Here is a 114117-nt window from a genome sequence, read left to right as displayed (position 1 = left end):
AGGATTGGCGCTGCGAACAGATCGCTTATGGTTTCTACGATCGCTCGACGACCTTCGTCATCGAGATACTGGGTGATCTCGTCGCCGAATATCTGATCGGGCAACCCGCCGTCGGTGACCTGCATCGAAATTCCCAATCGGAAGGCAAGCCCGGCCCGCGCTTTTTCGCCTCCGGAGAGCAGTTTCGTCTTGCGGAGTCGACCGTCGGCAAGTTCCACGCAGGGAACGAAATCTGTACCGAGGTGGAAGGCGACGTGTTCTCCACCGAAACGTTGCAGCAGTTCTGTCGCGGCTTCCGAAATTTGTTGGGTGCATTCGGCGAGCAAGTCTGACCGCAGAGCGGTGAGAGCATCCGCAACTCCGCGTGCGACTTCGGCGACCCGTAGCGCTTCGCACTTGCGTGCCCACTGATCGCGGGCGATATCTGCTTCGTTCGCCACCTGCGCAAGTCCGGTGCGCGCGCTCGAGAGCACTGCCCATGCCTCGCTCACGGTCCTCTCTGCTTCGTCGAGCCGGGTGCGTGCATCGCTGGCTGCCGTTTCGGCCGCGTGAACGATCTGTGGATCCGGGGCGTCGACAATTGCAGATTCTGCGTTGTCGACTGCACCGTTCGCTGCCTGAAGATCGTGGGCTGCTTTGTGCTCGTCGATGAGCAGCCGGTGTTCTGCCCGTAGCTCTGTCGATCGGCTGTCTACGGTGCCATGGACGACCCGTGCGGCCTGTAGGCAGGATTGGACGTTCGTGCGGTCCGTCAGTTTCGGGGCTATGTCGTTGTCCAGGCTGGCAAGCAGTTCTACCAGTGCATCGAGCTTCTCGGTTTCGTTCTGGAAAGCTGCTTCGCCGCGTTCTCGAACCTGTTCGGCATGGTGTTCGGCTTGTTCCGCGCCGGTGAGTTCTTGTCGTGCTGAGGCAACCTGAGCGTCGATCTCCCTTCGCTTTGCGGCTAGTGCAGCAGCCTGTTCCACCGCTTTCGCTTCGGCCGACTGCGCGACGGTAAGTTTCGCCTCCAAGTCGGTGATGAGCGCATCGAGATCGTTGATCGATTGACGGCACGTCGGGCAATGGGCTTGGCCAATCGACTGGCGCAACGTGTGCAGCGACTTCGTGAGCGTGGCCGCATCCTTGCGGGCGGCGGCCTCGTCTCCATTTGCAGTGCGTATTGAATCGACAACTGCAGCTAGTTCGGTATCTGCCCGTTCCAGTCGTGATTGGGCGGCGACGACATCGAAACTGTCAGCTGCCTTCTGTGCCCGTGCAGTGTCAGTGATGGCTGCCGCAACTGCCTCTGCTGCGCCCGCAAGACTCGCGCCTGCTTCGGTGATCCTGCGCAACGAAGTCTGTAGCCCGGTGATCCTGTGTTGCAGCTGATCCGGATCTACGCCACTGAGGTTTCGATCCGTGACAGTTACGTGTAGTCGTTCCCATCGATCTCGAGCGTTGTCCGCGAGTGCTTTGGCTGCGACTACGGCGTCACGAGACTGTTGTGCGCTTCGCTCCGCGGTTCGCAGCTCGTGTGCCCTTGCGTTGCATTCTTCCCATTCTCTGCGCGCCCGCTTTGCCTTCGCGTCCGCTGCACCATGAGCAGCTTCGGCCTCACCGAACACCTTGCCGGCCTCCATCTCAAGCTCCTCGGCAGTGGTCACTGCCTCCGGCGATCCCACCGTGCCGTCGGCGACCGCTTGTCTGTCGTTCGCGGACTTGCGTGCCTGTTCACGGAGTTTGGTTACCTGCGATACACCGGTGTGTTCTTCGACGAGTGCGGTTACTTCGGTGGGCGTGGCCGTGGCCAGGGCGTCGACCTCGCCTTGCGCGATCATGTTCGCGCCGCGAAATGCTCGGCCTGACATACCCAGAATCTTGGTGACCTCACTGGTCATCAGTGTCGGACTCATGCCTTCGATCTCGACACCGTTGCGCCACATGCGGGCACTGGTCTTCTCCACCGGCTTGCCGCCACGATTACCTCTACGCATCTCTCGCACGGTTCGGTAGGTGTCCTGTCCGTGGCGCCAGGTCACGTCTGCTCCGGCCAATTCCTTGTCGTCGGCTTTGTCATGCCGGAGGTCGATCAGGTCGATACCCGGACCGGGGTCTCCGTACAGTGCGAACCCGAGGGCTCCGAGGAAGGACGACTTTCCGGAGCCAGGAGGGCCAATCAGTGCGTGAATTCCGTTGGTATCGAAGTCGATCTGCAAGTCTTTGATCGATCGGTAGTTGTAGATATGTCCGCTGGTGATCTGCATGGTCTACGTCCTCGTCTTGTCCGCGTGCGGGTCGAGCGAATTTGATAGACCGAACCTAAAAGTGGGCGGTCAGGCGTGCGGCACGCCTCGTGATCGGGGTTGGTTGACTCTTGTCAGGCTGATTCTTCGGCAGGGGCCAGCTCGGCCAGTGCACGATGCGCATGGGCGATGACGGGGGTCCGGATGTCTTCGGCCATTGCCCTGAGCATCGCGCCGAGCCTGCCTTCGTCGGTGCGGTCGGTGAAGGCTTGGGCTAGATCAACTGTTCGGCGCCGGTGGTCGCTGCCAGTTCGGGTTTCTGGTTGGGTTGCCAGGCGTAGACCACCGTCACTGGGTAGCGGGTGTTCCCATGCGAACGCCCAGTAGGCGGCGCGGCCGGCGGCTGCCGCCCACTCCCCTGCCAGTGCACGCAGGCCATGTCGCTGCCCGCCGGTTGTGTACGCAATCTTCTGCCGGAGAATGTATCCGCCGTCGCCACTGATCTCGGCGGATTCACCATCCCACCAGTCGCTTTCGGCGAGGCGTTCTCGAATGATCGTGTTGATCTGTTCGATCGTCTTTCCACGTGCGTCTATGGTGTCGAAATCGATCTGGGGACGACGCCACACATACTGAGGGGTGACGGTGACCCTGCCGTCGGTGGTCAGTTCGAGCAACAGCCAACCTCGTGCGCATATCTCGTCAGAGAATCCGCGTCCGATGAGCGAACCCGTCATCCAGACTTGCCCACGTTCGCGTCCGTCATCCGGTCCGAAACCGGGGATCGGACCGGGGGTGTGGTAGTCCGACAGGATGCTCTGATCCCAGCCCCGGTTGACCCATTCCTCCGGGATCACTCGCTCGGCACCGTGGCGGTCATCTGCACCGAATAGTCGCCCATCCGCAGAGAAAATACCGTGCGACACAAGGATGTTTACCCCACCTTCGATCGGCTGTGGGTCGACGATGATGCCGCGTTCTGGCAGTCGCGGGTCCAGTCCGTTGTGTGAGACAACATGCAAGTAGAACGGCACATCGGGGATCGGTTGGTGCACTTCGTAGTAGCCGGGCTGCGGGCCGATCTGGTCGTCTACTGCTCGTCCCGGATCGGGGAAAACCGCCAACCGACCCAGGTCGGGTTGGTGCAGCAGCGCGGCAGCCGACACCGAAGTCCCGGCGCCGGCGTCGTGGTTGCCGGTGTTGACGACAGCGGGGATACCTGCAGCGATTCGCAGGGCGTCGACGCGGCGTTCCTCGTTCACTGCTCGCACTGATGGGTGGTGCACATGGAATCCGTCACCCCCGTTGATCTGGCAGTCCACCCCTTTGCTGATCATGTCGCGCTGTACCAGTTCGTAGGTGACGTATCCGTCGACTTCGCGGATGTTCGGGCCAGCGGGATGTTTTCGGGCCATTCCACGCATCCCGTATCCGGCATGTGCGCACCCGAAGAATCCAGCTTTCAGAATCACGTCGTTGGTCATGCGCACAGTCTCGCGGCGGGGTTGTATGTGTGCGGCACGCTCGTCGAGGGAGCATCCCGGCGGTGGCTCACGGTCCGTCTGCGCAGTTAGAGGCAGAATTTCGCTGGTCATCGTTGTCGTCGGACAGCGTTGCCACCCATTGGTCCATCCCGCTGGGACCTGGTAGTTACGCCCAGATTGGTTCTATCTACCGGTGACGTTCGCGTCTCGATTTATGAGTCGGTTGGGGCAGAGGGCCCGATCCTCTGCCCCGTCGTACTCGACCAGTTCGTGGCGCGTATTACTGGCAATCTGCGGCTGCTGTTGATGGGATTGGGCTATCGGGGATCAGTTCTGGCCGCTGGTATGCCTGTTTCGTAGCCCACATCTCGTGGTGAAATCTCGGGCTTGATACCGCAACACACCCGCCGGACGTGCTATTTTTTCCTTATCGGAGATGTTGTACACGCTTGAACTCGTTTCGGGCACCATTTGGAGGGACCATGTCATCCACAGTTTTGCCTACCTCTACGCCAGGCCAGATCCGGCCGGCCGGCGTCAACGCGGGATCTTCCGCCCCTTCCTCTCAGCGGAACGTCGCCAGCGAGCTTGAGCGTCTGCGTGCTCGGCACGCATTGCAGGTCGCTCATCGCCGTCGCACTGGTCGACCCATCGCTTCTCCTGCTACCAACAGGGCTACGCAGGACGCGTGGAGACAGGCAGCGACTCGTGTGTCGAAAACGCGCCTGTGCCAAGATGATCCGGATTCCTTCATGCTTCCAGATCCCCCGAGTCTCGCTGCAAGCACCGAGGAACGGGTCCCCGCCGCCACCTTCGCGGAATTGGCTGCAGAACGTCGGTTTGTCAAAGCCCGTATCCGAGTGGCGAAGTCAGCGATCGCGGCCTGCCACGAATGCCCGCTTCTGCAGCAGTGCCGCCGCGAGGTCCTTGAGGAGGTGAAGTTGGGTAGGCAACCGACGAACACCGTAGTCGCTGCCACCGCATGGAACTCGCGAGGCTTGCCCGACATGCACATCCATGATCCAGGAAGCAACGCTGAACTCGAACACCACACCCTCGATGTCCTCGCTGGAACCAAGCTGTACCGAAATATTCCCGACATCAGTTGGATTCCAGCGGATCTCGATCCGGTACCTACCATCGACGAACATCTCGTCAGTGATGTACTGCATCGCTACAAGTCCGAGGCAGCACTCAAAGAGCTTCCTAAGCGCTTCGTCACGCAGTCCCTTCTCGACCGGAAGCCAAAGGTTTCGGCTGACGGCCGAGCTGTGATCACTTACGGTGAGGAGCGCGAGATCGTTCGTCGCGCGGTCAAACAGCAGATGGTTCCGAATACGTTGGCTACGATCCTCGGTTGCGGATGGGATCGGGCTGCAGATCTGTTGTGCGCGTACGGCGGTGAAGTGCAGGACTATACCCCTGGCCCGCAGGCCGCTCGCCATCGCGATCTTTTCGCAGCTCGCGAGCGAGACACAGCGGCACGCAAGCAGCGGATCAGGGATGCGCAGGCCGCAATGAACTCTACTGGTAGTCACCGCATGTCTGCCTGATTTAGAACCGAAAAGCGGTCCACGCCATTGGCGTGGACCGCTTTTCGTCGATCAAAGGTCAAGACGGGAGAATTCCGCGCGCCTCGTCGATGATCGCCTGAGCGCTATCGAGCTGCTCGTCCGCCTCCTTGCGGGCCTCGCTCTCAGGGAGACTCGTCAGCAGCCCCTTCAATTCGGTGACCGCGGCGTCTGCAGCCTTGAGATCATCCTCGTTTGGTGATCCCTTGCTCATCGCGGCTAGCGACTTCGCGTGCTCTTTCAGCGATTCCTGGAGCGGTTTGACTGCGTTCTGCAGCAGTTTGCCTGTACTCGCATCCTTGAAAACCTCCTTCTCGCTGTCGTCGAGCACCAGCAGTGTCTGCGTCCTTATTTGCGCCACAGCGCATCTCCTTAATGTGAGGCGAAACAACGTGTGCGGTCAGTGTAGAAAGCCCGGTTCCGGTGATCGTGGTGTCCGAGGCAATCAGAACGGCGGGGGGTCGTCATCTAGGCGGTTCGTCCATGTACTTGTGTTGTTGTGGGCAAGAGAATTCCGGTCACGGCGTTGAGGCCGTCCTGCGAGCGCATCTGCCACTGAGGCGACCCCGGTTGCGCTGGCGCGACCATCCACAACTGCTCGGCGTCGGGCGTGCACCTCCATCGCGGGATCGTCGTACCCTGGTCTCGACGGCAAGTGGGTGAGTCTGCCGCCCGTATCCCCAGCGGGGAGATGCTGGGAGAACTCGCGCCGAATCCTGGTTATCCACGCGTCATTCCAATTCAGCCACGCCATCGGGTCGGTGACAGTTTCCAGGAACACTGGGTTCGCGCCGAACGACAGACCTGTCACTGCGCCACCCACGCACATCCAGGTGTAGCGACCTGTCGCCTCTGGCGGTGGTGCGGCCCGGTACAGCGCCAGGTGGGAGTCGGAGACTCTGCCGGCCATGCGTTTGATGTCGGATTGGTCGTGAAGTCCGTATCCAACTAAGAGCACCGCGAGTTGGCGCCAAATGTCGTCGCGTAGGCCTGTCGCGGATTGAAGGATGAATGCGAATCCGATGCCGAACTTTCGCACATCACGGCAGTCTCCTGCGAACTGGTTCGAGAGCGACACCAATGCGTCTGGTTGCGTGCTATCGGCAGGTCCCGCGTATTGCCATGCTTCGTCGACGACGACCTGCACGTTCAAGCTTCCGCCAGCCGTGAACTGCTGTTGGCCTGCCAGTTTGAGCGTGTTGAGCAATTGCGACATGATGCGGGCTTTTACCTCCGCGGAGTCCAACAGTCGAGTCGCCGCCATTACGTCGCCCGCTGTGTCGGCATCGTTGCCGTCGAGGTTCAGTTGTGACAGGTCGGCGGAAAGGTCAAGCACCAGCCAGGGCGCAGGTTGTCCTGCTTTCGGGGCCATGACCTGCCTCATCAATCCCCAGGCGTCACGACGACGATCCGTGGCCCCGAGCGATTCTGGATCCGCGCCGGCAGCGATCTTCATGGCACCGGTAGGGGAGTACGGCGACCACAGAGAGTGCAGGGCGGAAAATACAGTCAGCAGTTGCTGGAACTTTTGATGCCCAGAGGGGTCGAGCGCTCCGGGTGGAAGTCGATCGAGGATGTGTTCGGCGATCGGTTCGCCCTCGGAGTCGGAAGTGGGTCGATAGATGGTGCGCGCCACGCGATTCTGTTGCTCGGTTCCTGCGTAGATTGTGCCGGCGGGAAGAATGCCGTGGAGGCTGTCGAGGAGGTATTTCATTACCGCCTCCGGTGCCGATTCGGTCCAATCATCAGTCCCGCAAGCTGCTTTGAGCGCTTTCTTGTCCTGCAGTGCCGCGTGCAGCATGTCGCGGGCTTGAGCGACGTTCTCGTCTGCACCTGCGCCGAAGGCAAGGTTCCGAAACCATTTCGATTCCTCGAGGAGCCGTAAGAAGAGTGGCGCGTCTTTTCGGAGTCGCAACGATTGAGACAATCGGGCCACGAAAACGGTGCGACCGCAGGACGTTGCGAGGCCTTGCAGCGAAAACGGCAGTCCGTGTTCTGTTGCCCACTGCCCCTGCGGGTCCAGGATGATCTGTCCCATCCCTGGCCAGCGAAGTTGTGATGCGAGTACGTATTCGAAGCAGACGGACTTGCCGGATCCTGTTGCACCGAGAACGGCCAGATGCCGAGATCCGCGGGGACCGGAGAAGTCAGGCAATGTGAACGGGATTCGGACGGAAGAGCCGCGCAGAGTACCGATGTATGCCGGCTGATCGGTATCTGCCATCAGTTCGTCTGCGGTCTGTTGGTCCAAGAGCGCGACTGGAGTGCCTGTCGCCGGCGAATTTGACAACACCGCAGCGTGTTTCCGCCACTTTCCATCCCAGTTCCGGAAGACCGCTTCGACCTTGATGGTGACAGCGCGGGTGTCTCCGCTGTCACCTGACTGGTGTTCGATGGCGCCGTTCGTCGCTACGTGCATAGCTTCTCGCGCGTTGGCGGTGTGCACAGGATTGATCGTTTCGACTTTCGTGACCGTGCCAAGCGCCAACTCCTCGGAGCCGTTGTCGAAAACGATCGTGAAGGCAAGCATCGATCCGAGTAGCGCGAGGTGGTAGGAGCGACTGCTCAGATTGAGGACCGCCGAATCGCATGTTGAGGGTGAGCCGATAACGGCAAGGCCACCAATGTCCACAGTTCCTCATTTCGGTTCGTTGGGGCGGTGAGAGCGACGGTATCTGCGGTGATTGCCCTGTGCGGCACCTGTCTTCTGCGCAGACGGGGCCGCCGGAAACCACTGGTGACGTTGCCGGAAAGTGAGAAAACAACAGGTTATTGAGGTGTGGAGTGGTGTTTGACCCTGCACTCAGCAGGCGTGCCCGCGTTAAGGGGAAGAGCACCGGAACCGGCCAGTTTACGATTTCCATCGTCGGAGAAACTCACACATCCCGTAGGGGCTCAGGCCCATGCGTGAACGTAGTTGGACTGCACCAATGTCCTGCTACGCAGCAGAAAGGAGCAGGGCGCTACTGCGCCCGACGAAGCGAATGGGCAAATCAAAGGGAAACCACCGGCGGGTCACTAACCGCCAACGCACGATCGCCACTGCCGCGACAGTGAGCGTGCTTGCTCTCGCAGCTCTCCCCACCGGGGTGGCTTACGCGGCCCCACAGGGTGGCGTGACCACTCCCGGTGCCGGTGGCGAGCAAGGAACCCAGACGCAGAACAACGGCGGTGGACAGGCCGGTGTTTCGACGCCGAAACCAAATCCGGCACCGACACCGCCGGAAGAGCGCACCTATTGGGTTCCGCCGTCACAGCAGGCACAGCAGGCACCGTCACGCCCGATCCCGACGACCAGTCCTGATGCGGACTACTCACCCCCGTTGCAGCAGCAAACGTTCCGGCCGCCGACCGCAGTTCCCACAGTCGCACCAATCGAAGCCCCTGTCGACGAAAAGGGTGAGCAACTGCTCCGCGCCGGTGACCGCATTGCGAAGAAACCGAATTGGATGACCGATCAGGTCCTCGACACGACGAACTACACACTCGCGGGTTGGGAATCGGATGCGTCCACGTTCTGGCGTTCCGTTGGTGTCGACGACAACCGCTCGGATCGAGTTGCCGCGTCGATGGTCTCCGGAGCAGCGGTCGGCGCCGTCGTCACGGCAGTGCCGTTCGCAATCGCAGGAGGCGCTCTCGGCGGCCCGGTGGGTGTTCCCTTCGGAGCCGCTGTTACACAGGCAATTCTGCCATTCGCCCCCGGTATCGCGGCCGTTCCGGGTGCCACTGTGGGCTACACGGCCGGCGCTGCTGGTGGTGCTGCATTAGGCGGTGCAATCGGCCTAGTAGTCGGCGGCGTCGGTGGGGCAATCACTGGCGGGCTCATCGGAGGTGGCGAGGCCGCCGATGACGAACTCGTCCTCACCGAGCTTCCTCAGCTGCCGGATCCGGACCCTGTCCAGATCACGAAGGACGTGTCGAACTCGGCTCAAGGCATTGCGAGCACCCCGGCCGGTGCGGGCGTCGTTCAGGCAATTGCCGATGCTCCGGCGAATTTCGAGCACGCTAACGAGCAGTTCCGGCAGACAGTGGTCAACGTCGCGGGACAGCCCGCGCTGGACGTGATCGACCAGGCGGCTACGGCGCATGCCGAGGCTGTTGCGCCGATCAACGCAATGCTCACGCCGTTCACTGACCGCATCAATACTGCGGTCGGCGCTGCTCAGCAGGGCATTGATCAGGTCATCGCTCCGTAGTCGAACCACGATTTCATCACATCCTGCTGGGGAGGGCGCTGAGGCCCAGCGCCCTCCCCGGCCCGATCGGTATCGGTAGGTAATCTGCATGAACGACTGGGACACTCGGGGATCAACAGACGACGACTATCTCGATCCGCAGCTCGGCAGCGACGTTGACGACAGTACGTCCGGTCCGCTCCCCTCTCCGCACACGGAGCCAGTGACATTCACCGCACCCACGCACGCTGAGCTTTTCGACTCCAATACCGCCGAGTCCGAATCATCAGGGCCATATGTTCCCCCACCGAACAAGTCGCTGTACCAGCGAGCGCCACGCAAGCCCCGCGTCGATCCGCCAGTGTCTGCCGGTATCCGCCAGGGCACGCTGTCATCCAAACTCCGTGACCGCAAGACTGCAGTAATTGTGGGATCTCTGGTTGTTGCCGCGCTCGCTGTTGTGGGCGCTGGAACTTTCGCTCTCACAAAGGCTTTTCCTCAAGACAGCGCTCCATTGGCGGAGGCCTTCCCAGAGACGAGCAGCGAGGTCGCCACCATTCCTCCAGCACCGTCCACGACGCCCCCACCCATCGCCGTCGCACCGCCCTTCTGCACCGATCCGAGCCCGGGGGACAACGTCTCGGTGACTAATAGCGCCGGCGACAGAGCAACCGGACCAGGCACGATCGCCGCATTCGAATACCACTACTACGTGGATCGCGATGGGACGAAGGTGGCATCTACTTACGACCCTTCCTTGCAGATGGATCCGGCAGGCATTCAGCCCTACATCGACAAGATTGCCTCTGACACCCTGCACTGCACCACAATTGAGCCAACTGATTCACCGGACAAATATCGGGTGTCCGTCGCGCTGAAGCCTTCGAACTCGATGCGAATTGAGCAGGTCGATCCAATGCTCATTTCTGTGGCCCCCGGTCCAGGAGGATGGATGATCACCCAGATCGTTCCCGTCTGAAGGGCAATCGTCAGGTTCGGTAGTGGCGGATCCCGGCAGGGTGCGTCTCACTGAATGTTCTCGCTGCTGCACCCATTAACTGTGTAATCAACGATGTCACTTCTCGTTTCGCGAAGGTGTCGGCCTGGTGTTGAGGGAACGGCTCGATCACTCGAGTTCCGATGATCGTCTCACTGACCTTGGCACACAAGGCCGCCGCCGTAGAGTCCGCGACATCGTCGATGTCGGCATCGTCGACATCGGCCGGCAGCGTGTACTCGATCTTTACGGCTCGCAATGGCATTCCTCGAGGAAGAACGTAAGTAACGAAGACTGGTAGCTCTTCACGCCAGTGACCTAGTAGTTCATCGATTACGTGTGCCCACTCTCGCACTGACTTCGGGGCATCGGCTGTCGCCTTCGCTGTCACTCGCAGTGCTTCATCAGCTCGGCGAGGACGTAGGTACTCCCCCGATTTCAATACTGAAGTGGCAGCGATGCGGTCGCGCTGCATCTTCAACCAAGCCCCACTGCGCTCACCGAGTTGCGCCGCCCACAACTGGCAATAGCCAGATGCCGTGTCTTGCTTGGGAAGCGCTCGCAGACGTCCTTGCAGCCCGTAGTGGACATAGTCACCTATCAGGGTGTCGGTGTTGCAGTCGGCCAAAGTTGCACAGACCAACTCCGCAGTCGTCGGATCAGAGGTCAAGAGCCCTGTGGCGATCGAAATCAATGGGGTGGCCAGCGACCCGTCCATCCAAACGACGTGACTTCGATCGGCGGTGTCAAGGGCCGCGGCGAGCTCACACAATGCCATCAACATCGACCGCGCCCGATCAGTTTCCGATGAAACTGGCATGACCATCGTCGCAGGGACACTCGAACGGAGATCACTGCTGACTCCAACCGCGGCGATCCACGTCAGGGCATCAGTTTGCTCGTGCGCTACGCCTCCGTCTACGCACACAAGATCGGGTTCGTTCGCAGGTCCACGTGTGGGCGCAATGCGAATGGCCTGCGTTCGTTGTAGGTGCGATAGCAAATCGCTGTGCTGCTGTTGTGGGTCGATCGCAGCCAGTAGTTGGCTGGCTGTATCGAGCACCGTCTCGAATTGCATAGGCCTCCTCACTCGAGATGATCGTGCACAGCCAGCGTATGAGGCTCAACTATGCAGAGCGGCAGCGATGGCCGCCGTCCCGAAAATGAACTCTGACGTGCGCTGATGCACTGTGGACGAACCACGAAGACCAGTGACCGCTCTGTTACCCTGCATGTATCGGAGAAGCAGCATGGGACAGCTATCAAATAATCAACTCCTGATTCAAGTCGGCTGGCCCGCCACAACAAGGGGAACTGATGAAGCGAAGCAGACGAATACTGGGCCTGGTCTCGGCCGGCACCGCCTTGTCGCTGGTGACAATCGGTGTCACGGCAACGGCGTCCGCTTCGGCGGATCCAACCACCACGACGGTCGCCGCTATAACTTCGGCGATTCCTGACCTGGGAGACCTAGCTGGAACCGTCGACTGGACGGCAGCGGCCACCGCTGCAGCCAACACCGCAGCCGCAGCGAGCGGGAACGGACAGGCTACCGCGTCGACGCCAAACGTGACGGGAGATGCGATCACGGACAAAGCCGTCACAGCGCCCGTCAGGGAGGGTGTGAATCTGATCGCCGGAGCATTACCGCCGGGCGCAATCGTCCCTGGTTCCAAGGGAACTGACGGAATGCTGACCGGTTCCACCGCACCGCGGTGTGCAGCTACCGTGATCACAGCTGTGCCTGGCACATTCGAGACGGGCCCTACTGCTGATCCGAATGCTCCTGTCGGCCTTCTCGCTCAGGTGGTGGAACCTTTGACAGCTGCCCTGGGAAACCAGGTGTCAGCAACATTCATCCCGTACGCCTCCGATGCCTCGGTCAACGGCACCAGTTACCTCCGGAGCGTCTCGACTGGCGTTCAAGCGACGTTGGCAACGATGGAGGATGTGGCGAATCGCTGCCCAGAAGCTCAGCAGATCTTGCTGGGATTCTCACAGGGCGCCGAAATCGGCGGCGACGTGGCCACGGCAATTGGACAGCGGCGCACGAGCATCAACCCGGACAGTGTGGTCGCTGTCGGATTGTTCTCAGATCCGAAGCGTCCAGAAACCTCGAATGTATTGGCGGACACGACCCAGACCCAACCGGCGTTGCCCACGAGTCTTCAGGAGAAGATCAAAGAGATCGTCGAATCTCCCTCTTTCGCGCAGATGCAGTTGCAGCTCACCGACGGGTTCCGGTCGCTGGTAAACCAAGTCGCGACACAGGTCAGTGACACTGGACGTGCTGTTGCTGATGCAACTGCACCCACGTCGTCGACGCAGAAGTCAACGACAACCACGACTACCCACACTGCCGTCCCTGACTCGGATAGTCAGGCTGTCGCAACGACGACTCCCCCGGACGAAACCGCCTCTGTTGCAGGTAGCAGCACCAACTCGGCAGAGACGACGACCAAGCGTCCAGCTGCCGGTCAGTCCGGATCCACGACCACCTCTCACAGCCCGACCACGGCGTCGAGCAGTAAGAATTCATCCGCTGAGTCCCCCGGCGCTGCTTCAACTCGAGCCCCGTCGGTCACCGATGATCCGCTGATGCAGCCCCTCGACGACGGAACCAATCGCGACGGAATCAACAATGCGCCGGCAGTGAAGCCGTCGACATCGCCAAAGGCACCCACGACATCCAAGGTTGCACCTTCCTCGAGTAAGACTGCGGCGGCCGGTAGCGAGACGAACAACACGGCCGATGGTGGGCTCGCAAGCAACTTCGCCAAGTCGTTGGCGGGGGACGGAGTAAAGCCAGAAGCCCGAATTGCGGTCAACGTCAACGAGAACCGCAAAGTTGATGTCGCACCAGTGACCATGGGAGCGGTATCGGGTGGCGGCTTGTCAGGGCAACGCGATTCAGACTTCGGTGCTTTGTCCGGGGTCGTCGCAGAAATCTGCGTTCCCGGAGATGTTGTGTGCTCACTCCCTGAAAACTCAGAGCTGGCACGGCAGCTTGTCCAGGTGGGGAAGAACGTTTCCGGCAATCTAGGTGAGCTCGCGACTGTCGATGGCGCGAATCGTATGGTGGGCTTGCTCTCGCTGCAGGCGGTCAACACCGTTGCCGACATCACGGGTATGCCACGATCGAAGTTGTCCGCGGAGACGCTGCAGTCGATGGTTGAAATGATTGCGGGTTCAGCCATGACAAGTATGGGCAACCCCGCTGGCGCGGCGTTGTTGGCGAAGGGTGTGTCGGCTCTGCCGAACGCGCTACCTGAGGTTTTCGCTCAAATAGCAGATATTCCAGCGATTCTCGCTCAGCTCCCCAATGCAGGAGACACCGCGATGAAGAACCTCGGGTTGGACAAGGTCGTGGACAGGATCTCGCAGGCCTTCGCGGAAGCCGGTATGACCAGTCCCCTTCAATTCGACAAGTTGCCGATAGCGATCCCCCGGGTTCTCGAAGCGTTGGCTCAGGACAACCAAGGTTTGCTGCAGTTGGCAACCAATCCGGCCGTGCACTCGGGCAACAGCCTTCACGTAGCTTTCGACACCATTCAGATTGCCGGCAATCAGGATCCGTACCAGTGGGTAGATGATTGGTTCAAGCGAATCTCTGTCACTGCGTAGCTTTTACGACGACTGTGGCCCACTCTCTGGCAAAGAGGGTGGGCCACAGTCGTTTCGTTGAGCGTGCCTAACCGTCTGCAAGTGCCTTCTGCTCGATCATGGCCATGAGGGTTCTGACGGTCTTGGTCTTGAGTTCGCTATCGGCGACGGGTCGCAGGCCTCTCACGATTTCGAGGAGATCGACGTCGTCGAGGTCGGTCGTCTTGTCGAGGTCGAGGATGTGGACTTCGTCAGATGTGGCGGCCGTGCCTTCGGAGATCACCACCAATGGGATCGCGTTTGGAGGGGCTACGTCTTTGCGCGGTCGATTGTTGGTTCGCGTAGTTCTTTTGGTTCCTGACTTCACCTGCTGTGAGTCCTCTGACGTGGGTGCGGGATCTCGCTTCCCCGGTTCAGGAGTACCCGGCTCTGACGTAGGACTCGGCTCAGGTGTGGAGACTGGCGCTGGAAGGGGATCGGGCTTCACCGCCCCAGAAACCCCCGACTCCGGCGTAGTACCGGGCTCAGGCGTGGCGGCGTCCACCGAGGGATCCACTTTCGCCTCAGAGTCCACAGAGGCTGACGTTTCCGGCTCAGCCGAGGTCTCGGAGTCCGACGTCTCTTCAACTGCGCGAGATTCGCCCTGAGGCGGTATGTCCGTATCGTCCTTCGTATCTGTCGGTACCGCGGCCGCTCGGGGCTGAGCGACTGGCACCGGGCCTGAGCGGGGTCGCCCGAACTTACTGGCTGGCCGGGCAAATGCGTTGTTGGTCATGGTTGTGGTCCTCCCTCGCCTACTCACGTCGCAGGCCGGTATCTAGGTGTGGGTCCGATAGAAGAGGTTTAACAACCACTGCCGCGTTGCGCGGCACGGATCCAGCACCCAAAGTCGAGTCAGACGCGACGACGCAAGAGCTGGTTCACTCGCATCAGTTCCTGCAGGATCTCAGCCTCATCGTCACCGCCGGCCGTCAATCGCTGCTGCAGCTGCGTCTGTGCGTGCAGCAAGGTCCGTCTCTGCACCCGCGATGCAGTGTCGACAGCGCTGGCAGCGTCCATCACCTCGGTGAATGCGATCAGCCACAGCAGCCTGTGGTGTTTATGCTCGACCGCCTCGGTCATGACCTGCGACCACAACTCGGCGGCGTCTCCGGATACTGGCCTGCCGGCGGGGTACATCACCGTGGACATCTCGACAATCTCTGCGACTGGGCGTGAGAACAGCTGATAGAGATCGGTCTTGAGTTGCGCTAATACAGTTTCGGCTGTCTGCGGATAGGCGATGAAGTACGCCGCCAAACTGCAGTCTGCATCAGTTAACGGCTGATCTAGCGGCGCTGCGTCTGTCGTCGGGGACTGACTTGCACCGGACTGTGTCGGAGACACGTCACCGGTATCGACGCCGATCTCAGTTGCCGCCCACTGTTGGTACTCCCTGCGGAGCACAGCGGACTGCACAGCTGAAAGCCTGCGCCGCACTTGTTCGGTGGCGTTCACCTTTCCTTCTGGGGTGGTGAGATCGAAGTTGCCTATGTCGCCGGTTAGCAAGGCTCGCAGTGCGGGACGCCGTATGTCGGTCGCTGCCACCAGTGCATCAGCGCCTCCGACGGTTCTCACGTCGCACGGATCTGATTTGTCGCCATAGGCAGTGAAATCGAGCACGGTGATGTTGGTCGTGAAGCTTTGGCATGCTTGGAACAGTGCCCAAGCGGCTTTTCGTCCAGCTGTGTCGTTGTCGAATCCCACGATGATTTCACCGCCGTCGCCGACGCGGGACGCCAGCAGCTCGGCTTGGGTTCTGCTGAAGGCGCTTCCGGATGCTGCGACGGTGTTGTCCAATCCGGAGGCGACCATCGCCATCACGTCCGTCTGACCTTCTACGACGAATACCTGACGACGTTGGAGCATTGAACGACGAGCCTTGTCGTAGCCGAACAGCAGATCACCTTTATGGAACAGGTCGGTGCCGCTGGTGTTGAGGTACTTCGCTGGCGCCGTTCCGGTGAGGTCGCGTCCGGTGAATCCGACTATGCGCCCTTGCGGGTCGTGGATCGGCCACATCAATCGGCCGCGGAACGCGTCGTAGTACCCGCGTTCCCCTTCCTTGGTGATCCCGGCATCTCGTTGGATCTCGAGCGGGTGTCCGGCAGCGGTGAGCGCAGCGCTGAGAGCATTGCCGCCGACAGGGTTGTACCCGAGACCCCATTCCTGCGCGTGCTCGCTGGTGAAGCCTCGCGCGCGAAGGAAGTCGCGGGCTGCTCGGCCTTCGGGGAGTGCGAGAAGCCATTCGCGGGTGAGCTGTTGCGCTTTTTCAAGGACACTGCGAAGTTCATTTCGGGCGCAAAGATCGTTGTCTGCGAGTGAATCTGAACCTTGAGGCACTACCAACCCGGCACGATTGGCCAGCTCTGAAACAGACTCTACGAAGCGGAGTCCGTCGACTTGCATCAGAAAGTCGATGGCGTCGCCGCTCGCGCCGCATCCGAAGCAGTGGAATCGACCCCAGTCGATGTTGATCGTGAACGACGGTGTCCGCTCGGAATGGACGGGGCACAGCGCTTTCACACGGCCTACGCCTGCAGGTTTGAGGTCCAGATAGTCCGCGGCCACCAGTTCAAGGCTTGTGCGGGAACGCAGTTCATTCAAGAACTCCGTGGAGAATCGGGCCGTACGCGGATTCTGCAGGTCCACTCCACGCTCCTACCCTTGTCAGATTCGGTGTTGCCACCTCAGCGTAGAAGAGCTGGTTCAGGACGTGGCACTGGCCAAATCAGTTCTATCGGTTCCGATCGCGTAGCGCTTGTTGATGCCGTTTGAACCAGGCCTTCTGCTTCGCTTGCCAGGCATCTTCGGATTGCTGCCAGGCGCCGCGCGATGACGAGAGCCGTTCGTCGAGAGTTGCCATGTCGATCGGCCCGGCTTTGAGTACCTCGACAACGGCGTCTTTCGTGCCGCCGACTGATCGAACTTTCTTCAGGAATTCTTTCGGATGCCATGCCGGACAGCCATGCGCCCTTAACATGTTGCTGGCTGTCTGGCTGTCGTCGAACCAGGCGATGATGGGTTGCGCGGGTCCGTGCTCGTCCTGCCACGCCCACCATTGCCGGACTTTCACCTCGTCCTGAGGCCGCGACCCGTCTTTGATGAAGTGCCGAAACATGATCGGGCCCGGGGGGAACTTGTGGCTGAGCAACCAGTTCCAAGTAGCTCGGGCGAACTGTTCGGGGCGGGTCGTCGAGTATGCGATCTGTAGGCCTGCGGACTGCAACATCTCGACCAGTTTTCGCCCAGCCCGGATCACCTTTGCGCGGCTGTAAGACCGGTGGAAAGTATGCCAGTCACGATCTTGCGATCGCTCCGTGTTCAGTAACGGCTCGAACTCCGCCATCGACGCGAGTACCCCGTCAATGTCGATCACTGCGAACGCGCCGGGAGTGGCCGGCTTGTTCTTCCAGGGTGTCGGCCGGAATCGTGATTCGGGCTGTCGCGGGGTCGGTGACATAGCATCTGACAGTATCCCGGACAGGAAGGATCGCCTGCTAGTTGGGGTGTGTGCGGCGTTTCTCGATTGGTTGCCTGAACGTCGCTGTGGCGCCCAGTCGGTTCGTCGTGGGCGCCACAGCCGGATCAGTTGAATAGCTATGCGACCAACTCGGTGCGCAACCGTGCGAGCTGAACACGTCCGAGTCCCTTTACTCGCTTCGCCTCGGAGATGTCGAGTCTGCCCATCAGGCTGATCGCGCCTTGGCGCCCGCGGCCGGGGAGTGATTCGATCAGGTGAAGGACTCTCATTTTGCCAACGACGGCGTCACTGTCTGCGCGCTCGAGTACTTCCTCGACCTTCACAGTGCCAGCTTTCAGTTTGGCTTTGAGATCTGCTCGTGCCTTGCGCATTTCTGCGGCTTTCTTCAAGCTCTCGGCACGCTGTTCAGGGGTGAGTACGGGTAGCGACATGGGCTTCTCCCTTTGCTGGGTTGGGCAGTCGTTTCACTGCCGTGATCCTGGTTGGCTTTTCGTATAGCCGAGTAGTTCTGTTGTAGCAGTGACAGTTACGGCGTAGCGGCACTGTCGATCGCTGCTCAGAGCGGTTGCGGGATCCTACTGATCGTGACCGCTGTGACGTTCTTTCCCCTGAGGAACAGTTTCCCCATCGTCTCGTAAGGGGAATATCCGCGCAGCGTGACGGTTCCGCCGCCTGCGTTCATCGCGCTGGTGACGATCTGCCTCATCTGTGGCAGTGCGACGTCGACCTCGACGTCGTCCACGCTGGTGGTGTTAACGATGGGGATGCTCTGTCCGCGCAACAAATCCCCAGCCACGGCAAGGTTGCTGCCCGATCGGGCGACCAACTCGATCGGATGTTTCGCGCCGTGGGATTGTCCGGTGTTTCGGATCTGGATGAATGCTCCGTCTGCACTGAATACTCGGGGCAGTACCGAGAGGAATCGGTCGAAATCGGATAGGTCTGCGATATCGAGATCCCAGCACCGCAAGCCGTCTGGCTCAGCGAGTGCATCGTCGAAATCGGGCATACCCGCTGTTTGAGCGTTGTGAATGACCGTCGTCGTGCCGTCAGAAATCTCGGTCTGGCAGGTGGAGTCGGTGACCGCTGCCGTCAAGGTCCATTGGTCTGCGCTCGATTTCAGCAGTTTCGCTGACGCGGCCAGTACTCCGATCCCCGTATACCCGATCGCCGCTCGCCGGCTTGTGCCGCCAATTGCGTTTAGCGTGACGGTCCCTGCGGAGTAGTCGCCGGCGACTGCGACAGAGATGGAGCCGTCGGCTGCAGTGCCAATACGGACATTCACAGCAGGTTTGGATCCTGTGGTCGCTGCGTGTGGCGCGAGAATGGCCAAAGCTTGTTTTAGTTCCGTCGGAGAAACTGCTGCTGTCGGTTGAGTATTGAGCAACTTCTCGTCTGACGAGTCGTGTTTGTTGGCACGCACTTTGAATTGACTGCCGAATCTAAGGAACCCATCGCTGTAGGTCAGCGCACTTCGGTCCGAACGTGAGCTTGAAGTCTCTACGATGGTCCGAATTTGGTTGTCCACGACCCACACGGGGGCAATGCGTTCGCGAGGACTCTTGGTCTCGTCTTGAGGCAACGCGGTCAGGACGGTCACCGAAGATCCCCAGGCATCTCGACCGGCGATTGTCAGGGTGTCTCCGTCGACGGCGATGGTAACGCCTTCGACTCTCTCAGGCAGCGCGTAGATCACCTTGATGGCGCCGACGACGGCCTTCGTGGAAATGGTGTTGGCTATGGACACGAAAGTCCCCTCGTGTTTGTAGTGCATTCTCCGATGGACTCAGGATCGCATAATGGCTTCCGGTCATGCGGCATACCGGCCCGTGTTCTCTGCGACCTAGATGCGTACGTTTGTGGAGCTCGGGTGCTGACTGCTACCGGCGGCGTTCAGATGGTGGCTTTCCACCATCTGCCGAAGTGCTCGGATTCCTTCGATGGCGCCAGGTCAGGTGGAATCACAACGAATCGTTCTATCGTTGGATACGTGGGTCCTCGTTGGCGTAGGTAGACCCTAGTGATGTTGTCGTCGACGACGGTTTCAGCGCTGGTTACGTTGGTGTCCAGCTGAGCCTCCCTGATCAGAGCTCGTGGATTCGACGATCTGCGGGAAGTGTTTCAAGGAAAGCCTTTTCGTTGGACAGCAACGCTGATTTCTACGTGCAGTCCATTCGAGTGCGCCAGGCTCGAATGGACTGCGCTCAATGACGCCGTCTTGATCGGCCGGCGCGGGCCTGCCATATAGCCGATGTTTAGGCCGTGGGTCAGAGAGTCGTGATCCAGCACTCGACTGCGAGGCGGGCTGCTTCCTCCAGGTCTGAAAGCGGGACGATGACCTGGGCGTCAAGGTGTTCGGTGCGGTCGAAGCCACCGCCGGTCCGGCGAACACTCACTGCGGATCGGATCTCGACAGTTGCCGAATCACCACCGTCGGAGCTCAACTGCAGGTAAGGGGAGAATCCGGGATGGTCGTTCGATAGGTACAGCTCACGTCGATCTTCGGAGACGCTGAGGTCCAGGTCATCTGCGTCGCCATTGCTGTCGTTGGCGTACGCGATGAATGCCTTGGCGAAGGCCTCCGGGATTTCGGTCACTGTCATGGTCACTCCTGGTGTCATCGTGGGGTTAGGTGAGTGCCTGCGCACCGCATTCGGCGATGCGGGCAAGGCGATGTTGCTGGTCTCCGATACCTCGAGTTCCAGCCAATGGGGTGCGGGCATTCGGCCAAACGGATTGCGCGATACGGGTGTAGCTGCGGCCACCGAGGACGACGACGTTGCGATGATCGAAGAGCCCTTGATCGATTGCCTGAGCTTCGAGAGCATCTGCGGTGATCGATCCGGGGCTACCCATCCGCAAGTCGTACGGTTCCACCATCGCGTCGAGGGCGAGAAGACCGTGGAGCGCTGAGAGGATTCTGATCGACTCTGGGCTGGTCAGCGCCCTTGCAGCTTTGAGCCCGAGCCGGTGGTATCCGCTTCGGTACATTTCGCCGGCAGGTGATGCGACGGCGGACTTTACGGCGCCGCAGGGAACCACCACCAGTGGTGATCCGTCGGCGACGACTGGGGTGATGTCGGCTGATTCGGCTCGATCCATTGTCTCGACTTCGAGGTCGTGCGCGATATGTTCCGCGATGGTCCAGTTCAGCCAGTACCAGCCTTCGCGCTTGGCCAGTGAACCCTGATATCCGGCACGAAACGCTGCCGTCTCGAATGGTGCGGTCCACAAAAGCAATTGGGTGTTCGGCAGAGACATTTCGATACGGTCATGGGGCCGGAAGATTCTGGTGTGCACAGGTCCGATTGCCAATGGGATCCCTGCATGTCGGCCTCCGGTCTTCGGACCGATACCGGGCACTGACACGACGAGTCCGACGTCGTTGATCAGCGCTGCTCCTGGTGCTGGCGCTGTGAGCGTGAGGTCGTCGTATCTATATTTAGCAGTAAAGAGTGCCATCGGTGCGTCCGCTCGTGATATTGGTTCGTGCAATGTGCTTGCACCTGTCCTCAACACGCTATGGACGGGGTGGAAGTGTTGCGGCACGGATGGATTCGCTCGCGCCGCATTGAATCTGAGGAGCAGGTTCGGGTCAGTCGAGCTGATGTCTTTACGTGCCGCACCTCCCACCCAGCCCGGTCAGTCTGGGGTTACTCGATCGACTCGGATCGAGTCAGGACCTCGACGACCGAGGCGCCCCCTCTGAAGAATTGGATGATTGCGATGCCTAACGCCTCCCACACGCCGACAGCAGGACGCTTCGCCTGGCTACCTGAGCAGGTCCAGTCAAGTCGATCCGACCCCTTCTCTGCTGCTCAGGCATTTCACGAAGAGATTGACGGGCTACCTGAGCCTCGCGACTGGTCGGATCGACGGTTCTGGGGAGGTGGGCTCGCCCTCGTGGCTGTTGGAGTGCTCGGCCGCCTGGACCTGATCCGTTGGGAGTGGCCAGCATTGCACTAACGCAGGGTGCCTGCCCGGTGTGGGTTACTAGGGCTGCACGCCGGATTCCTGCTGCATGCCGCCAGAGTCTGGGCGAATCCCACAGGCCCGGTGTTCCATGGCCGGTTTCGAGGGCAGACATCGCCCGAGAACGTCCAGCGGTTGAGGTCTACCTGCGACTCGTACTGCTTGCGCGATGTATCACTTGTCTCGTGCTCACGGCGTGTGTCATGACGCTACTGGGGCGATGTCGGAAGTCCTCGAGTTTCGCGAATCAGGCATGATGTTGGGAAGGTCTTTGGGGCAGGAAAGGCCTTGTTCGCACCACCGGACAGTGTCGCGGTAGGCGCGGATGGATCTGATCCTTCAGAGGAAACCGACGCAGGGGGTCGTGATGGGTAAGGCGAAGAGTAAGAGGAAAGTTGTTGTGCGGGAGTCACCTCCGAAGCACACTCCGGGAGATCAGCTGCGACATGGACTCGCGGTTCGGCAGCGAGCAGATATGGCGTTGTCGACGGGACAGCTGAAGCCAGCGCAGATGCCGTTGTTGTTAGATGCGTTCGATGAGGCAGCTACGCCGGTCATGAAGCATCTGGAACCATTTGCTTTCTCGGTGTGGGAGTTGCGTAGTTTCCGCGCGTCGGGAGTTGTCGGCCCGACGTTGAATGGGTTGAGCAAATTCTATGGACAGCCAGTGGAGGTGCTCTCTGCGAACCCTGAGCGATATCTCGGGTTCAAGGGTGCTCTGGCCTTGTCTGACGAAGCAGTGGACGAGCAGGAGATAATCGTCATCTATTGCGGGTATCGGTGCACAAGCGGAGCAACATTGGACCGGCACGCCTACTTTGCCTCCGAGGAAATGACTGCGCTGATCCTGGCGGGAAGTGAGGGCTCAGCGGAAGTCGGTGTCACAATCGCTGATCTGCCCTCACCTTCTGGTGTCGCCTATCTGACGCAATCGGAGGGCGATCTGGTGTTGCTGTGGAACACCGTCGATGATCTGCTCTCGGTTCAGTTGGTGCCGACAACCGGGGCTCAGGACTTCATTGTGAATCAAGGTGAGATTCGGGAAGGCTGGGGATACAGGTTCGGCGATTACAAGTATCTGCCTATCCCAACTGCCGAGGCGGAATTGAGTTCTCCTGAAAGTGATTCCCCGCCGTCGCTTCAGAATATCGGCGGGTATACCCCAGGGATGCCCGATGACGCTCCGGATTGGTCCCGAAAGGGCATCTATCAGGGCTGGGGTTCTGAGCAGATATTGGCCGTATTTCTCTCGTTTACGCACATGCTTCGACAGGGAGCGTTGGTGGACTCGTCCACGATTCGTACCGCGAAGTCGTCATTGAGTGGGCGGCGTCGCCAGCCGGGGTTGGTGACGTATTTGTCGTATCGATCTCGCAGTGGCGCCCGAGCAACCGGTGACGATGGACCACCGTCGCGGGTGTATTCGCACCGGTGGACCGTTCGGGGCCATTGGAAGCGGCAGTGGTACCCGAGTGAGCAGCGGCATCACCCGATCTGGATCTCGACGTACATCGCGGGGCCGGAAGGTGCGCCGATCAAAACGTCCGACAAGGTGACTCTCCTGTGACGGGCGGTGCTGCCTACATAGCCGTGCTCATCGTGGTTGAAGGGGCCAAGGAGTCGGAGGAGAACTATGCGTCTCAAGGATGAGCATCCGAAGTTGTTTCGCCAGCTGCATCCCACTCGCAATGCAGGGATTGATCTTGGTTCAGTAACGAACTCGTCGAACGACATGGTGTGGTGGATCTGCCCGGCCGGCCACGAATGGCGAGAGACCCCGTTGCAGCGTCGTTCCGACATGGTGTGGAAGCAGGGCGACATTTACGCGTGCTTGTACTGCGTAGCCCCTGGTTGCACAGTGAACAGTTGCGGGCATCGCCGGTTCCAATCCGGCAAGGACTCCATCTTTCGGGTGCTCGGGCATCCCTGTGACAAGTGTGAGATCACCGAGCATGCCCGCCGGATCCTTGACGCTCACGCTGACGATGTGCCGACTGCGATCGGTGTTCTCGAGAACAGCGCGTTGTACGCGTTGTTCTGTAGCCGGGGCTCCGAGGCCGTTGAATGGTGGGATCAGATATTCCCGCTGGTAGAAGGGTATTTCGTTCGGATGCTCTGTTTGTACGTCGCGATCGACAAGGTGCAGTTCCGACAGCAGCGAAAGTGGACGGAATCAGCGGTGCTCGGTGCGTGCATGCTCCGAATCATCAAGGTACTACCGCAGAGTTGTCAGAAGGCGATGTATTCGGCCGTACCGGCGGATGCTGGGCACTTCCGTCAGAACTATATGCCTGACGTCTATCCGCACGAGATCGAGTGGGCGTTGAAGAAGGCTGGGTTCGATATCCTGGACACGCCATTGGGTAGCGATATCAAGGATCGGGTGCAATTCCTTGAGCAACAGCGCTTTTCAGTGAACGGTGAGATGCCGCCTGTGCATCTCAAGGACAGGCACTACCCCACGTTCGACCACGTTTCCTTCGACCGAGAAAAGGGCGCGTCCGCGACGCTGCAACATTTCCGGCCGATGGAGTTTTCGGCGCGAATTACGGCGGTGCGACTGACACTGGGCGAATCCACACCTGCCGCCATGGACGATCCTCTCGGACGGAGCTACATCGGGTATGCGCCGGACCTCGCACCGGAAGAGCTGTGGGAGCGGGCGCGCGGGCTGTGGAAGCTGCGCGCTGACTACGTCGCGGCGTCATCGACCGCCTTGGTTGTCTTCGACCGAAAGGTCGTATTGGTCGCTTCGATCTCCGGTGCGTCTTTTCATCGTGATGCTCTGGCCATCGTCGGTGCCCCGAAATCGGATCACCCGCTGATCGGGCGTCCGGATCCGCTACACACGCCGAACCCTTTGGCTCACGGCACGTTCGATCAAGGCCAGGTGTCGTGACGAGGAGCACCAATACTCGACGTCTCGATGGCGGCGCGTTTTCGGATGTTCGCCGAACAGGTGACGTTGGGTCTTTGTTGCAGTTTCTGCTCGCGACCCAACCTGTCGGTGAAGTGCAGGTCGTTGACGGATGTAGGGGGATGCGTCGATATGTGCGATCGCATCCGTTGCCGGCGAGCCGTGGCGGCGATGCGGCGTGGGCGCAGTCGGCGGCAGCCGTGATGGAGAAGCCGCAGCGGGCGAGATCGGGCTTGAAGTCGTCACCGCGTGGACCGAAGTCGCCGGTGCAGTCATGGACGGCTGTTCTCAATGTCTCCGCGGATGCTCTTTTCGGAGCGGGCGGTGACGTGTCGGTGCTATCGACTGCCGTGATGAGCCGACTCGGTATCGCCTCTGATGATGGTTCATGGAGTTGGATCGCGTTGTCTTTCCCTGTTGTCGGCAGGTTTGTGCAGCGGGTTCAGCTGGCAGCGACACCGCTGGATAGTCGTGATCCGACGTGGAGTCTGCTCGGCCACGAGAGATGGGCGCCGCGTGTAGCTGCGACCGTCGTGGCGGATGCTCAGCGAGGGTTTCTGCTCTGATGTTCCTGCACAACGGATCCGGGCGGTCGAGCGTGTAGTGCTTGCAGGGTTAAACGAGCGGTAACGGAAATCGAACGATGGTCCGCCGTGCGCTTGTGGCGTGGGCGGAGCATCATTTTGCCGTATCCGTCCTTCCCGCCGACTACCGCTCGGTGCGCCGAAGGTACTTGGGCCGTAGGTAATTCAGGAATTCGCGGACAGCTTGCAGTGGCGAGGGAACGAGCGTGCATCACCGGCGAAACTCCGCTCCACCTGGGCTTCTGCTTCGAGACTTCTACCGTGACCTCCGCCCGCTTTTCAGCGCAGAGTTACTCTCTCCGGCACTATTTCCAGACGGTTGACGACAGCAATCGCGTTCGGTCAATCGGGAGTAGACCGTCGTCGTTCTTACGAAGCTTGGTGTAGACCTCTCGCATACTTCCCCTGTCAGGAAGATGGATGCCTCCAGCAGCTTTCTCAAGGATGGTGACCGTATTCACCAGAGCGATCCCTCCGACAGGCCTTCCCATTTGACGAAGTCGGTCCAAACGCCGGATCTCTGTCGTTGCCAAAGCGGCGCCGCCTTGATCGTCGATGATCACTGTGACTTGGTGCCCGGCTTCGGCGTGTACCACCGCGTGCGCGACAACCATGGTTTCACCGAGATCCTTTGCTGTCGCCAATCGTTGATTCCACGGTTGCTGGCTGATGCGGCCCAGTGCGGCAACAAGCTCGGGCGTCGGATCATCGGGAAGCACGTCCAGCAGTCGTGAGGGGATCTTGTTCCAGACTCTCTCCACCTGCGCGAATCGTCGGTCCTTCGCTGACTTGCTGAGCACCTCGTCGCGGACCGTTTCCGGAGTGCTGATCGGGCCCGTCGTCGCGAGCAGCAGCCGTTCTTTGTTGATGGCGAGAAAGCTCAGTGCCGGTCCGGCGTCAATTATCGGCCGTACTGTCATCCGGCAGGATCCTCGTCACTGTCGTCGTCCTCCCAGTCGGTGAAGTCGACATCGACTGTGGGGAGCGCAGCGGCGGAGGCCCATTCCGTCTGATGTTCGATGGGAGTGATTCCGTCTTCGTTGAGGCTCTCGACGACATCACCGACGGGGATTCCACGGAGTGTGGCCAAAGTTTGTGCGGGCACGACGTTCTCGATGTATCCATCGATCGCCCGAGCCAACAGTTTTTGCGGCGCTCGACGTGTGTCGGACTGTGTTTGAAGTGATTCGTACTGGTCAGCCCACCCAAACCGTGCTGCTATCTGCGGTGTGGTCATCGCCATCCATTGGTCTTTGGTGGGTGAGTCGATGCAGCCTGCTTGGTGCATCGCGATAGCCGCCACCGCCGGAGACACGCCGAAAAGCTGAACGCAGGTCGAGAGTGTCCTGAGGTCAGCTGATGCGCCACCGACAATTTGCTTCACACCGGCGACCGGGATCAGCAAGTGCCGAGCGAAGGCATCCGCCCGGATCTCATGGGGCGGGCGGTCGTCACCGGTGTCCTCGATGGCCCAGTCGCCGAACACTACGTGCGCTAGCTCGTGAGCCAATGTGGTGCGTTGACGCATAGGGTTTTTGGTTCGAGCTACGGCAATGAACACTGCGTCACGCGTGCTGTCACGCATTGTGAGTCCGTGTTCGTCCCGGCCACCGTCGAGTACTGCGACGTCATTGCCTGTCGTCTGCTCGATGAGCGCGACGAGGTCGGCGAGTGGCTGGTTGCCGAGCCCATGCTCGCGGCGAAACTCCGCCGCTGCATCGCGGCCTTCGATTTCTGGGTTCACAGGCAAACACCTATGCCCTGGTCTTCGAGGTAGGCGTCGAGTTCGAGGAAATGGATCAGCTGCTCGCGCATCTGCTCCATGTTCGCACCGTTGGTGGCCCTGGCCGCGTACTGGACGCGGTCGGCAACCGTAGAAGTGCCTGTCAGCTCCGCCAAGGTGCAGCCGGTGGCCATGGAGATGGCGAGTAGTTCGTTCGCTTTTGCCGGCCGGGCGTCGGTGATGATTCGCGAGAGGGTCGACTGCGAGATGCCGGCCTCCTCGGCTAGCTTGCGCTGGCTCGGGATGTTGGCGGCGAGCCTCGCCTTCTCGATCCGTGTGCCGGTCGAGGGTGTGGTCATGACAGATACCCTCCTGAATCAGTTTGTCGATGTTTGATTCAGTGTAGATGTGTCGAGGTCATCCGGGCAATAGTGACCTTCGACAACTTGTGGACGAACCCCCAATAACGAGTGGCAAACACTCGCGCTCAGCACCCGTTCGGCCGTTCACAAGCCGTCGGACAGTGCCCACAGAAACTCCGAAATTGAACGCCTCGGAGGTCGGACCAGTCACTCGCCCGGCGTTCAACGGCAGGGGTCATCGTTCGATCAACTCGATCGGATGGTCGAGATCGTATTCACCGATATAAGCAAATACGCGATCATCTTCGGGGCCACTGCCTTCAACGTCGATGAAACCGATGTCGGCGTCAATGCCCTCGGCATCTGCCCTACGAATGATGACGTGGAGACCGGCGTCATTGGCATCCAATCCGATCTGTCGAACTTCGACCTCCATTTCCCGCTTGTCCCCCATCGTCGACCGGAGCCGGATGAGGGAACCAATCATTCGGCCACTGAGGTCAGCGATCTGCAAGGCCTTCACAGATTGTTCGATCTTCTTACGTGCCATGCCTTTGGCCCCCTTCGTTTGGACTGCGGCTTCCGCAGCCCAGGCATCACTCTCACGCGCTCACGGCGCGAGTGCGGCACTCAACCAGTGCCAGACCGTCGAGAATCTATGACGAGAGTTCACCGAAACATGCTGGAGAATAGTGAATCTCAGATCTCGACCTCAGCGATCTGAGATTCGAAATGATCGAGCACCACAATCCGCGCCGATGTGCCGCTGTCGATCAAACGCTCCGCAATCGCCGCAGCAAACGCGGTGGCGCAGCCGGCTGCTGCCCCAGCCACAGTGCCCGACACATCGACGACGTGCGCAACGTCGAGCAACCCGAGGGCCGGAACCTCGCCAAGCAATCGCAGCTCGCGCGTGAATTCGTCGTCGGGTCCGGCCCCAATCACGGCTCGCACCGTGTGCGTGGACAACACATCCCCTCCGTCGGAAGTCTCGGTGACGGTGACCTGGGCTTCGTCCGCCAAGTGAAGGGACAAAGGAGTTCGGCGGATCGGCAAATCAGCGCACAGACTGTCCGGCCGCGGGCTGTCCCTGCGTGTACCAGCCAACTTCGATTGAACGACGATCTGCATGTTGAACCTCCAACGAATCGTGCGGGTCCGCGATGAGCCCGCGATGACTCGACAGTGCGCGTACGGCTCGCGTTGTGCGGCACCACCTTCTGCGTGCCGGCCGAAACATTGATAGTGCAACGTCAGGATCGTCTTGCCAGTGCCTCGGACAGGTTGTAGTTCGTCGCAGGCTCCCCACTGTTGGTCCTTTTGTTGGAGACAGCCTGGTCCACGCTGCCTGCGGCGACGATCAGATAATCAAGCACGCACTAAGCTGATGGTTCTGACCATGGAACGGAGAGAGCTCATGTCCTCACGGGTTTCCCTCGCCGAGCGACTGCAGGTCTTGTTTCGGGTATGGCACCCAGCTAACGAGAGCGAAGAAACGTCGACGGACGCTGCTGCAGCGATCAGCGCTGCTGGACACCAGGTATCAGCTGAACAGATCGACGCCCTGCGATCTGGTGCTCAGACCGAAGCGGATCCAGATTTGCTTACAGCGATCGCCGCGCACTTCCGGACGCCCGCGAAGTATCTGCTCGATGACGATATTCAGGATCTGCACGAACAACTGCTGCTCCTCGAGCAGTTCCGGATGCGGAAGGTGCAGAGCATTCAGCTTCGCGGAGAACGCACTGATGCCGACCGCAGGGCGTTGCTGCGGGTGCTCGGAGAGGGTTCGGATAGCCCCTCAGCGGCCAGCTGAGGTTCCTTGTCAGGGGATCTGCGCGTGGTCCTGTTCGCTGATGCTCGATTGTCGGAGGCGGCCGGCTAGGGACCAGTGCTGGGCGATGAGCATCATGGCTGCGATCGCAGATTCGGTGTCGTCAGGGGCGGCCGGTGCAGTGGCAATCGGAGCCTTTTCATCGAGTGGGCTGAGACCGCGTTTACGTCGTTCAATGGCGTTCTGCAGCTGAGCTGCCTGATAGACCGCAATCGCTTGCGTCGGTGTGAGTCCTAGCTGGGCGAGTTGATCGTCCCAACGTCCGTCGTTGATGGGTTCTGCGTAGTGGTTGAGTCGTTGGACAACGTCGAAAACCTCGCTGGTCACCCTCAGCTGACGTTGACTGTCAGTGAGTGTCCGCCGGTCTCGGATTGTTCCGAATACGAGATCGGGTTCCGTCCGTGTGATCGTCTTCCACAGTCGGTGGATTCTGAACTGGTCCCACAGTTCCCGCCGCATGTCCGAGCGAAAAAATGGGAGCCCTGACAAGGTGACGGCGACGAGCATCATTACGGCGAATAGCCACCCGTTGGAGTTCGATTTCGCTTCGACCAGTCGTTCTCCTTTGCCGCTTCCAGTCAGGATGGCGACTGCCAGCATCTGCAACGATTCGACCAGCATGGACACGAAGAACACGATTACGCCGATCACGGTTACTTTCGTGGATGCGGTTCGGATCCGTTTCCAGCTTCGGAGATAGTCCAGGGTTACCCGGCCTAGTCCGTACGCGGTGAATGCGGCGTAGATCGCGAAGTAGGCCACTGCTTGCCAACCGCCGGTGAGTTCGACTGTTGTTTCTGCGGCGCGTGCTGGCGCCGAGAGGACGAGCAGGAGCACCCCGAGTGTGGTCGCGATGCAATAGAGCGTCGGCTGCTTCCATTGGGGTTCGGCGGGATCCCAGGAGTTGTAGACACCGACGAGGGCTGCCACCGACCACAAGATCAGGATGTGTACGAGTGTTCGGGTGAGCGTCGGCCCGAGTATCGGGTTGAGAACTGACGCGACGGTGGGGTCTTTCAGGGTGAGCGCGATGCACGCGAAGGTCAGTGCGTGGGTTAGTCGAACGTCGTAGTTGTTGAACCTCAGCAGTGTTGACCGCGCTGCCAGCACCGACCACACGAATAGCAGGATGAGCGCGTGGAGGGGGGCGGGGATTGTGTTGGTCATCCGTCTTCACCTCGGACGAATGTGTTGAGCATTCGTGTGTGGCGGGTGTCTTGGATATCCTCGACTGCGCGATCGATGATCAGTGTCGCGAGGTATTCAGCTTCGTATTCACTGCGAGCGGAGAAGCCGCTGCGTCCGAGTATCCCGCGGACCGCGTCGGGATCCAGGCCTGGTAGCCATGCGGACAGCCCTTCGATGTCGATCGACGTGGTTGGTGGGCCTGACTTGGCGGGAACTGGTATCTCGAGATCGTGGTCGAGCAGCATGTGGCCGAGTTCGTGGCAGATGACGATATCGATGTGCCAGGACGGGGAGTCCTCCGGGTAAAGCAGGTAATCGGTTTCGTCAGAGCTGACCCACAGGCCGCATACTTTGCCTTCCATCACGTGTTGTGGCACTGGGGAGAGCACTATCGGGTGTCCGCGATCGTGTGCGATCTGTTCGACCAGTTTCCGGCTGTCCCAGGGATCGGGCAAGGTCAGGTTGTCGAGCGCTTTCCGCACTTTGCGTTTGGATGCCGTTCGAAACATGCTGCCACCATCGCCTTTCGAAGAACTGTGCGTTCCGTTCAGTGCTTTCCCGAACCTGCGAGGGTGCGGTCGACTCGGTTTCGGATCGCGGCGTAGTCGAGGTCGGTTGCCATCTGGTGCACTGCGGACCGATCGTCAGGGTAGTGCCCCCACAACGCAGACCGGCCGTCGGCACTGTGTACCTGTGCGGTAGCCGAAACGCTGGACAAGATCACCGTGGGATCGAGCATGACGGACGTGGCGACACTGTCGTGGGAGGTGTAGATCGGCTGCTCAGCACCGTATGTGTTCGTGCAGTAAACGTGATAGTCCTCGGTGATGGTCTGAATGAAACGCGCAATATTCGATGTCGACGTGAGGGTTTGCAGATCTGCCCACCTCAGTCGTAGCCGGCCTGTGACGTCCATGCCTACCCAGGTCACTGGACCGGGTGTCGCAGCCACTGTCGCGGCGGCGGCTGGGTCGTGGTTGGTGTTGGTATCGCCTTTGGCGAGGAATTTCGGTTGCGCGGCGGCGACGATTTCGCGGCGATCGGCCGTGCCCATTCCGCCCATGATAGTCACTGATCTGAACTGCCGAAGGATCATCGGATCGCGAGTGATAGCGGCTGCAATGTTGGTAAGCGGTGCAAGACACAGCAGGTCGACCTGGCCGGGTCGTTCGCGTCCTGTCCGGAGGATCTGGTCGACGGCGGTTTCGTCGCTCAGTCGAACAGAGGGTGGCGGCTGGAGTCCGCGACCTCCGAGCCCATCGCTTCCGTGTGGGGATGGTGTCGTCGGTGCTGGCCCTGGCCGGGGGCTCCCTACGCATACCGGGATGTCGGTGCGGTTGACCGCAGCGAGGACTGTCAGCACGTTCTGAGCGGCCTGGTGTTCGGTGCAATTACCGAAGACGGTGCCGATGCCTATGACGGACGTGTCTGGTGCGTTGAGGGCTGTCAGTAATGCGAGCGCGTCGTCGACTCCGGTGTCGGTATCGACGAGTACATGCCGTTCCGGGGTGTTCATTTCGGCGGTCACGCGGCCCCTCCCATGTCTGTGCGTTGGCGTCACGAATAGTAGTGACTTCGCTGATCAGATCATTGACGGCCGTCTGGTGATCGTCGGACAGCGTCGTCGCGGCGAAAGCGTCCACCGATCTGACACCCGCCGTAGGTGCCAGATCAGTGGAGGTGTCTAGCTGATCAAGAAGCAGTCCGGCACGATCCGGTCGGCCTCTGCCCACTCGTCTCGGACGTACATCCGTGCGCTTCGCAGGGCGCTCACGACTTCCTCGAAACCGTCGCTGTCTGCGAGCGCCAGCAGGATGTTCGCTATCGCGTCCGAAGCGGCCTCCGTCTCGCTCCTCGAATCCCCGAAGGAACGTTCGGTGTCGAGAAGTTTGCGGCCCGTCCAGATCGCCCGTGTGAGGCACGTTTCGGAGCGTTCACCGATCTCGACGCTGATCCGTACCGGGCTGGTGACCGCGACCGCGCGGGCAGTCTGCTCGACCCACCCGGCTACTGCGTCGCTTCCTTGTGCGATCACATCGTCAGGTACGAGGTATTCGACCCTGGTCGCGACCGCCGTTGCGGCGCGGCTCTCTCCGCCGACCACCATGCGGTGCGCATTCGACGTGAACTGTTCCGTCGACGGGAGCGTGACTAGCTCGCCCGCATCGACGCCGACCGTTGTATCCAGCATGTCGCCGTCGTTGACGACGAACCGGATCGACTGTCCTTGCGGTGCGTCGACACCGACCAGCAGTGTTCCGGGAGTGACGTTCGAGCGGTGGGCATAGATCTTTGCGTCGACGCCTTCGACTCGAGTTTCGATCAGTCCGTCGGTGTCGGTGTGGTCGGCACCCCTGCCCGGGGCTGAGTCGTGGCCGGGTGTGCCCTGCTCTGGGCTGCCGTGCGAGCCTGGGTTGTTGTCGTAGCCCATTTCGTTGTCTCCTAGATCGTCGGGAATCTGACGCTTTCGATTCCATCTCGTCGATCTGATCTGTGCGGCACCGGATTTGAATATTCAATGCCCCGGCAGCGCGCTGGATGAGGATCGGCCGACATCTAAATTTCCGGACAGCGAAACAGCTTTCACTACTTGCCCGACGCAGGATGTCATGTCGGGCAAGTAGTCGAAGTCAGGCGACGATCCGGGGTTCTTTGCCGCTGTAGACGACCTTCAACTCAGTCCCTGATCCGAGACCGTCGGTGTGCGAGGTGAGTTCGTCCGCGTACTCTTCCAAGAACGTTTTGGGGAGGGTGATCTCATCGGAATCGCCGTCGCAGTAGTCGACTTCCACCTCATCGGAGAAGAAATATCCGTTGTCCCATAGCTCCGTGGTGAACTTAACTCTCCGAAGGCCCTTTCGCTCTCCCTGCTCGCCCACAGCGACTTCGAGTTCATCGAACAACGACCGTGGGTCATGCACGCCCAAATCGAGTGCCAGAACCGGCGCGAGGAGCACTCCGATCTCCGCGAGGACCGCCCGGTCGCGGACGGATTCCCTGAGAAGGTCCCCCAAAGTGGCCTTAGCCGCGCCACTCAATTCCTGTGTGTCACCCATGTCGATTCCTCCTGGACTGTTTCGTTGACAGACCCAGGATTAGGGTGCCGGCGCGAGTGTGCGGCACCTTGAGTGTCTCGCCGCACCATCTTGCTTGTGCCCGGTTCCGTCGGACGGCTTCGGACAGGCCGCGCAGTTGAGGTGTTGCCCGCCGGAGAGAGGCTGCGGGCAACACCTCAACTGTCCTGATCAGTGGTTCTGCGCGCCAGCCTGATACACCTCCCACTTCACTCCCCCGGCATCGGCCCACTGCTCGAGAACGATGGCATCGTCTGCGGTCACATCGACAGCGCCCTCACCGAGCGCACCAGCATCGACCAGATTCTTGGCAGCCTCACGTGCCCATTCAGCAAGGATCGGGGTCGCTTCCGCCTCCGAACCCACCACCGCGACCTGGTCGAACATATTGTCATCATGGCCTTGCATCTGGACGACCCATGCTGCGGCGAGTGCATCATCGCCGTACACGATCTCGCCGGATTCTTTGCGAACCTGACCGCCAACTACGCGCAGTCGCCACCGATCGTAATCGTCGCTTTCGCAGGTGATTTCACCGTTAACATCGCTCTCCGCGAGAGCTGAAAGCACCGCGTCGATTTCGCTGGGATCGGAGTGAACCCCTTCCCCTGATACGGATACGATGTATCGACCACCGATCAGCGCATTCCACACCTCTGTGAAGTCGTTCGGATCTTCGGCCAAACCAAGGACTTTGGCCAACGCCCCAGCTATGACCGCACCCGCGTCTTCGTCTCCGTCGGGGGTCAGCCCGAGCGCGGAGATGTCTTGCAACTTGCCGACCGCGTAGGCCAGAGCGGCGCGCCCTTGATCGTTGTCCTGCACAGAAAAGTTCGCAGACGAATAGATGTCAGATCCCATGTCGTTCCTTCGCTTTCATTGACTACGTGTTGAGGTTCTGACGATTCCGTGTCGCTCACGAGTGCGCGTCACGGAATAGGTCGTCGGGTGGGCGGGCCTCGAAGTTGATCTGCACCAATCCGCCTGCCCGCATTGCCTTCGAACTATGCGCATTGAGGACAGGGTCAGCCGCGTTGTCCACAGCTGAGCAATCTCCACCCAGGACAGCAGATGGGCGGGTACGACCGACCGAGAACACACGTTCGGCGTACCGAAGGCGAAACACCCTGTCCCACCGCCGATAGCGGCGGTGGGACAACCACTTCGGATCGCGATCAGTCTGGTACGACGATTCCGAGTTCCGCCAGAATCTGACGCGACGGCGCGAGTGCTTCCTCGAATTTCGTGGGGTGAATCTGCATATCGAGCGCGTACGCCACCATCAGGGCAAGAGAATGCTTGGGGGCTTCCCGCTGAGCTTCCTCGAGCGCCATACGCAACAGCGCTCCGTCGCATGCGAAGTAGGCGAGAACTGCGACAATCGTCGCAGCTTCGGCCCGTGCCGGTCCACAGACCCGACGCGTTACGTCCGCAAAGACAGCGCGTGCAGCCTCACGGCGCCCGGTCAGACCGATAGCCACCACCGCGTCGCGAACACGTTTGTTGAGCAAGCCGCCCGCCAGCTTCGCCACATCGGCGTCAGAGAGTGGGTGGCCGTTCATATGGCGGTCCATCGCGGCGAGAACAGCACGCACGGCCCGCGCCGCTCCTGCGTTGGATGGGGCCTTACTTGCAACGATATTGGCGCCTGTGGCAGTTACTTCGATCCGCAGTTCTTCACGGTCGCTGGCTACACCTCGACCTCGTTCGATCAACGAGTCCAGCGCGGCGGGACATGTAGTCGGGTCGTCGATAAGGCCCTCAGTCTTGCTGCTGTGGTCGATCCATCGCTCACCAAACGCGATCCGATCTACCTTGATCGTTGCCGTCACGTACATTCCGTCGGCCAGGCATGCCGCTGCGACAGCGTTCAACGCGTCGTCTCGCCGAGAATTCACGCCGATTCCGATCAGTGCCACCATGTCTGCACGGTCGTCCTCGTGGCCCACCAGACTCGAAATATCGTGCTCAGCAACGCGTATTGCTGCGTCGAAATCGATCCGCACAGCTGCCGCGAGAGCGCCCTTTGCGAGTCTGACCACGACCAGGCATTCGTCCGGGGTGAAACCGAAGAATGCCGGTACAGCGGTGACAAGTGCTCCCGCACCTCGGATCGCCGCATTGTTCTTGGCCACAGTCGCCATCTCGCTACCCCGTTTCTACGAACTCGCTGGTTGATTACGTTCAGAGCTTGTTCGCACCAGCCCGGCAGTGCGGCACCGCGCACGAACGCCGGCGAACGCTGTTGCTGCAGTTCGCACCGTCTTTCGCCGCATTCGATGAGCGGACAGGATGCTCGTAGTCACTCGACCTGCCATGCAGGCAGCGGACAGGCTCGGTTACGGCGGATTCGGTGTGCAACTGCCATCGCAACTGCACACCGAATCGATCAGGATGCGGCCCAGCCGTAGAACAGCCAGCCGGCCTGCTTAGTACCGAGGAATCCGTCGCACGTCTTCCGTTGTAATGACACCGATGCTTTCGCGTTCACGTCCTTCGCGGTCAGCGTCGCTTTCACCAGCGGTTGACCATCTACACGTCGGGTGATCGAGATGACGTCCAGATCAACAGTTTCGGCCAACAAGGTGGCCCCGATCCCCTTCAGCGCTTCCCTCGCAGCCGCCTGGGTTCGGTGGCCGAGCGCCCACGCTGGTAGCTGGTTCTGGTTCGAACTCACTACGAAGTGGCGAGTCTCCCGCTGTCCGCTGGTCGTGGTGATCTTCGCACGTCTCGTGACGGTGGTTTCCCGAGCTATCAGGAACCAATCCGCCACCTCGTCTTCCGACCGCCCCAGCTTCTTTCCCAGTGCGGAGCGCATCGCATCGTGGTCGGAGTACACCGACCACGGCACCTGGAGGCTCACTGTTACCCGTCCGCCGTTTTCATACACCGGTTGTCGTTCTTCAAGAAGTGGAATCGCTTCGCATGCACTCCATTTGTCGAGTCCGTCCATGCGGTCGCTCGCCAGAGTGAATGCGGCGGCCAAGCTCATTGGGGGAACACGAACGGGATTCACTCCCCGGGTCGTGCTGATGGTGCCGTTGTAGCCGTTGTTTCCGTACTCGCGTACCGCCTCGGCACACAATTCTTCGTAGACAGCCTCAACGTCGCTGTTCGTGTACACCACTTCATGGAAATCGTGACCTCCCATGCTTACTCCTGTTGCTCGCGTGGATATTTCGTCTCCACACTCACCCCAGCGGCCAAGCAGCGCGGCACCCCTGATCACCCCGGACAGCTCGCCGACGCGGCGTCTGTGCATGGACAGCGCTGGTTCCGGAGGCTGCGCGGACAAATTCTGGATCGCTACGCCTGTAATCCGCCCGTGTTCGCATCCGGACTCCGCCGCTCAGGCATCCGGTCAGCGAGGAATGCACTCGTCAGAGAAGCATGCCCTCCAGGGGAGGTGTCAGGCCCGGGATCGCCTCGGGATGAGCGTGACGAGCACTGATCAGATCTACGACTCGTTGGTCGAGGAGTAGGCCTGGATCCAGATGGCGCTTTGCCCGCGTCAAGCCGACATACGCCAGCATCTGCTCATCTCTTAGATCGTCGAGGTCGAGAGGGAACGGAGCATCGTCCGGCTCGAGCTCCCATTCGTGGCTGATTCGCACTCGATCGAATTCCAGGCCCTTAGCTTTGTGACAGGTAGCTGAAACCAGTTCGGCCCTATCTGGTCTCACTGTCGATGCCATCGCTGCTCGCACCTCGTCGACGCCGTATGTGTCGACCAATTCGACCAGCGTTTTCAGTTCCCCCTCCCCTGGCGCGTTCTCTACGTAGTCCTGCAGATCTGCCCATGTCGTGAATGCGGCCAGATCCGCGTCTTTGGGTGATTGCCCGGCCTTCAGCAGTTCAGCGGATTCGCAGAACCGGGTAGCTGCTGCAGCGTCACCGATCAGTGCGGTCGTCTTCCCTGCCTGCTGGGCTGCGATCACTTCGGTCAGCGCAGCACCATTGGTCCGGCACAACACTGCATCGACAGGATCGGAGATCGAGATCAGCCGCGATTCCACGTTCTCGTTGCCGATGACCTGCAATGTTGTGCCGAGTTTCCTGAGGTAGAAGTTCGCGGTGTCTGCGACCGCTGGCCCGAACCGCCATGACTTCGTCAGCGACAAGTATGTGGCGCCGGCGACGTTCGACATGCTGTTGATGGCGCCGGTGAAGCCGTAGATTGCTTGGTTCTCGTCACCTACACGTATCCGCTGCATGTGAACCTGATCGCGAATAATGCTGTCGATCAACGGATTCGCATCCTGCGCTTCATCCAACATCAGGTAGTCACCTTGCCGACCCACGATGGGGTGGGTATCTGCCCACAACTTCAACATGTGGGTAGGTGTGAATTTGATAGTCCAGTTGTGGGGGTCGCGAATCGCAGCCCACGCGCGGCGGGCAATCGGGAGAATATGGCCGACAAGTTCGTCCCGTTGCGCACTGCCGACGTCGATTCCCCTCTGCTCGGGGACGTGCTGTGGTCCGATCTGTTCGTCCATTGTTTTGCAGAATTCGTCAACTGTTGCGAGCGCCAACCTTGTCACCGGATACTGCGCGAGTACCCGGGGGCCATCGCCGCCTGCAGAGAAGAAGATTTTGTGTGAGTTGATCGCCTCCGCCATCTCTCGGAATTTCGATCGTCCGCCATCGAGCTTCGCCAGGAGTGGACCGTGCGCGGTGTTCCGCAAGTGACGGAGCGCGAACGCGTGTGCAGTCGATGTCTGCACTTGTTCAGGAAAGTGTGCTTTCGCTTCGGTAGCCACGGAACGGTTGAACGCGAGGTAAAGACCGTGGCGTCCCGGATTTCTGGCTGCTTCGATCCGTGCGATCCCTTTCAGTGTTGACGTCTTTCCTGTGCCGGCGAGGGCGCAAATGACGAGGTCTGCGCCGGTGTCGAATCCGTCGAGGATGCGAGCTTGTTCCTCGGTGGGATCGAATCCGCCCATGGCAGACCTGACTGTTTGGGTGTCGAGAACCGGGTGCTCCGCCATCACGATGGGGCCGGTGATCGGTGCCGACTGTCTGGCGGCTTTCGGCGTGACTTCGCCCAGCGGGACGAGGTCACCTGCGTCGCATCGTTCGATCATCGCGGCCATCAAGAGGCCACATGCGTGCGCATCATCAGCTGCGCGATGGCTGTTCATTCCCGGCAGTTCGAGTAGATCCAGCAGCGTGGCGAGCTTGTGGTTCGGCGCGATCAGCATCGTCCGGGCCGCCGCGAGTGTGCAGATACCTTGCCACTGTGGTCGAGGCAGTTCCAGGCGAGCGTATTCGGCTGTGAGGAAACGATTCTCGAACGAAAGGCTGTGCGCGACGACTCCACTGCGTCCCACGAACTCGGCGAGGTCCGCGAACACCTCCTCCGATGAAGGAGCCGACCACACCATGTTCGGGGTGATTCCGTGTATCCGCTGCGCGTGGGGATTCAGCGGAACATCGTATCCAGGGTTGATCAACGACTCGAATCTGTCGATCACTTCTCCCCTGTGGTTCATCTTCACCGCGGCCACTTCGATAACCCGGCCGTCGTCCGAAACTCCGGTGGTCTCAACGTCGATCGCAACGAATGGCGTCCGCGTGAGGATTCCCGGCTGCCCAGTCTCCGTTTTGCGGACCTTACGTTGCGTGATAATCAGATCGGTCATGGTGCCCCTTGCAGATGTGGTGATCTCCGATGGGGGACAACTTATTTGCAGCTACTGACATGTGCGTCACCGGCTCACGGCAGGCTCCCACAGAACCGGACACGATCGTGTAGGAAAGCCGTGCACGAAAGGGGCAACTAAGGCTCCAGGACAGCTCGACTGCGAATCTCCTGACGCCTCGCTAGACCAGGATTTCTCCGCCCAGATGCGCCGGACCGGCCCGGATCACACCACTATCCACCATTCCGCCAGTCGCATCACAAGTGCTGCAGCAACTCCCGTAACGATCAGAACTTCGAGCACCCCGGCCCAGTCCGTCCAGTCGCTGGGTAGTCGCCCGTAGATTGCAATGACGAGCACTGCAAGTGCCGATACCAACACCGCGGTAGCGACGCCGAATAGGGAGCTGCCGGCGTGCACACCAACTGCCATCCCAACTCCGACAGAAGCGAAGGCAACTAGCCCGACAGCCCGCCCGTATGGCCCCGCCTCGGAAGTGGCCGGCACGCCCGTGGCAGGTTCCACGCTGTCGCGCGCATTCTCCACAGTTCGATCTCCTTGCTGTCGCGTCTCTCTGGCCTTTTCAAACTGAGCGTCGCAATGGCCAGAGATCCGTGCGGCAACCTCCGAAGAGGGAAAGAGACAGCCGTCGGGTGTGGCAGGACGGATTGAGAACGCAAAACATGGCGGCGAGCTCGGGTTCAGCAGCACTACCTAGATCGAGGGCTCATGCGTCGATGCACTCTCGCATACAACGCAAGTGCAGTTTCCATGTATTCGTAAGCTGCGATGATGCGGGGGTCGTCGGGATCTTCGCCGTCAGCGATGAGCAGTGCGCGGTCGTCTTCGTTCATAGCCTGTTGGACGCATCCGGAGCCGTCCTGGTTCCCCTCCCTGCCTGCGGTAAAACCCTCCCGTGAGCTTCCCCGTACTCAGCGGTGATCGACAGGAAGACTGATGGCGTCTTCGGTAACGCACAGGTCGAGAGTAATGGTGTTCTGATGGTTTCCACTGGTAGCAGCCACTTTTACCACGGCAATCCAGATCGAGGTCGTCGTGCGCAGCCAAGCGAACTGGGTGCCGGCCATGATTCCGTCGATATGGATAGCGGTGGCTTTCACATGTAGCGGTATCCGGTCAGCACGTGGCGTATGGCGGGCGAGACCGAGGGCAATGTCCATGTCCACGAGCACTTTCCGTGGTGGTGTGAGCCAACGGATGTTGGGGTGCTCCGGCCAGGCGTCGACCCATCCATGGGTGTCGATCACAGTGCCTCGAGCAGTCGAGTATCGCTGGCATTGTTCTTCGGGGCGCCATCGAGCGCCTTCCATGTCAGGTTGCCTGTTCCGTCGCGGATTTCCATACGTTGTGTGCGGCGTTGGAATCCCTTGCCGGCAGCCGCGACGTCGAACTGGACGGCGTTTATTCGACCACGCCCGCCTTCGACTCCTCTGTAGCCTGTGACAGTGGCTTCGATGCGCAGGTCCACACCTGGCCAGTTCCCTTGCGTGACAAGAAGTACAGAACCTTTCGAGCGAGCCCGAGCCGTGACAGCCCGCGCCCGACTCGGGGTGACGGCTGCTCCGGACAGCCCGAGAACAACTACGTCGACTCCGTCTAGCATTATCGCGGCGACTTCTACAGCAGCGTCCCGAGGATCGGGTATGAGCGCGATGCGGGAGAGATCACCACCGTGTTCGGTAACGGCGAGGAGTCCGAGTCGGGGCAGGCCGATTACCGCCGCTCGGTGCCCGGCAGCAGTAGCGGCCGCAAGAAGGCCGACGAGGATGGACGCTGCGCCGTCGACGGCGGCGACGGCACCCCGGGCGAGCCCCCGGTGTGGGAGTAGCGCCGCGATCGGGTCGGGCACAGGCAGCACCCGGAGCGTTGATCGGGTCGTGTCCGTACTCGCGGGCGTCTCGACCTTGCGAACTGGCTCAGCGTTCGACTCAGGTAGGGCGTCGACGTTGTTTCCAGCGGGGATCGCAGCGATCTTCCGACGGAGCTGTTCAAGCTTTTGCGCTTTGGACAGCACCTCCGAGGACGGTTGCCGCTGTTCAGGCAGATTCGTGGTCACAATCTGCCTCCCACTGCCGGTCTCTCACTCCTTCACAGTACTAGAACGTATGTTCGATTCGATAGTTTGGGTGTCGACAAGGGAGGATTCTGGGCAGTACTGCCCAGAATCCGGCCGCTCTGCGGTCGAGATCAGATATTCGCGCCGGATTCCACGTGGGCCACTCCAGCGGAGGTCTTTCCGCGTTCCTGACGTTTGGCGTCCAGCTGGTATCCCAAGAGAATTCCCAGCGACAGCACCGTCGTGGACATTAGCGCGCCCATGACGAACTTCCCGGTGAGGCTGCTGTAGATGTCATTGTGATTTACGAGTGCATGCGCGGCGATGAGGCCCGCGACAAGAGAGGAGAAGCCAAGGACCAGTTGAACCGACGTGTGTCGCGCGACGTAGGGATCGCGGTGTCCGTTGAGTACATCGACGATGAACACCATCCCGAAGATTATCGGTGAGATGACCAAGAAGGTGACCATTCGGGTTCCTCTCGTTCGTACGACAGGTCAACTCTCGTTGATCTGGCCTTCGTAGAAGGTCTCGTCCTCGGCCGAATCTTCATTCAACGGTGCCATCTCTGCTCCCCTCCACTGCCTCCGCGAAAACTCTCTTACGCAATACGGTGCCATGCTGGGCTCCGCCCATCGCCGTTCTACTTTGCCCCCTCTTGATTGCGGTGGGTATCTCAGCGCGCTACTACGAGGCTCAAATGGGCAGTGATCAGGTCATCAATACGGGTGGGAAGATCGACGTCCTCTCGCATGATGGGGGCGGCATTGACTATTCCGACAAATCCAGCGCACACGTTCCAAGCCAGGTGGTGCGCGTGTGCGGTGTCTCTGATAGTTCCGTCTGCGATGCCTTCGTCGACAACGTCACCGGTGGTGTCGACCCACTGCCGATAACCCTGATGCGCACCCTCGATTCCGGCTTCGAGGGTCAGTTTCATGCCGGCACGCAGTTGCAGATCACTCTCGACGCCGCGCGAGAGGTCGAGGAACACCCTTCTTAGCTTCTGTGCAGGGGGTTCTGCGGCGGTGCAAGCGCCGGAGAATGCGGTCTCGACGGCACTCGACCAGCCGTGAACGAGCTGCTGGGCAATGGCCTCTTTGGATGGAAAATGATAGAAGAGAGCACCTTTGGAGAGATCTTTGCTCGTGATCACGTCCTTGATGCTGGCAGCGCTGTATCCCCTCGCGTCGAAGATCGCGGCCGATGCGTCGAGAATCGCGTGGCGGGTGGTGAGCGCGCGCTGCTGCATGTGACGTGGGGAGCCACCGGAGGGTCGGTTGATGGTGGGCCGAATCGAATCGTTCATCGTGGCAGGTCCGTTCTTGTGGCTGTTCATCCCTGGTTTTGGCGCACTGTCAGGGCACCTTGTGGGTAGAGGTTTACTCGTTCGTTCTCGTTGCTTGCTGCGGCGGTCGCATAGGAGGGCGATGGGCGTCGAGGACACGTTCCGCGTCGGTATCGCGCGGTACCGCCATCTGCTGTCATCGTCGTGACCTCCGGTTTCAAAGCTGTGTGTTCGGGTCCACTGTTGCTGTCAACGTCGGATGAAAAGTGATCGGTGATCGTCGGACGAAAATTCACCACCCGGCTTGGATTTAGTCCCTGCTGGATCGGTTCTTGGTCAGAAGCTCTCGGCGCGATCGGGTGCGATAGGAGTCACCGCTGAGGGTGAGCACTTCGGCGTGATGGACGAGTCGGTCGATCATCGCTGCGGCGACGACGTCGTCGGAAAATGTCTCGCCCCATCGCCCGAACGGGAGGTTGGAAGTGACCATGACCGAGCCTTGCTCGTATCGGGAGGCGATCAGCTGGAAGAACAAGTTCGCCGCGTCCTGATCGAACGGGATATACCCGACCTCATCAATGATGATCAACTTGTAACGGCGGATCTTCTTGAGCTCGGTCTCAAGCTGCCCGGCATGATGTGCAGTGCTCAACCGAGTGATCCAGTTGCTGGCAGTATCGAACAGGACGGAATATCCGGCGTAGGCAGCTTTGACTCCGAGTCCGATCGCGATGTGTGTCTTGCCGATGCCAGGCGGACCGAGCAGGATGACGTTTTCCGCTTTCGGAACGAACATTCCAGTCGCCAAGTGCGCCAACACATCACGTCGCAAGCTTGGCAGGTGGTCGAGATTGAAGTCCTCGAGAGTTTTCACTGCCGGGAAGTGCGCCGTGCGGATCCGCATGATCGTGCCCGCCGACTCACGATCGGCGAGTTGGCGACCCAATACCGCTGCGAGGTATTCCTCGTGCGACCAGTTCTCGTCGCGGGCGTGATCGGCGAGCTCTTCCCACACTCGCCCGATCGTCGGGGTCTTCAATACCCTTGTCAAATAGGCGATCTGGGACGGAATCCCGTCCGCTGGTGGTGCCGAGACGGCCGCCTCGGCGGCTTTCTTCTTGGTTGCAGTTGTCATGATGTGGTCCTCACTGTTGTCGGGGCGGATTCGAAGTCGACGCCGAACAAGGCGTCGTAGTCCGGTAATGCTCGCAACGAGACGGGATGCCCGTCGATGTGCCGGCGTGTGGCGGCTTGTGTGCGGCGGCGCCGTTCGTCCGCCAATCCGCGGCGCAGTTGGGCGGCAACACTGACGTGATCGGGATCGGTGACGACTACATGCTTCGCCCACGAACGGTCATGACGAGCCACGATCTGGTCGTCGCAGCGGGCCACCACACGAGTCGGGCTGGCGCTCACATCGACGAATCGGCCGATCACTCGCGGGTCGATCGAGTAGTCGGCGCCGTCGACACGCACGTAGTAATCCCGCGCCAACCGGATCCGGTGACTGAGCCCGATCGCCGGAATGACCGGTGGCAGTTCGATCATCGCCGCAACGTCGGTGGCGAGCAGATCGATCGGCCGGCCACCGATCGCCCTCACAGTGCGAGTATTCGCTCGTGTGAGCCAGTCATGGAGTTGGGTGTTGAAATCAGTCGGTGAGGTGAACCGCCGGCCGGGCAGAAACGAGGTCTCCAGGTAGCCGTTGGCGCGTTCGACCATGCCCTTGTACTCCGGGTCCCGCGGTGGAGCCAACTGGATTCGAGTCGCTAACGTTCCGGCGAACGCAGCAGCAGATGTGGTGACCTTTCCGGTGCCTCCGATTGCTGATTCTCGGTCCCACACCAGCGTTTTCGGGACCTTACCCAACCCTGAGATCAGTTCCCACATTCCCGACAAGATGTCACCACCTTGCCTGGACGGGATCATCACCGCCGAGATGAACCGCGAGTACCCCGACGTCATCACCAACACCGGCAGTACCCGTTCCTGACCGCCACCGACCGGCACCACGGTCTCGGGAAACCACAAGTCGCACTGCGCGATAGCGCCAGGTTTGTAGACGAAACGATCCACCGGATCGACACCCACGTACTCCGGACGGATCTCGCGAATGCGGTCCTTGATCGTGGTGATCGAATGCTGCCACCCGATCCGCTCGGCGATCACCGTCGCCGGCATCCGAGGGAACTCCGACAACAGTGCCCGCACCTGCGGCTCGGCCGCATCAGCGAGAGTGCGTTGCCGTTTTCGTTGATACTTCGGAGGACGATCCGATGCCAACGCCGAGCGCACGGTATTACGCGTCACCCCCAACCGCCGCGCGATCTCGCTGATCGACAGGCTCTCAGCCCGATGCAAACGGCGGATCTCCGCCCAATCCTCCACTGAAATCACCCCACAACACTCACGCAAGGTGGTTAATTTTCGTCCGACGACATCCGTTCAGTTTTCACCCGTCGTCGACAGTTGCTGCCAATGTTGCAGTGTGCGGCACCAGTGACTTGGCGAACAGCAACATAACAAGGTCATTTCGGTGGACAGTAACTGATTGCTTGCCCGATGCAGGGCTGCGGTCAGCGGATAGATCCGGACAGCAATCCCGCGACCACCAGGCTGGACTGAGCCGGCCAGTGCCCACCCGAAACATGTGGTGGGCACTGGGCGCTCTCAGAATTCGATAGACGCGGCCACGACTGTGTAGAACTCCTGACCGCCATTGTCGAAGTACCGGGAAAGCACCTCATCGATGTCCGCTGGGATCGGCCCATCACGCTCACCCCACCAACAGGCGGCGAACTCTGCTGCGGCGGCCTTCGCTGACTGCTCGTCAAAGTGCACAGTGACGTTCGACCCGTGCTTGTGCTCGATGACCAGCACATACAGTTCCGTGATCTGCTGGGAATTCAAATCGTCGTCTTCGACGAGTGGATCCGGGAATGCGGGCGCGTCGCAGTCCGCCGGGTAAAGCCGCCATGGCCCCTCCCCTGTCGGATGGGGAAGCTCTGTGCTGTCCGATGATTCGTCGTCTCGCCACAGACCGAACACTGCCGACATTAGGCACGCGAGGTCTCCGTCGTCGTAGGCGGTATTTGTGCCGGCGTCACGGGCGCGAAACAGGTGCAAGGCTTTCGCGCGGTCCGCTGCGGTGATCCTCGAGCATGTGTCGGTGACGGTATTCGATCCCATATCGATCGTCCTCTCAAATGTTCTGCCGGGGAGAAACTCTGTATGCGAGAAATGGCAAGGGCCGGAGAGTTCCCAGGAGGGTCTCTCTCCGGCCCGGACGACGTTCGGATCAGCGCGCGAGCGCAATTCGCGCATCGCGGCGTTCCCGGCGGGAAGCCTTCGCCTTGAGCGCCTTACGTTCTCCTGCCTTCCAGTTTCGAGAACGGCGGGTCTTCGCGAATGCGTCGACCTCGTCGCCGCCCACAGTCTTACGCTTCATTTCGATCTCCTTCGCAGTCGGTGTGTTCTTCACCTACTGTCGTCGAAGCCATAATGCAGTGCGGCACAACAGGCCTTGTGAGCACGCGAAACATCCTGTCGTAACTGCTATCTGACCAGGACAGGATCGACACTGCAGAAATGACACGGTGGGGTATACCCCACCTCTCGATACCGTCCCGCTATGCCACAAGCCAGGGCCGATCGTTGACGACTGTGAGAATCTCGACCCGTCGGACAGGAGCTACGAAACGTGCGCCCGGCAACGATTGTTTCCCACCCTTGCCTGCTCTGTTCCCCCGGCGGGTCTCGAAGCGCGGGATTTCAAGCGATCACGCTGGTGCTGACGCGTGGTCACAGAGGGACTGAAATGCACGTTGATACCGGCGATTACAGCGCAGCCGTATTGCACAGCTCAGCAATACTAGAAAACAGCCTTTTAACTGCACTTATCCTGCTGTGCCGCACTCATTTTCGATGCCCCGGATTGTGAGTTCTGCTCGATGGCCTGCCGGTACACACACCACACCTGGCAGGTCTCCCCCAGATCTCGGAGGCAAAATTCATGGGAAAAACTCGCGACATCGTCGCCGACGCTATAGCCGCGCTGGAACTGCAGCGCGACCTCGTCGACGGCTTTCCACTCACCGGCGACCAACGCTCCACATTGCAGGCATGGCCCGGGTGGGGTTCGCTGGCATCGGCATTCGCCCCGGAACCTTCCGGGAAGTGGCTTCATCTGGCCGACCAGCTCGATTCACTGCTCACCCCTCCCGCACGCGCCGCTGCTGCCGACGTTGTCGACACGGCCTATTACACGCCCCCAGAGGTGGGACAACGTCTTTGGCAGATCCTTACCGCTGCAGGTTTCACGGGCGGTCGGGTGCTTGATCTCGGCTGCGGACACGGCGCACTCATTTCGGCTGCCCCTGACGGACTGCCTATCGACGTTACCGGCGTAGAAGTCGACCCCACGTCCGCGCGTATCGCTTCACTGCTGCACTCGCGTGCCACGATTCACACTGGCCGTTTGCAGTCACGATCGTTGCGCGACAACTACTTCGATGCAGTCGTGGCGAACGTCCCGTTCTCGTCCGTCAATGTTCACGACTCAGTGCACCGGATCAACTTGCCGTTGCACAGCTACTTTCTCATGCGCGCGGTCCGAGCGGTTCGCCCTGGCGGGTACGTCGTGGCGGTTACCTCGCGGTTCGTGATGGACTCCGGCACCACCGGCAGTGAACTGGCTCGTCATGCCGATCTCGTAGCGGCGGTACGGCTGCCCTCGGGCACCTTCCCTGGAACCGATGTTGTGGCTGACGTGCTGGTATTGCAGGTCCGCGCGCCCGGCCAGAAGGCTTCGGGCTGGATTGACACGGTCAATTTCTCGCGGAATCCCGGTTACCGACTGGGAGCAACTGTCGATGAACGCGACGTCGTCGACACGCCGTTGGGTGAGGGCCAAAACGCTACAGCGGTACGCGTGAATCGGTATTGGGCATTGCATCCGCTTCATGTGGCAGGTGCGATGCGCGTAACCGGCAACCGATACAACGGTTTAGCGGTCGTCACTGACGCCCCCGGCCCAGCGGTAGATGCGGCGATCACCTCTGTCTGCAGCGCGCTACCTGCAATGACCGCTGCTCCTATCGCCGATGACGGGCTTTCGGATGTGATCCTGGTAGACGCGCAAGGTCGCAAAGAGCGTTCGTTTCACGTCGTAGACGGGCAGATCTTCACTGTGACCGATGGTGCTCTTGTCCAGGTACAACGGCCGGCGCGGGAGTTGTTCGATCTGATCTCGCTTCGAGATGCGGCCATTAACTTGATGGACCTCGAGTCCGATCCGGACTTGCCCGACGAAACGATCGCTCCCGCTCGCGCACATGCTCTGGACCTGTACAGGCTGTACGTCGCAGCGTGGGGCGCGTTGAATCGGTGCACTGTGCGTGAGGGGAAACCTGATCCGGAAACTGGGGTCCCCGCAGTGTCGGTGCGTCGTCCATCGATGGGCGGGTTCCGCCGCGACCCGGACTACCCGCTGGTCTTGGCGCTGGAAAAGTACGACCCCGACACTTCGACAGCTGAGCCGGCAGCAGTGCTGCTAGGGCGGGTCAACAAGCGACCGGTGCGGGTTGAGCGTGTCGACACTGCGGCCGAAGCGCTGGCCGTCACTCTCGGTGAGGTAGGCCGCCTGGACTTGTCGCGAGTAGCTGAGTTGTTGGGGCTCTCAAGCCTGCAATCTGCAGCGGCGGCGCTCGGAGATCTGGTCTACTCGGATCCACAGAACGACGGGCGATGGACCCCGGCACGCGACTATCTGTCGGGCAATGTTCGGAGCAAGTTGGACGCAGCACGGCGCGCTGCGAAGCTCGATCCCGCTTACCTCCGCAATGTGGCAGCCCTTGAGGAATCGATGCCCACGCAACTCGGAATGCATGACGTACGAGTGAGTTTGGGGGCTCCGTGGTTAACGCCGGACGATATTGGAGCCTTCCTCACCGAAGAACTCGGCACCACGTATACGGGGGCGATTCACCATTCGCCATCAATCGCATATTGGGAGTTGTCGACGTCCCTTCGATGCTCGCCTGACGCGTCGGTCCTCTACGGCACCGAAGACATGTCCCCGATCGAACTTCTCCAATGCGGGCTCAACGGCAAACGACCTGTCGTCTACATAGACGTTCTCGACGACGGGGTCTACCGACGCGTACGTAGCCCGCAGAGGACCGCTGCTGCGGCCGACCGACTGCAAGCCCTCCACGAACGATTTAGCGTGTGGATCTTCGAGGACGAAGCACGCCGCGAACGGGTTCTGGCGGCCTACAACTTGCGGTTCAGTTCCCATGTCACTCGTCGCCCCGACGGGTCACACCTGACTGTTCCTGGAATTTCTGCTGGGCTCACCCTGTGGCCTCATCAACTCGACGCAGTCGACATGGTGCTCTCCCGTCCCCGTGCACTGATTGCACACGCCGTCGGCGCCGGAAAGACCTTGGAGATGGTGTGCTCAGCGATCATGCTGCGACGCTTCGGTTTAGCGAACAAACCCTGCATTGCTGTCCCCAAAAATATCTTGGAGCAGATAGGCCGGGAGGCGCAGCAGGCCGCGCCGGCCGCGAGGCTTCTCATCGCTACAGAGGAAGATCTCGCGCGCGATTCTCGCCGGTTGTTCGCGGCACGCTGCGCTACCGGCGATTGGGATGCCGTGATCATGACCCACGAGGCGTTCTCCACACTCGGGGTCGACCCGGAGTCCGAAGCGGAGTGGATCGAAACCCAGAAAGCCACCGTCCGCGAGCACATGAACAACGAGCCCGAATACGGTAGGGGCGCACGTCAAACGGCCAACGCCGTAAGGTCATTGGAAGAACAGCTCGACCGGCTCCGCTCGAATGTGACTGATCCCGATCAAATCACGCTCGAACAACTCGGAATCGACTACATCCTGATTGACGAAGCCGACAAGTTCATCCGGATACCGGTTGCCACCCGCGCCGACGGATTCTCGCTCGGCTCGTCCAAACGCGCTACTGACATGCTGCTCAAAGTGGAGACTTTGGCGGCCCGGTACCCGAATCGACCGGTGGTGTCGATGTTCACCGGAACCCCGTTTCGCAACACTCTCGCTGAAATCTACTGCTGGGCAAGGTTTATGATTCCCGACCGTCTCGACCACATCGGTTTGGCCCATTTCGACGCGTTCGCTCACACGTTCATCCGGTGGGAGACTCGAATCGAGGTTGCACCCGACGGGTCGGGCTTCCGGACTCATACCCGCCCGTCCACAATCCAGAACCTGCCCGAACTCCGCGGCCTGCTAAACGAGTTCGCCGACCTTCTTCCCGCCGAAGCGCTCGGGCAGAAGCGCCCGGCCCGCAACGATCACACCGTTGTCGTCGATCCTGGCCCGCAGATCCTCGACTACGTTGCGGGGCTGGTGCGCCGGGCCGAGAACCTGCAGAACACCAACAGCCGAATCCGCGGCTCAGACAACATGCTCACCGTATGCGGAGACGGCCGCAAGGTTGCTTTGGATCCCAAGCTTGTAGGCATCGAGATCGCGTCACCGAAACTGCTCGCCGCCGCTGAAACCATCGCTTCGACCTACCGTCGAGACCTCGACCGCACGTTCAACAACACCACTCCTGGTGTCCTGCAATTGGCGCTCTGCGACCTGGGCACCCCCAAACCAGACGATGCGTCCACCTATGGCCGGCTCCGGCAACTGGTGGTCGAACTCGGGGTCCCGGCCAACCGCGTGCGTTTCGCACACGAGGCTACGACACCGAAATCCCGGGAAGCTCTACACGCCGCCTGCCGTGACGGGTCAGTATCCGTGTTGCTCGGGTCGACGCCGAAAATCGGTATCGGAACGAACATTCAAACCCGTCTGTCTACCGTTCATCTGATCGCGCCGCCCTGGCGCCCGTCCGATGTCGAACAGGGCGAAGGTCGCGCGTTCCGGCCTGGGAACCTATGCGAGTCCGTAGACGTGTTCACCTACGTCACCGAACGCACCTTCGATGCCTACTCGTGGGAAGTGTTGCATCGTAAGTCTCGTGCCTTCGCACACTTGTACTCCACCGATTCGACGATCCGGGAGGTCGACGACATCGGAGACACAACATTGGCGTACGCCGAGATCAAAGCTGCGGCTTCGGGGAACGTATTGCTACTCGAAGAAGCCGAGATCAAATCTACCGTGCGTACGTTGCGTCTTCGGCGGGCGACGCATCTACAGAATGTGCGCCGCGCCGTCCAGCAAGCCGACCAGTGCGCGGCAGCGGCCGAACGTCTGCGGCGTCGTGTCACCGCGCTCGATGAACTGTACAAAGACCTCGACGACCGGCCAATCATGTTCGACCGGTTGGTCGACGACATCGGGTACTTAATCACCCGACCACATCGAAGCGCGTCTGTCGGCCCGCTGACTGTGGAAACGGAAACGTCCGAAGGCCAGATCGTCGGATTCACGATCCGGCATGACTACACGACACTGGCGGACGTCCCGGTCTCCCGATCTCAGCTCCGGCGGGGCGCAGCCCGCATCGCACCAGCAGTAGCAGAGACGTTGCACCGTCTCACCGCCCCAGAGCGAACCGAATCCGCTCGGTTGCAACAGTCGATCGAACGGCTACGAGCGGAAGAGGACGCTGCTCGCAACGCTGCGACCTCGCTCCTGTTCCCTGACGAGCAGACTCTCGTCGCCGCCGAAGCCCGCCTAGCTGCGATCGGTGCGGAGATCGCCGACGCCCTCGACAGCGACCGTCAGCACAGTCAGGCGGCCTGACCGACGCGGGGCAGGTGTGGACCGCTTCGCCTTGCCGCACCTGCCCCGAATCCCGCACCAGCGAACCGGCTCCCACGCCTGATCTGTGAGGGCCGGTTCGCTGGTGCCGGCGGCAGCAAAGAGCCGGACAGGTCCACAGACAACTTCCCCCACAGCGCGGCCGGACAGCCACGCCCACAAATGCCTCTGGCGACCTACGAGAAACCTCTCGTAAGTCGCCAGCGGTATCTGCCTCTCAGGCGGCGTACACAACACGTCCAGACTCTCGGCCAACCAAGCCGCCGTCCAGAACCCACCGGACGAACAGCGGCTCGCTCGAATCGAAGTTGGCGTACTCCACCTCGCCGGTCACCCCCAACTCCGCGACAACAGAGAGCGCCGCTTCCGCCGCCACGGCGTCCCAGGGATAACCAGCATCGCGCAGCGCACCTCCACCGCCGAACCGGATGTGCAACGTCGACACCGTGCCGTCTACCCGAAAGTGCTCGCACTGCTCTGCCAGTGCGCTCGTACGGAACAATCCAGCCAACATGCCAGCGAGCCGCGCATCAGGACTGACGTCAGAGAACTCACCCCGTGTCTCCGCACCACATGACACCAGCGAAGCAATCGTTGCCGCCACTGTTGCATCCAACCCACCATCGTCGTCACTTCGATCAGCGACGACGAATGCTCCACGGAAGCAACGACTTTGTCCTTCACCCATTATGTCCCTCGATTCTGTCTGCGAAATCCGATACGCCAATGGTCACCAGGGACGACTGCGGGTGCGGCACGCCGACCTCATGCTCCGCTCGAACCGAGAGCCCGGACAGGACACACACCCAATGGATCCGATTTCCAACACGCGCTGGCCCACCGAGATCCCGTAGCTCTCTACCCGGTCACCGCACTGACGCGCACCCACCACCGCTCTCGCGCTTCGGGTCCAGTTCACGGACAGCGTCCGCCCGGTGCGCGATGCCTTCATCACTTTGCATGCACCGTGCCGACGAGGCTGACCGCTCGCTCCACACGACCCTGCCCTCATCGGCGACAGTTCCTGTTTGTCGCGCTGAGTGTCTGCGTGGCGAGGCAGACTGCTCGCTATGCAAACCCCGCATCCCACGGCGCCGCACGATGCAGCCGATACCATCACCGCGCTCAGTAGCTCTAGTCGCGCGCTCGAGGACCTATCCATGCTGCCCGCGGCACCGGGCCTTTACGCGTGGTGGGCGGCGCCGGAGGTGTTCTCTCAGCTCCCGGGGCCCACACACCCGACCAACGCCGGGATACGGCTGCTCTACATCGGTCTCGCCACGAACCTGCGCCGGCGGATTATCAGTAATCATCTGCGCCGCAGCGGATCATCCACCCTCCGCCGCACCCTCGCCGGGTTGCTCCTCGATACCGAGCACTACCGGACCCGACGCACTGATCGCGTCGTCCTCGTCGACGAGGACGAGATTCGACTGACTGCCTGGATGCACACCCATCTACGATTGACCTGGTGCCAGCACCCCTCACCGGCCGCGGTCGAAGCCACCGTGATTGAGCGGTGGGCACCACCGCTCAATGTTGCTCATGCCAGCGGACCTGCCCGTGCCGTGATAGAGGCCGCACGCGCGGCCTACTCCGCCAGTGTGTGACTCGCCCGGACACGACACAATGGGCCCAGCCCGCTATCGAATGTGGACAGCTCGCCTTCCGCCTCAACAGGCCGCATCGGCCTCCCTGCCCCCGTCGAGGGGTGCAACCTGAGCAGTTCCCGGCACCGAATAACTTTGATCTCTTCGAGCCAGCTCCACTCCTCCCACACACTGCATTTCAGGTGTTCGAGGGGTGCGGTCATGACGGAGTCAGAGCCCGTCGGTCAGGCTGAGTCCTGTGCTGAGTAACGGATTGTTGATGACATTCGTGCGCAAGTACTCGATCTGCGCGGTTAGGTTGGCGCGCAGCGCCGTGAGTTCATCGGACATTCGTGTGGTCTCGGAAGTAGCCATCTCATTTAGCGTGATCTGGGTGTACGCCTCCTGGAGGCCTGCCTCCTGCTGCTCGAGCTGATCAAGTGCCTGCATCTGTTTGATCAGTCGATCCAACGGGGCGAGCTCGTTACGGTATGCGAGCAGTGCGGCGACCCTGCGCACCAAACTCGCTCGCATTTCACTGATCAACCCAGCATTGCGTTTGACCGCCTGCAGAAGGCGTTCCGCGTCGGGTCCATCTCCACCGAGGATGTCCCGGTCTACAGCGTTCGCACGCATTTGCTTGCCGAGTATCGCAGCGCTGCTCACGATTTCGTACAGTTCTCGATCTAGGTCAAGCCGAATTCGGTGCTCGTCGAGAAGTCTCGATTTCCATGCTGCACTCTTGCCGATATCAGCAATGACATGGTCCGCGAGGTACGCAATCTTCTGCGCGTCCCCGCAGCCCTCTCCGTTACCGACTGCTTCGAATCCTGTTCGCCTGTGGGCCTTGCGAAGCTGCGCACGCTCTTCGCGTGTCACACGGAGCGGCTGCCGTACTGCACGTACAGCAGCCACACCCCCCACCAGCGCGAATCCAACTGGAATGGCGAACGGAATCGCCAGCCCATAGATGTTCGAATCCTCAGTGGTGGCGATCACTCCGATTACTGCCAGCCCCAGAAGCACAAAAGCAATCGCGGCCATCCCCAACATGACGAATGCAGTTTCCTGACCGGAGCCCGGCGGCAAGTCGTAGTAGCCATCGAGCCCGGCCTGTCGGCGTTCGTCTCGCTTTCGTGCGAGCTCCGGTGTGATCGAGTTCGAGTCGAACTGTTCCAGCTCCGCAAGTCGCATATTGGCTGCCGGGTCGTATTCAGTGATGTCAGAGAGAAGATCCTCGACCTCGGCCGGGGAAACCACAGCCTCGTTCACCGCGCCGGCCGGGAGGAAACGCGGTGACGGGTCGTTCGATGGTGTCGTGCTCATCAAGAACATCTCCATTCTGCTGTGTACTGATGAATCCTAGTGTTCAGTGCCGACGGGGCAGCTACGCATTGGTGTCAGGCGGACACTGGGAGGCTGGCCGAATCATGTTGAAAGACAGTGTGAGCGATCCTGCATCGCCACCCGTCCCGCACCAGTTGCATCGGCATTACGCAGCACTCGGGGACCATGGCAGCCGGAATGTGGGGCGACGTCGGCGCCGGCCGATGTCGGTGCTCCCAAGGCAGCACACCGAGTCCCGAAGGAAAACGCGCTGAAAGATCGGAGTACAGCGCGATTCGGTCATGCTCGAGCAGATAGACGAGCAGCTCGCTGATTGTCGTCACCCCTGGAATCGGGGACGTGCCCCCGACGCTGCGGCCATCGGTGTCCAGCCACACGAAGTCCGTACCGGAGAGGTTCCAATGTCGAACCATATCCATCCCACAGTCCTCACACGCTGTCGTCATCGCTGCCGCCAGCATTGGGAGCGGGAAGTTGGGTGAGCAGGGGGTCGACGTCATTTCAGCTGCCTCTCGATGATGGGAATCGAACTCAGCCAACGATGAGCGAGACCCGTTTCAGGCGCGGCACACTCGATCACCGATCCGGACCATCTCAGCCCAACCCCCGCCGCGACAATCCGGACAGCCCTCGTTTCCCAGACTGAGGTGGAACCCCCGAAAGAAGGTTCCCGGACGGTCAGCCCCAGCAGACAGCGCGCTCCGATTTCAACGCCCACTCCGCCACCTCACGAAGCGAATCGAGCGCGGACTCGGTGTACCCGGCGCGTCGACCGCCTTCAATCCACCGAGGAGTGCCAGCCATCTCATACGACGGCACGCCCTCGTCGGAAGGCGCGATCGCTTGCGCCACCATGACCCGGCCTAGAAAGTCCTCTGCCGGGCATTCTCCACTCGATTCGACCGCGTCGTCACCGTTCCCGGACGCAAAACCCAACAACTCCAGCAGGCGCACAGCATTGTGGTTCGAGAAGTTCGCAGACGGTTCCTCGCCGCTGTCGGCAGTCTCGATCTCGAGCTGAGGGCCCCAGATGCGGGCTTCCTCCGGATCGGTGCACCCCGGCAACAGTGCGCCAGTGCGCTGCATGTCCTCCAAAGCCGCTATCGCAGAATCGTAGTCACCGATGCGTTCGCTGCGGCCACCCATCTGATCGGTCAGGCGGTATCCAACGATTTCGCTCATCTCGGGTGCAAAGGTGATTGACATGGTGGCCTCGTTTCTCGCTCGGGGAAAATGACCCCCTCACGATCTCCAATCCACTCGACAGCTGCGGCACCCCAACGGGTTCGACCGAACTTCAACGGCGTCAGCGACACTCGGATCCCGGCGCGGCCAACACAACGATGTCCTTCCCGATCCCGGACTGTTGGCCGTACCACTGCGGAGCAGTCAACTGGTGTGCCGTCAGCAGTCCGGCAGTCACCGCATCCCACACCGCTTGCGTGAGCCTCACCATGAACTGCCCGTCGGTGTCGTCGTAAACGGTCGATGGATCCCACCGTACGAACCCCGGTGCTGCGACGTCCCTAGCAGCGTCCTGCAGCCTGCCTCGCGCGATTATAGTCGGCAGCACACCGGAATTCGGCAATGTGCAAGCCCATTCGTTGGTCCACACCATCTCGGGCATTGCAGTCTCGCCGACATTGTCACGCACGGCGGCCGCTACCTGCCTGTCGATGTCAGTACCGTCCTCGCCGCCGATGTCTCCGGTGACAATCCAGTCCGCGATCCGCACAACCGGCCTGCCGGCGTTGTCGTCGAGATTCCATGAGAGCGCGCGAATCGGGTCAGGACGCGGTGTTGCTTGTAGATAGGACAGGCTTTCCCTCAGGTTCGCTCCCACACTGCCCTCCCCCGCGCCGCGACGGCATTCGATGGTTCGAGGCAGCACGATGTGCCCCTTTGCCGTCGGCACGCACCGGAGGTCAGACAAGCCCTGCCGGTAGGTACGCGTGTGAGCGAGCGTAGCCAATGACTCCACGACTTCCGGTGTGACGAGGTAGATGGTCGAGTACCGCAACGACTGTGCGCGGGTCCGCAAAACTTTCCGCATCAGTTGCGCCGGGCCGCTGAGCTCGTCGTCAGCGTCGATGCCTACGTCGTCGACGCTCAGTCCGTAGAAGTACTGGATCCACTGCCGGAGCATGTCGGCGTTGGGCTCAGAGATGTTCTGCGTTGTGGTCCACCAGCTATATGCGTTTTGTTGTTCAACGAACAACCGCATGACCGCGGCCATGTCCGTGCGCATCCACGCCGTCGCCGCGTCGAGTCTGCTTGCCGCCAAAGCTGCCTCGCGTGAGCACTCCCAGGGTCGATCAGTATCGGTTGAGGTAGCAGTCATGCTCGTGCACCTTTCTTGGGCAGTGAAGTGTTCTCGTGAAATCTATGGGCAGGAACACCCGAAACGCGTAGTCCATGATCGTGCCCATGGATACGACGAACTGGCACGCCACACAAACGACTCTGCTGTGTGAAATCTTGCAAGACCGCAACATCGTCGTTCGGCGCGATGTCGTCGAGGCCTTCGTATCCAACATGCTCACGTTGGTCGCCGAAACTGCCGGTATCAGTGAACATGCGGCCAGCCAAACAATCACGGAAGCGGCAGCGGAGCGATGGGCGGACAGCCTCGCTCCGACGATCCTGGCGATGGAAAATCCCTGCGACGGTACAGCTTCTGGGGTGGTGTTGGTCTCTGCGCACACTCTCGCGCAAACCGCCGCCACGCTCATCGAGTTGGTACGCGCGGCCGCCTCGGTCGAGGAGTTCATAGAGTTGGTCAGCCTGGGGATGGCCGACTACGGCGGCGATCTCGCAACGCTTCGGGGAACGGCTCTCGACGCCCGTCAGCGGGTCCAGGAATTGTCGCTGGAACTCGCTCGCCATCTGGTCACTCAGCCGCCGATGGAGATGCTGCAAATCCCGGTCCGAACTCATGCACTGCTGTGTGATCTGCTTGATCAGCTGTCCCAGTCCGAGCTGCTGCCGATCGCCGAGAACAACGGCCACGGCACCTATCACCACACCGTTGACGGTGAGTACACGCTCGGTGACGTTGTGGCGGCGACGTTGCATGACTTGGATGTGGCGTCGACGTACTGAACGCAGGTCGGAACTCTCGGCGATTCCGACCTCAGTGTGCCTCCTAACACGAGGACCTGATTCGGTAGGAGTTGTTGCGGTAGGCACTTTGCTGATTCGAGCTTCCCCGGCGATTTCCCCTTGCAACGATTGCGTTCTGCGTCGATGTTCACCTGCGCGTGATGTGCCTCGAACGCACAGGCCGCTGGTGCTTCTCACAGCTCGTTTTCGCGGCCAGCTGATGCTCGCCGAAGCGCGCTGATCGCCGGCCCGATACCCGCCAGAACCAGCCCGATAGTGCCGCAGATCAATCCCCATATCCACGGACTCAGCGACGACAACGGCGATGCGGCGGATCCGTCGCCCTTGGTCGACGTGAGCGCAGTCGAGACGAAGGTTCCCAGCAGGAACATGACGATCGCGTATGACCCCACCATTTTGAGTTTGAAGTACTTCCGATGTGGATTCATGCGCGTCTCTTCTCAGTCTTGGGGCGTTTCGGCGCCGGCCAGGTCGGTAGCGCCTCTCGCGGAGTCGCATTCGCGTACTGCAGCTGTGCTCTGCCGTTGAATGAGATGACGATATTCCTGGCGGTTCCGGTGTTGCGGCACGTTGTACCGGGCGTGCGCGCTTTCTACGTGTTTGACTACACAGTCTCTCGTCGTCTCCGTCGCAAGCAGGTGTCAGCCGCGAGAGCTGCCGGATGATCGCCACTCACCGTTCACTTGTCGGTTCTGACGGCGCGGCGTTTCGATGAGGAATTCATCTACCTTGCAGGAGGGTCCGTTCATGCTGAATTCGCAGAATGCACTCGAATGTCGTCAGCTCGTCCGCGGAGATGGTCTCTGACCACCCGCCAGTCTGCGCCATCTCGGACGGACCCAGCCACACAGGAAGGTTGAGATCACTTCGCCACCAACGCTTGATTGCCCGCTCAACAATTGCAGCATCTGACCCGCGCGAGAAGAGCTCAAGGTGGATGACCTGCCACCCGCTCAGCTGAAACTTGTCAAGGCGATTGGTCCCCACGCTCGTGATCCCGACCTTGTGGGCACCGAGCAGGGCATGACTGAGGAAGTACAGGTATCCCGGCCTTCCCGGATTGAATCCTCCCTTCTCGGAGCACTCGGGACAGTCTTGACCATGGGTTCTGTTGTTCACTGTCGAGAGCCACTCGTGGCCCCGCGCGCATCTGAACCAGGCTTTTCGATTCGAGAACACCGCGGTGTTCTCAGGTGTCGCACTACCGTTACGAGTGGGATGCCAGCTTGCCGCGACCGTCGGGCTTCGGGAGGCCAGATCGTTGATCCCTGCCAAGACGGTCTGTCCCGCGCACGCCGGGCAACCGGCCCCGGATGCTCTGCTCGCGATCCGCGCTTCCCACTCGTGTTCAGCCTCGCACCTCCACCACGCCTTCGTCCCGTTCATCAACGTCACCATCTCGGGTGTCCTGGCTCCGTTGAGCCGCGGATGCCATTCAGCGGCCAACATCGGGTTTCTCGCTGCGAGGTCGTTGAAGCCCGCCAGAATGCGTTGGCCCGAGCAGAACGGACAGCCATTTCCAGCCGATCGCTCACTTGCGCTGGCCTGCCACTCATGGCCGAGGAGATCCCTCCACCAGAATCGTTTCGCCGTACTCCGAAACACATTCGCCGGGGACAAGGGTGCGTTGAGCGTCGGGTGCCACTCGGCTGCGAGCGCGGGATCGGTGGTACCCAGATCGTTGAAGCCCGCCAACACTTTTTGGCCGGCACAGACGGGGCAACCTTGGCCGTTTGACGTCCGGTTGTTGACGGTCGACTGCCATTGGTGCCCAAGCCCGCACTGCCACCACACTTTACGGTTCGATTGCGCCGCTATCGAGGTCGGCCGGAGATCGTGGTTGCGGTCGAGATGCCATTGGGCCGCAACGACAGGGTTTTCGGTTGCGAGATCGTTGAAGCCGGGCAGAACCGCATTGTTCGAGCAGTACGGACAGCCTGTTCCGTTCGCACGATTGTTCACCCGTGCCTGCCACTCATGACCCAACTCATCTCTCCACCAGACGGACTTTTCCGACCCCGCCGTCAGGGTGTCTGGGGTCAGCTCACCATTTTTGGTGGGGTGCCATTCACGAGCAAGGTGGGCGTGGGTGTGGGCTACGTCGTTGAACCCAGCCAAGATTCGTCGACCCGCGCAGTAGGGGCAACCACTCCCGCGGCTCGTGCGGTGATTAGGGGTGTCTTCCCATTCGTGTTGATGAGCGCACATCCACCAAACTTTCACGCTGGATCCGAGAGTCACCAGGTCGGGGGTGCGGCTGCCGTTCTTTGTCGGATGCCATTGCGCGCTGAGGTCGGGGTGGGACCGCGACAAGGGTGACTTCATCGGACCATCTTCTACCGCCCACTTCGAGAGTTCCAGCATCCGTCGGTCGAAACACCCAGGGCATAGTGATTGTTGCGGCGGCCGCCAGGATCTCGAATTCTCTTACATTGACCGCACATATTGACACTCGGTATTCGATTTTTTACGCGCCGCTGGTCATCGTATTTCTGAGGTATCCGTTAGCGCCTTTTCCTGTGAGTTTGTCAACATACTCAATAGGCACGGCTTTCGTAAAATGAACAATTAGCATCTACCGGTGCCTGAAAACTCCCACGGACCATCCAGTCCGCAGCCTGGATGGTATCCAGTACCTCAATCGCCGTCTCTTCGTTGGTGGGACGGTCAGAACTGGACCGATCAGTGGGCCCCGCCACCAGCGACACCGTCGAACACCTCCGCATCTGTAGGTTTACCGGCAACGCAGTCGCCGCCGCCTCTCCAAAACAAGTCACCTCGACCAACTGATTTTCAGCATCTGTGGAACACCGAGCAACCTGCACCAAACAGCATCACAAGTACGTCGGCGACGAGGCTGGCCGAGGCGCCGAAACGGACCCGCGGACGGTTGGTCATAGAGCTGGTGGCCCTCGGGTTCCTGTTGCTCTTTACCACTGCGACTGTGTTCGGCATTTATCGTCTCCTCGGTTTCACGGACCGCGGGACGATAGTCGGGAATTTCGTCGTGGCCCCGGCCCTTACTGCTGCACTTGGATATTTCCTATTCGTACGTTCTCGGCAATACGCCGAGAACGACTCCCGCGGCCCAAGTGGGGGCGCTCGCTTGCACCGGAAGACCATGCTGGCCGGAGGCTCGATCGTACTGGTGGCAGCGATGATCCTTGCCGGATTCATGACGCAGCAATCGAGTACTCCGACACTGTCCGGTTCGGAGCTGCAGACAATGATGCGTGAACAGCTTGGCCCGGCAGCTACATCAGGTGCCCTGACCGGCACGATCGCGTGCCCGACGAGTCGCTCCTACAGCGATGGAGATGTCGCTAGATGCACGATGGACATGCAGTCCGGATCGCAGGTCCTTCTCGTTGCAACGATCTACCGCACAGACAACAAATGGCGGATCAACCTCGACGTCGGATAACCCCCGCAGGAAAGTTCGGGAACCCAGCCGGAACATATTAAGGTGGTGCAACTTTCGAAGAATTCGAAAGTTGCACGTCATCCGCTGCATGTACGAGACCGACAGGATTCGGCCGTTGTGGAAACAAGCAGGCACCTCCGGCGCGAATGCCTCTGATGTAAACCTTTACAACGCAAGCATGTACGGCACGAACCTGACCGGAGCGGACTTTTCTGGCGCCTACATGCGGCACGCGAACCTCGCGCATTCGGGCCTGAGCGGTGTGATCCTGATCGGCGCAGATCTGTTCGAAGCGGACCTGACGGGTGTGAACCTCGACAATGTCTGCTGGGACGATTCGACCCGGTGGCCGACCTATTTCGACGCGATCCATGCTCCACGCTCATGCCGAACCAGCGAGAAGCCATCTCCGACAGCGTTCCTCAACCTTCCAATACAAAGTCCGTGAGCAACGTCGCCATCAGCCTGCAGGTGCCAGCCCGCTCTTGCTCGCACACCTGCACCCGACTACGCCGCCACCGGTGGCAGCTCGACGCGCAAGTCGTCGGGCCACCGGGCAGCCGAAGCTGGGGGCCTGATGGGCTTGAGCACGTCCCGCATATCGAGGTCGTGATGGTCCTGCCAAGCACGGCGGTTGTTGCAGAACTTCGTCCACAACTGCTCGTATCGTTCAGGATTGATCAACTTCGGAACCACTTCCGTCGGGGACACTGCAATGGCCACCAGACCATCCGGTCGCGAGTACTTCCATTCTGTCCACACACCGCGGTCAGCATCGACAACAGATTCCTGCGCGTGCAACCCATTCACCAACTGTGTCCCGACTTTGGGCTGCATCGGTTTCGCCTGTCCGTCCCGATCAGACTTCGTCTTGAAGTCACCGATGTACAGATGGTTTTCGATCCGGAAGATCGTGTCCAGTGTTCCGGCCACGCCGATGCTGTGATTCCATACCGTCACCTCGTTGGCGACGGCCTTTACGTTCCACCGCATCCACCAGTCGATCAATGCAGACGCGTAGTCACCCTCGCCGTGCTCGTCGAGGTCCGCCCTCGCCTGGTCAACCTCGAATCGGTCAATGTTCCCGAGCTGCCATTCCCCCAGTAGTTCAGCGAGGTTGTGGACGCGGTCGCCTCGTTGAGCTGCCTGGTCTGCAACGACATCCGGTGTCGCAGCGATCGCACCGCGCACGGCACGGGCTATCGCATCCGGCTTCCGCGATCTCGCTGCCGCTCTCTCCCTCGCTGCGATCACATGGGGAAATTGATTACGCAGCGTCTCTTCGTCGTTGCGCAGGTATGCGGCGGTCGCGTCCTGAACGAGTCGGGCCCGCCAACCCACCAGTGCGCTCCCCTGCGGCCGGACCCCGAGCTCGGGAAGTTTCGAGAACGGGTCGGGAAGATCATCGGCGTCCATCCCTTGCACAGTCGTAATCGACGGAACCTGAGGCTCGTCGCCCACAAAACGGCCATACATTCGGCCCCATGCGGTTTGGTGAGAGAGCTTGGGAGTGGTCATGGATGCGAAGTTAAGTCCAGGCTCCAACACTGTGCGGCACCGGCATTGCAGCAGCGAGACCGTCGCCTGCCGAATACTCGTCGAGTAGCGCCGACGTGCCAGGGACGAGCGCATGCCGGCGGCCACCCTGCCAGAAATAGGCGGCCTTCGGATCCACCCGGATGAGAAAAGCCAGGTCGTCGGGTCGATCAGCTCTCAGAAAATCTTCCACCCGCCAGCGGCCGCACCTCACGTCGTCCCCGCTCGCGTAGACCAACATTGTTTGGGACTGGGTTTCGCACCACCGGTGGACGCGGGCCTCACGCCGGAGCAGCTCGATTCCCAGCGTCGGCAGACTCGTGTGCGCTGGGACTTGCTGAATCCACTGCAGATCATGCGCCCATACGTCGAATGCCTGCTTCTCCTCATTCGTCGTCCAGTCGTGGTGGCCGGCCGAATCGATGCGCGCGACCTCAACGCCTTCACGGATGAGGAGTTCCCGATCGAGATCAAGCCGGTAGGAGTCATCCGGAACATAGGCGGCGGTGGCGGGTAGCGCCTGATAGCGGTATCCCGGATGCGGCCGAACTGGCGTGGCGACAGTGGTCTGTCGGCGCGGAAGGTACAGCGGATCGTCAGTGAATTCGTCCACCCAGGCCGCAGGCGGGCCGGTATCGCGGTCGTACGTCATGCTCACTTGTCCTTCCCTTGTCCGACAGACCTTGTCGGTGCCTTCATGTATACGAGGTGTCCCTCGCCGGCGGGGCACACGCGCATGCAGCCGGCCACCGGAACTCCCTAGTGCACACTCGTTGGCATGAAGACGTTTCCACAGACGCGGGTCTCCTTTTCGGCGAGCGACATCGACTGTGTGATCAGCGCTGCTGACAGCGGGCTCGTGCAGCACGCACTCTCGCAGGCCTTGCGAATCGTCCTTGAATCCGGCGGGTCGGCCCCGGGAGTGGAACCGATACAGATCAGTGAGGCGCTCGAGCTGTTCGCCTGGATCGAGATGAGAACCTCTGGCGAGTCCGGACATTTTCTCACCGGTGAAATCCCGATGGTCCACTCAGCCACTGCGGCCCTGATTTTCTCGCGAGATGTGTTGCTGGCAACGGCCGGCAACATCGAAGCCGGTGTATGCCGCGTCCCCGATCAACCCGATCAGTCCCCCGCCGCTCATGCAGGCGGTTACCGCGATTGCGCGAGCTGGGTGACCGACTTGATCAACAATCAAAACAACAAGGCCCCTGACTCCGCATACCTGGCCGGCCCGTACTGACTTCCTACCCGAATTGAGGGATTCCCATGTCTACAGCTACTTTTCCGCAGTATCGACTGTCTGCGGACGTGCACCAGGTCAACATCTATGCCAGGTACGCCGCGATGGGGATGCTACGTAGCAAGCTCGCCGACTCGCTCCGCGTCCTCCTCGAATCTGGGGTGCCGGCGGCTTCGGAGCTCGATCCTCGCGAGATCGCCGAACTGCTTACCTCTCTCACATTCACCCTGCCCGATGTCGACGAGCACCCGGAGTTGTTTGCCCAGGATCCGACGATGGTCTACATGCCGAGCGGCGCGGTAGAAGGTGCGGCACAAGTTGTCCGGCGGACTGGGGAGCACATCCAATCCGGACTCTTGGCCGTACCTGCGAAGCCCTCCGCTGCAGATCCGCGTGCGTACGGCCAGTCCTACATCGACGTCGCAGACGCAACGCAGGACATGATCGAACAGATCCGCGGCGGAAATTGACCCCTACCTGTGCGCCGAGAGCCTCGGCGATAGCCGCAGGTTCTGAGCTGAGTGGCCTTTCCGAAGCCATGGATCATAGCTAACTTCCGATAACTAACCGTGAGATCGTCACGTTCCTGCAATTAACTCGCGCTATTAGAGGTCAATGAACGTCCACTACTTCTGGTGGCCATTCTTTTGGGGTGACAGCTTCAGGAATTCGACTATTGGAATTATCCCAATCCGTTATTACATGCCCCCACTCCAATGGTCTTTCAAACGATGTGGATCCTTCGGTAAACTTTGCACTACAGAATACTGTGGTTGTTACAAATCTCGCTTCGGAGAACTTGGTTTCGCCAGTGAAATGCGTTAGCAAAAATACGGTTTGGGTTCCCGCGAACTCGGTCCCGTCAAACAAGGTTGTACCCTCAAAATGGGCTTGACTAAATATCATACTGCCGTCAAAAAATGCCGAGCAGAACTTGGTTTTCCCACTGAAACGCGCACCTGCAAAATCCGTGCGCCCTTTGAAAACCACGTTACTGAAGTCAGTTTTGCCCACGAAACGCGTGGTGAGGTCATGTAGCATGACCCTCCCGTGATTGAAGTATGTGTCACCGTCAAAATTCGCTTTACGAAAGTCGGTGTGCCCAGCGAAATTCGCTAAGGCAAAATCCGTTCGGCCCTTGAAATTCGCTATGCGGAGATCCGTATCGCCGATGAAATTAGCGCTACAGAAATCAGTGTCGCCACTGAAGTGCGCATCGTTGAAGTCCGTTTGGTCCTTGAAATCCGCTCCACGAAAGGACGTCCGATCAACAAACTGCGCACCACTGAAAGATGCATAGCCAGTGAAATTCGCACCGGAGAAGTCCGTTCGGTCCTTGAAATACGCTCCACGAAAGGATGTCCGGCCGGAAAACTGCGCACCACTGAAAGATGCGTAGTCAGTGAAGTGCGCTTCATCGAATACAGCAGTGCCGGAGAAATGCGCACCGCGAAACGAAGTGTAATGGAGGTGTGACTCCGAGAAGTTGTAGTTGAGGTGGCTCCATGGGCCGGGCCCCTGGTTGTCTGCGCGGAGATGGCTGTTGATGAGCCGGGTGATGGTGCTGCGAATGGGCTGATCTGGGGGCGGGGCGTTGTAGTTGTAGTCATCACCGTGAGGTTTTCCTGCGTGCATGGCTGCTTCTTGGTGATGGGTTCGTAAGTAAGTGCAGAGGACGTCGATACAAACTTGGGCTTCTTGCTGGTTGTCGTCCGCGAGCCAATCGTTGACGAGTGATCCGAGCGAGTAGGCGCCTGCTTGCTGGATGGTGGTCGACGTGTTGGCGAGGTGCTGAGAGGCCGTGGTGAATCTGTCACGGAGTTCGCGAAGGGTTCGGGTGCCGTGGTCAAATTCGGCTGTAGTTTGAGCGTGACGAAGCTGGCCTTCGGCCACTTTAAGTTGATTGCTGGCGTGTCGGGATTCGGTTTCGCGTTGTTTGGTGCCGTTGTAGAGAGCGATGGCAGCGGCACCAATGGCTGCGAATCCTGCCGTGGCTGCGCCGTATGGCGTGGCAGCGGTGGCCCAGAATTGATCCCAACGGTCGGTCCCTAGCCACCAGTAGAGGAGTGGTGGTGTGGCGTACGCGCTGGCGAGAGTGGCGACGGGCACGCCGATCGTGAATCGTTTGGGGAGTGGCTGACGGCCTGAGTTGTTGCTGTCGCTGGTCATTGAGTCAATTCCCCCGAGGTTCGGGTGTTTCTAGGGCTGATTCGACATGATATCCAGCTGATAGTTCAGCCGAGGCGAGTCACGCTGCTAGATCTATATCGGCTTCGCAGCCGACATCCCTGTAAACGAGATACGCCTGGAATTCCGCCTACTCCGCCCCCAACAGTCTCACGATCGCTTCCCCTACGATGTCGGCCACCCGTGCCGGATCGTCAAGTTCGACTACCGTCACACCCGGCAGCCCGCCGACTCGATCAGTCAGCTGCGACGGCGCGCCGTCGTTGATCTGCCCGGCGATCAGCCACAGCATCCGGGTCTGAGATAAAGCCAATTGTTCTGCCTGATGGTAGATCTCGTCGAGATTCGGAAGATCTGCGTCGGTGATCACAACCACGAGTCTCGTGCCTGCGCCCGAGGTCAGCTGCAGTCGAGAATCCAAGGCCAGCAGAGCCTCGGGAAGCCCGTCGCTAACGCCACCGGCCTCCGGGACATACACGGCGCCACCGATACTCTCGGCCGGCAGGTTCGCTGCTTTCGCGTTCCACACGACCGTGGCCGCCGCACCTCGATCAACTGCTGCCCGATTGACCATCCACGCAGTCACTGCGGAGATTTCGAGCACCGGTTCCATCGACTGGGAGACGTCGACCGCGATACCGACCGCCCACGGTGGTGCTTCCACGACGGTCCGGCGCGTGCGAGACCAGGGCGTCGCAGTCGGAATCATGCCCGCCGCGATCTGACCCTCACGGCGGGCCAGCTCACGGATCCGCATGCGTCCTGGTGGTGCAGCCTGCGGAATGTGTTGCGTGCGTTCACCGCGGTCGAGTGCAGCCTCGACCGCTCGGTTCAGCCGGAGGGACTGTGCCAGTTCGCCGTCGGTTGGCCTTCTGACGCTGTGCGCAAGACGCTCGGTGCTGGCGACGCGTCCAGCTGCTGCGATCATCTGGCGCTGGTTCTCCGCCGCCGTGGTTACCCGGGCGGCAGCCGCCGATGGCGGAGTGATGTGTTCGGCGGCCTGCGCGGTCGCCGCGGTACGCCGGGCCATCGCTGCGAGAGCATCACGGAGGCTGGTGTTCTTTCCTGAAGCGGCGATCTCGTCGCCGGCGCCTTCGCTGGCTCCATGTTGAGGGCTGCATCCAGCGCCGTCATCGCCATCGCTGCCCTCGCTGTCGATGTCCACGTCATCGAACTCGTCGACAATCGCTGCGGCGATCGACTCCGCGCACCGCACCAACCCATCGACGTCACCGTCGTCGAGAGCAACCGCTACACGCGTCTGCTCGACAACAATCCCGATTTGCTTCTCGGTCAAGAACTCCCCGGCTACCTCCGCGAGATCCGGAAGATCGCAGCGGTCATACACCCCGGCATCGATGCGACCACCCACCAAGATCAGGAGCCGAGCTGCCGACGATGCGGAACTGGCTGTGCAGCTTCCAAGCAGATGCGAAGCCGAACTTCTCAGCCATACCCGATCCTGTGGGCGCCGCGCCACGACTCGCCCTTCCATTCGTGGTTCCTCGAGGAGCGCAGCCCACGCCCCCACGGCCTTCGATAGCCGCCCCCGCCGAACGGTGTGAGCTGCATGGCCCGCTTCGTGCACAGCTACTCCGGTAAGGACCGGGAAGCGTGCGCGATCGCGGCGGTCACGAAGGTCGATTTGGTTCGGATCATCAGAGGGAGACAGTGTTTGCGCTGCGTCGATGGTGACGGTGGCGGTCGTGTGAGAGTACGCGCCGGCCGGGCGCCCGCCTGCCATTTCTGGGGTTGCGGCGATTCCGACAACGGTCATCAGATCCCGGCGGGCGGCGATCTCGTCGACGAACCGACCCACTCGCACGGAGAGCTGACCCCACGCGTCGGCTGTGAAGGTCTGTACTTCGTTGTCCATGGTCAGGGCGGCGGGTGCATTCATGACGTGTTACCTCTCTGGTGACGTTCGCTCCGAAGTCACTGTCTCAACTGGCGCAGGTTTCCGCGGCACACCAGTCGTGCCGCACCGATGTCGCGGTACCGGGAGTCTGAGTTCCGACACAGAATTGAGAAAGGGAAGGTTCCATGATCGAAGCGACATTCGCGGCCTGGGCGGTACAGGCTGGAGACGGGCAGGTCACCGCCACCGTCGCCTACCGCGACCCGTTCACCAATACCTCGACTACGATCACTGGCTTCGGGGCTGAGTCCGACTTCCAAGAGGGCCAACTCGTAGTCCGAGAAAGCACCACGCCACCGGAATCCGCCGCGACTGTGTTCGCGGACGCTTTCCACACGTTCTTCCCTTCAGATTCCGATCACTCGAACCGCGTGATCCGATTTCCACAGATCAGCACTGTTCGCGTGCCAGGCGACGCACCGGTAGATCCGAGGGACTTCTTTCCACCGCTCTTCATGCTCGAGTTGGCCGAACAATCGGACCCCTACAACGTCGCGGTGCAGGCGCTGACCTCAGACAAGCGGGTCCTGCGCGGTACAGCGCAGGCCAGCAGCGGTGCCGACCTCGCTGATCGCATCATCATCGAGATCCCCGAAGCCGACCGAGACGGCCTTCTCCTCACAGACGGCCGCCGCTACCTCCCACGCACCATCGCGGGCCAGCCGGATTACCTAGTACTCCGAAAGCTGCGGGGTTACATGAATATTCGCCTCAAGGGTGTTGCCGGTGGAGGTAAGACCACCCTCCCAGAGGTGGCATTCGGAGAGGACCTGATCACTGTGCAAGGGCACGGAGATCTGTCAGTGTCCTCACTCATCGGGCACTACCAACCACAACCCGATGGCACATTCCTCTGGTGCGACGGCCCATTGCTACGCGCGATGAAGTGCGGAAAAGTTCTACTCATCGACGAAATCAACCGGGCCCCTTCGGAGACGATCGCCATCTTGCTCTCAGTCGCTGATGCCCGCACCCAACTCGTCATCGACGACCGCCCCGACCTGCCGACCGTCCACGCCGCTCCAGGATTCAGTCTCGTCATCACATACAACGAGGAAGGACGAGGCATCCGGCCACTCGACAACGCAATCAAGCGACGCTTCCCTTTCGAAGTCACCGTCGAAACTGACTACGACGTAGCAGAATCCGCCGGAATCGACTCCCGCCTGATCAAAGTGGGGTGGAACTTGCTCACCCAGCATGACGAATCCATCGCCACCGGAGGCCGGCCGATCTGGAGACCCCAGATGGCGGATCTGATCGCGGCGCAGAAGCTACTCGACGCCGGCCTGGGCGCCGAGTTCGCCGCGGCCACTCTTGTCGCCGCCTGCCCCGACCCAGATGTTTCCACGTTGGTCGCCACCGCAGTCTCGACGTCCTTCGCGATCCCCAACGTCCGTCCTCTGCAGCTTGGAGGCGCAGCATGAGCAGTCTCGCTGTACCCATGCCTACGTGGCGAGCCCGCGGTCCACTGACCAGTCTCGACGGCACGAACACCACGGGCATCGACACCACCGCTGACCTTCTCGGTGTCACCTTCGCCGACATCCCGGACGATGAACTGGTCCTGCACACTCTGAGAGTTGTCGAATACGCCTTCCGCCGGGACATGCGCGGGCTCCCGGACGTGCAGTCTGAGGCTGGGGCATCAGTACACGGCAACACCGTTGTCGCCTTCGCTCCTCTGTCGAGGCGCCGATGCAAGACTCGATCCATCGAGCACGGGCTTCGAGCGGCACTGACCAACATCCTCCACATGCACGTCAATGGTTCGCCCGTGCGTGCTGACGGAACACAATTGTTCCCAGCTCTCGCTCGCCCGATCGTGGGCATCAGCGGGTTTTCCCTCGGTCACAGCAATTAGTGACCCCGCCACAACGCCTTCGGCGCCTTTGCGTCGAACCAGCCAGCCGTCCACCAGAATCACATCGACTCGCCTAAGCCCCATGAAATCTCGCGCCTCGTTCTGATCTCGTCGACACCGCGGGCCATGTCGGACCATCAGGGCACACTGACCGGAACCAACTACGAGAGGATGACAGACATGAGCAAAGAAGTCACCAAAATTCTGACAGTCGTCGCGGGGATTGGCGGGATCGGCTTCGCGATCGGAACGCTGATCGGGTGGCTGTTCCTTTCCGACACAATGGAACCGTGGCAATTCGGCCTGATCTTCGCCTTGGTCGTACTGTTCTTGGGTCTCCTCGGCGCTGCCCCGCTGGCATCGCGCCTGTTCGCTGGACGAAGCTAGCTCGAATCACACGCGCCGCGAACGAAGAGACGTCGCTTCAGCGTCCGAGCACTTGGAATGCGTTGCAGCGCGGCGTTCATCACCTGTGGCCACCGAAGGCAAGGGACAATCATCGAATTGCAGCAAAGGAATACCGCCGGAGTAGCTCGTCCAGATCGGAATCCGGCAATGCGATGTGCTTCAGACCTAGCGATAGTGACTGAGATCGGAGCTGGACCACAACTCAATCCGCGCGATGTCCTGTTGCCCGTCGCCGCCACCGTCAACGGCGCAGAGCATTGGAAAGTGAGATAACCATGACCCTCGTCCTCGGTATCATCGGCGTCATCGCGCTCTTTCTTCTCGCGTGGCAGGTTTTCGTGAGGCTTCCGGCCACTCTCAATCGCCGCGATCAAGCTCAAGAAGGACAGCCCGATTGGCTGACCGGCGGAGGAGATAAAGACGCCGCAATCAGTGGTAGCGGCGCTGTCGGCGGCCACAGCGGATTCGATGGCAGCGCAGACTCTTCCAAGTACGGAACCAGCCACCAGGACCAACGAGCACCTCTGGCGAGGACGCCTGACTACAAGGATCACGGTCAGGATCCCGACGAGTATCAAGAATTGGTCAACGTCGATCTTCCGTCCAACACCGCACTCGTTCAACTCACAGCATTTGAAGCCGAACACTGCGCAATGATCATCGGCGCGTACTTACAAGGTCAAACCGGATACGAGCCCGCGGCGCTTGATGTTCGGTGGTTCCTCCTGGCTGCTGCGGCTTCAGCGCGCCACCCAGACAACGATCACCTCGCGCAAGTGCTCGCTTCCCGCCGCGACGCCGTGATGAATTGGCCGTTTCCACGTCCGGGCGGACCACGGGCTCAACCGCGATAACACCTAGTCGTGAGAGCGCAGAGAAAGCGGCAACCCAAATCGGAGCTCGAATGCTCACAGGTTGAGGTTGGTCTACCTGGCCGCCATTGTCTTCTCTTGCCGGTGCCTGTAGAACTCACTCCACGATCAGGCCGCGTACTGCCATGATCGGGAGGACATGCAGGTTCCCACGCTCGTCGGCGAACTGCACCGACCACTCGTTGACCCCGACGATTGTGCCCTTCACCGCATACATCGCTCTGAGATGGGCGACGAACACTGTCCCTGACGCTGCGCCGTAGCCGTTCCCGATACGTCCGGTCAGTAGCGTCGCGACTTGCGCGGCGTGTTCACGACCGTCGATGACTTCAAAAACAGCAGCATCGGTGGAAGCGACGATCCAGTCGTGGAAAGCCTCGATCGAAACGGACTGTGCCATATACGGGCCGACCGCTGGGATCGACTGCTCATCGACCAGGCCGGCGTAGTCGTTCGTCGTGATACCCATCGCCTTGCTCCCTTTGTCGTGTGGGGTAGATGCGGTTCACCATCTCGCCCCGCACGAACACGTGCGGCATCAACGCGGCTCCGCGGATACGCCGTGGCGTCAGCAGAGTCCGACCACCCACGCATACCACCTGCTCACAGCACGCTCGGAATACCTGACGGATCCCTCTCACTCATCACGACCGCGTCCGCTTCATCGAACTGCTCGACGGACAATCCAGTCTGAGAAACCCATTCACGGCGAAGCTCGTCGAACAGGTCCGCCGGCCACCGCTGGATCAACTTCGGCAACGATCCCGGCACCAAAGCCCCATCGACAGTTGCGCGCACCGTCACTGTCACCGAAACTTCGAAACTTCTTTTATTGCTTTCCATTTCACCCTCCTGTTCGAACAGACTTCCTCGTGACTCGACTCTGTCTGCCGGCGCACGAGCCTGCGGCACCGACCATCTCGGCCGGACACGAATCTCTCCCACCGGAGGTTGCTTAGCGGCGCGAGCGGAACTGCCAATCAGCTCTTCGTCAGGTAGTGCGCATCGTCGCCGAGAGCAGCCTCAACTTCGCGTTTCATCAGCTGACTGCGGTGCAAGTGTGGGTCACGAGCCAAGATGTCGTGGGCATCCGCCCGCGCTGCGAGATGGATGCGAGCATCATCGATCAGGTCCGCAACCAACAGCCCAGCATCTCGCCCTGCCTGTGCTGAACCGGTCAGGGAGCCAGGCCCGCGGATCTGCAGATCGCGATCGGCGAGTACAAAGCCGTCGTCGGTCTCGCACATCGCATCCATACGCGCCACACCGTCCTCGCTATTGGTCTGTCCGACAAGCCAGCAGTGGCCGGGCCAGCGTCCACGTCCGACTCGGCCACGCAGCTGATGAAGCTGGGCCAGCCCAAATTTCGTGGCATCCAAGATCGCGATCACAGTCGCATTCGGAACCGAAACACCGACCTCGATCACGGTTGTCGCAACAAGTACGTCGAGTTCGCGTTCCTTGAACGCGCGCATCATTTCTCGCCGCACGTCCGGCTTCTGCTTCCCAGTAGCCAAACCGATCCGCAAGCCTGCCAATGCGCCGGCCTCAAGTGCGACGCAAGTGTCTTCGGCTGCTGCCGCCATCTTAGTTTCCGAGTCCTGACCGGAGACTTTGACCAACGGGCACACCACGAACGCTTGTCTCCCCTGACTGATCTCGCTACGGATCGATTTCCACACCGGAGAATTCGGGTCGTCCGTCGTCGCGGATTCCAGCCACGTCGTCACTGTCGGGGTTCGACCCGGCGGCTTCTCATCAAGGATCGACAGCTCCACGTCACCGTAGGTCGTGATCGCGGCAGTCCGAGGTATAGGAGTCGCTGTGGCTTGCAAAATATCCGGCGTCGACCCACCCGGGCCCTTCGTGGCCAGCACTGCACGTTGATCCACACCGAAACGGTGTTGTTCATCGATCAATGCCACACCAAGGTTCGCGAACACAACCGGATCCGACAGCACAGAATGCGTTCCCACCAGCAAGTTCACATGCCCGCCCGCGAGGTCTGCGAGCACATTTTTCCGCGGACGGGGAAGTCCCCGCGACACCAGCAGATCCACTGTCACACCCAACGGACGCAGCACCTCGGCCATCTCCTCGAAGTGCTGGCGCGCGAGTATCTCAGTCGGCGCCATCAGCACTGCCTGGTAGCCACCCTCAATGGCCATCAGTGCAGTTGCCGCAAGTACCAGCGTCTTTCCTGCACCAACGTCGCCTTGAAGCAGCCGGTTCATCGGCCGGGCAGCGACCATGTCTTTGCGAATCTGACCGATTGCTCGAGACTGCGCACCCGTCGGCGTGTACGGAAGGCCAGCCAGCCAAGGATCTACGAGTTTCCCAGTCGGTGTGTGCGTCACACCCGGTTCCGCGGCCTGCGCATTTCGGAGTACGCCGAGCGCGAGTTGCAGTCTCAACAGCTCGTCGTAGGCAAGCCGATTTCTTCCCAGGTCCGCGTCAGCTTTCGACTCCGGGACATGCACCGACCGCAGCGCAGCCAACCGCGTTGGTAGCTTCCGCCTAACCAACAGTGGAGCCGGGATCGGATCGTCGAGCGCCGGGATACGCCGCAACGCGTCAACCGCCGCCCGTCGCAACATCCAAGTGTCTACCGAATGCTTCTGCGACTGTGGGTAAATCGCCAACAGCGGGGCCGTGGAATCCGACATCAGTTCGAGTAGCGGAGAGGTCATTGACAACGCTCCGTTGAACTCGCCGAGATCACCCTGCACGATCAACACGTCACCACGGTGGAACCGCTGGCCCATCCACATGGCATGGAAGAACATCGCTGAGATGTTCGTACGATGGTCGCCGAGCGTGAATCGGACGTAACGCTTCTCCCAGTCCGTTTTCATTCCGAGGACTCGTGCAACGAACGTCACCTGCTTTGTCCCGGCGACCAGTGTCTCCAGAGGGGCCAACTGCGTTCGGTCTACGTAGCGGAGGGGCACCCGCATCAGCAGGTCGAACACACTCGAAACTCCGCCAGCCACCATCTTTTCGTTCGTCGTCTCACCAACCCCGTCAAGATCGTCGACAGGAACTCCCCGCAGAGAATCGAGCAGTCCATCGAATAACAGCGGTTCACCGGAACCCTTCTCCGCGAGAACCGCTGCTGCTGACCTGTTGTCCTCAATATGAGGGATCGCGAGTTCAACACCCACTGCTGCGAACGATTCCGCAACGGTCGGAGCCGCCGCAACTCGCGTACCACTCCCCCACGAGACTGTCGACGCCACCAGTGAGGACACAACCGCTTGCTGAGACTTCGGCTCTCTGGACGATGGCGCCGCGACTCGTGTCCCACTCCCCCACGGCCAGTCACTGTCCTGCACCGACTGCTCCGCTGATTCCTCGTCACGGCCGCTGTGTCGCACTCCGCCCCCTGGCGCCGACTCACCTGCCCCCGGTGCGCCGGCAGGTAGATCTGGCAAGCTCTCAACGATTACTCCCAGCGCCGGCAACGCATCGGCGTGCGCGCGTACGTCAACGAGGAGTTGCAGAGACAGACGGGGCGGCCACGACGATTCATCTCGAACATTGCGTTTACGAGCAGAATCCATCGCAGGAGTACACACACCAACTGACGCCAACCGGTCCGCTGCATCCCGCAGACGCGCTCGCTGGGCCAAGCTCAGTTGCACGTCAACACGCTCCCTACTGCGGTCGTGGTCACGGACCATTCCGCGCCTCGATTTCAATTCTGCGAGACGCACTTCCGGTCATGCGGCACTCTGCGTCGTGCCACACACCAGAACCACCCACACCACAATCAAAATCATGACCACCACATCCGGCAGTAACTCACTTCTAACCTGGGTCACAATCATCACTCCGACAAAGCCAATTGCAGAGTGCTGCGCGGAGTTCGGCCTCACCGTGCCGTCGATCCTGTTGGTCTTGGCCACTGATCGCGGCCCATCCACAATGTCCAAACTTCTTGCAGGTCTATCAATTACACGATCCACCGACAAAACGGCTCACATCATCAAGGCCGCAGAACCGTCAATCACCGAATTCGCGATGCAATACCCTGATCAGCTACTCGCCCGCTCCGGAACCGGTCGACCATTCACAGCAGTCGACGACACCGGCATCCCCTACACAGTGTGGGCCAACCTCACAAAGCTGACTTCGGCTCTCAGCATCACTGATTGAACCCGTCACTCGAGATAACCGCATCACCGAATCGAAGCAGCTGAGTGCGAGTGTTCTTTGACAACTTGTCCAAAACAATGATGTCCCCGCCTTCCAGGTGCTGATCGAACGGCACCTCAACGACAGCCCTGACGATATTTCGATAGAAGTCCATGATCTTCGCTGTATTGGTTTTCGTCCGGTCGTGCCTCGAATTGACCACCACCACAGCATCATCGAGTAGTCGTTTGTACTTCGGCTTGGCCTCGGCCCGGTCCATCATGCGGTTAGCCGTCCAAGTCGACGACCGAACCCCATCCCCACCCTCGGACACGATCACCACGAGATCCGCATCATCGAGGACAGCTTCCACGACATCGGAAACCATGCCGGCGGCGCAGTCGGTGATCGTCACCTCGTAATGCTCGCGAAGTATCTCGGTCAACCTTACGTAGTCCGTGCTCGTGAAAACAGCCTCCGCCGACGTCGATGCGTCGGCCGCAAGGACGTCCAAGCCACCGGCCACCCGGTTCATGTGGGCTCGCAGATCATCGAGTGTCCGGATCCGCCCGATGCCTTCGACGACGCTACGTACGTTTCCCGCAGGTCTTTTCGACTCGGGAACTCTGTTTCCCAAGTCACCACAGCCGGGTGATGCGTCGACGGCAACGATCGGACCGTTCCGGAGCGAAGCCAACAACAGCCCGAGAAGCACGGCGGTTGTCGTCTTCCCTGTCCCTCCACCCTCGTTGATGAAGGCAATGTTCTTCGGCTCGTTCAGCGGTCGCCGGATTGACTTCGCCAGTGCCACATCGTCGCCGGGGCCAGTCGCTGCGGTGCGGCCACGCAGCATCGTCAGCCATCGCCCGCGACGCTTCTCCGACTTCGGTGAATCCTCTCGGCGACGGGGCTCCGCTGCCGAAACCGGCCGTTGTCCACCAGCCTTCGTCGGATTCCCGGCGCCGGCCGGCCGCAGAGGTCGTCGGACAGCCGTGACCGACGCCGGCGCCGCTGACTCCGCCCACTGAGTGTTGTCCGCCTGCGGCTCAGCCTCTCCGGGCCCAACCTGGTCGTCGAGCGCCCGGTCATCCCACGGGTTGTCGGATCCACCCCCAAACGAATCGTTGCGCCCGGAGCCCGCATTTTCACTCATCGACGTTCACCTCCTGAAAATCGTTCGCCCACCATAGTGACTGTCACTGTTCCGGTGTTCTGGTCAACTGGTCGCGCCACCGCTCGTGAACAGTGTCCGTCCTGCGATCTACCCAGCCAGTTGTGCAGTCTTCGGTCCACTGGCGAAGGCGCGATGTCGACTGAGCGCCCATCCACGCAGCCAGACCTACATCACCGTCCCAACCTTGTCTGTTCGTTGTTCCCACGATGATCAACGGCCCCTGGTGACCTGCGATCTGACCGCACAGTTCCTTCCAGGCGGACTGAATCTGATCTGAGCGCCTGGTGGCGACGCCGATGTCATCTATGAGGATCACCGACGCTCCTCGCAACCAAGCCTGCAATCGTCCTCGCAGTTCCCACGGTGCAACGTCACCGCCGAGAAGCGCTTCCTCCGACACAAATCGCACCTGGTCGGCACCAAACTTTTCAGCGACCGCATTGCAGACAGCGAACCCTGCGAAGGTCTTGCCGATTCCTGTGGGTCCGAAGAACATCAGCCCAGCTCGCGCTCGATCATCAAGTTCACAAGCGGCGACCGCTTCGCATGCTGTGCGGCCCCACCGGGTATTTCGAACGTCCGGGTCACCCAACGTCGCCGCTTCGTAACCTGCAGTCGCATCGAACTCGGCGATCCTGCGCAACAGTCGACCGCGGGCTTGGCCTTCGAGTTCGCGATCCCATGTCTGCTCGTAGTCCTCTCCGCGACAGCGAGTGCATGTGACGTTCGACTGCCAACCAGTCGGTTGACCTGGCATTTCACTCATGCGCAGAACTTCCTCTCCGCACTGGCGACACTTCACCCTGACCACAGTGTTAGCTCTCGTTTTTGCCATCAGATTCCCCGCACGGTCACCGTGGTGGATCCCACGGCCGCGACACTGTCACCCGCGAGCGTATTCGTCTCGTTCACACCTGCCCCAATACCGTTTCGTGTTCGGATCGATCCTGATGCCATGTCCACCATCGCCTTTCGGATCTTCTCGATCGAGGGAAAGTCGTCGCCTTGTACGTAGAATCGTGCGCGTCCGGCGTCAGGTGCGAGTATCCACAAGATGACTGCCTTCACATCTGCCACAGGCACGGAGGCGCCGCCGTCCGATCCCGTCAACACCTCCCAGATCCGGCGATACGTCACCCCCCGAACGGGAACTTCCCCGTTCTTGAGCAGTTTGCCCAGATAGCACGACCAGCCGCGACTCAACTCCTTGATCGCCTCGGCATGTTCCCCACCGTCACGCACAGGGTCGAAACCGGCACCTGCAGTTCGATAGTCGGCGTACAACTTTTGGAATGTTCGTTCGGTTGGCATGCCCTGGATATTCGACTTCCAATGCGGCTTATGCTTCATCGCCCATGAGATCGCCCCGGAAGCTTCCTCGACATCTCGAATTCGAAGCACAGCCATAGCGTTTCGCCGCCACGCTGTCGTCGGGGTCACATCTCCCACCACCCCATATGTCCGTACGGTGTTTATCACTGCGCTGATCAAACGGTCGATGCCAGCGACTATGACTGCACCGCTCTCGGACTCGGCAAGTCTGAATTCAGCAAGCATCTGCGAGTACGGCCCCGCTTTCGGAGCCCCCGACCGTGTCGGGTGTGGCGCGGGAATCGGCGCTTCTCGGCTTCTCCAGTGAGAGGTTGCACAATCGTTGCCGAGTGCCCATTCCAACACTTCGCGGGGATCACTCGCTCCGCTGGCCCCGACAATCGCGGATGCCCACGCATGTCGGTCGCCGTCGATGAGTTTCCTCGGCGACGTGTTGACCCACTCAAGCAATGTTTCGACGCGCGTCTCGTCTGTTTGCCACGTCGATTCTGCGCGGTGTGAGGTTCGAGCAGAGTCGCCAGCTGCGAGCGCCTCAGCGATTCGGCCGGCCACCGCGTCTGCGAGTCGTTCGATCAATTCCGGTCGAGCCTCGAATGCGGCGACGATCGATGCTGCGAGTTCCGCCTCGTCCAAGTTCGCCATGGTCCCTCCCGGTCGGGCTGAAGTCGTGTTGGTTTTCCGATCGCCAACGCTAGGAGCACCGTTTCCGGTGTGCGGCACGTGCTCGCGCTGCTTACCGGATCCTCGGACGGCATCCAGGACACACAAAGCCGCCACTGAGCGCCTCACAGAAGCTGCGCCGAGGCGTACTCGCGGTCCGTGGTCGCATTCCGCCGACAAATGGCCCACAAGGCCTCTCAGCGGCGATTCCGCTCGGAACCTATTCATGGCCGCCCGTAGAAGTTCATCCGGGGATGCGCTTGCGCATCGGGGTCTCGGCGCGAAGCGGCGAGGCCGTCAACTCGAGTGAAACCCTCCCCCTGCACCCCCACCGACCGTAGGGAGGTGGGGTTTTGTTGTGGTCTTGTTCGTGCGCGCGCGTGCGCGCGCACGTGCGACTATCCAATACCCCAGCGGATACCCTATCCACCACGGCTCTGACCAGCGAGTTTAAATGTGGATACCCTATCCGTTGATCTATCCGTAGGGGTATCCGAAGACAGCGAAATGGATAGGGTATCCCGTGCGGTATCCACAGGTTTTGAAGCCGATTCTCGCTCGTCCGGAGGGGAACTTGAAGTCTGGCCTCAACACCTTTAGTGCCCCTACTCCCTGCGGAGCGGACGACATCCAACCGATCAGGCCCCATGCCTTCGTCGACGAAGGCATGGGGCCTGATTTAGGTAAAGGATGGGCTTACATCGCGAACGTGAGTCCCAGCCTTAGTGATTGCTGGCGCGCGGTTGAATCTGAGTCACTTTGCGATGCTTCCCGAGCGCCTGTTGCAGTGGTCGGTGTAGCTCGGCCTGCACTACACACCAGGTCCGCCGGTCGAGTTCTGTCACGGCTAATTCGATCCCGGGCATGTTGCTCAGCGCCGTGACCATGTAGTCGTTCGGCTGGTCTATGTCGCCGTCCATTGCGTCAGCAGGTGGAAGTGCGGATCCCGTGATTTCGGCCCACAGGAGGGATGCACTTTCATGCAGGTTTGCGGCTTTCGTCTTGTCGAGGTCGCAGAGTCTGAGCTGTAGTAGTTGTGTGCCGAATACGAACCGCAAGAATGGGCTGTCGATCTCGTTCTGAAGGGGATACAACCCGGCGCGCAGGTATTTGGGGTTGTTGAAGGCGTACTGGCGAATCCAGGCCACGACGAGGATGTAGTACCCATCGCGGGCTATCAGGCCGCGTTTCTCGAGTTGTTCGAGAGTGCGCTCTGCATGGTCCAGGTTCGTGCCTTCGAGGTCTGCCCATTCGTGGCGCATGTACAAGCTGCCAATGGGCGAAGTCGCCTTGCTGGTGGAAATCATGGTGAAGTAGCCGATCTCCGACAGGTTGCAGCCGAGTGCTGCGAGGTCCTTCCAAAAATCCTTGACCATCGGGACGAAGAATCCGGTCCGGCCGCGAGCTCGTGTTGCCTTGGCCGGCGAAGTGTCGTGCCTACGGGCGTCGACCATTTTCGGCACCTTCCTCGAATGTTTCAGTCAAGTGCCAGTCGTCGAAGGTCCCGGTGACCCTCCCCGCCTCGACCAGCTCTTTCCATGCCTGTTGGGGGCTCACCACATCCGAGTCCGGCCCCAGTTGGGTGTATCGCAAACGGTCCGGTAGCAGTTCGGTGGCGGCCGTGGAGTCGAAGTTGGTGTCCGGCGAGCATCGTGCTGCGAGTAGGAGTGCTGAGCCTGCGACGGTCAAGGATTGTCGGCGGCTCATGCTGCACCGGTGCCCATTGCGATCTGTGCTCGGGGCCTTACTACGCCGAGGTGTTCGGCGATTTCGTCGACGGTCGCAGTAGAAATCCAGTGTCCCCACGCTGCACGAACGATGGCGGATGTCGACGCCAGTCCCCCACCCTGGTGGGTCAGGAGAAGACCGACAACAGACTCGCAGTGTTTGGAAAGAGTGGTGGTCATTCGACTGGTGTGGGTTTTGTCGGGGCTCGGTAGGTGGGGGGCCAGTACTGCTCGGGCTGCTTCGATGTCAGCAGCGCCGGCGACATCCACCATGGCGGTGATAGTCGCTTCCCCGAGTATCCATCCCAGGGGGCGGTCGGTTCGTTCGGCGACCTCGTCCAGGAGGGCTCGTGCGTCGCGATGCAACCTCAAAGTGATCATGGGCAGTTCCCGTCAGGTGTAGATGTGTTCATCTCCGATGTAGAGCATGTAAACATGCCCAGTTCCGGTGATGCGGCACATGTATGCGTGACGTGTCCCTCCATCGTCCTGAGCTGGGAAGACGCTGGAAACAGGGTTGGGGCCGTACAAGTGGCTACTTGTACGGCCCCAACTAGGTGGCGATCGGGTCACTCGCTACCGGTTGCGAACTCGCGCGTTCTCTGGGAAGTAGCGGAGCAATCGGTCGGCGTCCTTCTGGTTCTTCGAAATGCGATCGACGGCGAACAGGAGAAGTGCCTGAACGAACGCTGTTTCAGATGCTGTTCCACCGAAGTGCTGCATCCGCGTTGGGTCTGCGATGTGCCAGGCCAAGGAGGATTCCGAAACAGCGTCAACGGTGGTTTGCAGCATCGGGAACGTCTTCGTCCTGATGGTGTCTTTCCGCTTGCCTGTCGACCTTCGTGGCGTCGGGGCCGGCGCGTCGTCTGCGGGGTCCTCAAAATCGCCGTAGTCGTTGTCGTCGTCAGGAGTGACCACCGGTGACGCCGCGGGCAGAGGGCTCACCTCGGACTGGGTGTCCTCAGTGGGGTTTGGCACCGACGGTTCTTCGGTGAACGCTGCGAGGCTGGTCCCGCCGGATGCAGCCCGCGCCATCTTGAGTGGGTCACGCCTAGGTCGTTGCGACATCGGTGGTCCCCTTCCTAGTTTTCTTGTCCGGTATTGACTGTCTCAGCGCGACTTTCGAGAGCCGCGTAGATGATGTCCGCGATCTCCTCGGGAAGATCTTCCTTCTCGATTGCGTCGAAAATCGCTTCGAGGCGCTCCGGTGTCACCGCTGCGACGACTGCCAAAGCCACTGCGGCGTAACGGGAGGCGATGTCTGCGTTCTTCAGCTTGCCTGTTACGAGGCGAGAGACAGGAACCATCGACGACCCTGCTTCTGACACGATGGTTCGACGTGGGATCTGCGGATTGAGAACGCCGATTTGCCCCTTGAATCGCTCGTCCATCCACTCCTGCGCTGCTGCGAGGGTCAACGTGTGTTCGGTGGTGCGATCGAGCATCGTCGCAACAACCCCGATACCGTTCACCCGCCGACGGGAAAGACTGCTGAACTTGATCGCAGATTCCACCGTAAGTGTGAGTCCGGAAAGAGCGGCCGATTCGGTCTGCAGCGGGAACACCAGGTGTTCGGAGGCGTACAACGCCAAATAGAGGGTCGACGATGTGCTGGCGGGCGGATCCACGACGATCAGGTCGTAATGCTCACCGATTTCCGATACTGCGAGCGCTTCGAGGAGAGCCTGCTCCGCGTCGGTTCCAGACCTCGATGTCGTCACTTCAAGGCCGCGGTCCGGTGCCGGCAGGATGTGGACCGCACCTCCGGGCAGGAGCGGACCGCCCTGTATCCACGGACGATCGAAGGCAATGTCGGGCTGCCAGTCCACTGGGACTCGGGCCACCTGCTGCGGCCTTGCAGCGCCCACTAGGACGTCGCCGATCGACAACTCCCCTACCGGAGAGACCGTGCCTGTCAGTCGAGACAAGGTGCCGTTGGGGTCAAGATCGATACCGAGAACTTTCAGTCCGAGCCTGGAGGCGTCGGAGATGATCTGCGCAGCTAGAGTGCTCTTCCCTACTCCACCTTTGGAGCACAAGGTCGCAACTGTCTTCGCACGGTAGTCGGCGCGGCTTTCGCCTAAATCGGCCATCGCACACCCTCTCTGTAGTGGCCCGCACTCGATGCCTGATTTCAGTGAGGCGACATCGGGTCGAACCGGCTGTTGTGTTGTCACAGCATATAAGCCGTGGTTCCTGTGTACCTATGACTAGGCGTGCAGTACGTGTTGTGTTGCAGGTAGTGCGTTCACTGGGTCTCCGTGTGATCTGGCGATACAAGCTGATCAGTGAGTACCTGACGTGCTGTGTGGCCTGTCCCCTACGGGTACCTAGTGTCAACTTTGATCTTAGTGTCTACATGCTTGGCTGCGTAACCAGTGGACGCAGTAGAAGCCATATGTGCAGTGCCACAATGACTGTCTTGCTGGACCGTGTTACATGTGCAAGCTGTGGTGCACAGTGCAGTAACTATAACCCATGGACCATTGCTCGCACAGTACATCCGTGCACTGATGTGTGACTGTGTAGTGCGGGTGGCCCATCCTCCACAGTCATGACATATGACACGCATAGACAATGAACCATGTGTTACCAGCGCAGCACATGCCACCTGTATACAAAGTGTCATGTTGCTTGCACTAACAATTGGTGCATCAAGTGATCCAAAGGGTGTGCTGACTACCCGATTACTCTTGCTCCCACGTTGTACACAGTCATGCGTTGTAACACGCAGTACAAAGATGAGCCGTATTACACCTAAAAAACATATTACATGGATATTAATGCTTACATAGCTCACACATGCAACACAGAGTTACCGTGTCATATGTAATCACAGTGCCACACACAATGTCAGTTCTAACCAGCCGCCACGTATATACACAGATTGCACAACACAGCTGCATAGATAGTGTGAGCAATATGTTACTAACCACACAGTTCTGCCAGTAACAACGCTACGCACAGTTGACACAGACTAGCTTTGATACCCGTACATACAATACTTTCCTTGATCATTCTCGCAGTTAGATGCATATTTTGGCTCACAAAATGAGTCACATGTTGAAGACTCCCAGCCGCCCTGGGCTTCCAATATTCGCACCTTCGAACCGACACACCTTCCCTCTGCCCGCCGTTTTCGGGTCAGCACCAGGACGTCGATAGGGAGAGTCAGAGATGGATTCTTCGATAATTGCCCGTTCTTCCGGAACCTATTCTTGCCCCAGAACGCGGTCCGCGCCCGAACAACGAGGTTACCGTTGAGGTCAAACTCTCAGCGGGAAACTTCATAATCTTCACCGATCAACTCGTTGGTTCCGCCAGTCGACTGAAGTGCACACGACGAGAAGAAGCTGACAGTCATCCGGCAGTTGCGAACGATCGAGGCGCTTCACCATTGTCCAATGAGGGAGGCGATGCGATCGTTTCAGGCACCGCATAGGGAATCCACTGTCGAATACCGGCTCCCACTCGTATATCCATTTGTTCTATCCATAGGAGGGTTCGTGTCGTCAGACTGGCATATCTGCCGCGGACAGGAGGCCACCTCGATTGCGATCACAGAATCTCGATGGCTAGAGCGTCCCCTTGGATGGCACCAGCGCGGACGCCCATTTGCTGTCTCCGAAGCCTGCCTAGGGCAGTTCTCGTCAGCTCCACCTTCACGATTCGTACAGCAGACGCGGACGCCAACGACTGAGGAATCTTCCAGAAGGAGGCCTACGTCCACTTGAGGGGAGGGCGCAGCAGGCACGCGTTTGGAGACGGGATGGTGTACCCGCAACTGGTGGGGTGGATTCGGCCACTGACGAGCGCCGGAGCGGGATCGACCGAGTTTTCGAACCAAGTTTGGCGGGCAGTACCTGTGTTGGAGGTCGTCAGATGCACGTCCGGCCCCAATCCAGTCAGCCGTTTCCTGAGCGCGCTGGCGTCCGATATTCCTGATTCCGAGCCACCTGAAGAGACACTCCGGACGTCAGTCTGACCCCGGGCCGATTTGGCCAATTGTGATCCAGGCCATACGATTTCGCGAATTTGCGACCCCGGAAAATCGTCAAATCGCGGCAATGCACCCCAGCATCGACGGAGGCCGGACAGGCCCCCTCGCTGCGGTAGATACCTAGGAGGGGGCCCGAATGGCTGTCCATGGCCATCTGAGGGGCGCTATGCCTGTGACCTGCGGTGATTGGCGCGCAATTTCCCGCCCGCGAGCAAACAGTGGATCGAAAATGGAAAACGGCCAGCTCGTCGTGCTCGAGCTGGCCGCAGGGTCGAATCAGGGGAGGGGAGGGGTGCGCTGTCGATCGGAAGCTTCCGATCCCGGGTTGGTCCGATGCGGACCGGTCAGTCGTGAGGCGCCTTGTCTGATGGGGGAGTGATCAGGAAGAGGCCGACAACACCGCCAACACCTATTGCCAGGATCACGATGGACCACACAGCCGGAATGATCAGCAACAGCACAACACCGATCAGAGCGATGAGCCCGAAAGACAAGTAGCCAATCCCGACGATCTGCGCTTGCTTCTCATTCCGGTACGTAATTCTGGGGCGGTGACTCTCTGGTGGCATTGGTGCTCCTCGGGATGGCTGGATTCGACTCAGGCCTGACGTTACGGACGAGGGTTCCGGTGCATCGCCCTGTCAGCATCGTCGACGCCAGCGCTGTTGACCGATGGAAACGACGCCATCTGTCCTGCGTACACGGGCAGATTCGAGGCTAGTTCGGGGCCTGCTTGGTATCGCAGCCCCAGCGCACGTCGGCGGCATAGTGGCACTGCGATTGACATCGCCGAACGGCGTGGGGAGGCCAGCTTCCACGGCCTAACGTCCGACAGTTTGCTTGCCAGGCACGATGCGCAGAGTGGACGACAAGATTGGCAGGCTCAGCCAGCATGAGAAGTACGGTGACCTGCAATTTTGCGCTCTGATTTCGCAGACAACCGTTTCCGGTCTCCGTTGGCCAAGAAGTGAAGTTTCTCGAAATTGGGGGGTTCTTTGCCTCACTCACGTTTGACCCGGTGACTTTGCGTTCTGACCAACGATAATATCCATTACCGCAGTTCAAGCCCCGAAGGGCCAGGTGAGCGTGTTTTTCTGTGAAAATGGCCGAAATCCCAGGAACGGCCGAATGTCGCCCGGGGAGCCCTTACCCCTACCTGCAAGCGATTCGTCGCTCTACAGGGCCGCTGACAACGACGCTGAGAGCCTGAACACGCGGCCTGCACACGCCAACAACACCAGTCGCCCATCTCACGGTGCCGCACTTTCGACAACGCCTTGGTCGACTGTTGCCATGACAACAGAACAGCCACGCCAAATCTCCCGCACCGACGGCAGCGAGATCCTCGCTGCATCCGATCTCCGGGCCTGCGACGTTGTCCGCATGAAGGACGCCGACGGCAACGTCACCGAACCGACCGTGAAGGCGGTGAAAGCGATCGACCGGTGGTCTACCGAACTCGACCTACTAGACGAAGCGGGAGCATCACTGGTGACTGTGTATCTCCGGCCCGAAACGCTGGTGACTGTTGTCCGTCCACACGAACACGTCCTTCGTACGTCGAGCCCGGCGGTAGTCGACGGCACGGCAACCTTGCGGCCGCTGTTCTACGACCGCGACGCGGTTCCCTTCCCGTTCAGCGAAGGTCATCGGGTTCAGATGGTCAATGTTGCGAATGCTCCGGTGCAATCGGATTCGGACTACGACAAACAAATGAGGATCAACCACGATGAGATGTCGCTGCTCGTGAACGGATCCCTTGTGTGGAACGCCGATCACCTGCGTGCCCGAGTCGCCGGGGTCACCACCAGCGAAGGCGGTTTTCTGGTGTTCTATGTGACCGACCGCTCCCGAAATGAGGAGCAGAAGGTGGGGGAGTGGCCCGTTGACCTCAACGATCGTCACGCGGTGGCTCGGTCCGCATTGCACTTGTTCACCTTGTGCTCGATCTAGGCCGCCGCTGTATGCCTTCGACCATTCGGCCGGGGGCATGCAGCCCTGGGCGCCGGCGGGTAGGACAGTCCCCTTGCGCAACCACGCCCAGCGAGCAACGGGGTCGGCTGACATTGCGGTGGCGATGCGAACCGCAGCACCCCCCGACACGGTATGAATTCCTCATGATCCCACCGACTGCCACGCACGGTCCTTCCGCGAACCCCAGCTCAGACACGATGCATTCACCAGAATCCTCGCGGGACTCCGAGAGCAGCGGACCGTCAGTGAAACCTCGCAGAAGCGACGGCTCAGACGAAACAATTCCGGCGGCGCCCAGGGTGCGCTGGCTGGACAAGAAGGACGGGCGCCGCCTGATCGTTTTCACAAGTCTCGGGATCGGGCTGACCGCTGGCTTGGTTTTCGCCGTGATGACGATCTTTGTCCGGTTGATCGGCGGCGAAGGGTCATGGTGGCGGATCTGGACCCACGAACTCGGCGACGGACAGTGGTTCGAGGCCTCCCGCGTCACAGTCGCCTTGGTCGCGCTCACCGTTGCGGGCGGTGCCGCCTATCTGGCGTATCGGCGACAACACACCGCCGACCAGAACCAGAAAACGGCAGCCGAGACGCAACGCATCACTGCACAGGCCTACGCACTCAGCATCAAGCAACACGATGCGACTCTCCGGCGCGAACGTCGCGACAGATTCACCGACGCCGCCGCGCAACTCGCACATACATCCGCGGCCGTGCGGATCGCCGGCGTCTACGCGATGGCTGCTCTCGCCGACGACTGGCATGCCGCAAACGATCCAGCCGAAGTGCAAACCTGCGTCGACGTGCTGTGCGGCTACCTTCGATTGCCGTACGACCCCGAGGCCACCGAGAACCACCAAACTAGAACGACTGTCACCACCCATCAGTTCATCCCTGGAGGGAGGACGGTTAGCGGGCAGGTGGAGAAGCATTTTGAGTACCGTCAGAACGACCGCGAAGTCCGCGCAACCATTCTTCGAGTCATCAAGAACCACCTTGAACTTTCGGCGGCCGTGTCGTGGGGTGACCGCGTATTCGACTTCCACAGTGCCGTTCTCGAAGATTTCGACATCAATAGGGCCATCTTCCGGGGCCCAGTGTCGTTCGACGGGGCGACGTTCACCGGCAAGACCACGAGATTCGACGAGGCGAAATTCACAGGCGAGCAAACGACGTTCGATGGGGCGAAATTCACCGGAGCGAGCACGTCGTTCTGCAAGGCGGAGTTCACCGGTAAAACGACGTTGTTCGACGGAGCGGACTTCACCGGTGAGCGCACGTCGTTCGACGGAGCGAAGTTCACCAGCGGGTGGACGACGTTCGACGGAGCGAAGTTCACCAGCGGGTGGACGACGTTCGACGGAGCGATATTCACCAGTGAAAGCACATTGTTCGACGGGGCGATATTCACCAGCGAGAGCACAACATTCGACTGGGCGACGTTCAACAGCTCACATACGTCGTTCCATACGGCGATATTCACCGGCAAGCGCACGACGTTCGATGGGGTGGAGTTCACCAGCGAGCGCACGACGTTCGACGGGGCGAAATTCAACAGCGCGCACACGTCGTTCCACTGGGCGAAATTGACCGGCGCGCAGACGACGTTTCACTGGGCGGAGTTCACCGGCGAGCACACGTCGTTCGACGAGGCGGAGTTCACCGGCGAGCAGACGTCGTTCCACTGGGCGAAATTCATCGGCAATCAGACGTCGTTCGACGGGTCGAGATTCACCGGCGAAGTTACATCGTTCGATCGTCCAGTTGAGTGGAGGAACGTCTACTTCGACTGGGATCCCAAGCCTGGTCGGGTGGCTACCGCAGTGAAACCGGAATCCGTCAAGCCGACAGAGTGGCCGCCCAAAAACTTCACAATGGAGTCGGACGAAACTCACACATGAATCAGAAGGCGAGGCTACGGCCATAGAGAGCCGCCACCGCTGTCGTCATCGAATTGGCGGGCATCTGGTGTGGAACCTAGATGCGTGGGGTGTCGTTGACTGGATCCGCTGACGGTGTAGGTGAGGTCAGAGGGCACCGCTACGGTTCCAGATATGGATCCGTCAACGATTCCGAACCTCCCCGCCACCACTTCGGCTGGCGGACAGCTCTCGCCCTGGGGGAGAGGGGGCAACGAAGCGAAGGCCCGCGTCGTCGAAGCGGTCAGTCAGTCGCAGGCCTCGACGACAACCCGCGCGTATCGCTCGGATTGGAATCGGTTCGCTCGTTGGTGCGCAGCGAACGAACTCATGGCCTTGCCCGCGGCTGCGGAGACTGTGGCGTCGTACCTGGCAGAAGCCGCCTCCGAACCCCGGGAGGGCATGGGCCCGTACTCACCGACGACTCTGCGCAGGTGGGTGGCGTCGATCAATTTCTTCCACAAGGCCGCGGAGCTGCCGCCGCCGGGCACGAGTCAGCTGGTGGCGTCCACGCTGGCCGGTTTGCAACGCAAAGCTGCGCGCGATCCGAACCGACGTAGCCGACAGCGAGAAGCGTTGCTGCTCGACGACATCGAACACATCCTGGTGACTGCTCGTGAGGGGTGCAGTAGTTGGGTTGACCAGGTTCGTGAACGCCGTGACTCTGCGCTGTTGCTTCTTGGTTTCGCTGGTGCGTTCCGGCGATCAGAGCTCGCGAACCTCGTCCTCGCCGATGGCCGGATGCACCGAGAGGACGGACTGCATCTGCGCGTGCGGGTGTCGAAGTCGGACCAGAGCGGTGTCGGACAGACCAAGGTGGCGCCGTTCGGGCGGGGTCATCATCACCGGTGCCCGGTCTGCGCGTACCGGCGATGGCATCAGATGGTGTGTGCGTTCGATTCGGGAGGCCGGCCCGCGGTGATCGCGGAGCTGGCGCGGACCGAACCGTTCACTCATCATGTGTGCCGCGATCACGGTGTCTCCCCGGTTGATGGGTTGGCGCCGTTGTTCCGGAAGATCGACCGGCACGGGAACATCAGCGAATCCGGGTTGTCAGGGGCGGCGATTCACAGCGTCATTCGGGTGCGGGCCAGTGCATCCGGGTTCAGCGATGAGGAGGTGATGATGTTGGGTGGGCATTCGCCTCGCGCAGGGTTCGTCACACAATCGCTGTCGAATGGCGCAAGTACACATTCGATCATGCGTCAGACCGGGCACAAGTCCCCGGCCACGGTTGAAATCTATGCGCGCGAACGCAATCCGGCACAAAACAACGCAGTCATGGATCTCGGGTTCTGACCACTGGACGCCAGGGCGACCTACGCCCGCCAATTCCCCTCGCGTGGTGCATCTACGAGGGGAATTGGTTGTGCCCACACCGGCATATGTGAATCAGATTTGAATCAGGTCCATGATCATGTGGATGCCGAACGGAGCGCTGAGTAACAGCGCTATCCCGATGAGAGCGGCGACGATAAGTTGTTTGCTCTGGTGGATCTTGAATTTGTTGTAGGCCGCCAAGGACTCTGCATCTCGTCGCGTGTATTCGTCGAGGAGCACTGCATCGGCAGTGTTTGAGGGTCCGCCGTCTCGGAAGATCCGGACCAAGTTGTAGCGGTCCGCCCCGGTGAACCCGAGTGCCACGATGTTTGCGTCCTGGCCGTGCGTTGCGTGATTTGGGACATTCATTGCGCTATTGCCTTTCTGGTCGTGCATCTTCCGAAACGGAGGTTCCGGCGTGGCTGCCTCCTCACGATGCGGGGCCCTGGAGGAGGGCGCGGCACGTGTCCCGCGTAGGAATTGACTCGGCCTTCGAACGATTGACGTCGGACATACATTGTCGAGCACGCTCGACGCACTCGATCATCGTCAGGCCGGAGACTCCCTGGTTAATTGACGAGACGAGGGCTCCCCGGGCTCCAGACATGAGATGAGCGTTCGGCTGGATACCTACTGATTGAGAGCGGAGCTGTGTAGCCGCTCGAAGAGGAGCGCCTGATTGGATGCGGCCAATGCCAGTGTCGAGTAAACGCTCGCGAGCTGGACATGTTGGGCCGCAACGCCATCTGGGTCACCGCTCCTGATCACTTCTTCGGCGTCTTCGATTTTGTCCATCGCTAGATTCGTAAAACCCTGCACGCCTTTGCCGTCGAGAGTTGCCTGGCCTGCAGCGAGATCTAGGATTTCGTTTCGCACGCGGTTTTTCGCTTCTTCGTCCATCGAATATCTCCTCGGTTCTGGTGGGCTGCTGAGTCCGTCACGTGAACCATAGCGATTTCGGCGGCCGCTGTGGCACATCGTGTTACCACAGTGTGAACGGCAGTCCGGCCTGTTCTGCGAGATGGATTCGACGGTCGATTTCGGTGCTGTCTTCGTTTCGTTCGAGGCCTGCTCGGACAGCGTCAGCGATGGCCCGGGTGCGGCCGGCCGGTCCGCGTACGTCTGCGAGAGGGCTGGCGATGTTGCGGCGGCGCAGTTCGTATTCGCCGCGGTTTGTGCGACGGGTGCCCAGTCGCAGATGAGTCGGATTTGTACAGCCAGCGAAGTCGCACTGATGGCACAGCACGGCGTCGTCGGCATTGGACCAGCCCAACCGTGGAATTACCCCGTATTCGAGCTGAAATGCGAACAGGTGGGCCGGGACTGTTCCCCGACGCGAGGGGCCTGGCAGGCTTGCTGCGCGGAAGGATCCGTAGCCGGTTGATGACACCCCGGAAGTCCATGGCCAGCATTGGTCGTCGAGCCGCCGGTATCTTTTGGACTCGAAGCGAGCCACGATCGCGGGGTTCTCGAACCAGGATCGCCATATCCGTTCCGGGATCCGGACTGCTTGAGGTTCGCCGATCAAAGTCAGTTGGAATGCATGAGGTTCCGGCGCCGGTTCAGGCATCGAGGGAAGTGGCTGTGGTGCGTCGTTTCCGAATGTCATCAGCGGTGCACCTCCCGCGGTTTTGGACTGCTACCGGTACCAGCGTAGGCGGCTGCACAGTAATCGCAGACAACCGGGAGCGTTTGCGTACTCGGAACGTGAACTGACACCGCGCGCGTCGGCGCCGTTCGGGTGCGAGCTGGAGTGACGGTGTGCCACAGGCAATAGGCACGTAGGGAAGAGTGGTATGTGAAACCACCGGCAGAACTCGATCGGTTCGTACCAACATCATCGGAGGCTCCATGTCCACTTCCCCTGCCCTGACACAGATCCCGCAACTCTCGCCGGAAGCACCCCCGGGCGTCGCTGAACTCGTGGGCAAGTTCGACGGGTTCTGGTGGTTCGCCCTGATCGTCGGGATCGCTGCCTTTGCGATCGGCTTCGCGTCCTATCAGGGTCGGATACGCATGACGGTGAGTCAGGAGTTCCCGTTGCTCTTCGGCGGTGCAATCGCCGCTGTCGTCGCAGGCGCTGCACTGATTTGGGGCGCGTAGCAGCGACGCAGACGACCCGCGAAAAGCCTAAGCGGTGCCCCGAATCGCTATTCGGGGCACCGCTTTCGTTCTGGTCTCTGCACGTTGTTGTCGTGTCCGTCGACTTTCGCCGAGGCAGGCTCGGATATGGGAAGTGGTTGGACAGTCAGCCCCAGTGCCGGCAGGGATGGGCTGGTGTCCACCACGCGGAACTATCAGTCACTGGCGGGGTCTGTCGCACACAGAAATGCCGCAGCCGGAACGCATCACCCGGGGGGGAGGGCTGACGTTCCGGCTGCGGGGGAGACCTGCACCCGCTCGGGGGGTTGCGGGTGCAGGTAGCTTTCAGGCCGCGATCTCGCGGCGGTAGCGGTCTACGGCGGCGTGCCAGTCAGTGCCCGCGTCGGCGATCCAACCGGCCACGACAGCACCGTCGAAGGTGCGGGCGACTTCCTGGGTCGACACCTCGAGGAATCCCTCAACGAGGACACGGGGACCGGAAGTGGTGGAACCGTCGGCGAACACGACGAGCATGGCGCCCTCGCCTGCTGCGTTGTGCAATGCGGTCGAGATCATGTTGTCGTCGGTGATGTCGTCAGTGGCGTTCATCGTGTTCTCCTCGGCTCGGCGTTTGCTGTTGGGACAACTCTCTCTGGCGGGGTTCCGGTGTGCGGCACCGTCGAACAGCGCAACCGTCGGGCTCACCTCCGCGTAGGCCACGACCTTTCCACCGGTGAACGGGGCATTCGACGAACGATTCGTAGGTCCGCGTCGACGGACAGGGTTCAGAGCTTCGGCACGGAAGCGCCGCGCACGATTTGCGGCGGGACCGTGGCGGATACCGTAGGGCCATGCACGATCACGATGAACTCGAACGCGTGGGCATGCTGCTGCCTGCACGCCATCGAGCGCGGTGGTCACTGTTCACGGATTGGTGCATCGGTGTCGGCGCCACCCCTATACCGGCAGACCGTGAGACGCTGATCGGATTCGTGCGCGCCAATCCGGCAGCGTTGTCGACGCAACGGGAACGACTGGCGGCTGTGCGGGCAGCTCATATGCACGCTCAGGTCCCGGTGCCTGCCAAGGCCGATGCGAGGGCCGTGAGAGGCGGTGGCGGTCACGAGTGGCCGTCGAGCGAGGCCGCACAGGTGGTAGCAGCGCTGCCGTCAGCTGGATGGCCGTCGGGTTTGTTCGGCCGCCGGGATGCGCTGCTGTTGGTGTTGTCGAAGGCCGCTGGAATGTCCTACGGGCAGATCGAACGGCTGCAACGAAGCCAGGTGAGGGTAGTCGATTCGACGTTGCAGGTTCAGGTTGGCCAGGTGTGGATTCAGGTGCCGGCCAACGATGATCCGCGCATGTGCCCGGCTGCGGTGTTTCTGCGCTGGGCGCGGTTGTTGGCGTATGTGGACAGGTGGCCGTCGACGGCGGCGGTCGCGGGCGCGCTCGCGAAAGCTCAGCCGATGACCGCGCAGTCGCAAGAGTCGTACGCAGCTTTGCCTCAGGTGGTCCGAGACGGCCCGCTAGTGGTGCCCATCGATCGGTGGGGCGGCCTGGGGATGGGGCGGTGGCGGCAGAGTGCGCGAGCTCGGTGGGGGTTGAGCGCGACGGCGATTGGGGAGATCGTGGCCGCGCACCTATCTGGCAATGGTGGCCGGCACGTGGGGTCGGGCTGGGATGGTTTGCCCCGGATGCCCGAGCTAGAGGACGAGCCGGACAGCCCACCGGTGTCGACGCTCAGTGATGTGGATCCGGCAGTGGGTTGGCAGGCGCGGGCGCGGGCGCAAGAACAGTTGGCGAATGTGCGGGAGACGCTGAACGACGTGGAGCGGGAGGCTGAGGCGTTGGCGGCGAGGATCGCGGCGATCCTCGCTGATGACAACGAATAGCGTTCACGCCCTACGTCGATCAGATCGGCGTTTCGGAGGTCAACGTGTTCGAAGTCGATGGGCTCTGATGAAGCTGTACGCAGAGGCAGTGAGGGCGAGGACTCCCGCGACGAACATGATTCGGGTGCCAATGACGAAGTCCAGGGCCGCGACAGCAAGCGCTACGACGCCGAAGACGTTGTGGCGGATCACTCCCGCCCTGGTTCGGTGTTCCGTTTCCGGATTCGCGGGCCGCTTGTTCGCTGGATCGGTCACAGACGGCCGTCACGGATGTGTGGTGTCGTCAACTGTTTTTGGCTGCGAATGACTGCCAGAGCTGCGCGCAGGCTGCGGGCTGCGGCGTCGAGATGGGTTGTGATGTCCTGGTTGGAGGCTTCGCCTGCGAGGAATGTTTCGACTTCGTCCGATGCGGTTGGACCTGAGTACAGGTCTCGGAGCGCTTCGCGAGCATCGCTGATTCCGGCGAGAGAATCGTCGAGGGCGGCGAGCATGGCTCGCAGTTTCTTCTCGACGGCATCAACATCCGCGCCGAGGTTCCGGTTCGGAATGCCTGAGACGGAGTGCAGTGCGGCGCTCACGATGCATCCTCCAGTCGATTGGCGGTGGACGCTGTTCGATCCGCCAAGTCCTTGATCCGGTCTGGGCGGTACCCTGCCCAGTGGTCGTTTCCAGCAACGACGACCGGCGCTTGCAGGTATCCCAAACTCATGACGTGTTCGCGGGCTTGAGCGTCTTCGGTGATGTCTATGACGGCGTACTCGATGCCGGCTTTGTCGAGGGCGCGGTAGGTCGCGTTGCACTGAACGCATGCGGGCTTGGTGTACACGGTCACTGTCATGTCATCCCCCTGGGAAGTGAGTAGATCTTTCTGCTATCTTATCTTGAAACTCCTTGCGCTGCAACAGTTTTCAAGATTTGACGATGATGTTTTGACCATGAATGGTTTCCCTTTCATCTGCCTGACGGTTACAACGGTTGCACGGCAACAATTTTCATAAACTTCTCTGCCTACATGGCCGACCTTGATTCGGGCTGGGCGAGATCTGGCCACCAGCCTCGATCATCTCAGCGCGTTCGCCGTGGTCGGCGCCGAAGTCGACACGACCAGCGATGCGGCGATGCGGATCTCGTGGACTCCTAAAATGGGGACAAAAATAAGTGTGTATTAGCAGCTCAGAGATACTGCATAGTATTGCATTCACAGCATGTCCAGACAGTGAATAGTCCACAGTGATATCAAGATGACCGCGCACCCTGAAGTATCTGCGGCCGCCGTGAGAATCGTGTAGACACGAACACCCGCACAATCCGGAAAGCCGTGGGCGGAACCGCCGGACAGGACCGACGCGGAAATCGGCCGGCGACGGACGTGGATCCGGTGGGCACAGGGGGCGGCGAGTCACCCCTGCGCCCACCGGCGCTCGCGCCACCGGATCAGACGGAGGCAGATCCTGGTGAAGCCTTGTAGACGGCTTCGGTGTGCCGGTCCTGGTAATCGCTGGAGGGGCGCAACCCAGCTGCGATCTCCGCGGTGACCAGACACGCACCGGCCGACTCGACCCACCACATCCGGCGGGCACGGCCCAACTCGTCGACGACCCGTCGCCGATAGTTCGGCCCGCAGACGGTGAACTGCTCCAACGCCGCCAGCCGATCCTCTGCGTTCGGCACGTTCTTCAATGCGTCTCCACGCTGGTTGATGCTTGACATGATGTCCTCCTGGTCGGGAACCGTTGGTATGTCCACTGTCTCGCCGCTCGGCAGGGTGCGCGGCACGTGGCGCGCTAGCGGGTCAGTGCTCTGCGCGAGCTCATTCGGGCGTTGCCGATATCGGCGCGACCTCCCGCGTTGGCTCCGTCCGCGTGGGCGCGGCCGTCCACATTTCGCCGCACCTTGAGTTGCCGGATATTGGGATACTCGAGCCGAAGCGCAGCGGCTGCACGGTCAGCGTCGTTGACGTGCACCAGATCGGTGCCAACGATGTCGTATGCGGCGTCCTTCTCCGCGACCTCGAGCCGGGTGGATACAGCGTGAATGAATCCGAGCATCCACGACCGGCGAGCCCTTGACGTCGACGACGCGGAGACGCCTTTAACCTTGGCTGCACCGGCATTCATCTGCACCGAGAGAAGCGCGAACAGCAATTTGAGCCGCTCGATATTTGCGGCGGTGCCGAACACCTTGCGGCGGTCAGACTTACTCACTCGAATGGACGAGCAGTGCAGTGCCCCGGCAAGCGCGTTGAAAAGGAGACCGCGATCGACCTTGTAGGCGCCGGAGATCTCGATTTCGTAGACGATAATCTCGGCAGGGCCGGAACCGCTTACCCGTCGCACTTCGGCCTCGTCGACACCGTATTTGGCGATCAACTCGAACGCCTTCTGGTTGAAGACGTCCGCTTCGGGTGTGCCTGCAACGCTGTCTGCCTGCGCGAGCAGCTTACGAATCCGGTCAATCCTGTCGTCGCTCATTGCGACCTCCCTCGTCCCGTTCGGTTACCTTCTGCGACTACGTTCGCGAACGACCACGGCGGCTGCGGCATCTCCGCAACCTCGGTACCGGGCGATCACCAGCAGCAACGACATGAATGCGGTGGACAGGTCTCTCGACTGCGGGCGCCCCTGTTTCGGGCCGCATACACCGGAACCGGGCTCGATACGGTGGCCCTTCGATTCACTCGTCATCGAATGAGAGGACTTCCCATGACTGTTCGCCGAGGTTTGGTCCAGGCGACTGCTGTTGCCGCCTCCGCCGCGATCTGTGCTGCCGGGGTTGCCACGATCGCGGCTGGCACCGCGTCCGCTGCCCCTCCGGCCGCTGTTCTGCAGGTCACCGGCACCGACATCGTTCCTGTTCCTGCCGGTCCGTGTTTCGGCACGATTCACGTCGACTTCGAGGTGGTGCCGGGACATCCTGATCAGACAACGGTGAATCTCACACCGAACGGCACCTACGGCTCGATCCCGGGGTGTGAGGTGCCGGTAAACGTGTCGTGGCAGAACGGCATTGCGCCGTTCAATCACGTTGAGTCCACGCTGGCAGCCAACGGCCGGACCAGCACGACCATCACCGCCGGACAGGGTTTGAGTCTGGTCAGTGTCGGGGCCGGCGCGTATCTGGGTGGCCTTCCGAGTTGGGTGTCGAGCGGATACCTGTGGCTGTAGCTGTAGCCGACTCACATGGGAACGGCCGCAACACACTTAATCGTGTTGCGGCCGTTCCCATGTGTGGATGAAACGGTACCGCCAGATCGCAGCGATACGTCTGGATCTGGCGTGGTCACCGGGGTTTCCCCGTTTGGTTCTGCTTGATCCGCGTGACGGCCGCTCAGGCCGCTGCAATCGGCTCCGTGGGCTGCTCAACGGACATGGGGAAGGTGTTGCGTATGACGGCGTTGGTGAACAGGTGCCGAAGCACGATGTAGTCCGTTTGAACTCTGACGGCGGACTGCGCCAACGGCAACGTCAGGGTGTCGAGGCTTGGTAGCGCGATGGCGATCGGCTTCCTGTTCGATCGCGCCCGAGGAGCGCGCACCAGGGTGGGTGTGGTGACGGCGTCGGTGACGACGACAACCTGATGGGTGCGTCGTTCGATGCTGTCGTACGGGCAGAGTACGTATTGCGGAGTCACAGTCTTCTGGAGCGCTTTCAGGCCAGGTAAGACGTTGCGGGAGAAGTCGGTCCAAGTCATGTGGGGGAGCGCGATCAACGTCATTGAAGATCCTCTGCACTGGTCGGCGATTTGGTCGCCTTCACGATGCCGAAGCTAATTATGTTGTGCGGCAGCCTTTGTCCTTCACGCTATGGTGATGGACCTGGGGCTTGCCAAGCGGACGTCGAGTATTTCAAACACTGCTCGGACAGCTCGCAACCGACCGGGAATCCTGTCGTCAGTCGGTTGTTTGTGTCAGGCCCGTTGATGCTAATCGTGCGTTCTAGTTGTCGTAGAACAGCGAAGAACTCGCCCACTTCTTCTTGGGGGTGGAGGTGACCTGCACTCCGCTGTCGAACTCGAGCGAATCAACCTCATTGCCGTTCACCAAGAATCGGAACGTCAATTCGACTTCTACCGACGTGGCTACCTCCATGTAGTGCTTGTTGAAGTCTGCGTCCTGCACGTCCCAATCAACATCGGAGATCGCGAAGTCAGCCTTATGAATCTGACCGCTGCATGTGACAGTAGCCAGGAAGCGAACTTCGCCGATTTGTGTGTCGCCTTCGTATTTCTCGTGCACATCGATGCCCACAGTGTCGAGACGTGGGTCAACTTCAGTGACGATGACGGGACCTTCGAGGTCCGGAATTGTCAGTTTGAAGGCAGACTCGTGCAAGAAGTCGTCGGAGATATAGTCGGGTAGTTCCATGCCCAGTATGTCGTCGCACGCGCCCGGGATCGCAGCCGTTATCAGCTGTGAGATGTCGTCATACAGCTCAAGATCGTGATCGTCCTCGGACAGTTCTGCGTGAACTGAGTCCAGCTTGGTCAGAGTCATGGCTTCGGAAATGGTCTTCGCCAGGGCGACCGCATTCGGTGTCGCCGCCGTCAGGTCAGTGATCAGATTCTTGTGCAGCTTCCCCGAGTCATCTCCGCTCCCACAAAAATCGTTGTCATTGGTGATGAACACGATCTCGCTATGCGCCGGCGACGCCACGGCGATGGCCTTCACTGTCCCCCAGATCAGGGCGTCACGGTATCCCTTGTCGGTGGTGTCGAATGGTGGATGCGCGCTCAGGGACCACTCGACCAAAACATCGTGGTCAACCGGTGGGATCGGTGCGATCTTCACACCGTGGTCGGCGAGATTGGTCCTCAGCTCAGCCGTGTGCTCCACCCGTGAGATTGTCGGGCGGTCACGCAGTTCCCGGACAGTCGGCACTTCAGGAGGCAATTCCACTCCCGCAGCCGCCAAATCTCGAAGGGCAGTGCTCCACGACTTGATTCCGGCTTTACGGAGTGATTCAGCGGCCGCGAATCTGCGGCGGCCGAACTCCCGAACGACCACCTCCGGGACCACGAGCGTGAATGAAGGCCCAAACTCCCTGACCAGGAACATCTTCTTCCAGGCCACATCGTCCAGTCGCGGCGTCCCGAGGACGATGTTGGTATCGAAAATGAAGATGGTGGACGACGTCGGAGTCATGGAATCAACTCTTCCACACGCGAACCGCCCGCCTCGACGGGCCGTCAAGGCGGGCGGTTCGCGTGGTCGCTACGGTCCGATGGTCACATGCGACCGATCAGGAATCGCGGTCCAGCGTCGGGTGTGGTTGTGTCACACAGACGCGCGGAGGGGGTGCTTCTGGCAGACGGGCTGGCGAAGGGATGCAGCTGGTTCCGACGCACCAGCGGGTGCGACTACGGGCGCTGACTCAGCTTCCTGGTCGGGAGTAGCCACGGGTGCAGCACTGGGGTGGACGATTTCGAGTGCTGCCGCCGCGCGACTGGCCCAGCCCTTGCGGTCGTAGTCGGGAACCCCACTAGCCTTGGCCAGTGCGTTGAGAAGGATCTCCGTATGCTCCGGGCTGAGCTCCACGATCTGCCCGTGCTCGTTGGATGTCCCGATCACCACCGGCCCGAAGTAGTAGCGGGTGAGCTGGGGGCGCAACACACGCACGATTGCAGATGCGAGCGGGTTCAGCTGCCCGTCAGCGGTTTCCCTACTGTCGATCCACATCGCGAGGCTGGTGTGCTCGTCGCCAGCGAGGGCGACAACGTCGACCTCAGGGCATCCGATCTCGACGCGTAGGCCGACCTCGGCGGTCTGCCGCCCTACGGTCAAGTCGACTTTGTCCACGTTTGCATCTGTGCCGACCCGAATTGCGTACATAACGTCCTCCAAGATTTTTGGTGCGGTGCATTCTCCGATGGGATCAACATAGATCGACGGCCTCCGGTGCGTGGCACGCACGTCAAACACCGACGGGTTTGCGAGGGCACGTTTCCACTGGTGAGACTGCGGAAGGGGCCGGACAGGTGACCTCGTGCGACGCACGCACAACTCAGCCCGCTCACCGGCCGAAGGCTGGTAGGCGGGCTGAGTTAGTCGGTCAGACCGACGCGCTGGCCGGCGCCGGAACGGTGAACCCCAATGCCGCTGCCCTGGTTGCGATCCACTGCACGCGGGCCACCATGGGCACCCCGGTTACCTCCGCCAGACTTCCGAGAACCTTCGACACGTGCTCCGGGCGGAGGTCGACGGTCTCGCCTTCGTCGTTGGACGTCGCGAACAAGGCCGTACCGAAGTAGTACGCCTGCGCGTCTTCTTTGAGTTCACGGGCAATCCCGGAAGCGGCGAGGTTCGGAGTGCTGTTGTACATGCCCTCGTCGTCGACCCACATATCGAGGCTGGTGTCGTCATCGCCTGTAAGGCCGACGACGTCGAATGCACGGCAGTCGATTTCCGCACGCAGCCCGTCACCGATGCTGCGCCCACCTGCGGTGAGGTCCACTCGGGATACGTTGAACTGGGTGTCGATCTTGATTGCGTCCACGGTGATCTCCTGATCGGTTCGGTTGATTGCTGAAATCAGCTTGCGTGGAGGCTCTTTGGGGTGCGGCACCACACGATTAGGCGATCTGGAGTTGCGTCGCCGGCGTTTATGGCCCGCCGGCTCTCGACCAGCCACGAAACGCGCTGGCCACTTGACTGCACAACCAGGACAGGAGCAGGCATCGCCACCGTCGCTCAGCGTGTTCGGACAGCGTGAACTTGGGTCACTCGCCCCGGACGACCCTGAGTGCCGGCTTCGGCAGGCTTGCTTCTTTCGCGCCGTCCATAGGCTTCCGAACAGGAGAAACGCGCTGCCAGAGCGCATCCCAATCACAGGTGAAATAGCGAGTCAGCACCCCGCCACGGTTGGGCGGCGGAACTGGCTTGCCGTGTTCGTTCCACAGTCGTTGTCGTTCTTCGCGCTGTGCCTCCACCTCGGATGTGAGGTGTCGGCGGCAGTAGCCGATCCACACAGATTCTCCGGTGGCCGGTTCTCGGTCGATCCAGACGGTGACAGCGGGTTTGCTGCACTGCCCGCCTTTCCGGACCATCTCAGCGCAGCAACGCATAAGCCCCTGTGCACTTTCCGGGTCGTAGCGGGGAAGATCCCGTTCGACAGCTCGCCGGGCCCAGTAGAACGCCTTTCCTGGGTTGTCGCCGGTGGCTTGTTCCCCGACCTCGAGCAGGAGTCCGTCCAAGGTCTTCACTCGCACCCGTAGGCCGTCGTCGTCGCTCACTCGATCGAGAACGTGACGAAGGCACAGCGCGAACAGCAGGGTGTCGCCGACGAGGTCCGGGTCGGAGAGCATCTGGGCAATGCCTCGGTCGTTGTCGGCGATCATGGTCTGGCCTGCCTTTTTGCCTTCGGCGCGGCGAGAACGTCGGCTTTGGACAGGCTCAGCCGCACTCCAGATTTCGGGTCGATCAGCTCTTCGACGATGTTCGCGAGGCTGCTCCTCAGATTGGTGGCAGCGCTGCGTACAGCGACGTGGTCAACTACCGCGTCCGCGATCGTCTCGAGCAACTCCTGATCCTCTGTGCGGGCCCATAACCACAATCGCTTCGCCACGATCTGCTCGTCGACCAAATTCAGTATCCGATGGATCCGCTCCGCCTCGAACTCTCTGGCACCGGTACCCACGGCTTTCACCCGAGCCAGCTCCCGCTGATCGCGCTCGTGCGTGCGTTGCGCTTCCTTCACTGAACGGGCGGCCTCGCGTTCGGCTTCAGAGGATTTCCACGCCTGCCAGCGAGCGAGTTTGCGCCAGGCGGCGCCAGTGTCGATCGGGGACAACTTCGGTGCGGGTCGCAGCACTGCCATCGACACCCCACCTCGCCGGACAGGTGGCGCCATGATGCCCCAGGATTCGGGAATCGTCAGGCCTTCGATGAGGGCGGGATCGGAGATGACGAGCCACCACTGTGAGCAGTGCTTCGCCCAGTCGTCGTGTTTGGTCGGATTACGCAGTTCTGAGATCACGTCCTGCCTGCTGACTTTGATCTCGTGCCCGACGATGTGGTCGCCATTCGAGTGGGTCAATGGCGCCGCGATCAAGTCGGCCCGCCGATCCGATCCGGGGGCTGCGATCTCCGCCGCGAGAATGAATCCGGGTCGTTGAGCGCTCGGCGGGTTGTAGTGCCTGCGGAGCATCTGCTGCACCTCTACAGCGGTGAGCACAACGGCCTTTGTGGATGCATTTTTGGTGGTCATGTCAATGCTCCTGACTGCCAATGACTTCGGACAGCTCGGCTTCGGCCTGCGGATGTTCGTTGTGGCGTCATTCGTACTCCACCACGTCGCCGCACCGGGAGCAGTTCCAACCGAAAAACCGTTCGCCGATTTCGTTCCGTTCCCAATACGAGCCGGGCCTGACGAACCTGCCGCACGTGCATTGAATCCACCGCTGGCGTTTGGCCTCTTCGTATTTCCACTGCTCCGTGAACAGTTGATCGAAGGTCATCAGGTTCATGACTGTCTCACCTTCGGAAGCGTGATGTACGTGCACATTTCCTCGGTCTCGTAAACGACGGGGTGATCGCCAGCCGGCAGTTCGTCGGGATCGAAGTCGTAGTCGGTGTGACCTGTCAAGACGATGCACGCGTCGCCCTGTTGGCAGATCATGTCGCCGATCATCTGGTGTGGAAGGTCGTGGACCTGGCTCACTCCGTCGCTATCGAGTTGATTCTGGAGCTCGTTCCGCGAGTTGGTCGGGAGTTCCTTGCAGTCGTCGCATTCCCACCAGACCGTGCACGGTGCGCCGGGATGCTTGTACAGGCAGACGATCTCGTATTCGGCGTCGAGCTCGTTGTCGGCGGCGCGCGTGATCCGCAGAATGTGATCACTCATCATTGTCCCCTCTCGGAGCGCTTCGGGATCACCACGTCGAGTTGTTCTTGGTGGATTCGGCTGCCGACCCACGCGTTCGGGTGAGGGTTTTCGTTGTAGATGCGGGTCGCGTTCTCAAGGGTCGCTGGCCACACCCAGAGCGGGTCAGGCCAGCCAGGATGGCCACAGAACAGGTATCGCACCTGCACCTTCTCCTTCGGAACGACAACGCTGGTGGCCACGATTGCCTCCGCGACGTGGTGGCGCAGAAGGAACGAGAGTGCGCCGGATGTGCTGTCGATCGGCGCTGACCCTAACTCGTCCCCCGTGCAGAAGACCTCAGCGCCGCAGGCGCAGTCGATCACCAAGCTGCGGTTGTCGAGATGTGTCACTGTCGCGGGACCATGCTTGCCCAGCAGGTCCGCCAGTTCGGTCGTCGTGGGCTCGGACATGGACTCCGCCTGTGTCTGGCCGTCGAGAACTGCGATTGTTTCCGTTTGCGACCGTGCCGAACGATTGTGATTCGGATCGTCAAGGGCGCCGGCTACTACGGCCGTCTGGTCTCCTCGGTCACCGGTCTCTGCGTAGTACATTCGCGATTCTCCTGACTTGATCGAAAACTGTTTGAGTGACCAGATTTCTGTGTGTCGCGGTCACGAGCTAGCCCCTACGAGGGCTCGTCGATCGACACTCACTGGTGCCGGACCCTCCAAGGCCACTCGTACGCGATCCCCGATCCACCGTGCAGCGTGGACGGATACCGCATTGCCGATCTGCTTCTTCACTTGCTTTGTGTTGCCCACGAACTCGTAAGCGTCCGGAAAACCCTGTCCCCTTGCGCATTCACGGTTCGACAGCATCCGGAAGCGAACACCCTCGTCGGTGACTGTCGCGATGCCGTGGTGATTACCGCCGGCAGTGATAGCAGCGAGCGGATGCGCATCAGCTCTGCGGGCCTGCGCGTTGCGCCGGTAGGTCACAAGATGCGGGGTGTCGAATTCGGCGATCTGCTCGATCTGCTCCGACACGTACAGCTTGCGGGTGACGAGCTTCCCGGGGTTCGGATCAAGGATCGTCGACGCGCTGACCTGCTGCGGTTCGGTCACGGTTAGATCCACGTTCCCGTCGCGGGTGAACACGGCGAAGTAGCGAACACGTCGCTGTGCTGCGCCAACGTCGGCTGCGTCCAGAAGCACGATTTGTTCGCGGTAGCCGAGCATTCGCATCCCATCCAGCCACCACGGGTAGAGAGTCCAGGCCTGGAATTCGAGGACGTTCTCTACGATCACAGCGTCGTAGCGGTGCACTTCTGTTGCGGCGATGACGGCGAAGGCTGTAGCGCGGTCGATGGATCCCGCGTCGGCACGCAGTAGTTCCTGCTCCACCGGTGGTTTCTTGTGCCCGCCGGACCTGGCGTGCCATACGCATGACGGCGAGAACCATGCGATGTTGGTTCTCGGGAAAGTGCGCCAGTCGACTTCGCTGAGATTCTCGTTCCTGTGTTCGGTGTTGGGATGGTTCCGTTGATGAGTGGCGATAGCCAGGTCCCAGTGGTTCGCGGCGGAAACGACCGAATACCCTGCCATTTCAAGACCAGTTGAGCTTCCACCAGCCCCCGCGAAGTTGTCGCTCGCAGTCAGTGCCATTCGGCCTCCGTTCAGAACCTGGGACATGTTGGCGGGCGCCTTCAAGTTCATCCAGTTCTACAGTTGCGGGTTCCGGTGTGCGGCAAGGAATGCAGCGGTGAGAGCAGCTGGTGTTGGCAACCAGGATGAACAGAAGACCAGGCGGCCCGCACGGGCGGACAGCCTTATCCGGTCCCTAGAAGCCCCTCTAAGACGTGCTCGGTGAAGCCTGTCCGCCGAATGAGGTGTCTTGCATATCCGGCCTTTTCGAACGTCCGTAACATCAACTCCGCCAAGGCAAGCGCTTTCGTGCCATCGCCTGGCGACTAGCTCACCCGCCGCGAAGCGAACGCATAGAGCCACATGTCCGCGATCTTGCGCCTGATTGACGCTCGATCCTCGCGAGCGGCAGTGTGCTCACCTGATCTGCGCTGCCTGCGCCTGGTACGCCACCGCGAAATCGAGCCGCCGAATAATGCTGTCGTCAGCGATCGTCCGAAGCCCCAGTGCGCCCCTGTACTCGATCGGGGATTCGAGTACTCGCGGATTCCGTAGGCGCAGATGGAAGTGACCCGGTAGAGCCGAGTCCGAGCAGTCACAATCGCAATCCCGGTCATGATGAACGCTCGAGAGATCGACGACACCGATGATCGAACCGTAGTGGTGGATCCGGGGAATACCACGCGGATGCCTCATCGGAAGGCCGCGCAGTGCATCCATGTCGGGTTTGAGCGAGGCATGGATAGCGACGGGACCGCGGTACTTGCCGGCGATGTTCCGCGTCCGGTTCTCGATGTTCTTGTCGCCGTGAACGATCTGCCACGCAAACGGCTGACGGACGGTGAGGATCCTCATGACTGACTCTGCTCGGACGAAACAGGATCCAGTGCGAAGTGCTCATCAGGCGTTTTCACGGAACTACCAAGCCGATCGTCCTTCATCACGCTAGGTATCTTCTGGTCGACAAGGAATTGCGCAAACATCTCCGAGAAGGCCGTGAACTTCACTCGCGCGCGCTCGGCGACGCCCTTGTCTGAGAGGAAGTGCACTGCCGGTTTGATACCGGCGTCGGAGCCCACTAGCGCCTGATTTGGTTCAAGGACTAACTCGGATTCTTCGATCTCGTCATTGAACATCGCGTGCGCATCCCCAAGGGTGAGGCCGCCAAGACCGATGCGTGTACCGAATATTTCCAAACTGCGCAGTTGTCCGTGGCGGCGCGAGAGGAACTCGGCGCCTCCCACGCCGACTAGCAGCACGATCCGGGCCGATCGTCCGACTGCGAGCAGATCATCAAGAGCTCTGATCGGGTTCAGGCTGGTGAGCAACACTTTTGACGTCTCGTCTTCTCCGGCGGCGATCTCGTTCCACTCGTTGATGCAGGTGTCGAGACCGTCGACAGCGAGGACGAGCATCGGAATCTCGTCCAACTTCGCGCCGCCGTCGTGTACGTACTGCGCGCGGGCATGTAACTCATCGTGCAATGAGCGCAACAGCCGTGCAGCAGTGAGAGGTCCGGCGAGTGCCGGGAACGCGAAAGAATCTTTCTCGCCAGCTTCGGGTTTCACCACTAGCGCGGGAATGTTGCGCATGGCGCTGTACCGAAGTAGCCGTTCGACCACATCGGCTCTGGCAGGTGCGGACGGGCCGATGACCAGCGCGTGCGGGCTGCGCCCGTAAATAGACTGGTTCCAGGAAAGGTATTCGTTCGAGTTATGTTGATTGAGTGACACTTTCGTGAATGCGAGAGGGTAAGGCGGAAGTGGGTAGGGCATGTGTTTTCCTCAGTGTTTTCGTCGGGCTATTGGCCGATGCCGTCGATGAACTACCGTCGTCTATCGGAACTGATCGGAACCTCCTACGAGCCCACGACTTGCGGCGCGGCCAGATCAGCGCTGATGCACGTCGGGAATCCGATGCAACCCGGTGGCGGACGGTCACCGTTTCACGGTCGCGATGTCGAGCTCGACGAACTTCGACGTTTTCTTCGAGACGGAGATGCTTCCGGCGACCAGCTCACTCAGTCGTGCATTGATGTCCTCGTCAGACTCGTAGCCGTTGCTGAAGATCCTGTCGTCGGGGCCACGTACACCGCGCCGGTTGTCGATGATCGTGTACTGCACTGTCTTTTTGAGATTGAACGGGCTGGTGAGGATCACGAAATTGTTGTCCGCGGACACGGCCCGCACGCGCCACCAGCGCTTGGATTCGGCGAACTGAACCTTCGTGCCTACAGCCAGGGATTGGGCAGTTGTCATGCACTCTCTCCGATGTTCTGAGGATCTGCCAACGAGCGATGATCGCGCTCTGCGCCTATGTCTACCGCTGGCACTTCCGGTCACTGGCGGGAGAAATCGGCAGTGCTTGTCACTCTTTGCTGACTGTGAAATCACCGAGCGGCCGGACTTCGTAGATCGCCCAGCCTTCACCGACCTCGTTCTTCCGCTGTTCGGCGTGCGCCATTTCTTGCCGAACAGACTCGAGAGTTGTGTGTACAACGCCGTCCCACAGGTCGGCGGTGTTTTCGGGGTTGAGAACCATGTACCCGGTTACGTCTGAGACGTGCTCGGAGGGTGCAGGTACGACGAAGTAGCGCTCGATGTGTTCGGCGATCTCATCTGCGGTATAGGCGATTCCTGAGTTGATGTCGGTGATCACGTTCTGAGCGAATTCTCGGAGTTCCGCGGGTGAGGAGTGCACCACCGCGGAGCAGGCTGGTCTTGCCGGCGCGTCCACAGACAGTGCCTGGCGCAAGGTCGACGCGCGCTCGCGGACTTTGTTCGGGCACATGGTGTCGAGAATCTACGAGATCAGTGCCTGTGCGTCGCCGACTCGTTCTGCGGGCAAGGCTCGGCCTCCGGTGGCGATCAGGTCTGCGACGGTTGTCGCGCTACGGACGTGTGAGGTGGTGTCGGCCATGATCGTTCCTTCGGTCGGGTGAACAACTTGTGGAAGGAATCTTGGCTGGGGTCTGCTCACGCTGGGGCACTGCCTGTTGGGGAGTTTTCTGGCAACGCCTTGTCCGCTGCCGGACTGGGATGGCGTGCTGGCCGCGAGTTCGGACAGCTCTCTCCCTGGGGGAGTGGGGGAGTCGCGTTTGCCTACCCGGTCGGGGCAGCCGAACGCCCACCCGCCAGGCGTCGGCGGGTGGGCGCGAGTGGACCTGTCGCGGGCTCAGCGCAACGGTGCGAGGGGAATCGAGTACTCCGTGGTGTTGTCGTAGGTTCCGCGCTGCCCGGGCGGCAGAGCGTGCACCAGCGTCGTCATTTCGCTCAAGTCGACTCCATCGGCGTAGAAGTTGTCGAGGTCGTCGCTCGACGCGAGTACCCGCCCGCCGTCGACCGTGGTGACTTCGTAGACGTTGAATTCGATATCTGCCCGCAGCATCCCGGCCTCGGGCCACACATTGCGCACGAACTCGCTCAGGGCTGCCATAGCAATCTCGTCGATCTGGCGGTCGAGTGCCCGCTTGGCGTCGCACAGTTCGGTGAGCTTGTCCTGGAAAGGGGTGGGCGTCTTCGTTGTCAGCATCGCTGCATCCTTCTGTCGTGTGGTTGACGGGATGCCCCTACTCTCCGAGAACCGTTGTCCGAGTGCGGCATGACAGAAACAGCAACCGCTCACGCATCGATGGGCCGGACAGCGCTCTCCCTGGGGGACTGAGCCGGACGCATTCACCCACCAGCGTCGGTGGGTGAATGTCGACTTCTACGCGCCCTGGTACAGCCGGATAACGAAGTCCGGTTCGTGATGGTTGTAGTCCCCTCGCTGAGATGGCGGGAGGTGCGCGATCAACGTTCCGATGTCCTCGACGATGGGTGGCAGCGAATCGTCATTGTCGATCATCAAATAGGGCTTGAAGAACTCCTCGTCGGCGAGCACCCGCCCGTCCACCGCGACTACCTTCTCGACGACCCATTCAGGACTGGAGTAGACGATCGCCGCATCCGGCCATAGGGCGCAGACGTACTCCCTCATCGCCGGGAGCGCTAGCCTCTCGATCTTCTCGCCCAGATCGACATGCTCCGCGCTCAGACGGAGAAGCTCGTCCTTCAAAGTGCCGTGTTGCTGGGGTGCAGTCATGATTGTTTTCCTTCCGTCAGGTGGGGCCGGGCCGAGGTCAGCCGCCCCTGGGTGGTCAGATCGCGCGGGCGTAGTTGAAGCCCAGAAGGTCGTATCCGGCGTCGCTCAGGATGGCGCGCTCCTCTGCGAGCGTCGCCCATTCCCACCCGAGGATGAAGGCGACTTCGGTGCCGTCGAGGGTGGTGACGCTGTAGCCGACTTTGTAGACCGTCATCTGGCCTTCGACGACGTGGCGACCGCTGCGGCGGATGAGGTGGGTGGCGTGTTTGCTCGCTGCAGCTCGGCGCTCGTCACTGATCTGTCGAGACTCGTATGCGGTGGTCGTCATCGTGCCCTCCCAAGGCCGTTGGCGTTCGTTGCCATCGATGACGATCCGCGCCGGCGCCTGACACTGCGGCACTGAGCCACACGCGAGATTCTTTGTCCCCCTGACAACATCGGCTGGGTTCGCCGATACGCGACGCCCCGAGCCGGACAGCTCTCTCCCCGGGGGAAGGGGGTCTGCCGGGATAGGCAGGAATCCAGCCCATCCCGGCAGGAGGGTCAGGAAGCATCACCACTCGGCAACTGGCCGACAGCGAGCAGGACCGGGTGAACGCCGGGCACGCAGCGACGAGATAGTCGCGCCACGCCCACCGCCGCTATTGGCCGCCGCACTGGTCGACCGCGCCCGACCCCGAATCGGCGTCAGCCGACCTCGTCGGCTGGCCACGGACCTATTGCTGAGCTGAGTTCAACTCGACCCGCCCACAACGGCCACGGAACTACATACCGGGTGAAATTCTTTGTCCCCCTGCTGCCCTTGCTGGAAACAGCACCCACACCATTCGAAAGCGGACAGCTCTCTCCCTGGGGGAGTGGGGAACCGACGGTCAGGCGTCGCCTGGGAGGTACCCGGCGGCCGCGGTGAAGGCGATGCCGGCCGCGGCTTCATCCCGCACACCTTCCGGACCGGCACCAGTCTCGGCCGCCACAACAGCTTCCTTCGCTGCAGCCAACGCTGCGTGCCCGATCGTCCGGACTCGAGTCTGAATCTGACGTGGATCGGTCTCGTCGACCAGGTGCGCACGCCGAGCAGCAGCCGCCGCCAGATCAGCTCCATTTGCGGCGGCCTGCCGGACGCTGTCGAGTCGCCATGCCCCGGTATGCCCTGCCCCGGAGGGTGTCTCGATTCGTGTCCCCTCCCACGAGGCGCTACGGCGGCTCTCCGAACGGGCCTCGAAACGGATGACACGTTCGGTCAATGACTGCCGGGTAACCCCACCGAAGACGCCGCTGATCTCATCCCACGACACCCCGACCTCGCGGGCGTTGACGATCGCCGCCGCCGAACGATCCCGAGCTGTCTCCATCCGTTCCCGCAGCGCCGACTCTTGCTTGACCGCATCAGTCAGTGCGCCCACGGCCTTGCCTCGGGCCACATCCGACAGGTCGGTGCGAATCTCAACCACGCCAGCATCATCTCCTCGTAACCGGTGGGCCCTGGACATCACGCGACGGCGCAGGGTGCACATGCACAATCCCACCCCTGGTTCCGGTCACCCACGGACCGTGACGGGTTCACCGTCGTCGCAGTCCAGGTTAATGATCGGCCCCTGTCACCACGATCTCTGCAGCCGTCGGACCTCACGCCTCGCACGCATTCACATGGGTCCGCCCGCCGGGCACGCCAACCTCACACTCGGAGCGCGGCGCCCACCGACCACCCATCCGGACGAGCAACCTCAACCGCGAGAAACTCTGTCCCCCCACCGACCTCGCAACATCACCTCACCGACCGACGCCCACGAACGCCCCGCTCCGGACAGCCTTCCCCCTGGGGGAGGGCGAACTAGCGCTACTGTCGCGCTGCAACGTCCGGTCTTCGCACATTCGGTGGAGAAGCTTCAGTCGCCCGGAGTTGCCAGATATGGCCCGTGCGCCCTGAACTGACTTCCACGGCGTTCGCGTTCACTCGCGTCGGCCATAGCCTCGACGATCGTCGTCATAGCAGCCGGCGCAATTGAATACGTCACACGCGGCTTGCCGGCATTGCTTATCGCGCCCGATTCATCTCGGACCAACCAATTCGCATCCGTCAGGCGAGCGAGAATTCGATACGTCTTCGCGCTCGAAAATCCCAACCGATCCATGATCAGGTACCCGTAGACCTTGTCGGATGGGCTCTCGAGCAGCAGCGTCAAAACTTCCCGGACAGCTTGTGTCATATGAATGGTGGCTTCCACCTTCAAACCATACATAGTTTCTTGCATATAGACGCCGGAGAGCACGAAGTAGCAATGCAAACCGGTCACCCGCCGGCCGACTCACCTCACCGACGGAACCCTCTGCCCCGCAACCACACCCACCCTGCCACACCCACCCTCGAACCCTTGTCCCCCCACCAGCCAGGCGCAGGGAGCACCTGCACACCCCACAGGGGTCCGCAACATCACCCCCACCGCACCCGCCGCCACCCACCACACCTCCTCCCCCCACACCCCCAACCACCCCTAACCACCCGCGCGCTTCGCGCGCGAGGCGACGTCGTCGACGGATGGTGTCTGCAGTTGTTGTCAGCCCCGGTGGCCGGGGTTTTGCTTTTGGCTCGAGAAGGTGACCACGAGGGTTCTGTTGATGTCAGCGATGGTGATGGGGTTGGGGCCGTCAGGCCCCGGTTTTTGCGGTTGGTGTTTGCAGCCGCTGGTGGCTGCGTTGGGTGGTTCGGGTGTCGGTTGTGTTGTGGGCGAAGGGGTGTCTGCCGGACCGGTTGTTGTGGTGGTGGGCTGCCCCGGCCGGCTTCCACTGCGTTCTGCTCGGCGCCGTCCGTGGCTGGGTCCGCTGCGCTCGGCTGCGGATGGTTGCGTTGTGCAGGTGCTCACCCCTCGGTGGTGTCGTTGGGTGTGTGGGTTTGTGTTGGTGGCAGCTCGTTGTTGGCAGCGGTTGGTGGCGGGTTGGCGGTGATGGTGGTGAGGGTTTTCAAGCCGGGTTGTTGGTGCTTCACCGGTGGGCGTTGAGGTCACGAACGAGTGGTGTGCGGGTTCACGATTCGGGTGACGGTTGGGGTCGTGGCCCGGCTTCCACTGCGTTCTGCTCGGCGCCGGTCCACGACTGCTGTGGCTGGGTCCGCTGCGCTCAGCTACGGATGGTCACCGCATGCAGATACTCACCCACACGGTGGTGCTGTTGGGAAGGCTGGTTGCGGCTCGTCCGACCCGGGTTTCGGGTTGGCGGCCGCACCAGTTGTCGGTTACATCGACGGGCTGCGCGGCTACCGGCAGAGGGTGCGAACCCTGATGTCGACAACGCAGATCCCAACGAAGACAACACCGTTGACGACACCCCGCCAGGGGTGCGACACACACCCGGCCGGCGGACCCAGATGACACCAACAGCTGCACACAACAGATGACACCAACAGCAGCGACCAAACACTCAGGGGCAACCACAACCCGGGGGCGAGAAGCCACCGACAGAAGCCGACAAGGCTTAGCGCAGCGGACCGACCACCACCAACCGGATACGACCGCAGGTCAGTCGGCCACCCACCCCGTCAGGGCACCGGAGGATGCGAGCGAGCGAGCATTCTTCGGGGCACTGCTACGGGGTGGTCCACGAAGTGGCCGACACCTGCGGCGTAGCCGGAACCCCCATCAACCACGCACTCACACCATCACCCAGACAGCGAAGCGAATCTGTGGTGTGTGTGACGTGCGGTTGTGGGGGTTAGTCAGCATTTTTCGCGGGGGGCTGGGTGTCTGGTTTTTCTGATAATAGTTGCTGGTTGCGGCATTTTCGTCCGAAAGTTGTTCTCGACAGCTGGTGTCGGGGTTGGGGTCCGGGTTTTGGCGAGATTGGTTCTGTAGGGTGTGGGCAGTGCCGCTGCGGTGAGAGGTGAGACGTTGGTTTCGGTTGTGCAGTCCTGGGAGCGTGACGTTTTGGCGACTCCGGAGTCTGTGTCCGAGTGGAAACGTGCTCGGTCGCGGCGACGGTTCGCAGCTGATGCGGTGCCGGCGGATCGGCGGGGAAAGCCGGGCGGGAAGGGGCCGGCGGGGTGGCGTCGGAAGCCTGCGGATGAGGACTTGCTTCGGTTCATGACGCTGCATGGTGTGGTGTCATTGAGGCAGGCGGCGCATTGGTTTTACGGGGGGAAGATCAGCACGGCTCGGCATCGTGTTCGGTCGATGGAGGACGCTGGTTTGTTGACGCGGAATCAGGATCAGCCGTGGGCTGGTGTCGTGTTGGTTCCGACGCTTGATGGTCAGACGGTGGGGTTGGAGACGGCGGAGTTTCCGGTGTCGCATTCGTCGTTGCGTGGGCACATGACGGTGCCTGCGAATCTGTTGCATCGGTTGTTGGTTGCGGATCAGACGTTGGCTGCTCGAGCCCGTGGACGCACGGTGATTTCGGAGCGCCAGATTCGGATGCTGGAGGCCCGCGATGAGAGCCAGTCGCATCGGTTTTTGCAGTCGGTGGGGGTGCACTATTCGTCGGATGGCGTCGCGGCCGGTGTTGTCCCGTCGCGGCTGACGTTGATCGATGAGGGGCCGGCCGGGACGACGGTTGTGGGGGAGAGGAACACGTGGTTGGGGTTGCCGGTTCGGACTGACTGGGACAACCGTGTGGCACCGTATTCGCCGCAGCGTTCAGGTCTGCGTTTCCCTGATTTCATCGAAGTGTTGGAGTCGGGTGAGTTGGCTGCGGTCGAGGTGGAAGTCGCGACAAAATCGGAGGCACGCATGAAGATGCTCGTCGACGGTTACCGGTCGTCGTTGCCTTCCGTTGAAGACATCGTTGACGCCAATGGCACACCGGGAAAGCGGCTTCGACGCGGCCAGTTCCGGCACTGCCGATGGGTGGTGTCACCGGAGGTGCGAGTGGTGTTGCAAGGAACGACGAACTTCATCAGCGGTGGGCATCAGGATGGCCTTCTGCAGAAGCTGATGCCGGATGTGTACGCACAGAACTTCGATTGGTCGAAACAGACTGACAAACTACCCGTTCGGGTGATCGCGGCGACGTCGGAAGACACCGGAGTGCAGTACGCGTTGGACCAACGCAACCTCGAACCGCAGTACCGGTGCGACTACCGGACATGGCTTCGGTGGCGACGGTTGTGGGAGGCGCAGATACCTGCTGACAAGCGCGCCGTGTACACCTTTGCCCGGTGGATCAGGACGGCAGACAACCTCGAAATCTGCCGTCGTTTGGTGCGAGGCTGATCGTTTCGATTTGGTCGTATTGGTTCTGTCGGCCGACTAGCCTTCCGTCAAGGCGGTACGTTCGGCCATCAAAATGTGAGACTTCGTGGGAGAAAATATGACCGATCAGCCAGCTGCTGTAAGTGAAGAGTCTGCGAAAGTGGCTGAACCTTACCATGATGCGAACGGTCAGCCGATCATGGCTGAGTCGATCGTCATCTACATCGACGCTCTCGCAACCAAGGTGTACTGGGAACAAGAATCTGACCCCACGAAACTCGAATTCGTAAGGGATTGGGTACGCCAGTTCAACGAATTTCGCGAAAATCTTGCCCTCTATCGAGGCCTAAACGGGGGAGCTGCAACACCGCAATCCCCCATGGCTGTCACGTTCACAGACAACGTGGCCGTCACGATCCCGCTACCGCCCGAGCACATCGCGATCCTTACTGCACTCGCTGAGCACAAACTTCCAGCTGGTCTTGAGGCCGCAAATCAAGCTCACGAAGCCTTGAATTGGCTCATGGACATGGTGTTCACCCTCCAGATTCATATTCTGCGATTGGTGTGGGGACATAGTCGGCTGTTCCGCGGTGCTGTGAGAGTTGGCCCTGTCTACGCGGATGACTGGACGATCATCGGCGACGGCCTCATCGACGCAGTAATGGGTGAGGAAAAGGGAACCGTAGTCCCTGCCATTCAGCTTCCCGAATGGATGGTGCAGGCATATGAACTGGATGCCAGTTTCTACAAAGACCACACAGATTCCTCGCTGTACCAGACCCTTGGACACACGAAATTCACTGCAGGAGAAGTCGACTACTCGTTCGTGTTCTTGAACTACCTCACATGCCCCGACCACGCCGAGTACGCGCTGTGGCGCGACGAGGTCATCCCCGCCCACAAGGACATGGTGACCAAAGGCCTAGACACGACTAACAACAGTCACGTGCGATTCAAATTCCTGTGGACGGCCGTGTACCACAACTGGGTTGTAGCAGACAACGGTCTCGACGAGTCCCTCCAAATAGATCTCGACGACGAACTCGCAGCACGCTCCATCATCGTCCAATCGCTCGACAAAGCCACGTAACCGCACGCGCTCTCCGCTCGCAAAGAAATCCGGGCCGACTCAGATTTCGGGTTTCGAAATAGCCTTTGGACAACGGACACTCGATCTGCCGTTGCCCACAGGCGTCGAGGTGTTCTCCAGTCCTCAAAGCAGCTACCGGACAGAACACTCCGACAACGGATACCTCCCATATTGAGCGAACCTCGATAAGCAACTGCCACAAGATCAGCCACTATCGGACGACCAAATTGATTCTCTCGCGCGCGCCAACTGCCAGATCTGGGCACCTCACCGGCTGATTCCGCCCTTGTCGATCGCACCGACGAAGGCTTAAACACCACTCTGCGGGTCCGTTGCCGCCTAGGAATCGTCAGTGCGACGCACCGCAGCACGGATAATCACGAGGCTACCGATTCGACCGCTCGGGAAGCGCTGTGGAACTGCTACCCGTAGTTCACTTCCCATGTGGGCATCCTCATTGGGATACCTAGTTGTACTGACCGGACACGTTGGTCAATCGTGAGAAGGGCGGCTGGTTGCTGCAGGCTGTGTGGGGCCGGTGATGGTTGTAGTAGTGCAGCCAGCCGTCGAGTTCGCCGCGACGCTCCGTCTCGGAGGT

The 114117-nt window shown here is 60.7% G+C and carries 113 protein-coding genes (1 of these 113 only partly in view); 27 read left to right on the top strand and 86 right to left on the bottom strand.

The window, feature by feature from the left end; all coding sequences use genetic code 11:
• Both G9U53_RS30710 and G9U53_RS30705 read right to left on the bottom strand, forming a co-directional pair.
• A protein-coding gene (locus G9U53_RS30710; RefSeq protein WP_165639844.1) for an SMC family ATPase crosses the window boundary here: on the bottom strand, window positions 1–2243 show its 5' portion. 100 nt of this gene lie to the left of the window's left edge; the window shows 2243 of its 2343 coding nt (coding positions 1–2243); its start codon is at window positions 2241–2243; its stop codon lies beyond the left edge, outside the window.
• A gap of 113 nt (window positions 2244–2356) precedes the next feature.
• Window positions 2357–3706, bottom strand: a complete 1350-nt coding sequence (locus tag G9U53_RS30705) for a hypothetical protein (protein ID WP_165639843.1) — start codon at window positions 3704–3706, stop codon at window positions 2357–2359.
• Between the two features lie 752 nt (window positions 3707–4458).
• Here G9U53_RS30705 and G9U53_RS30700 point away from each other — a divergent pair.
• Window positions 4459–5259, top strand: a complete 801-nt coding sequence (locus tag G9U53_RS30700) for a hypothetical protein (protein ID WP_047269099.1) — start codon at window positions 4459–4461, stop codon at window positions 5257–5259.
• A 58-nt stretch (window positions 5260–5317) separates the two neighbouring features.
• Here the strand turns inward: G9U53_RS30700 and G9U53_RS30695 are convergent, their stop codons facing one another.
• A complete protein-coding gene (locus G9U53_RS30695; RefSeq protein WP_165639842.1) occupies window positions 5318–5608 on the bottom strand; it encodes a hypothetical protein in 291 nt (96 codons plus the stop codon).
• A gap of 114 nt (window positions 5609–5722) precedes the next feature.
• Window positions 5723–7909 carry a DUF87 domain-containing protein gene (locus tag G9U53_RS30690; protein ID WP_165639841.1) on the bottom strand — a complete coding sequence of 729 codons (2187 nt, stop codon included), beginning with the start codon at window positions 7907–7909 and terminating at the stop codon, window positions 5723–5725.
• A 352-nt stretch (window positions 7910–8261) separates the two neighbouring features.
• On the opposite strand from G9U53_RS30690, the gene G9U53_RS30685 reads away from it, so the two are divergent.
• Both G9U53_RS30685 and G9U53_RS30680 read left to right on the top strand, forming a co-directional pair.
• Entirely contained in the window at window positions 8262–9473 is a 1212-nt protein-coding gene (locus tag G9U53_RS30685; RefSeq protein ID WP_165639840.1) for a hypothetical protein, read from the top strand.
• Window positions 9474–9561: 88 nt separating this feature from the next.
• Window positions 9562–10431: a hypothetical protein gene (locus G9U53_RS30680; protein WP_165639839.1), complete on the top strand. Its 870-nt coding sequence runs from the start codon at window positions 9562–9564 to the stop codon at window positions 10429–10431.
• Window positions 10432–10441: 10 nt separating this feature from the next.
• Here G9U53_RS30680 and G9U53_RS30675 read toward each other — a convergent pair whose 3' ends face one another.
• Window positions 10442–11269, bottom strand: coding sequence for a hypothetical protein (locus G9U53_RS30675; RefSeq protein WP_207624734.1), 828 nt, complete (start codon window positions 11267–11269; stop codon window positions 10442–10444).
• A gap of 497 nt (window positions 11270–11766) precedes the next feature.
• Here G9U53_RS30675 and G9U53_RS30670 point away from each other — a divergent pair, with 497 nt between their 5' ends.
• On the top strand, window positions 11767–14073 hold the full coding sequence (locus tag G9U53_RS30670; protein ID WP_165639837.1) for a cutinase family protein: 2307 nt from the start codon (window positions 11767–11769) through the stop codon (window positions 14071–14073).
• Window positions 14074–14140: 67 nt separating this feature from the next.
• On the opposite strand, the gene G9U53_RS30665 is transcribed toward G9U53_RS30670, so the two are convergent.
• From G9U53_RS30665 to G9U53_RS30635, 7 genes are all read right to left on the bottom strand, one after another.
• Complete coding sequence (locus G9U53_RS30665) at window positions 14141–14419, bottom strand: hypothetical protein (protein WP_207624733.1); 279 nt, start codon at window positions 14417–14419, stop codon at window positions 14141–14143.
• Between the two features lie 527 nt (window positions 14420–14946).
• Window positions 14947–16743: a DNA primase gene (gene dnaG / locus G9U53_RS30660; protein WP_165639836.1), complete on the bottom strand. Its 1797-nt coding sequence runs from the start codon at window positions 16741–16743 to the stop codon at window positions 14947–14949.
• A gap of 85 nt (window positions 16744–16828) precedes the next feature.
• A complete protein-coding gene (locus G9U53_RS30655) occupies window positions 16829–17554 on the bottom strand; it encodes a hypothetical protein (RefSeq protein ID WP_052959772.1) in 726 nt (241 codons plus the stop codon).
• A 137-nt stretch (window positions 17555–17691) separates the two neighbouring features.
• A complete protein-coding gene (gene mihF, locus G9U53_RS30650) occupies window positions 17692–18006 on the bottom strand; it encodes an integration host factor, actinobacterial type (RefSeq protein ID WP_047269107.1) in 315 nt (104 codons plus the stop codon).
• 125 nt (window positions 18007–18131) lie between these two features.
• The gene (locus G9U53_RS30645; protein WP_165639835.1) at window positions 18132–19322 is read right to left on the bottom strand and encodes a hypothetical protein; all 1191 of its coding nucleotides are present in this window, start codon (window positions 19320–19322) and stop codon (window positions 18132–18134) included.
• A 520-nt stretch (window positions 19323–19842) separates the two neighbouring features.
• A complete protein-coding gene (locus G9U53_RS30640) occupies window positions 19843–20178 on the bottom strand; it encodes a hypothetical protein (protein WP_165639834.1) in 336 nt (111 codons plus the stop codon).
• 25 nt (window positions 20179–20203) lie between these two features.
• Window positions 20204–21037 (bottom strand): YaaA family protein, encoded by an 834-nt coding sequence (locus G9U53_RS30635; protein WP_165639833.1) that lies wholly within the window; start codon window positions 21035–21037, stop codon window positions 20204–20206.
• A 1177-nt stretch (window positions 21038–22214) separates the two neighbouring features.
• Between G9U53_RS30635 and G9U53_RS30630 the strand changes: the two genes are divergently transcribed.
• From G9U53_RS30630 to G9U53_RS30620, 3 genes are all read left to right on the top strand, one after another.
• A complete protein-coding gene (locus G9U53_RS30630; protein WP_165639832.1) occupies window positions 22215–23114 on the top strand; it encodes a hypothetical protein in 900 nt (299 codons plus the stop codon).
• A 66-nt stretch (window positions 23115–23180) separates the two neighbouring features.
• Window positions 23181–24446, top strand: a complete 1266-nt coding sequence (locus G9U53_RS30625; RefSeq protein WP_165639831.1) for a zinc-ribbon domain-containing protein — start codon at window positions 23181–23183, stop codon at window positions 24444–24446.
• Between the two features lie 140 nt (window positions 24447–24586).
• Window positions 24587–25030 (top strand): hypothetical protein, encoded by a 444-nt coding sequence (locus tag G9U53_RS30620; RefSeq protein ID WP_165639830.1) that lies wholly within the window; start codon window positions 24587–24589, stop codon window positions 25028–25030.
• Window positions 25031–25353: 323 nt separating this feature from the next.
• Here G9U53_RS30620 and G9U53_RS30615 read toward each other — a convergent pair whose 3' ends face one another.
• The 5 genes from G9U53_RS30615 to G9U53_RS30595 form a co-directional block, all read right to left on the bottom strand.
• The gene (locus G9U53_RS30615; RefSeq protein WP_165639829.1) at window positions 25354–25968 is read right to left on the bottom strand and encodes a PIN domain-containing protein; all 615 of its coding nucleotides are present in this window, start codon (window positions 25966–25968) and stop codon (window positions 25354–25356) included.
• Window positions 25965–26792, bottom strand: coding sequence for an ImmA/IrrE family metallo-endopeptidase (locus G9U53_RS30610; protein ID WP_165639828.1), 828 nt, complete (start codon window positions 26790–26792; stop codon window positions 25965–25967). Before G9U53_RS30610 ends, G9U53_RS30615 begins: the two co-directional genes overlap by 4 nt.
• The gene (locus G9U53_RS30605; RefSeq protein ID WP_047269114.1) at window positions 26789–27130 is read right to left on the bottom strand and encodes a helix-turn-helix transcriptional regulator; all 342 of its coding nucleotides are present in this window, start codon (window positions 27128–27130) and stop codon (window positions 26789–26791) included. Before G9U53_RS30605 ends, G9U53_RS30610 begins: the two co-directional genes overlap by 4 nt.
• 238 nt (window positions 27131–27368) lie before the next feature.
• Window positions 27369–27683: a hypothetical protein gene (locus tag G9U53_RS30600; protein ID WP_047269115.1), complete on the bottom strand. Its 315-nt coding sequence runs from the start codon at window positions 27681–27683 to the stop codon at window positions 27369–27371.
• Between the two features lie 149 nt (window positions 27684–27832).
• Window positions 27833–28264: a hypothetical protein gene (locus G9U53_RS30595; protein ID WP_165639827.1), complete on the bottom strand. Its 432-nt coding sequence runs from the start codon at window positions 28262–28264 to the stop codon at window positions 27833–27835.
• 286 nt (window positions 28265–28550) lie between these two features.
• Here G9U53_RS30595 and G9U53_RS30590 point away from each other — a divergent pair, with 286 nt between their 5' ends.
• Window positions 28551–28949: a hypothetical protein gene (locus tag G9U53_RS30590; protein ID WP_165639826.1), complete on the top strand. Its 399-nt coding sequence runs from the start codon at window positions 28551–28553 to the stop codon at window positions 28947–28949.
• A 9-nt stretch (window positions 28950–28958) separates the two neighbouring features.
• Here the strand turns inward: G9U53_RS30590 and G9U53_RS30585 are convergent, their stop codons facing one another.
• The 18 genes from G9U53_RS30585 to G9U53_RS30500 form a co-directional block, all read right to left on the bottom strand.
• Window positions 28959–30134: a DUF6545 domain-containing protein gene (locus G9U53_RS30585; RefSeq protein WP_165639825.1), complete on the bottom strand. Its 1176-nt coding sequence runs from the start codon at window positions 30132–30134 to the stop codon at window positions 28959–28961.
• Window positions 30131–30664, bottom strand: coding sequence for a hypothetical protein (locus G9U53_RS30580; protein WP_165639824.1), 534 nt, complete (start codon window positions 30662–30664; stop codon window positions 30131–30133). Before G9U53_RS30580 ends, G9U53_RS30585 begins: the two co-directional genes overlap by 4 nt.
• Window positions 30665–30702: 38 nt before the next feature.
• Complete coding sequence (locus G9U53_RS30575; protein WP_347570842.1) at window positions 30703–31683, bottom strand: nucleoside hydrolase; 981 nt, start codon at window positions 31681–31683, stop codon at window positions 30703–30705.
• A 156-nt stretch (window positions 31684–31839) separates the two neighbouring features.
• A complete protein-coding gene (locus G9U53_RS30570; RefSeq protein ID WP_165639823.1) occupies window positions 31840–32586 on the bottom strand; it encodes a hypothetical protein in 747 nt (248 codons plus the stop codon).
• A 199-nt stretch (window positions 32587–32785) separates the two neighbouring features.
• Window positions 32786–33211: a hypothetical protein gene (locus G9U53_RS30565; protein ID WP_165639822.1), complete on the bottom strand. Its 426-nt coding sequence runs from the start codon at window positions 33209–33211 to the stop codon at window positions 32786–32788.
• Between the two features lie 189 nt (window positions 33212–33400).
• On the bottom strand, window positions 33401–34090 hold the full coding sequence (locus tag G9U53_RS30560) for a hypothetical protein (RefSeq protein WP_165639821.1): 690 nt from the start codon (window positions 34088–34090) through the stop codon (window positions 33401–33403).
• 314 nt (window positions 34091–34404) lie between these two features.
• On the bottom strand, window positions 34405–35364 hold the full coding sequence (locus tag G9U53_RS30555) for a DUF4192 domain-containing protein (protein WP_207624732.1): 960 nt from the start codon (window positions 35362–35364) through the stop codon (window positions 34405–34407).
• 254 nt (window positions 35365–35618) lie between these two features.
• Complete coding sequence (locus G9U53_RS30550; RefSeq protein WP_165639819.1) at window positions 35619–36380, bottom strand: hypothetical protein; 762 nt, start codon at window positions 36378–36380, stop codon at window positions 35619–35621.
• Window positions 36381–36609: 229 nt separating this feature from the next.
• Window positions 36610–38874, bottom strand: a complete 2265-nt coding sequence (locus G9U53_RS30545) for an exonuclease domain-containing protein (RefSeq protein ID WP_165639818.1) — start codon at window positions 38872–38874, stop codon at window positions 36610–36612.
• 225 nt (window positions 38875–39099) lie between these two features.
• Entirely contained in the window at window positions 39100–39306 is a 207-nt protein-coding gene (locus G9U53_RS30540) for a hypothetical protein (RefSeq protein ID WP_165639817.1), read from the bottom strand.
• Between the two features lie 500 nt (window positions 39307–39806).
• On the bottom strand, window positions 39807–40142 hold the full coding sequence (locus tag G9U53_RS30535) for a hypothetical protein (protein ID WP_165639816.1): 336 nt from the start codon (window positions 40140–40142) through the stop codon (window positions 39807–39809).
• Window positions 40139–40951 (bottom strand): hypothetical protein, encoded by an 813-nt coding sequence (locus tag G9U53_RS30530; RefSeq protein WP_165639815.1) that lies wholly within the window; start codon window positions 40949–40951, stop codon window positions 40139–40141. The genes G9U53_RS30535 and G9U53_RS30530 overlap by 4 nt, the downstream gene beginning before the upstream one ends.
• A gap of 131 nt (window positions 40952–41082) precedes the next feature.
• Window positions 41083–41421, bottom strand: coding sequence for a hypothetical protein (locus tag G9U53_RS30525; protein WP_165639814.1), 339 nt, complete (start codon window positions 41419–41421; stop codon window positions 41083–41085).
• Between the two features lie 206 nt (window positions 41422–41627).
• Window positions 41628–42260, bottom strand: coding sequence for a TetR/AcrR family transcriptional regulator (locus tag G9U53_RS30520; RefSeq protein WP_165639813.1), 633 nt, complete (start codon window positions 42258–42260; stop codon window positions 41628–41630).
• Between the two features lie 289 nt (window positions 42261–42549).
• Window positions 42550–43374: an IS21-like element helper ATPase IstB gene (gene istB / locus G9U53_RS30515; protein ID WP_165639812.1), complete on the bottom strand. Its 825-nt coding sequence runs from the start codon at window positions 43372–43374 to the stop codon at window positions 42550–42552.
• Window positions 43371–44636 (bottom strand): IS21 family transposase, encoded by a 1266-nt coding sequence (istA, locus tag G9U53_RS30510; protein WP_125052918.1) that lies wholly within the window; start codon window positions 44634–44636, stop codon window positions 43371–43373. Before istA ends, istB begins: the two co-directional genes overlap by 4 nt.
• Before the next feature lie 273 nt (window positions 44637–44909).
• Window positions 44910–45428 (bottom strand): hypothetical protein, encoded by a 519-nt coding sequence (locus tag G9U53_RS30505; RefSeq protein WP_165639811.1) that lies wholly within the window; start codon window positions 45426–45428, stop codon window positions 44910–44912.
• 109 nt (window positions 45429–45537) lie between these two features.
• Window positions 45538–45687: a hypothetical protein gene (locus G9U53_RS30500; RefSeq protein ID WP_155419141.1), complete on the bottom strand. Its 150-nt coding sequence runs from the start codon at window positions 45685–45687 to the stop codon at window positions 45538–45540.
• 564 nt (window positions 45688–46251) lie between these two features.
• On the opposite strand from G9U53_RS30500, the gene G9U53_RS30495 reads away from it, so the two are divergent.
• The gene (locus G9U53_RS30495; RefSeq protein ID WP_165639810.1) at window positions 46252–50982 is read left to right on the top strand and encodes a methyltransferase domain-containing protein; all 4731 of its coding nucleotides are present in this window, start codon (window positions 46252–46254) and stop codon (window positions 50980–50982) included.
• Between the two features lie 235 nt (window positions 50983–51217).
• Here G9U53_RS30495 and G9U53_RS30490 read toward each other — a convergent pair whose 3' ends face one another.
• Complete coding sequence (locus G9U53_RS30490; protein WP_165639809.1) at window positions 51218–51688, bottom strand: hypothetical protein; 471 nt, start codon at window positions 51686–51688, stop codon at window positions 51218–51220.
• Window positions 51689–52070: 382 nt separating this feature from the next.
• Between G9U53_RS30490 and G9U53_RS30485 the strand changes: the two genes are divergently transcribed.
• Window positions 52071–52610 (top strand): GIY-YIG nuclease family protein, encoded by a 540-nt coding sequence (locus G9U53_RS30485; RefSeq protein WP_165639808.1) that lies wholly within the window; start codon window positions 52071–52073, stop codon window positions 52608–52610.
• 210 nt (window positions 52611–52820) lie between these two features.
• Here the strand turns inward: G9U53_RS30485 and G9U53_RS30480 are convergent, their stop codons facing one another.
• The 4 genes from G9U53_RS30480 to G9U53_RS30470 all read right to left on the bottom strand — a co-directional run bounded on the left by G9U53_RS30480 (window position 52821) and on the right by G9U53_RS30470 (window position 56277).
• Entirely contained in the window at window positions 52821–53915 is a 1095-nt protein-coding gene (locus G9U53_RS30480; RefSeq protein ID WP_165639807.1) for a hypothetical protein, read from the bottom strand.
• 74 nt (window positions 53916–53989) lie between these two features.
• Window positions 53990–54355, bottom strand: coding sequence for a hypothetical protein (locus tag G9U53_RS33380; RefSeq protein ID WP_207624730.1), 366 nt, complete (start codon window positions 54353–54355; stop codon window positions 53990–53992).
• A gap of 259 nt (window positions 54356–54614) precedes the next feature.
• Window positions 54615–55142: a hypothetical protein gene (locus tag G9U53_RS30475; RefSeq protein ID WP_064112275.1), complete on the bottom strand. Its 528-nt coding sequence runs from the start codon at window positions 55140–55142 to the stop codon at window positions 54615–54617.
• Between the two features lie 100 nt (window positions 55143–55242).
• Window positions 55243–56277: a hypothetical protein gene (locus G9U53_RS30470; RefSeq protein ID WP_165639806.1), complete on the bottom strand. Its 1035-nt coding sequence runs from the start codon at window positions 56275–56277 to the stop codon at window positions 55243–55245.
• Between the two features lie 86 nt (window positions 56278–56363).
• On the opposite strand from G9U53_RS30470, the gene G9U53_RS30465 reads away from it, so the two are divergent.
• Window positions 56364–57038, top strand: coding sequence for a hypothetical protein (locus tag G9U53_RS30465; protein ID WP_165639805.1), 675 nt, complete (start codon window positions 56364–56366; stop codon window positions 57036–57038).
• 194 nt (window positions 57039–57232) lie between these two features.
• Here G9U53_RS30465 and G9U53_RS30460 read toward each other — a convergent pair whose 3' ends face one another.
• On the bottom strand, window positions 57233–57487 hold the full coding sequence (locus tag G9U53_RS30460) for a hypothetical protein (protein ID WP_125053074.1): 255 nt from the start codon (window positions 57485–57487) through the stop codon (window positions 57233–57235).
• Window positions 57488–60165: 2678 nt separating this feature from the next.
• On the opposite strand from G9U53_RS30460, the gene G9U53_RS33735 reads away from it, so the two are divergent.
• Window positions 60166–60483 (top strand): hypothetical protein, encoded by a 318-nt coding sequence (locus G9U53_RS33735; RefSeq protein ID WP_242692839.1) that lies wholly within the window; start codon window positions 60166–60168, stop codon window positions 60481–60483.
• A gap of 88 nt (window positions 60484–60571) precedes the next feature.
• Window positions 60572–60931: a pentapeptide repeat-containing protein gene (locus tag G9U53_RS30445; RefSeq protein ID WP_165639802.1), complete on the top strand. Its 360-nt coding sequence runs from the start codon at window positions 60572–60574 to the stop codon at window positions 60929–60931.
• 59 nt (window positions 60932–60990) lie between these two features.
• Here G9U53_RS30445 and G9U53_RS30440 read toward each other — a convergent pair whose 3' ends face one another.
• Both G9U53_RS30440 and G9U53_RS30435 read right to left on the bottom strand, forming a co-directional pair.
• The gene (locus tag G9U53_RS30440; RefSeq protein WP_165639801.1) at window positions 60991–62001 is read right to left on the bottom strand and encodes a cytochrome; all 1011 of its coding nucleotides are present in this window, start codon (window positions 61999–62001) and stop codon (window positions 60991–60993) included.
• 10 nt (window positions 62002–62011) lie between these two features.
• Complete coding sequence (locus G9U53_RS30435) at window positions 62012–62671, bottom strand: hypothetical protein (protein WP_165639800.1); 660 nt, start codon at window positions 62669–62671, stop codon at window positions 62012–62014.
• 126 nt (window positions 62672–62797) lie between these two features.
• Between G9U53_RS30435 and G9U53_RS30430 the strand changes: the two genes are divergently transcribed.
• Window positions 62798–63262 (top strand): hypothetical protein, encoded by a 465-nt coding sequence (locus tag G9U53_RS30430; RefSeq protein WP_047269146.1) that lies wholly within the window; start codon window positions 62798–62800, stop codon window positions 63260–63262.
• Between the two features lie 26 nt (window positions 63263–63288).
• The gene (locus tag G9U53_RS30425; RefSeq protein ID WP_165639799.1) at window positions 63289–63732 is read left to right on the top strand and encodes a hypothetical protein; all 444 of its coding nucleotides are present in this window, start codon (window positions 63289–63291) and stop codon (window positions 63730–63732) included.
• A gap of 142 nt (window positions 63733–63874) precedes the next feature.
• Here the strand turns inward: G9U53_RS30425 and G9U53_RS30420 are convergent, their stop codons facing one another.
• Together G9U53_RS30420 and G9U53_RS30415 are read right to left on the bottom strand one after the other, a co-directional pair.
• Window positions 63875–65431, bottom strand: coding sequence for a pentapeptide repeat-containing protein (locus G9U53_RS30420; RefSeq protein WP_165639798.1), 1557 nt, complete (start codon window positions 65429–65431; stop codon window positions 63875–63877).
• A 148-nt stretch (window positions 65432–65579) separates the two neighbouring features.
• Complete coding sequence (locus G9U53_RS30415; protein WP_165639797.1) at window positions 65580–67349, bottom strand: hypothetical protein; 1770 nt, start codon at window positions 67347–67349, stop codon at window positions 65580–65582.
• Between the two features lie 143 nt (window positions 67350–67492).
• Between G9U53_RS30415 and G9U53_RS30410 the strand changes: the two genes are divergently transcribed.
• From G9U53_RS30410 to G9U53_RS30395, 4 genes are all read left to right on the top strand, one after another.
• The gene (locus tag G9U53_RS30410; RefSeq protein WP_047269149.1) at window positions 67493–68794 is read left to right on the top strand and encodes an AAA family ATPase; all 1302 of its coding nucleotides are present in this window, start codon (window positions 67493–67495) and stop codon (window positions 68792–68794) included.
• A complete protein-coding gene (locus G9U53_RS30405) occupies window positions 68791–69231 on the top strand; it encodes a hypothetical protein (protein ID WP_165639796.1) in 441 nt (146 codons plus the stop codon). The genes G9U53_RS30410 and G9U53_RS30405 overlap by 4 nt, the downstream gene beginning before the upstream one ends.
• Before the next feature lie 180 nt (window positions 69232–69411).
• Window positions 69412–69618 carry a hypothetical protein gene (locus G9U53_RS30400; RefSeq protein WP_165639795.1) on the top strand — a complete coding sequence of 69 codons (207 nt, stop codon included), beginning with the start codon at window positions 69412–69414 and terminating at the stop codon, window positions 69616–69618.
• 296 nt (window positions 69619–69914) lie between these two features.
• Window positions 69915–70493, top strand: coding sequence for a hypothetical protein (locus G9U53_RS30395; RefSeq protein WP_165639794.1), 579 nt, complete (start codon window positions 69915–69917; stop codon window positions 70491–70493).
• Window positions 70494–70608: 115 nt separating this feature from the next.
• Here G9U53_RS30395 and G9U53_RS30390 read toward each other — a convergent pair whose 3' ends face one another.
• The 13 genes from G9U53_RS30390 to G9U53_RS30330 all read right to left on the bottom strand — a co-directional run bounded on the left by G9U53_RS30390 (window position 70609) and on the right by G9U53_RS30330 (window position 84110).
• Complete coding sequence (locus G9U53_RS30390) at window positions 70609–70980, bottom strand: hypothetical protein (RefSeq protein WP_058228441.1); 372 nt, start codon at window positions 70978–70980, stop codon at window positions 70609–70611.
• Window positions 70981–71114: 134 nt separating this feature from the next.
• A complete protein-coding gene (locus tag G9U53_RS30385; RefSeq protein WP_165639793.1) occupies window positions 71115–71354 on the bottom strand; it encodes a hypothetical protein in 240 nt (79 codons plus the stop codon).
• 137 nt (window positions 71355–71491) lie between these two features.
• Entirely contained in the window at window positions 71492–74155 is a 2664-nt protein-coding gene (locus tag G9U53_RS30380; protein ID WP_165639792.1) for an ATP-dependent DNA helicase RecG, read from the bottom strand.
• 78 nt (window positions 74156–74233) lie between these two features.
• Window positions 74234–74419 (bottom strand): hypothetical protein, encoded by a 186-nt coding sequence (locus G9U53_RS30375; protein WP_141695860.1) that lies wholly within the window; start codon window positions 74417–74419, stop codon window positions 74234–74236.
• Window positions 74420–74658: 239 nt separating this feature from the next.
• On the bottom strand, window positions 74659–75801 hold the full coding sequence (locus G9U53_RS30370) for a hypothetical protein (RefSeq protein ID WP_165639791.1): 1143 nt from the start codon (window positions 75799–75801) through the stop codon (window positions 74659–74661).
• Window positions 75802–75844: 43 nt separating this feature from the next.
• Window positions 75845–76588, bottom strand: coding sequence for an AAA family ATPase (locus G9U53_RS30365; protein ID WP_058228446.1), 744 nt, complete (start codon window positions 76586–76588; stop codon window positions 75845–75847).
• Window positions 76589–76656: 68 nt separating this feature from the next.
• On the bottom strand, window positions 76657–77796 hold the full coding sequence (locus tag G9U53_RS30360; RefSeq protein ID WP_165639790.1) for a hypothetical protein: 1140 nt from the start codon (window positions 77794–77796) through the stop codon (window positions 76657–76659).
• Between the two features lie 740 nt (window positions 77797–78536).
• On the bottom strand, window positions 78537–79268 hold the full coding sequence (locus G9U53_RS30355) for a hypothetical protein (RefSeq protein ID WP_058228555.1): 732 nt from the start codon (window positions 79266–79268) through the stop codon (window positions 78537–78539).
• Window positions 79252–79521: a hypothetical protein gene (locus tag G9U53_RS30350; protein ID WP_165639789.1), complete on the bottom strand. Its 270-nt coding sequence runs from the start codon at window positions 79519–79521 to the stop codon at window positions 79252–79254. Before G9U53_RS30350 ends, G9U53_RS30355 begins: the two co-directional genes overlap by 17 nt.
• Window positions 79518–79922, bottom strand: a complete 405-nt coding sequence (locus tag G9U53_RS30345; protein ID WP_047269161.1) for a hypothetical protein — start codon at window positions 79920–79922, stop codon at window positions 79518–79520. The genes G9U53_RS30350 and G9U53_RS30345 overlap by 4 nt, the downstream gene beginning before the upstream one ends.
• A 195-nt stretch (window positions 79923–80117) precedes the next feature.
• A complete protein-coding gene (locus tag G9U53_RS30340) occupies window positions 80118–80609 on the bottom strand; it encodes a hypothetical protein (protein ID WP_143542707.1) in 492 nt (163 codons plus the stop codon).
• Window positions 80610–80623: 14 nt separating this feature from the next.
• A complete protein-coding gene (locus tag G9U53_RS30335) occupies window positions 80624–81634 on the bottom strand; it encodes a ParA family protein (RefSeq protein ID WP_165639788.1) in 1011 nt (336 codons plus the stop codon).
• 2251 nt (window positions 81635–83885) lie between these two features.
• On the bottom strand, window positions 83886–84110 hold the full coding sequence (locus tag G9U53_RS30330; RefSeq protein WP_047269165.1) for a hypothetical protein: 225 nt from the start codon (window positions 84108–84110) through the stop codon (window positions 83886–83888).
• A gap of 724 nt (window positions 84111–84834) precedes the next feature.
• Between G9U53_RS30330 and G9U53_RS30325 the strand changes: the two genes are divergently transcribed.
• The 3 genes from G9U53_RS30325 to G9U53_RS30315 all read left to right on the top strand — a co-directional run bounded on the left by G9U53_RS30325 (window position 84835) and on the right by G9U53_RS30315 (window position 88730).
• Complete coding sequence (locus tag G9U53_RS30325; RefSeq protein ID WP_165639787.1) at window positions 84835–85494, top strand: hypothetical protein; 660 nt, start codon at window positions 84835–84837, stop codon at window positions 85492–85494.
• 266 nt (window positions 85495–85760) lie between these two features.
• The gene (locus G9U53_RS30320; protein WP_165639786.1) at window positions 85761–87413 is read left to right on the top strand and encodes a pentapeptide repeat-containing protein; all 1653 of its coding nucleotides are present in this window, start codon (window positions 85761–85763) and stop codon (window positions 87411–87413) included.
• A 153-nt stretch (window positions 87414–87566) separates the two neighbouring features.
• Window positions 87567–88730: an integrase gene (locus tag G9U53_RS30315; protein ID WP_165639785.1), complete on the top strand. Its 1164-nt coding sequence runs from the start codon at window positions 87567–87569 to the stop codon at window positions 88728–88730.
• A gap of 93 nt (window positions 88731–88823) precedes the next feature.
• Here G9U53_RS30315 and G9U53_RS30310 read toward each other — a convergent pair whose 3' ends face one another.
• From G9U53_RS30310 to G9U53_RS30300, 3 genes are all read right to left on the bottom strand, one after another.
• Complete coding sequence (locus tag G9U53_RS30310; RefSeq protein ID WP_058228451.1) at window positions 88824–89120, bottom strand: hypothetical protein; 297 nt, start codon at window positions 89118–89120, stop codon at window positions 88824–88826.
• Between the two features lie 261 nt (window positions 89121–89381).
• A complete protein-coding gene (locus G9U53_RS30305; RefSeq protein WP_165639784.1) occupies window positions 89382–89651 on the bottom strand; it encodes a hypothetical protein in 270 nt (89 codons plus the stop codon).
• 82 nt (window positions 89652–89733) lie between these two features.
• The gene (locus tag G9U53_RS30300; RefSeq protein ID WP_165639783.1) at window positions 89734–90360 is read right to left on the bottom strand and encodes an HNH endonuclease; all 627 of its coding nucleotides are present in this window, start codon (window positions 90358–90360) and stop codon (window positions 89734–89736) included.
• A gap of 242 nt (window positions 90361–90602) precedes the next feature.
• Between G9U53_RS30300 and G9U53_RS30295 the strand changes: the two genes are divergently transcribed.
• Entirely contained in the window at window positions 90603–90854 is a 252-nt protein-coding gene (locus G9U53_RS30295; RefSeq protein WP_165639782.1) for a hypothetical protein, read from the top strand.
• 324 nt (window positions 90855–91178) lie between these two features.
• On the opposite strand, the gene G9U53_RS30290 is transcribed toward G9U53_RS30295, so the two are convergent.
• Complete coding sequence (locus G9U53_RS30290; protein ID WP_207624729.1) at window positions 91179–91553, bottom strand: hypothetical protein; 375 nt, start codon at window positions 91551–91553, stop codon at window positions 91179–91181.
• Between the two features lie 131 nt (window positions 91554–91684).
• Here G9U53_RS30290 and G9U53_RS30285 point away from each other — a divergent pair, with 131 nt between their 5' ends.
• Window positions 91685–92722, top strand: a complete 1038-nt coding sequence (locus tag G9U53_RS30285) for a hypothetical protein (protein WP_165639781.1) — start codon at window positions 91685–91687, stop codon at window positions 92720–92722.
• Window positions 92723–92761: 39 nt separating this feature from the next.
• Here the strand turns inward: G9U53_RS30285 and G9U53_RS30280 are convergent, their stop codons facing one another.
• The 5 genes from G9U53_RS30280 to G9U53_RS30260 all read right to left on the bottom strand — a co-directional run bounded on the left by G9U53_RS30280 (window position 92762) and on the right by G9U53_RS30260 (window position 95193).
• On the bottom strand, window positions 92762–92977 hold the full coding sequence (locus tag G9U53_RS30280; protein ID WP_165639757.1) for a hypothetical protein: 216 nt from the start codon (window positions 92975–92977) through the stop codon (window positions 92762–92764).
• The gene (locus tag G9U53_RS30275) at window positions 92974–93300 is read right to left on the bottom strand and encodes a hypothetical protein (protein ID WP_165639780.1); all 327 of its coding nucleotides are present in this window, start codon (window positions 93298–93300) and stop codon (window positions 92974–92976) included. The genes G9U53_RS30280 and G9U53_RS30275 overlap by 4 nt, the downstream gene beginning before the upstream one ends.
• On the bottom strand, window positions 93297–93560 hold the full coding sequence (gene nrdH, locus G9U53_RS30270) for a glutaredoxin-like protein NrdH (protein WP_165639779.1): 264 nt from the start codon (window positions 93558–93560) through the stop codon (window positions 93297–93299). Before nrdH ends, G9U53_RS30275 begins: the two co-directional genes overlap by 4 nt.
• Window positions 93561–94156: 596 nt before the next feature.
• Entirely contained in the window at window positions 94157–94432 is a 276-nt protein-coding gene (locus G9U53_RS30265; RefSeq protein ID WP_125053106.1) for a hypothetical protein, read from the bottom strand.
• Between the two features lie 74 nt (window positions 94433–94506).
• The gene (locus G9U53_RS30260; RefSeq protein WP_165639778.1) at window positions 94507–95193 is read right to left on the bottom strand and encodes a DUF2786 domain-containing protein; all 687 of its coding nucleotides are present in this window, start codon (window positions 95191–95193) and stop codon (window positions 94507–94509) included.
• Window positions 95194–95424: 231 nt separating this feature from the next.
• Between G9U53_RS30260 and G9U53_RS30255 the strand changes: the two genes are divergently transcribed.
• The gene (locus G9U53_RS30255; protein WP_165639777.1) at window positions 95425–95886 is read left to right on the top strand and encodes a hypothetical protein; all 462 of its coding nucleotides are present in this window, start codon (window positions 95425–95427) and stop codon (window positions 95884–95886) included.
• 163 nt (window positions 95887–96049) lie between these two features.
• On the opposite strand, the gene G9U53_RS30250 is transcribed toward G9U53_RS30255, so the two are convergent.
• The 18 genes from G9U53_RS30250 to G9U53_RS30165 form a co-directional block, all read right to left on the bottom strand.
• Window positions 96050–96436 (bottom strand): hypothetical protein, encoded by a 387-nt coding sequence (locus G9U53_RS30250; protein ID WP_165639776.1) that lies wholly within the window; start codon window positions 96434–96436, stop codon window positions 96050–96052.
• 220 nt (window positions 96437–96656) lie between these two features.
• Window positions 96657–97862: a PIN domain-containing protein gene (locus tag G9U53_RS30245; RefSeq protein WP_165639775.1), complete on the bottom strand. Its 1206-nt coding sequence runs from the start codon at window positions 97860–97862 to the stop codon at window positions 96657–96659.
• 132 nt (window positions 97863–97994) lie between these two features.
• Entirely contained in the window at window positions 97995–98549 is a 555-nt protein-coding gene (locus tag G9U53_RS30240) for a hypothetical protein (protein WP_207624728.1), read from the bottom strand.
• Between the two features lie 220 nt (window positions 98550–98769).
• On the bottom strand, window positions 98770–99282 hold the full coding sequence (locus G9U53_RS33730; RefSeq protein ID WP_347570841.1) for a hypothetical protein: 513 nt from the start codon (window positions 99280–99282) through the stop codon (window positions 98770–98772).
• A 154-nt stretch (window positions 99283–99436) separates the two neighbouring features.
• Window positions 99437–100054, bottom strand: coding sequence for a hypothetical protein (locus tag G9U53_RS30230; RefSeq protein WP_165639772.1), 618 nt, complete (start codon window positions 100052–100054; stop codon window positions 99437–99439).
• Window positions 100051–100923, bottom strand: coding sequence for a hypothetical protein (locus G9U53_RS30225; RefSeq protein ID WP_165639771.1), 873 nt, complete (start codon window positions 100921–100923; stop codon window positions 100051–100053). The genes G9U53_RS30230 and G9U53_RS30225 overlap by 4 nt, the downstream gene beginning before the upstream one ends.
• Window positions 100924–101178: 255 nt before the next feature.
• On the bottom strand, window positions 101179–101559 hold the full coding sequence (locus tag G9U53_RS30220; protein WP_165639770.1) for a hypothetical protein: 381 nt from the start codon (window positions 101557–101559) through the stop codon (window positions 101179–101181).
• Window positions 101559–102131: a hypothetical protein gene (locus G9U53_RS30215; RefSeq protein WP_165639769.1), complete on the bottom strand. Its 573-nt coding sequence runs from the start codon at window positions 102129–102131 to the stop codon at window positions 101559–101561. The genes G9U53_RS30220 and G9U53_RS30215 overlap by 1 nt, the downstream gene beginning before the upstream one ends.
• 60 nt (window positions 102132–102191) lie before the next feature.
• Entirely contained in the window at window positions 102192–103184 is a 993-nt protein-coding gene (locus tag G9U53_RS30210) for a DNA cytosine methyltransferase (protein WP_278251765.1), read from the bottom strand.
• A gap of 396 nt (window positions 103185–103580) precedes the next feature.
• Complete coding sequence (locus tag G9U53_RS30205) at window positions 103581–104018, bottom strand: hypothetical protein (protein WP_165639768.1); 438 nt, start codon at window positions 104016–104018, stop codon at window positions 103581–103583.
• Complete coding sequence (locus tag G9U53_RS30200; RefSeq protein WP_207624727.1) at window positions 104015–104896, bottom strand: hypothetical protein; 882 nt, start codon at window positions 104894–104896, stop codon at window positions 104015–104017. Before G9U53_RS30200 ends, G9U53_RS30205 begins: the two co-directional genes overlap by 4 nt.
• A 204-nt stretch (window positions 104897–105100) precedes the next feature.
• Entirely contained in the window at window positions 105101–105421 is a 321-nt protein-coding gene (locus G9U53_RS30195; protein WP_165639766.1) for a hypothetical protein, read from the bottom strand.
• Between the two features lie 109 nt (window positions 105422–105530).
• Window positions 105531–105953: a hypothetical protein gene (locus G9U53_RS30190; RefSeq protein WP_165639765.1), complete on the bottom strand. Its 423-nt coding sequence runs from the start codon at window positions 105951–105953 to the stop codon at window positions 105531–105533.
• Window positions 105954–106337: 384 nt separating this feature from the next.
• Window positions 106338–106694 (bottom strand): hypothetical protein, encoded by a 357-nt coding sequence (locus G9U53_RS30185; RefSeq protein ID WP_047269191.1) that lies wholly within the window; start codon window positions 106692–106694, stop codon window positions 106338–106340.
• A 177-nt stretch (window positions 106695–106871) separates the two neighbouring features.
• Window positions 106872–107246: a hypothetical protein gene (locus G9U53_RS30180; RefSeq protein WP_165639764.1), complete on the bottom strand. Its 375-nt coding sequence runs from the start codon at window positions 107244–107246 to the stop codon at window positions 106872–106874.
• A 55-nt stretch (window positions 107247–107301) separates the two neighbouring features.
• Complete coding sequence (locus G9U53_RS30175) at window positions 107302–107574, bottom strand: hypothetical protein (RefSeq protein WP_165639763.1); 273 nt, start codon at window positions 107572–107574, stop codon at window positions 107302–107304.
• 544 nt (window positions 107575–108118) lie between these two features.
• On the bottom strand, window positions 108119–108697 hold the full coding sequence (locus G9U53_RS30170; RefSeq protein WP_165639762.1) for a hypothetical protein: 579 nt from the start codon (window positions 108695–108697) through the stop codon (window positions 108119–108121).
• Between the two features lie 435 nt (window positions 108698–109132).
• Entirely contained in the window at window positions 109133–109540 is a 408-nt protein-coding gene (locus tag G9U53_RS30165; RefSeq protein WP_165639761.1) for a hypothetical protein, read from the bottom strand.
• 1869 nt (window positions 109541–111409) lie between these two features.
• On the opposite strand from G9U53_RS30165, the gene G9U53_RS30160 reads away from it, so the two are divergent.
• Both G9U53_RS30160 and G9U53_RS30155 read left to right on the top strand, forming a co-directional pair.
• Complete coding sequence (locus G9U53_RS30160; RefSeq protein ID WP_165639760.1) at window positions 111410–112447, top strand: hypothetical protein; 1038 nt, start codon at window positions 111410–111412, stop codon at window positions 112445–112447.
• Between the two features lie 139 nt (window positions 112448–112586).
• Window positions 112587–113519, top strand: coding sequence for a hypothetical protein (locus G9U53_RS30155; RefSeq protein ID WP_165639759.1), 933 nt, complete (start codon window positions 112587–112589; stop codon window positions 113517–113519).
• A gap of 466 nt (window positions 113520–113985) precedes the next feature.
• Here the strand turns inward: G9U53_RS30155 and G9U53_RS30150 are convergent.
• Window positions 113986–114117 (bottom strand): integrase core domain-containing protein (locus G9U53_RS30150; protein ID WP_165639758.1); only part of this gene is annotated, 132 nt, incomplete at its 5' end.

Origin of the sequence: Rhodococcus sp. D-46 (assembly GCF_011290655.1) — a bacterium.
GTDB classification, from domain to species: domain Bacteria; phylum Actinomycetota; class Actinomycetes; order Mycobacteriales; family Mycobacteriaceae; genus Rhodococcus_F; species Rhodococcus_F qingshengii.
This window is presented reverse-complemented; position numbering and strand designations above follow the sequence as displayed.

Excerpts from the sequence above, each read along its gene's own strand:
- G9U53_RS30570 (WP_165639823.1), bottom strand. The coding sequence starts at position 32,586 with ATGGGCTACGACAACAACCCAGGCTCGCACGGCAGCCCAGAGCAGGGC.
- G9U53_RS30330 (WP_047269165.1), bottom strand. The coding sequence starts at position 84,110 with ATGCCACCAGAGAGTCACCGCCCCAGAATTACGTACCGGAATGAGAAG.
- G9U53_RS30240 (WP_207624728.1), bottom strand. The coding sequence starts at position 98,549 with ATGTACGCAATTCGGGTCGGCACAGATGCAAACGTGGACAAAGTCGAC.
- G9U53_RS30305 (WP_165639784.1), bottom strand. The coding sequence starts at position 89,651 with ATGGACGAAGAAGCGAAAAACCGCGTGCGAAACGAAATCCTAGATCTC.
- G9U53_RS30485 (WP_165639808.1), top strand. The coding sequence starts at position 52,071 with ATGCAAACCCCGCATCCCACGGCGCCGCACGATGCAGCCGATACCATC.
- G9U53_RS30540 (WP_165639817.1), bottom strand. The coding sequence starts at position 39,306 with ATGGCAGTTGGTGTGCACGCCGGCAGCTCCCTATTCGGCGTCGCTACC.
- G9U53_RS30365 (WP_058228446.1), bottom strand. The coding sequence starts at position 76,588 with ATGAGTGAAATGCCAGGTCAACCGACTGGTTGGCAGTCGAACGTCACA.
- G9U53_RS30195 (WP_165639766.1), bottom strand. The coding sequence starts at position 105,421 with ATGACAACTGCCCAATCCCTGGCTGTAGGCACGAAGGTTCAGTTCGCC.
- G9U53_RS30580 (WP_165639824.1), bottom strand. The coding sequence starts at position 30,664 with ATGTTTCGAACGGCATCCAAACGCAAAGTGCGGAAAGCGCTCGACAAC.
- G9U53_RS30705 (WP_165639843.1), bottom strand. The coding sequence starts at position 3,706 with ATGACCAACGACGTGATTCTGAAAGCTGGATTCTTCGGGTGCGCACAT.
- G9U53_RS30220 (WP_165639770.1), bottom strand. The coding sequence starts at position 101,559 with ATGAGTGATCACATTCTGCGGATCACGCGCGCCGCCGACAACGAGCTC.
- G9U53_RS30480 (WP_165639807.1), bottom strand. The coding sequence starts at position 53,915 with ATGAGCACGACACCATCGAACGACCCGTCACCGCGTTTCCTCCCGGCC.
- G9U53_RS30265 (WP_125053106.1), bottom strand. The coding sequence starts at position 94,432 with ATGTCAAGCATCAACCAGCGTGGAGACGCATTGAAGAACGTGCCGAAC.
- G9U53_RS30250 (WP_165639776.1), bottom strand. The coding sequence starts at position 96,436 with ATGACGTTGATCGCGCTCCCCCACATGACTTGGACCGACTTCTCCCGC.
- G9U53_RS30475 (WP_064112275.1), bottom strand. The coding sequence starts at position 55,142 with ATGTCAATCACCTTTGCACCCGAGATGAGCGAAATCGTTGGATACCGC.
- G9U53_RS30360 (WP_165639790.1), bottom strand. The coding sequence starts at position 77,796 with ATGGCGAACTTGGACGAGGCGGAACTCGCAGCATCGATCGTCGCCGCA.
- G9U53_RS30395 (WP_165639794.1), top strand. The coding sequence starts at position 69,915 with ATGACCCTCGTCCTCGGTATCATCGGCGTCATCGCGCTCTTTCTTCTC.
- G9U53_RS30435 (WP_165639800.1), bottom strand. The coding sequence starts at position 62,671 with ATGACGTACGACCGCGATACCGGCCCGCCTGCGGCCTGGGTGGACGAA.
- G9U53_RS30445 (WP_165639802.1), top strand. The coding sequence starts at position 60,572 with ATGTACGAGACCGACAGGATTCGGCCGTTGTGGAAACAAGCAGGCACC.
- G9U53_RS30175 (WP_165639763.1), bottom strand. The coding sequence starts at position 107,574 with ATGACGACCACCGCATACGAGTCTCGACAGATCAGTGACGAGCGCCGA.
- G9U53_RS30675 (WP_207624734.1), bottom strand. The coding sequence starts at position 11,269 with ATGCCAGTTTCATCGGAAACTGATCGGGCGCGGTCGATGTTGATGGCA.
- G9U53_RS30355 (WP_058228555.1), bottom strand. The coding sequence starts at position 79,268 with ATGGTCGACGCCCGTAGGCACGACACTTCGCCGGCCAAGGCAACACGA.
- G9U53_RS30390 (WP_058228441.1), bottom strand. The coding sequence starts at position 70,980 with ATGGGTATCACGACGAACGACTACGCCGGCCTGGTCGATGAGCAGTCG.
- G9U53_RS30490 (WP_165639809.1), bottom strand. The coding sequence starts at position 51,688 with ATGGGTGAAGGACAAAGTCGTTGCTTCCGTGGAGCATTCGTCGTCGCT.
- G9U53_RS30425 (WP_165639799.1), top strand. The coding sequence starts at position 63,289 with ATGTCTACAGCTACTTTTCCGCAGTATCGACTGTCTGCGGACGTGCAC.
- G9U53_RS30640 (WP_165639834.1), bottom strand. The coding sequence starts at position 20,178 with ATGACAGTGACCGAAATCCCGGAGGCCTTCGCCAAGGCATTCATCGCG.
- G9U53_RS30470 (WP_165639806.1), bottom strand. The coding sequence starts at position 56,277 with ATGACTGCTACCTCAACCGATACTGATCGACCCTGGGAGTGCTCACGC.
- G9U53_RS33380 (WP_207624730.1), bottom strand. The coding sequence starts at position 54,355 with ATGGATATGGTTCGACATTGGAACCTCTCCGGTACGGACTTCGTGTGG.
- G9U53_RS30420 (WP_165639798.1), bottom strand. The coding sequence starts at position 65,431 with ATGACCAGCGACAGCAACAACTCAGGCCGTCAGCCACTCCCCAAACGA.
- G9U53_RS30525 (WP_165639814.1), bottom strand. The coding sequence starts at position 41,421 with ATGGTCACCTTCTTGGTCATCTCACCGATAATCTTCGGGATGGTGTTC.
- G9U53_RS30370 (WP_165639791.1), bottom strand. The coding sequence starts at position 75,801 with ATGAGTGAAAATGCGGGCTCCGGGCGCAACGATTCGTTTGGGGGTGGA.
- istB (WP_165639812.1), bottom strand. The coding sequence starts at position 43,374 with ATGACAACTGCAACCAAGAAGAAAGCCGCCGAGGCGGCCGTCTCGGCA.
- G9U53_RS30405 (WP_165639796.1), top strand. The coding sequence starts at position 68,791 with ATGAGCAGTCTCGCTGTACCCATGCCTACGTGGCGAGCCCGCGGTCCA.
- G9U53_RS30410 (WP_047269149.1), top strand. The coding sequence starts at position 67,493 with ATGATCGAAGCGACATTCGCGGCCTGGGCGGTACAGGCTGGAGACGGG.
- G9U53_RS30635 (WP_165639833.1), bottom strand. The coding sequence starts at position 21,037 with ATGGCACTCTTTACTGCTAAATATAGATACGACGACCTCACGCTCACA.
- G9U53_RS30260 (WP_165639778.1), bottom strand. The coding sequence starts at position 95,193 with ATGAGCGACGACAGGATTGACCGGATTCGTAAGCTGCTCGCGCAGGCA.
- G9U53_RS30620 (WP_165639830.1), top strand. The coding sequence starts at position 24,587 with ATGCGTCGATATGTGCGATCGCATCCGTTGCCGGCGAGCCGTGGCGGC.
- G9U53_RS30245 (WP_165639775.1), bottom strand. The coding sequence starts at position 97,862 with ATGACTCCGACGTCGTCCACCATCTTCATTTTCGATACCAACATCGTC.
- G9U53_RS30415 (WP_165639797.1), bottom strand. The coding sequence starts at position 67,349 with ATGAATGCACCCGCCGCCCTGACCATGGACAACGAAGTACAGACCTTC.
- G9U53_RS30670 (WP_165639837.1), top strand. The coding sequence starts at position 11,767 with ATGAAGCGAAGCAGACGAATACTGGGCCTGGTCTCGGCCGGCACCGCC.
- nrdH (WP_165639779.1), bottom strand. The coding sequence starts at position 93,560 with ATGACAGTGACCGTGTACACCAAGCCCGCATGCGTTCAGTGCAACGCG.
- G9U53_RS30430 (WP_047269146.1), top strand. The coding sequence starts at position 62,798 with ATGAAGACGTTTCCACAGACGCGGGTCTCCTTTTCGGCGAGCGACATC.
- G9U53_RS30285 (WP_165639781.1), top strand. The coding sequence starts at position 91,685 with ATGCACGATCACGATGAACTCGAACGCGTGGGCATGCTGCTGCCTGCA.
- G9U53_RS30255 (WP_165639777.1), top strand. The coding sequence starts at position 95,425 with ATGACTGTTCGCCGAGGTTTGGTCCAGGCGACTGCTGTTGCCGCCTCC.
- G9U53_RS30205 (WP_165639768.1), bottom strand. The coding sequence starts at position 104,018 with ATGAGGATCCTCACCGTCCGTCAGCCGTTTGCGTGGCAGATCGTTCAC.
- G9U53_RS30335 (WP_165639788.1), bottom strand. The coding sequence starts at position 81,634 with ATGGCCGATTTAGGCGAAAGCCGCGCCGACTACCGTGCGAAGACAGTT.
- G9U53_RS30345 (WP_047269161.1), bottom strand. The coding sequence starts at position 79,922 with ATGATCACTTTGAGGTTGCATCGCGACGCACGAGCCCTCCTGGACGAG.
- G9U53_RS30400 (WP_165639795.1), top strand. The coding sequence starts at position 69,412 with ATGAGCAAAGAAGTCACCAAAATTCTGACAGTCGTCGCGGGGATTGGC.
- G9U53_RS30560 (WP_165639821.1), bottom strand. The coding sequence starts at position 34,090 with ATGGGATCTGACATCTATTCGTCTGCGAACTTTTCTGTGCAGGACAAC.
- G9U53_RS30460 (WP_125053074.1), bottom strand. The coding sequence starts at position 57,487 with ATGAATCCACATCGGAAGTACTTCAAACTCAAAATGGTGGGGTCATAC.
- G9U53_RS30565 (WP_165639822.1), bottom strand. The coding sequence starts at position 33,211 with ATGGGTGACACACAGGAATTGAGTGGCGCGGCTAAGGCCACTTTGGGG.
- G9U53_RS30605 (WP_047269114.1), bottom strand. The coding sequence starts at position 27,130 with ATGACCACACCCTCGACCGGCACACGGATCGAGAAGGCGAGGCTCGCC.
- G9U53_RS30700 (WP_047269099.1), top strand. The coding sequence starts at position 4,459 with ATGCTTCCAGATCCCCCGAGTCTCGCTGCAAGCACCGAGGAACGGGTC.
- G9U53_RS30685 (WP_165639840.1), top strand. The coding sequence starts at position 8,262 with ATGGGCAAATCAAAGGGAAACCACCGGCGGGTCACTAACCGCCAACGC.
- G9U53_RS30190 (WP_165639765.1), bottom strand. The coding sequence starts at position 105,953 with ATGTGCCCGAACAAAGTCCGCGAGCGCGCGTCGACCTTGCGCCAGGCA.
- G9U53_RS30585 (WP_165639825.1), bottom strand. The coding sequence starts at position 30,134 with ATGACCAACACAATCCCCGCCCCCCTCCACGCGCTCATCCTGCTATTC.
- mihF (WP_047269107.1), bottom strand. The coding sequence starts at position 18,006 with ATGTCGCTACCCGTACTCACCCCTGAACAGCGTGCCGAGAGCTTGAAG.
- G9U53_RS30180 (WP_165639764.1), bottom strand. The coding sequence starts at position 107,246 with ATGACTGCACCCCAGCAACACGGCACTTTGAAGGACGAGCTTCTCCGT.
- G9U53_RS30315 (WP_165639785.1), top strand. The coding sequence starts at position 87,567 with ATGGATCCGTCAACGATTCCGAACCTCCCCGCCACCACTTCGGCTGGC.
- G9U53_RS30520 (WP_165639813.1), bottom strand. The coding sequence starts at position 42,260 with ATGAACGATTCGATTCGGCCCACCATCAACCGACCCTCCGGTGGCTCC.
- G9U53_RS30310 (WP_058228451.1), bottom strand. The coding sequence starts at position 89,120 with ATGAATGTCCCAAATCACGCAACGCACGGCCAGGACGCAAACATCGTG.
- G9U53_RS30230 (WP_165639772.1), bottom strand. The coding sequence starts at position 100,054 with ATGATCGCCGACAACGACCGAGGCATTGCCCAGATGCTCTCCGACCCG.
- G9U53_RS30185 (WP_047269191.1), bottom strand. The coding sequence starts at position 106,694 with ATGCTGACAACGAAGACGCCCACCCCTTTCCAGGACAAGCTCACCGAA.
- G9U53_RS30505 (WP_165639811.1), bottom strand. The coding sequence starts at position 45,428 with ATGGGATCGAATACCGTCACCGACACATGCTCGAGGATCACCGCAGCG.
- G9U53_RS30545 (WP_165639818.1), bottom strand. The coding sequence starts at position 38,874 with ATGACCGATCTGATTATCACGCAACGTAAGGTCCGCAAAACGGAGACT.
- G9U53_RS30300 (WP_165639783.1), bottom strand. The coding sequence starts at position 90,360 with ATGACATTCGGAAACGACGCACCACAGCCACTTCCCTCGATGCCTGAA.
- G9U53_RS30440 (WP_165639801.1), bottom strand. The coding sequence starts at position 62,001 with ATGACCACTCCCAAGCTCTCTCACCAAACCGCATGGGGCCGAATGTAT.
- G9U53_RS30595 (WP_165639827.1), bottom strand. The coding sequence starts at position 28,264 with ATGCAGATCGTCGTTCAATCGAAGTTGGCTGGTACACGCAGGGACAGC.
- G9U53_RS30615 (WP_165639829.1), bottom strand. The coding sequence starts at position 25,968 with ATGACAGTACGGCCGATAATTGACGCCGGACCGGCACTGAGCTTTCTC.
- G9U53_RS30350 (WP_165639789.1), bottom strand. The coding sequence starts at position 79,521 with ATGAGCCGCCGACAATCCTTGACCGTCGCAGGCTCAGCACTCCTACTC.
- G9U53_RS30160 (WP_165639760.1), top strand. The coding sequence starts at position 111,410 with ATGGAGGACGCTGGTTTGTTGACGCGGAATCAGGATCAGCCGTGGGCT.
- G9U53_RS30465 (WP_165639805.1), top strand. The coding sequence starts at position 56,364 with ATGGATACGACGAACTGGCACGCCACACAAACGACTCTGCTGTGTGAA.
- G9U53_RS30385 (WP_165639793.1), bottom strand. The coding sequence starts at position 71,354 with ATGGAAAGCAATAAAAGAAGTTTCGAAGTTTCGGTGACAGTGACGGTG.
- G9U53_RS30295 (WP_165639782.1), top strand. The coding sequence starts at position 90,603 with ATGTCCACTTCCCCTGCCCTGACACAGATCCCGCAACTCTCGCCGGAA.
- G9U53_RS30495 (WP_165639810.1), top strand. The coding sequence starts at position 46,252 with ATGGGAAAAACTCGCGACATCGTCGCCGACGCTATAGCCGCGCTGGAA.
- G9U53_RS30340 (WP_143542707.1), bottom strand. The coding sequence starts at position 80,609 with ATGTCGCAACGACCTAGGCGTGACCCACTCAAGATGGCGCGGGCTGCA.
- G9U53_RS30600 (WP_047269115.1), bottom strand. The coding sequence starts at position 27,683 with ATGGCACGTAAGAAGATCGAACAATCTGTGAAGGCCTTGCAGATCGCT.
- G9U53_RS30225 (WP_165639771.1), bottom strand. The coding sequence starts at position 100,923 with ATGACCACCAAAAATGCATCCACAAAGGCCGTTGTGCTCACCGCTGTA.
- G9U53_RS30590 (WP_165639826.1), top strand. The coding sequence starts at position 28,551 with ATGTCCTCACGGGTTTCCCTCGCCGAGCGACTGCAGGTCTTGTTTCGG.
- G9U53_RS30655 (WP_052959772.1), bottom strand. The coding sequence starts at position 17,554 with ATGTCACCGACCCCGCGACAGCCCGAATCACGATTCCGGCCGACACCC.
- G9U53_RS30215 (WP_165639769.1), bottom strand. The coding sequence starts at position 102,131 with ATGTACTACGCAGAGACCGGTGACCGAGGAGACCAGACGGCCGTAGTA.
- G9U53_RS30325 (WP_165639787.1), top strand. The coding sequence starts at position 84,835 with ATGACAACAGAACAGCCACGCCAAATCTCCCGCACCGACGGCAGCGAG.
- G9U53_RS30680 (WP_165639839.1), top strand. The coding sequence starts at position 9,562 with ATGAACGACTGGGACACTCGGGGATCAACAGACGACGACTATCTCGAT.
- G9U53_RS30625 (WP_165639831.1), top strand. The coding sequence starts at position 23,181 with ATGCGTCTCAAGGATGAGCATCCGAAGTTGTTTCGCCAGCTGCATCCC.
- G9U53_RS30550 (WP_165639819.1), bottom strand. The coding sequence starts at position 36,380 with ATGGGAGGTCACGATTTCCATGAAGTGGTGTACACGAACAGCGACGTT.
- G9U53_RS30500 (WP_155419141.1), bottom strand. The coding sequence starts at position 45,687 with ATGAAGCGTAAGACTGTGGGCGGCGACGAGGTCGACGCATTCGCGAAG.
- G9U53_RS30210 (WP_278251765.1), bottom strand. The coding sequence starts at position 103,184 with ATGGCACTGACTGCGAGCGACAACTTCGCGGGGGCTGGTGGAAGCTCA.